At 38.2% G+C, this 115343-nt stretch carries 109 protein-coding genes (2 of these 109 cut by a window edge); 42 read left to right on the forward strand and 67 right to left on the reverse strand.

The window, feature by feature from the left end:
- The 3 genes from AOB46_RS00230 to AOB46_RS00240 all read right to left on the reverse strand — a co-directional run.
- Positions 1-716, reverse strand: the 5' end (the start) of a protein-coding gene (locus AOB46_RS00230; protein ID WP_062696048.1) for a M20/M25/M40 family metallo-hydrolase. Its footprint begins 856 nt before the window's first position; 716 of the gene's 1572 nt are visible here — the first part of the coding sequence; it begins with the start codon at positions 714-716; its stop codon lies off the left edge, out of view.
- Between the two features lie 181 nt (positions 717-897).
- Complete coding sequence (locus AOB46_RS00235) at positions 898-2046, reverse strand: carboxypeptidase-like regulatory domain-containing protein (RefSeq protein ID WP_062696049.1); 1149 nt, start codon at positions 2044-2046, stop codon at positions 898-900.
- 221 nt (positions 2047-2267) lie between these two features.
- Positions 2268-2444 carry a histone H1 gene (locus AOB46_RS00240; RefSeq protein WP_040994607.1) on the reverse strand — a complete coding sequence of 59 codons (177 nt, stop codon included), beginning with the start codon at positions 2442-2444 and terminating at the stop codon, positions 2268-2270.
- Between the two features lie 353 nt (positions 2445-2797).
- On the opposite strand from AOB46_RS00240, the gene AOB46_RS00245 reads away from it, so the two are divergent.
- The 9 genes from AOB46_RS00245 (at position 2798) to AOB46_RS00285 (ending at position 11802) form a co-directional block, all read left to right on the forward strand.
- A complete protein-coding gene (locus AOB46_RS00245) occupies positions 2798-4282 on the forward strand; it encodes a M1 family aminopeptidase (RefSeq protein ID WP_062696050.1) in 1485 nt (494 codons plus the stop codon).
- Between the two features lie 123 nt (positions 4283-4405).
- On the forward strand, positions 4406-4912 hold the full coding sequence (locus AOB46_RS00250) for a hypothetical protein (protein ID WP_062696051.1): 507 nt from the start codon (positions 4406-4408) through the stop codon (positions 4910-4912).
- Between the two features lie 166 nt (positions 4913-5078).
- Positions 5079-5993: a helix-turn-helix domain-containing protein gene (locus AOB46_RS00255; RefSeq protein ID WP_062696052.1), complete on the forward strand. Its 915-nt coding sequence runs from the start codon at positions 5079-5081 to the stop codon at positions 5991-5993.
- 93 nt (positions 5994-6086) lie between these two features.
- A complete protein-coding gene (locus AOB46_RS00260) occupies positions 6087-7292 on the forward strand; it encodes an MFS transporter (protein ID WP_062696756.1) in 1206 nt (401 codons plus the stop codon).
- Between the two features lie 221 nt (positions 7293-7513).
- Complete coding sequence (gene bla / locus AOB46_RS00265; protein WP_062696053.1) at positions 7514-8404, forward strand: class A beta-lactamase, subclass A2; 891 nt, start codon at positions 7514-7516, stop codon at positions 8402-8404.
- 4 nt (positions 8405-8408) lie between these two features.
- The gene (locus AOB46_RS00270) at positions 8409-9080 is read left to right on the forward strand and encodes a hypothetical protein (RefSeq protein WP_062696054.1); all 672 of its coding nucleotides are present in this window, start codon (positions 8409-8411) and stop codon (positions 9078-9080) included.
- Between the two features lie 9 nt (positions 9081-9089).
- The gene (locus AOB46_RS00275; RefSeq protein WP_241489136.1) at positions 9090-9851 is read left to right on the forward strand and encodes an alpha/beta hydrolase; all 762 of its coding nucleotides are present in this window, start codon (positions 9090-9092) and stop codon (positions 9849-9851) included.
- Between the two features lie 18 nt (positions 9852-9869).
- Positions 9870-10757, forward strand: coding sequence for a class A beta-lactamase (gene bla / locus AOB46_RS00280; RefSeq protein ID WP_062696055.1), 888 nt, complete (start codon positions 9870-9872; stop codon positions 10755-10757).
- A 4-nt stretch (positions 10758-10761) separates the two neighbouring features.
- Positions 10762-11802 carry a serine hydrolase domain-containing protein gene (locus AOB46_RS00285; RefSeq protein WP_117590549.1) on the forward strand — a complete coding sequence of 347 codons (1041 nt, stop codon included), beginning with the start codon at positions 10762-10764 and terminating at the stop codon, positions 11800-11802.
- A 49-nt stretch (positions 11803-11851) separates the two neighbouring features.
- Here AOB46_RS00285 and AOB46_RS00290 read toward each other — a convergent pair whose 3' ends face one another.
- Together AOB46_RS00290 and AOB46_RS23260 are read right to left on the reverse strand one after the other, a co-directional pair.
- A complete protein-coding gene (locus tag AOB46_RS00290; RefSeq protein ID WP_062696057.1) occupies positions 11852-12097 on the reverse strand; it encodes a hypothetical protein in 246 nt (81 codons plus the stop codon).
- A gap of 466 nt (positions 12098-12563) precedes the next feature.
- The gene (locus AOB46_RS23260; RefSeq protein ID WP_157845023.1) at positions 12564-12719 is read right to left on the reverse strand and encodes a hypothetical protein; all 156 of its coding nucleotides are present in this window, start codon (positions 12717-12719) and stop codon (positions 12564-12566) included.
- A 547-nt stretch (positions 12720-13266) separates the two neighbouring features.
- Between AOB46_RS23260 and AOB46_RS00295 the strand changes: the two genes are divergently transcribed.
- Positions 13267-21963 carry a hypothetical protein gene (locus tag AOB46_RS00295; protein WP_062696058.1) on the forward strand — a complete coding sequence of 2899 codons (8697 nt, stop codon included), beginning with the start codon at positions 13267-13269 and terminating at the stop codon, positions 21961-21963.
- A gap of 490 nt (positions 21964-22453) precedes the next feature.
- Here AOB46_RS00295 and AOB46_RS00300 read toward each other — a convergent pair whose 3' ends face one another.
- Positions 22454-22795, reverse strand: coding sequence for a zinc ribbon domain-containing protein (locus AOB46_RS00300; protein WP_062696059.1), 342 nt, complete (start codon positions 22793-22795; stop codon positions 22454-22456).
- A 528-nt stretch (positions 22796-23323) separates the two neighbouring features.
- Between AOB46_RS00300 and AOB46_RS00305 the strand changes: the two genes are divergently transcribed.
- Together AOB46_RS00305 and AOB46_RS00310 are read left to right on the forward strand one after the other, a co-directional pair.
- Positions 23324-23698, forward strand: coding sequence for a hypothetical protein (locus tag AOB46_RS00305; protein ID WP_062696060.1), 375 nt, complete (start codon positions 23324-23326; stop codon positions 23696-23698).
- 422 nt (positions 23699-24120) lie between these two features.
- Positions 24121-24516, forward strand: a complete 396-nt coding sequence (locus AOB46_RS00310) for a VOC family protein (RefSeq protein WP_062696061.1) — start codon at positions 24121-24123, stop codon at positions 24514-24516.
- Between the two features lie 44 nt (positions 24517-24560).
- Here the strand turns inward: AOB46_RS00310 and AOB46_RS00315 are convergent, their stop codons facing one another.
- Together AOB46_RS00315 and AOB46_RS00320 are read right to left on the reverse strand one after the other, a co-directional pair.
- On the reverse strand, positions 24561-25481 hold the full coding sequence (locus AOB46_RS00315) for a leucine-rich repeat domain-containing protein (RefSeq protein WP_062696062.1): 921 nt from the start codon (positions 25479-25481) through the stop codon (positions 24561-24563).
- 10 nt (positions 25482-25491) lie between these two features.
- Positions 25492-26703 carry a hypothetical protein gene (locus AOB46_RS00320; RefSeq protein ID WP_131724287.1) on the reverse strand — a complete coding sequence of 404 codons (1212 nt, stop codon included), beginning with the start codon at positions 26701-26703 and terminating at the stop codon, positions 25492-25494.
- 474 nt (positions 26704-27177) lie between these two features.
- On the opposite strand from AOB46_RS00320, the gene AOB46_RS00325 reads away from it, so the two are divergent.
- Positions 27178-27537: a hypothetical protein gene (locus AOB46_RS00325; protein ID WP_062696064.1), complete on the forward strand. Its 360-nt coding sequence runs from the start codon at positions 27178-27180 to the stop codon at positions 27535-27537.
- A gap of 198 nt (positions 27538-27735) precedes the next feature.
- Here the strand turns inward: AOB46_RS00325 and AOB46_RS00330 are convergent, their stop codons facing one another.
- The 3 genes from AOB46_RS00330 to AOB46_RS00340 all read right to left on the reverse strand — a co-directional run bounded on the left by AOB46_RS00330 (position 27736) and on the right by AOB46_RS00340 (position 29884).
- Positions 27736-28497, reverse strand: coding sequence for a ferritin-like domain-containing protein (locus AOB46_RS00330; RefSeq protein ID WP_062696065.1), 762 nt, complete (start codon positions 28495-28497; stop codon positions 27736-27738).
- 25 nt (positions 28498-28522) lie between these two features.
- On the reverse strand, positions 28523-29236 hold the full coding sequence (locus AOB46_RS00335) for a ferritin-like domain-containing protein (protein WP_062696066.1): 714 nt from the start codon (positions 29234-29236) through the stop codon (positions 28523-28525).
- Between the two features lie 78 nt (positions 29237-29314).
- On the reverse strand, positions 29315-29884 hold the full coding sequence (locus AOB46_RS00340) for a fasciclin domain-containing protein (RefSeq protein ID WP_062696067.1): 570 nt from the start codon (positions 29882-29884) through the stop codon (positions 29315-29317).
- A 277-nt stretch (positions 29885-30161) separates the two neighbouring features.
- Here AOB46_RS00340 and AOB46_RS00345 point away from each other — a divergent pair, with 277 nt between their 5' ends.
- Both AOB46_RS00345 and AOB46_RS00350 read left to right on the forward strand, forming a co-directional pair.
- On the forward strand, positions 30162-30731 hold the full coding sequence (locus AOB46_RS00345) for an RNA polymerase sigma factor (RefSeq protein WP_241489137.1): 570 nt from the start codon (positions 30162-30164) through the stop codon (positions 30729-30731).
- Position 30732: 1 nt separating this feature from the next.
- The gene (locus tag AOB46_RS00350; RefSeq protein ID WP_062696068.1) at positions 30733-31548 is read left to right on the forward strand and encodes an anti-sigma factor domain-containing protein; all 816 of its coding nucleotides are present in this window, start codon (positions 30733-30735) and stop codon (positions 31546-31548) included.
- A 14-nt stretch (positions 31549-31562) separates the two neighbouring features.
- Here the strand turns inward: AOB46_RS00350 and AOB46_RS23935 are convergent, their stop codons facing one another.
- The 15 genes from AOB46_RS23935 to AOB46_RS00420 form a co-directional block, all read right to left on the reverse strand.
- A complete protein-coding gene (locus AOB46_RS23935) occupies positions 31563-31685 on the reverse strand; it encodes a hypothetical protein (RefSeq protein ID WP_262486705.1) in 123 nt (40 codons plus the stop codon).
- Positions 31686-31808: 123 nt separating this feature from the next.
- A complete protein-coding gene (locus AOB46_RS00355) occupies positions 31809-33776 on the reverse strand; it encodes a right-handed parallel beta-helix repeat-containing protein (protein ID WP_062696069.1) in 1968 nt (655 codons plus the stop codon).
- Between the two features lie 6 nt (positions 33777-33782).
- Positions 33783-34127: a hypothetical protein gene (locus tag AOB46_RS00360; protein WP_062696070.1), complete on the reverse strand. Its 345-nt coding sequence runs from the start codon at positions 34125-34127 to the stop codon at positions 33783-33785.
- 32 nt (positions 34128-34159) lie between these two features.
- Positions 34160-34759, reverse strand: a complete 600-nt coding sequence (locus tag AOB46_RS00365; RefSeq protein WP_062696071.1) for a hypothetical protein — start codon at positions 34757-34759, stop codon at positions 34160-34162.
- A gap of 78 nt (positions 34760-34837) precedes the next feature.
- Entirely contained in the window at positions 34838-36304 is a 1467-nt protein-coding gene (locus AOB46_RS00370) for a hypothetical protein (RefSeq protein ID WP_062696072.1), read from the reverse strand.
- Between the two features lie 38 nt (positions 36305-36342).
- Complete coding sequence (locus AOB46_RS00375) at positions 36343-36651, reverse strand: hypothetical protein (RefSeq protein ID WP_062696073.1); 309 nt, start codon at positions 36649-36651, stop codon at positions 36343-36345.
- A gap of 32 nt (positions 36652-36683) precedes the next feature.
- Positions 36684-37934 (reverse strand): hypothetical protein, encoded by a 1251-nt coding sequence (locus AOB46_RS00380; RefSeq protein ID WP_062696074.1) that lies wholly within the window; start codon positions 37932-37934, stop codon positions 36684-36686.
- Positions 37935-37998: 64 nt separating this feature from the next.
- Positions 37999-39306, reverse strand: coding sequence for a hypothetical protein (locus AOB46_RS00385; protein ID WP_062696075.1), 1308 nt, complete (start codon positions 39304-39306; stop codon positions 37999-38001).
- On the reverse strand, positions 39303-40412 hold the full coding sequence (locus AOB46_RS00390) for a hypothetical protein (RefSeq protein ID WP_062696076.1): 1110 nt from the start codon (positions 40410-40412) through the stop codon (positions 39303-39305). The genes AOB46_RS00385 and AOB46_RS00390 overlap by 4 nt, the downstream gene beginning before the upstream one ends.
- 540 nt (positions 40413-40952) lie before the next feature.
- A complete protein-coding gene (locus AOB46_RS00395; protein WP_062696077.1) occupies positions 40953-41159 on the reverse strand; it encodes a hypothetical protein in 207 nt (68 codons plus the stop codon).
- Between the two features lie 33 nt (positions 41160-41192).
- Positions 41193-42005 carry an HAD family hydrolase gene (locus AOB46_RS00400; RefSeq protein ID WP_241489138.1) on the reverse strand — a complete coding sequence of 271 codons (813 nt, stop codon included), beginning with the start codon at positions 42003-42005 and terminating at the stop codon, positions 41193-41195.
- 13 nt (positions 42006-42018) lie between these two features.
- A complete protein-coding gene (locus AOB46_RS00405) occupies positions 42019-43068 on the reverse strand; it encodes a UDP-glucose--hexose-1-phosphate uridylyltransferase (protein ID WP_062696079.1) in 1050 nt (349 codons plus the stop codon).
- Positions 43052-44236: a galactokinase gene (gene galK, locus AOB46_RS00410; RefSeq protein ID WP_062696080.1), complete on the reverse strand. Its 1185-nt coding sequence runs from the start codon at positions 44234-44236 to the stop codon at positions 43052-43054. Before galK ends, AOB46_RS00405 begins: the two co-directional genes overlap by 17 nt.
- A gap of 33 nt (positions 44237-44269) precedes the next feature.
- Positions 44270-44923, reverse strand: coding sequence for a fructose-6-phosphate aldolase (gene fsa, locus AOB46_RS00415; protein WP_062696081.1), 654 nt, complete (start codon positions 44921-44923; stop codon positions 44270-44272).
- 87 nt (positions 44924-45010) lie between these two features.
- Positions 45011-45883: an AraC family transcriptional regulator gene (locus AOB46_RS00420; protein ID WP_062696082.1), complete on the reverse strand. Its 873-nt coding sequence runs from the start codon at positions 45881-45883 to the stop codon at positions 45011-45013.
- 156 nt (positions 45884-46039) lie between these two features.
- On the opposite strand from AOB46_RS00420, the gene AOB46_RS00425 reads away from it, so the two are divergent.
- The gene (locus AOB46_RS00425; protein WP_062696083.1) at positions 46040-46636 is read left to right on the forward strand and encodes a hypothetical protein; all 597 of its coding nucleotides are present in this window, start codon (positions 46040-46042) and stop codon (positions 46634-46636) included.
- A 122-nt stretch (positions 46637-46758) separates the two neighbouring features.
- Here the strand turns inward: AOB46_RS00425 and AOB46_RS00430 are convergent, their stop codons facing one another.
- The 6 genes from AOB46_RS00430 to AOB46_RS00455 are packed head-to-tail and all read right to left on the reverse strand — an operon-like array spanning position 46759 to position 56711.
- Positions 46759-48792 (reverse strand): alpha-glucuronidase, encoded by a 2034-nt coding sequence (locus tag AOB46_RS00430; protein WP_062696084.1) that lies wholly within the window; start codon positions 48790-48792, stop codon positions 46759-46761.
- Positions 48793-48822: 30 nt separating this feature from the next.
- Positions 48823-49794: a glycoside hydrolase family 43 protein gene (locus AOB46_RS00435; protein ID WP_062696085.1), complete on the reverse strand. Its 972-nt coding sequence runs from the start codon at positions 49792-49794 to the stop codon at positions 48823-48825.
- Positions 49795-49815: 21 nt separating this feature from the next.
- Entirely contained in the window at positions 49816-50925 is a 1110-nt protein-coding gene (locus tag AOB46_RS00440) for an endo-1,4-beta-xylanase (protein ID WP_062696759.1), read from the reverse strand.
- 10 nt (positions 50926-50935) lie between these two features.
- Positions 50936-52381: an MFS transporter gene (locus AOB46_RS00445; RefSeq protein WP_062696086.1), complete on the reverse strand. Its 1446-nt coding sequence runs from the start codon at positions 52379-52381 to the stop codon at positions 50936-50938.
- A gap of 28 nt (positions 52382-52409) precedes the next feature.
- The gene (locus AOB46_RS00450) at positions 52410-54314 is read right to left on the reverse strand and encodes a sialate O-acetylesterase (RefSeq protein WP_082376983.1); all 1905 of its coding nucleotides are present in this window, start codon (positions 54312-54314) and stop codon (positions 52410-52412) included.
- A 21-nt stretch (positions 54315-54335) separates the two neighbouring features.
- Complete coding sequence (locus tag AOB46_RS00455) at positions 54336-56711, reverse strand: glycoside hydrolase family 127 protein (RefSeq protein WP_062696087.1); 2376 nt, start codon at positions 56709-56711, stop codon at positions 54336-54338.
- Between the two features lie 514 nt (positions 56712-57225).
- On the opposite strand from AOB46_RS00455, the gene AOB46_RS00465 reads away from it, so the two are divergent.
- The 12 genes from AOB46_RS00465 to AOB46_RS00520 all read left to right on the forward strand — a co-directional run bounded on the left by AOB46_RS00465 (position 57226) and on the right by AOB46_RS00520 (position 66277).
- Positions 57226-57912, forward strand: a complete 687-nt coding sequence (locus AOB46_RS00465; RefSeq protein WP_062696089.1) for an NUDIX hydrolase — start codon at positions 57226-57228, stop codon at positions 57910-57912.
- A 382-nt stretch (positions 57913-58294) separates the two neighbouring features.
- The gene (locus AOB46_RS00470; RefSeq protein ID WP_062696090.1) at positions 58295-59548 is read left to right on the forward strand and encodes a site-specific integrase; all 1254 of its coding nucleotides are present in this window, start codon (positions 58295-58297) and stop codon (positions 59546-59548) included.
- Between the two features lie 653 nt (positions 59549-60201).
- Positions 60202-60594, forward strand: a complete 393-nt coding sequence (locus AOB46_RS00475) for a single-stranded DNA-binding protein (protein WP_062696091.1) — start codon at positions 60202-60204, stop codon at positions 60592-60594.
- A gap of 43 nt (positions 60595-60637) precedes the next feature.
- The gene (locus tag AOB46_RS00480) at positions 60638-61711 is read left to right on the forward strand and encodes a DUF932 domain-containing protein (RefSeq protein WP_062696092.1); all 1074 of its coding nucleotides are present in this window, start codon (positions 60638-60640) and stop codon (positions 61709-61711) included.
- 52 nt (positions 61712-61763) lie between these two features.
- Positions 61764-62138: a hypothetical protein gene (locus AOB46_RS23770; protein WP_241489139.1), complete on the forward strand. Its 375-nt coding sequence runs from the start codon at positions 61764-61766 to the stop codon at positions 62136-62138.
- Positions 62139-62163: 25 nt separating this feature from the next.
- Positions 62164-62502 carry a hypothetical protein gene (locus AOB46_RS00490; RefSeq protein ID WP_062696093.1) on the forward strand — a complete coding sequence of 113 codons (339 nt, stop codon included), beginning with the start codon at positions 62164-62166 and terminating at the stop codon, positions 62500-62502.
- Positions 62503-62516: 14 nt separating this feature from the next.
- Positions 62517-62711: a hypothetical protein gene (locus AOB46_RS00495; RefSeq protein WP_062696094.1), complete on the forward strand. Its 195-nt coding sequence runs from the start codon at positions 62517-62519 to the stop codon at positions 62709-62711.
- Positions 62712-62723: 12 nt separating this feature from the next.
- Entirely contained in the window at positions 62724-63335 is a 612-nt protein-coding gene (locus AOB46_RS00500; RefSeq protein ID WP_062696095.1) for a PRTRC system protein E, read from the forward strand.
- 17 nt (positions 63336-63352) lie between these two features.
- Positions 63353-63571, forward strand: coding sequence for a PRTRC system protein C (locus tag AOB46_RS00505; protein WP_062696096.1), 219 nt, complete (start codon positions 63353-63355; stop codon positions 63569-63571).
- A gap of 17 nt (positions 63572-63588) precedes the next feature.
- The gene (locus tag AOB46_RS00510) at positions 63589-64758 is read left to right on the forward strand and encodes a hypothetical protein (protein WP_062696097.1); all 1170 of its coding nucleotides are present in this window, start codon (positions 63589-63591) and stop codon (positions 64756-64758) included.
- Positions 64755-65477 carry a PRTRC system protein B gene (locus AOB46_RS00515; protein ID WP_062696098.1) on the forward strand — a complete coding sequence of 241 codons (723 nt, stop codon included), beginning with the start codon at positions 64755-64757 and terminating at the stop codon, positions 65475-65477. Before AOB46_RS00510 ends, AOB46_RS00515 begins: the two co-directional genes overlap by 4 nt.
- On the forward strand, positions 65477-66277 hold the full coding sequence (locus tag AOB46_RS00520; protein WP_062696099.1) for a PRTRC system ThiF family protein: 801 nt from the start codon (positions 65477-65479) through the stop codon (positions 66275-66277). Before AOB46_RS00515 ends, AOB46_RS00520 begins: the two co-directional genes overlap by 1 nt.
- A 295-nt stretch (positions 66278-66572) precedes the next feature.
- Here the strand turns inward: AOB46_RS00520 and AOB46_RS00525 are convergent, their stop codons facing one another.
- From AOB46_RS00525 to AOB46_RS00680, 32 genes are all read right to left on the reverse strand, one after another.
- The gene (locus AOB46_RS00525; protein ID WP_062696100.1) at positions 66573-67133 is read right to left on the reverse strand and encodes a hypothetical protein; all 561 of its coding nucleotides are present in this window, start codon (positions 67131-67133) and stop codon (positions 66573-66575) included.
- A 76-nt stretch (positions 67134-67209) separates the two neighbouring features.
- Entirely contained in the window at positions 67210-67659 is a 450-nt protein-coding gene (locus tag AOB46_RS00530) for a response regulator transcription factor (protein WP_062696101.1), read from the reverse strand.
- A 279-nt stretch (positions 67660-67938) separates the two neighbouring features.
- Positions 67939-68232 (reverse strand): helix-turn-helix domain-containing protein, encoded by a 294-nt coding sequence (locus AOB46_RS00535; protein WP_062696102.1) that lies wholly within the window; start codon positions 68230-68232, stop codon positions 67939-67941.
- Complete coding sequence (locus AOB46_RS00540) at positions 68213-68524, reverse strand: helix-turn-helix domain-containing protein (RefSeq protein ID WP_062696103.1); 312 nt, start codon at positions 68522-68524, stop codon at positions 68213-68215. Before AOB46_RS00540 ends, AOB46_RS00535 begins: the two co-directional genes overlap by 20 nt.
- Positions 68525-69025: 501 nt before the next feature.
- Entirely contained in the window at positions 69026-69385 is a 360-nt protein-coding gene (locus AOB46_RS00545; RefSeq protein WP_062696104.1) for a TetR/AcrR family transcriptional regulator, read from the reverse strand.
- 26 nt (positions 69386-69411) lie between these two features.
- Complete coding sequence (locus AOB46_RS00550) at positions 69412-70047, reverse strand: HdeD family acid-resistance protein (RefSeq protein WP_062696105.1); 636 nt, start codon at positions 70045-70047, stop codon at positions 69412-69414.
- 327 nt (positions 70048-70374) lie between these two features.
- A complete protein-coding gene (locus tag AOB46_RS00555; protein WP_062696106.1) occupies positions 70375-71439 on the reverse strand; it encodes a DUF1269 domain-containing protein in 1065 nt (354 codons plus the stop codon).
- Positions 71440-71504: 65 nt separating this feature from the next.
- Entirely contained in the window at positions 71505-72386 is an 882-nt protein-coding gene (locus AOB46_RS00560; protein WP_082376984.1) for a universal stress protein, read from the reverse strand.
- Between the two features lie 27 nt (positions 72387-72413).
- Positions 72414-72911: a hypothetical protein gene (locus AOB46_RS00565; protein ID WP_131724288.1), complete on the reverse strand. Its 498-nt coding sequence runs from the start codon at positions 72909-72911 to the stop codon at positions 72414-72416.
- Between the two features lie 79 nt (positions 72912-72990).
- A complete protein-coding gene (locus tag AOB46_RS00570) occupies positions 72991-74532 on the reverse strand; it encodes a hypothetical protein (RefSeq protein WP_062696109.1) in 1542 nt (513 codons plus the stop codon).
- An 86-nt stretch (positions 74533-74618) separates the two neighbouring features.
- A complete protein-coding gene (locus tag AOB46_RS00575; protein ID WP_082376985.1) occupies positions 74619-75779 on the reverse strand; it encodes an HlyD family secretion protein in 1161 nt (386 codons plus the stop codon).
- 27 nt (positions 75780-75806) lie between these two features.
- Positions 75807-77123 (reverse strand): TolC family protein, encoded by a 1317-nt coding sequence (locus AOB46_RS00580; protein WP_062696110.1) that lies wholly within the window; start codon positions 77121-77123, stop codon positions 75807-75809.
- A gap of 57 nt (positions 77124-77180) precedes the next feature.
- Positions 77181-77588, reverse strand: coding sequence for a MarR family winged helix-turn-helix transcriptional regulator (locus AOB46_RS00585; RefSeq protein WP_157845024.1), 408 nt, complete (start codon positions 77586-77588; stop codon positions 77181-77183).
- A 166-nt stretch (positions 77589-77754) separates the two neighbouring features.
- Complete coding sequence (locus AOB46_RS00590) at positions 77755-78195, reverse strand: VOC family protein (RefSeq protein ID WP_062696112.1); 441 nt, start codon at positions 78193-78195, stop codon at positions 77755-77757.
- 194 nt (positions 78196-78389) lie between these two features.
- On the reverse strand, positions 78390-78839 hold the full coding sequence (locus AOB46_RS00595) for a DUF3872 domain-containing protein (RefSeq protein WP_062696113.1): 450 nt from the start codon (positions 78837-78839) through the stop codon (positions 78390-78392).
- Positions 78840-78850: 11 nt separating this feature from the next.
- The gene (locus AOB46_RS00600) at positions 78851-79411 is read right to left on the reverse strand and encodes a conjugal transfer protein TraO (RefSeq protein ID WP_062696114.1); all 561 of its coding nucleotides are present in this window, start codon (positions 79409-79411) and stop codon (positions 78851-78853) included.
- Positions 79412-79432: 21 nt separating this feature from the next.
- Positions 79433-80335 (reverse strand): conjugative transposon protein TraN, encoded by a 903-nt coding sequence (traN, locus tag AOB46_RS00605; protein ID WP_062696115.1) that lies wholly within the window; start codon positions 80333-80335, stop codon positions 79433-79435.
- 84 nt (positions 80336-80419) lie between these two features.
- Entirely contained in the window at positions 80420-81775 is a 1356-nt protein-coding gene (traM, locus tag AOB46_RS00610) for a conjugative transposon protein TraM (RefSeq protein ID WP_062696116.1), read from the reverse strand.
- Positions 81762-82049, reverse strand: coding sequence for a hypothetical protein (locus AOB46_RS00615; protein WP_062696117.1), 288 nt, complete (start codon positions 82047-82049; stop codon positions 81762-81764). The genes traM and AOB46_RS00615 overlap by 14 nt, the downstream gene beginning before the upstream one ends.
- Positions 82050-82069: 20 nt before the next feature.
- Positions 82070-82501 carry a hypothetical protein gene (locus tag AOB46_RS00620; RefSeq protein WP_062696118.1) on the reverse strand — a complete coding sequence of 144 codons (432 nt, stop codon included), beginning with the start codon at positions 82499-82501 and terminating at the stop codon, positions 82070-82072.
- 11 nt (positions 82502-82512) lie between these two features.
- The gene (traK, locus tag AOB46_RS00625; RefSeq protein WP_062696119.1) at positions 82513-83136 is read right to left on the reverse strand and encodes a conjugative transposon protein TraK; all 624 of its coding nucleotides are present in this window, start codon (positions 83134-83136) and stop codon (positions 82513-82515) included.
- A 27-nt stretch (positions 83137-83163) separates the two neighbouring features.
- On the reverse strand, positions 83164-84159 hold the full coding sequence (gene traJ, locus AOB46_RS00630; RefSeq protein WP_062696120.1) for a conjugative transposon protein TraJ: 996 nt from the start codon (positions 84157-84159) through the stop codon (positions 83164-83166).
- A 2-nt stretch (positions 84160-84161) separates the two neighbouring features.
- On the reverse strand, positions 84162-84794 hold the full coding sequence (locus AOB46_RS00635; RefSeq protein WP_062696121.1) for a DUF4141 domain-containing protein: 633 nt from the start codon (positions 84792-84794) through the stop codon (positions 84162-84164).
- A 27-nt stretch (positions 84795-84821) separates the two neighbouring features.
- Positions 84822-87323, reverse strand: coding sequence for a TraG family conjugative transposon ATPase (locus tag AOB46_RS00640; protein ID WP_062696122.1), 2502 nt, complete (start codon positions 87321-87323; stop codon positions 84822-84824).
- Positions 87320-87649 (reverse strand): DUF4133 domain-containing protein, encoded by a 330-nt coding sequence (locus AOB46_RS00645; protein WP_062696123.1) that lies wholly within the window; start codon positions 87647-87649, stop codon positions 87320-87322. Before AOB46_RS00645 ends, AOB46_RS00640 begins: the two co-directional genes overlap by 4 nt.
- A gap of 11 nt (positions 87650-87660) precedes the next feature.
- Complete coding sequence (locus tag AOB46_RS00650; RefSeq protein ID WP_002979435.1) at positions 87661-87966, reverse strand: DUF4134 domain-containing protein; 306 nt, start codon at positions 87964-87966, stop codon at positions 87661-87663.
- Positions 87967-88165: 199 nt separating this feature from the next.
- On the reverse strand, positions 88166-88954 hold the full coding sequence (locus AOB46_RS00655) for a hypothetical protein (protein ID WP_062696124.1): 789 nt from the start codon (positions 88952-88954) through the stop codon (positions 88166-88168).
- Between the two features lie 37 nt (positions 88955-88991).
- A complete protein-coding gene (locus AOB46_RS00660; RefSeq protein ID WP_062696125.1) occupies positions 88992-89633 on the reverse strand; it encodes a hypothetical protein in 642 nt (213 codons plus the stop codon).
- 2 nt (positions 89634-89635) lie between these two features.
- Positions 89636-89908, reverse strand: coding sequence for a DUF3408 domain-containing protein (locus AOB46_RS00665; protein ID WP_082376987.1), 273 nt, complete (start codon positions 89906-89908; stop codon positions 89636-89638).
- An 11-nt stretch (positions 89909-89919) separates the two neighbouring features.
- Positions 89920-90192, reverse strand: coding sequence for a DUF3408 domain-containing protein (locus AOB46_RS00670; protein ID WP_062696126.1), 273 nt, complete (start codon positions 90190-90192; stop codon positions 89920-89922).
- An 11-nt stretch (positions 90193-90203) separates the two neighbouring features.
- Positions 90204-90665: a DUF3408 domain-containing protein gene (locus AOB46_RS00675; RefSeq protein WP_062696127.1), complete on the reverse strand. Its 462-nt coding sequence runs from the start codon at positions 90663-90665 to the stop codon at positions 90204-90206.
- Between the two features lie 5 nt (positions 90666-90670).
- A complete protein-coding gene (locus AOB46_RS00680) occupies positions 90671-91438 on the reverse strand; it encodes a ParA family protein (protein ID WP_062696128.1) in 768 nt (255 codons plus the stop codon).
- Between the two features lie 760 nt (positions 91439-92198).
- On the opposite strand from AOB46_RS00680, the gene mobA reads away from it, so the two are divergent.
- The 10 genes from mobA to ilvA all read left to right on the forward strand — a co-directional run bounded on the left by mobA (position 92199) and on the right by ilvA (position 104501).
- Complete coding sequence (gene mobA, locus AOB46_RS00685; protein ID WP_062696129.1) at positions 92199-92630, forward strand: conjugal transfer protein MobA; 432 nt, start codon at positions 92199-92201, stop codon at positions 92628-92630.
- 8 nt (positions 92631-92638) lie between these two features.
- On the forward strand, positions 92639-93925 hold the full coding sequence (gene mobB / locus AOB46_RS00690) for a conjugal transfer protein MobB (RefSeq protein ID WP_062696130.1): 1287 nt from the start codon (positions 92639-92641) through the stop codon (positions 93923-93925).
- A gap of 255 nt (positions 93926-94180) precedes the next feature.
- Positions 94181-94549: a DoxX family protein gene (locus tag AOB46_RS00695; protein WP_062696131.1), complete on the forward strand. Its 369-nt coding sequence runs from the start codon at positions 94181-94183 to the stop codon at positions 94547-94549.
- A gap of 161 nt (positions 94550-94710) precedes the next feature.
- Complete coding sequence (gene mobC / locus AOB46_RS00700; RefSeq protein WP_062696132.1) at positions 94711-96705, forward strand: conjugal transfer protein MobC; 1995 nt, start codon at positions 94711-94713, stop codon at positions 96703-96705.
- A gap of 668 nt (positions 96706-97373) precedes the next feature.
- Positions 97374-98264 (forward strand): branched-chain amino acid transaminase, encoded by an 891-nt coding sequence (locus AOB46_RS00705; RefSeq protein WP_062696133.1) that lies wholly within the window; start codon positions 97374-97376, stop codon positions 98262-98264.
- Positions 98261-99937: a dihydroxy-acid dehydratase gene (ilvD, locus tag AOB46_RS00710; protein ID WP_062696134.1), complete on the forward strand. Its 1677-nt coding sequence runs from the start codon at positions 98261-98263 to the stop codon at positions 99935-99937. The genes AOB46_RS00705 and ilvD overlap by 4 nt, the downstream gene beginning before the upstream one ends.
- A gap of 7 nt (positions 99938-99944) precedes the next feature.
- Entirely contained in the window at positions 99945-101645 is a 1701-nt protein-coding gene (gene ilvB, locus AOB46_RS00715) for a biosynthetic-type acetolactate synthase large subunit (RefSeq protein WP_062696135.1), read from the forward strand.
- 16 nt (positions 101646-101661) lie between these two features.
- Positions 101662-102192 (forward strand): acetolactate synthase small subunit, encoded by a 531-nt coding sequence (gene ilvN, locus AOB46_RS00720; RefSeq protein WP_146343377.1) that lies wholly within the window; start codon positions 101662-101664, stop codon positions 102190-102192.
- Positions 102193-102213: 21 nt separating this feature from the next.
- On the forward strand, positions 102214-103260 hold the full coding sequence (ilvC, locus tag AOB46_RS00725; RefSeq protein ID WP_062696136.1) for a ketol-acid reductoisomerase: 1047 nt from the start codon (positions 102214-102216) through the stop codon (positions 103258-103260).
- Positions 103257-104501: a threonine ammonia-lyase IlvA gene (ilvA, locus tag AOB46_RS00730; RefSeq protein WP_062696763.1), complete on the forward strand. Its 1245-nt coding sequence runs from the start codon at positions 103257-103259 to the stop codon at positions 104499-104501. Before ilvC ends, ilvA begins: the two co-directional genes overlap by 4 nt.
- 102 nt (positions 104502-104603) lie before the next feature.
- Here ilvA and AOB46_RS00735 read toward each other — a convergent pair whose 3' ends face one another.
- Both AOB46_RS00735 and AOB46_RS00740 read right to left on the reverse strand, forming a co-directional pair.
- Positions 104604-105095 carry a hypothetical protein gene (locus AOB46_RS00735; protein ID WP_410470259.1) on the reverse strand — a complete coding sequence of 164 codons (492 nt, stop codon included), beginning with the start codon at positions 105093-105095 and terminating at the stop codon, positions 104604-104606.
- Positions 105071-107515 carry a TonB-dependent receptor gene (locus tag AOB46_RS00740; RefSeq protein ID WP_082376988.1) on the reverse strand — a complete coding sequence of 815 codons (2445 nt, stop codon included), beginning with the start codon at positions 107513-107515 and terminating at the stop codon, positions 105071-105073. The genes AOB46_RS00735 and AOB46_RS00740 overlap by 25 nt, the downstream gene beginning before the upstream one ends.
- Before the next feature lie 212 nt (positions 107516-107727).
- On the opposite strand from AOB46_RS00740, the gene AOB46_RS00745 reads away from it, so the two are divergent.
- The 4 genes from AOB46_RS00745 (at position 107728) to AOB46_RS00760 (ending at position 113549) form a co-directional block, all read left to right on the forward strand.
- Entirely contained in the window at positions 107728-108801 is a 1074-nt protein-coding gene (locus tag AOB46_RS00745; RefSeq protein WP_062696138.1) for a sensor histidine kinase, read from the forward strand.
- Positions 108791-109525 carry a LytR/AlgR family response regulator transcription factor gene (locus tag AOB46_RS00750; RefSeq protein WP_034870159.1) on the forward strand — a complete coding sequence of 245 codons (735 nt, stop codon included), beginning with the start codon at positions 108791-108793 and terminating at the stop codon, positions 109523-109525. Before AOB46_RS00745 ends, AOB46_RS00750 begins: the two co-directional genes overlap by 11 nt.
- A gap of 335 nt (positions 109526-109860) precedes the next feature.
- Positions 109861-112323: a TonB-dependent receptor domain-containing protein gene (locus AOB46_RS00755; protein WP_062696139.1), complete on the forward strand. Its 2463-nt coding sequence runs from the start codon at positions 109861-109863 to the stop codon at positions 112321-112323.
- Positions 112324-112724: 401 nt separating this feature from the next.
- The gene (locus tag AOB46_RS00760; RefSeq protein ID WP_062696140.1) at positions 112725-113549 is read left to right on the forward strand and encodes an RteC domain-containing protein; all 825 of its coding nucleotides are present in this window, start codon (positions 112725-112727) and stop codon (positions 113547-113549) included.
- A gap of 3 nt (positions 113550-113552) precedes the next feature.
- On the opposite strand, the gene AOB46_RS00765 is transcribed toward AOB46_RS00760, so the two are convergent.
- Positions 113553-115343 carry the 3' portion of an N-6 DNA methylase gene (locus AOB46_RS00765; RefSeq protein WP_062696141.1) on the reverse strand. Its footprint extends 3633 nt past the window's final position, so the window shows 1791 of its 5424 coding nt (coding positions 3634-5424); the start codon falls outside the window, past its right edge; the stop codon is at positions 113553-113555.

The raw sequence follows: 115343 nt of genomic DNA on the forward strand, positions 1-115343 counted from the left end.
GCTCCGAAAATCCTGTTTGCTCCCATAATCCCGGTCCAGTTTGAAATCACAACTCCTGCCGCTCCTGCTTTTTCCAGGGCTTCCGGAAGGGTGTTATTATCGTACCCGATATTCTTTACATAAGCATTAAAATCTTTGGAAGCCTGCTCTTTTTCAGCTTTAAGTTTTTCATAAAGTTCCGGAGTTGCAAATTCTTTAATCTGCTCATCTGAACGCCCGATTTTCTGATACTGGGCAATCAGCACGATCTTTCCTTTTACGGAAGGCAGCCATTGATCGAATTCAGCTTTAGAAGCTGCTTTTGGAAGAATAATCACTTCTGCCTCCACTGCTTTTTTAGTCGCAGGACTCCAGGCCAGCTGTGTTGCAGACAGCGATTTTGTACGAGGATACACCATATCTACATGGGTAGTACCTCTCTGCCACCCTTTCCAGGTTCCAAACTGCTGCAGATTGGCTTCTATTCCCCATGATCGGAGTTTTTCTGCGGACCATTCATTGGCAGCAAGCATTTCAGGAGTTCCTACCAGGCGTGGACCAATACCATCCAGCAGCTCATAAGCCAGATTTTCCAGCTGTGAATTGTTGTTTACTTCATCTACAAAACTTTTTACTACGGGATTAAGCCTTTCTTTCGAATCTACCTTGATCTGAGCCCATGAAAACTGGGCTGCCAGCACAACTGCCGGCACTGCAAAAAATCTATTTATCTTCATAACCTTTATTGATTGCTTAAAGATAAAGGAATTTAGGGAAATTATGAAAGCAAAAAGCCCGATATAAGCCGATTTCTATAAAAAAGAAAGCTTTAACTTAAAAGATAATACCCATTAAACGAAATCTGCGGGAAAATAAAAAGACCGCCCGGCCGGACGGTCCTGTTATCATACAATAAACTTATTTCCCGCTGATAAAAGCCAGTTCTTCCTCGGATAGAAGAATCGTTCCGTTCTTTTCTTCTTTTACGGGAACATTTTCCCAGATATTTTTACCAAAATCTACCTTTGCAGAAAGCCCCTTCTCCTCAGATTTTGCGAAGGTATTATAAATGATTTCCCTGCTGAATTTACGTTCGTGCCTTTTACCTTCATAAATTGCTACATATTGATCTCCTTCCAGTTTACATAGAGCAGGTATATACAGTCCGTCTTTTTTATAAAAATCAAAAATAAGAGAGGCATCCCCCAGCTGATAATCATACTCTCTTCCGTCTGCCGTTTTTCTTTTCATCATCGGAAAATGGGTCTGCATATAATGGATTTCAAAATAAGTAATCGTTTTATCGGTCTTATTATATTTAAACTCACCTTTCATATCAATCCCGGCACCGGATTTTATTTTAAAGGAAATCAACTGTTCGTCTCCTTCTTCAAAGATCAGTCTTCCTGAATATTTTGAATCTCTGTTTTTTACGTGGGCCAGTGTACGGTTTAATTCAAAATTGAAAAAATAGTTTCCCATATATTCATGAGAAAATTCATTGGTATTGGCAATGAAAATACTGTCAGATTTCATATTTTTCAGATACTTTACATTATTCAGCTGCATCTGAAGGATTTCGTCATAATTCCTGCGGATTCCGTCCCTGAAGTTATAGAGATTGCTTTTACTCCATAATTTTGCTTCTGCAATAACTAAAAAATACAGTTTATCATTATCTGATTTTTTTTCCTTGTACACAACATCATACAGGGAAGGCTCATTATAATAGCGATTCTGGTAATTTTTGCTGACATCCTGAAATAGCTTTCTGATATCTACATCCACAATCTTTATTTCTCCGATATCTTTATAAACCGGCTTCAATTTTATCAAAGCATTGAAGGTATTCACTTTTTCTTTCTGAAAACCGGAGGCCGAGATTTCAAAATTAACGGCAGCTGCATCAACCGGAGCCCAGCCGTCTTCATTGGTATAAACAATTTGATTAGCTAGAAGAATCCTCGCGTTAGGAACAGGACTTCCGGTTTCAGAATCCACAACTTTCAGTTTCTGAGCAGAAAAGATTCCGACAAAAAAGATCAATAGGAAATAAGAATGTTTCATTGGGTTATCAGTACATTAATTTTTAAAATCAATGCCACAAATATAGATGGAGAAACAGAAAAAAGAGAGCAGTTTAATACAATTTAATAGTATTTAACTTTTGGAATGTATTTTTAGCAAAAAACACTGAAAACTGGGAGATTTTAACATCTGAAATAAAGATGAATCCTTCAGAAATCAAGACATAAAAAAACCGGCTCGATGAGCCGGCTGGAACTGAACTATTTTTTAGCTTCTTCTACAGAAACTTTTCTGAATTCTTTGAACAGTTTGCTAAGTTCTAAAGCTGATTTACGAGCTCTTGTACCTGCTGCCTTGTTTCCTTTTTCTGCCTGTTGGTTAGCTTCTGTTGCGAACGCTTCAAATTCTGCGTTGATTTTTTCAATTAGTTCTTTCATTATTTTTAAAATTTAGGCTGCAAATATAGGTTTTATGGTGATTCCAGCCTAACTGAAGATAAAAAAATTGAGGTTAATTCATCAAAATTCTATGTTTTTATCGAAATTCTTCTTTTTGTATAGTCTGAAAGTTGGAAAAACACAAGTTCATAAGGCTTTTCTTCCATATTGTAAGGTATAATAATGCACAGAAAAACCGGAGATTTCCAGCAGATTTCTTTGAAGAGGCTTTTGCTTTCACACAACTACTAAAAGCGGCAAAAGAGCAGACTAAAATATTTCTGAAATGAGATTATCAAAAGGCAACCAATCTTTTGAGGGATTTTAACTACATTTGAAAAAACAGTTAGCCCATGATCCGGAAATTATTCTTACTGCTTCTTATTTTACCGCTGTCTGTGTACACTCAAAATAAAATCAGCTATAAAGTGTATTATGACAAAAATGCAGAACAGAGCGGCCTAAAGATACAGGTAGACTATACCGGAAAAAACTCATCGGAAGTTACCGATTTCTATTACAGTAATGAAAACTGGGGCGAGAAAGATCTTTTTAAATGTCTCATCCTGCGTCAGGAAGACAATCCGGAGGTCCGATTTGAGGTTCAGCCTGAAAAAGATGCAGTCATAATTCATCATAAAAACAGCAAAAAAGTCTCTTTTACCTATAGAATCAAACAGGATTTTGAAGATCCCAACCACCATATTTTCAACCGTCCGAGAATCAGAAACCATTTTTTTCATGTTCTTGGTAAAAACCTGTTTGTTGTTCCGAAGTCTTTCACGGAGATGCCAGACGATAAAGAACTTGAATTTTCTGTTGAATGGATCGGTTTTCCTTCAGATTTTAAGATTCACAATACTTTTGCCAGCCAGGTTCGTCATCAAAAGATCAAAACCGTGTTATGGGAAGGCTTTTACAATTCACTTTTTGTAGGCGGTGATTACCGGATCTATGATTTTAAAATTCATGATAAACCCGTATATTTTGCTGTACGGGATGAATGGAATAACGGGTTTTCAGATGATTTTCTGTTTTCAAATCTGAAAAAAGCAGCGCAGTCCCAGCGTGATTTCTGGAAAGATTATGATCAGGATTATTTTACGGTCATCATGACTCCTACCGTTTCACGGAAAGACAGTACATTTAAAGGATACAGCACTACAGGATCAGCCATAAAAAATGCATTTATGATCCAGGGAACCAATAATCCCTTCAATAACAGAAACAGTTACCTTTATCTTCTTCATCACGAAATGATGCATGACTGGATCGGAACTACCATCAAAAATAAACATGAAGAGCTTAACTACTGGTTCAGTGAGGGATTTACAGATTATTACACCTATAAAAACAGGCTGAAGATCAAAGATATCTCATGGCAGGAATGGATGGAGCTTTTTAATGAAGAAGTAATTAAAAGCCACTGGAAAAATCCAAAGCGCAACATCATGAATTATACCATCAAAGATGATTTCTGGAAAAGCCGTGATACAGAAAAGGTACCCTACAGACGCGGGGCTATCTTCGCTTTCTGGCTAGACAACCAGATCCTGATGAAAAGTAATTATAAAAAATCGCTGGACGATCTGATGCAGGAACTGCTGAAAACCTGCCGGGAGAAAAACCTGAAGTTTACGGATGAGCTTTTTCTGGATCTTACCCAAAAATATCTGAATGAGGACATTTCTTATTTTTTCCAGAAACATATCCTCAGCGGAACAGATATAGACCTTGTTAATGAAAAATGGATTAACGGCCTGCTGTTTAAAATAACTGATAATATCCCTCAGATGCAGGCTGATAAAAATGTTGAATCTAAATATATTTTACGTTAAATAAACTGAAAAAGAGCCGGGAAGCCTCCATCCTGCTATCTCTTTTTGGCTGTACCGATTAAATTTAACATAACTGTACCCCTTTCGAATGAATTAATCTTATAATTTTGAATAAAAAAGCTCATGGAGATCATTTCAAAATTTACAGTAGGTTCTGAAGAGGGAATTTCTGATCTTATATCCATCATTGATTCTTCGTTGTACAGCCTGCATAAAGGTTTTGTTCCTGAAGAGGAAATTCAAAAATACATCAAACATGAAATAGACCCGAGGAAGATGATCAATGATCTTAATAATCTTTCCAACCAGCTGATCATGACCTATGCAAACCAGAAACCAGTTGGGTACAGCATTATAAAAAGCGGCACTGCATATCCCGGAATCACTGACGGAAAAAGGGCCACAGAGATCAGTTTTGTTATTCTCCCGGAGTTTGATTCTCCGGAAATAAGGCAGTCACTCTGGAAAAAATGCCGATCGGCAGTAAGTTTTACGGAACTGATATGGGTCAATATGCTCGCCCATGATCCTTTGATTGATTTTTTAAAAGAAACAGGTTTTACTATAGCTGCCGACTCCAAGACAGGACCTTTTCAGCTTCCGTCACATGTGCTGACCATGGAAATTTAAAGAAATGGGAAATAAAAGACAATGAATATCATCTGCTGCCTGTCTGAAAGAAATTCATGAAACAGAATATTTTTGCTTTAAGGAACCTAATAAATTCCTGCATTCCTTTTACGGCTTTTTGATTTCGTTACATTTCCGTATCTTTGATTTTTATAATTTCAACATCATGAGTGACCAGCTGGAAACCATAGAGGATTATTACAGACGAATCCGGAAAGATCAGATCAAAATGTTTGATTCTGAGGATTTTGAGATGGGAAAATCCCACTTCAATATTTCAATGCGCAGATACTGCAGCTTCAAGAGCCCCTATAACCGCCGCGATTATTATAAAATCAGCTTTATTATAGGAAAAGGCACGATTCATTATGGTACACACCAGCTGTATATAGACCGTCCGGCCCTGTTTTTTCCTTCGCCCAGCATTCCGTATTCCTGGGAGTGTGACGGGGATTTTCAGGAAGGTTACTTCTGCCTGTTCAACCAGGAGTTTTTTAACGGAAATTCAGAATTCAACCTGTTTAAAAAGACTTCACTGTTCAAAGAATGGAGCAAACCGGTTGTTTTTTTAACGGAAGAACAGACGCAGCTTGCAACGCTTTATTTCGACCAGATTTACAGGATGAATAATTCTGCCTATCCGTTCCGTTGCAGCAGCATCAAAAGTCACCTGGCTTCTGTGTTTCACCTGGCTCTTGAAAACCGTGTGGATGACATCAACCCTAATGAACTTCCGGCTAACATCCGTTTATACCGATTATTTGATGAGCTGCTCAACAAACAGTTTCCGCTGGATTCCCCGGCTTATCCGCTGGCCCTGAAAACAGCTTCCGACTTTGCGGAGCATCTTAATGTACATGTTAATCATCTGAATTCATCGGTAAAGTCTGTTACCCAGCTTACCACCACCCAGATCATTAAGGAAAGAATGTTTGAGGAATCTAAAAATCTCCTGAAATACACCAACTGGGATATTGCCGAAATAGGCTATACATTGGGATTTGATCAACCTGCCCACTTCAATAATTTTTTTAAAAAGTATGCTGATGTCTCTCCCCTCAAATTTAAAAACGCTTTATAAATCTTTGATTTTTGTAATTTTTACTTTGTCTTTTAAAATTCATTCCTGCTATTCCTGATGTACTTTTGTACGGTAAAAAAATGAATGATTATGTTGATGAAAGAAGCATCTGAAAAACGTATCAGATTAATAACGATCATGGCTTTTGTGTCAATACCGCTTTCCGGGTTTGTCACTGATATTTACCTGCCGTCCTTTCCTTCCATGGCAAAAGAAATGCAGGTTTCTGAAAAAGATATTCAAATTACTTTAACGTCTTATCTGCTAAGTTACGGGATCTCCCAGCTGTTTGTAGGAGGTATTCTGGATAATATAGGACGCTACCGTCCTAAATTAGTAGCGTTATTCCTGCTGATCCTGAGCAGTATTCTGATTACGATGACTGACAGTATTTTCCTGATATGTCTGCTCCGTATCCTCCAGGGGGCTGCTGTTTCTGTTCTCGTTGTAGCTACCCGCGCTATATTTGTAGATATTTATGATTCCGAAAAAGTGAAGCATTACCTGAGTTACTTCACTATTGTATGGTCGTGCGGACCTATTTTAGCTCCTTTTTTAGGCGGATACCTCGAAAAACTGTTCAACTGGCACGCCAACTTCCATTTTCTGGCTTTGTATGCTGGGATTCTCTTCCTTTTTGAATGGTTTTTCAGTGGGGAAACCCTTCCTGAGAAGAAGAAACTGGATCTTTCTGAAAATATCAGCCTCTATAAAATGATGCTGAAGAACCGTATTTTCATGCTGGGAATCATTATTCTGGGGCTCAGCTATTCCATTGTGATGCTGTTCAATATTACCGGGCCTTTTATTATTGAAAACACGTTTCATTTTACTCCTGTTGTCATTGGTTACTGTACGCTGATCTTAGGTTTTTCATGGATGATCGGCGGTTTTATCGGAAAACGCAGGCTTAAGCTTGACTTTAAGGAACGGATACTACAGCCTATTATTCTGCAGCTCATTCTGATCACCGGGCTGATCAGTATCGGATATTTTGCAGAAAGTCTTTTTATCATGATTCCGTTTGCCTTCTTTATTCATATCTGTTCGGGAATCCTGTTTACATCATTCTTCACAACGAGTATGCTGTACTTCCCTAAGAATGCCGGAACAGCCGGTGGATTGATGGGAGGGCTTGTGTATGTAATAACTTCGGTTACCAGTTTTATTATCTCTGTAAGCGGAACAGTTACGGACCAGAATGGCCTTGCATGGCGTTACCTGATTATTGCACTTGTCCTTCTGGGCGTTATCCTGATGATGAACCAGGCGGTAAAAAAAGAAAAAGCAGAGAGTTGATCCCTGCTTTTTTTGGCTATAAGCTTTCGAGATATTGCTTTAAAATAACAGCATAACAGTAGTCTCTTCTTTACCGGATATTTTTTTCAAAACCGTACAGGGTTATTTCCTTTTTTTGTTTAATTTAGCAAAATGCTGAACAGCATTCAGTCTGAATTTCCCCCGCACAGTCTGAAATATTTAGCCTATACATTAAAACGATAAAAACGACCTTTCACAAAATGAAAAAAATTTTGTTCCTTGCTTCAGTATGCATGCTCCCCTTACAGCTGACCGCCCAGTCGACTGAAAACTTACGAAAAGAGATCATCCGGATTATAAATGCTAAAAATGCAACGGCCGGAATATCCATCAAAAATATAGAGAATAAAGATACATTAAGCATCAACGGACAGATGAGTATGCCCATGATGAGTGTTTTCAAATTTCATATTGCCCTTGCCGTACTGGACCAGGTTGATAAAGGTAAACTGAAGCTGCACCAGAAATTCCTGATCAAAAAAGAGGAACTGCTTCCTGATACCTGGAGTCCTATCCGGGATGAGTTTCCTGATGGAAATATACATCTGACACTTGACCAGCTGCTACGCTATACGGTTTCTCACAGTGACAACAATGGCTGTGATATTCTTCTGAGGATGATGGGAGGTCCTCAGACCGTTCAGAAATTCATCAATAAACAGGGAATCAAAGATATTACCATTAAACTGGATGAAGAAGAGATGGCTAAAGCCTGGGAAAACCTCTACGTAAATGTGACGACTCCTGAAGCCACTACTCTTCTTCTGGAAAAGTTTTACAAAGGAAAAGTTCTGAAGAAAAATACAACGGACTATCTTTACCGGATCATGGTGCAGACCTCACGCGGACTGACATGGATGAAAGCAGGCCTGCCTTCCGGAACCGAACTCGCTCACAGAACAGGTATTTCCGGGAATAATCAGGATAATCTAAGGGCAGCCATGAATGATGTCGGAATTTTTAAACTTCCCAACGGACAGCATATTATCCTTTCCGTTTATCTGAAAAACATTACGGAGGAACGCGCTGACACTGAAAAAATAATTGCAGACATTGCTCATGCTGCTTATACCCATTATAACGCCCGATAAAATAATGGCCATAAGAGAACTCATCCTTCCTGCACTGATTGCAATGATCTCTTTCAGCTGCCAGCCTCATCCAAAAACAGAGGCTGCGCCGGAAGAAAAGAATTACGTGTTTTTTCTTCACAATAAGTTTTTAGAGAACAATCCTTCAGGAACTATTTCTCCGGAATACAATACAAAAGCTGAATATAATGAAATACTGGCTTCTTTCAGGAAGGACGGCTTCATTGTCATCAGCGAGAAAAGAAAGCCTAAAACAGATGCTGTAATGTATGCCAGGAAGGTGACAGCCCAAATAGACAGCTTAACAGCAATGGGAGTCAAGCCCGGTCATATTACGGTAGTCGGCACTTCCAAAGGCGGATATATTGCCCAGTTTGTTTCAACGTATGCTAAAAACCCGGACCTTAATTTTGTTCTGATCGGCTGTTACCAGGATTCTGATATTAAGGAAATTCCTGACATCAATTTCTGCGGAAATATTCTGACTATTTATGAAAAGACCGATATTTTCGGGGTATCTGCCATCAAGAGAAAAGAATTGTCAACCCTGCCGGTTCCCCGTTTTAAAGAAATTGAACTCAATAACGGATTAAAACACGGCTTTTTATATCCTGCTTCCGATGAATGGATCCTCCCGGCTAAAAAGTGGGCCACCAGAAATTATAACCTTAAATAATTCAGTAGCATGATACGGTATTTATCATTTCTTATTTTAAGCTTCCTTTTTATACAGTGTTCTGTAAAAACCGGCGGTATTGCTGTTGCCAGCGCTGATTTTGAACCGGATACTTTAACTTATTCTGATCAATCAAGAGGCCGGAAGATTCCTATAGCTATTTATCAGCCTAAAAACAAAAAAACATCTAAGCTTACCCCAATCATTTTCAGCCATGGCTGGGGTGAAAATAAAGGCGGTGATTATTTTGTGTATTCCTACCTCACCAAACTTCTCGCTTCAAAAGGATATTTTGTCGTAAGCATCCAGCATGAGCTGCCTACTGATGAAATGCTGGCGATAGACGGGAATTTTCAGGTGACAAGAATGCCCAACTGGGAACGCGGCGCCCGGAATATTTTCTTTGTTCTCAACCAGCTGAAAAAAGATTTCCCGGATCTTGATTACCATAAACTGGCTGTAATAGGACATTCTAACGGTGGTGATATGACAGCCCTGTTTGCACATCAGCATCCGGAACTTATTCATAAAGTAATTACCATGGATAACCGGAGAATGCCTCTGCCCAGAACAGCCCATCCTAAAATCTATACGCTCCGGTCCAATGATTACCCCGCAGATGAGGGAGTTCTGCCTACGGAGGAAGAGAAAAAGAAATACGGAATGACGGTTGATTTTACCCCTATCAACCATGGCCATATGGATAATGATGCCACTCCGGAAGAAGGAGAATATATGACCCTCAGAATTCTCAAATATTTAAAGAATTAATCATTTTAACAAAATAATATGCAATCTGTAAGATTTTACTGTGCTGCCTTAAGCCTTGTTCTGGGATCATTCAGCCTGAATGCCCAAAAGACCACTACGCTCACCCAAAAAATTGAAAATATTATTTCTGGTAAAAAAGCGGATGTAGGAGTTGCTGTTATCGGGATTCAGAAGAATGATAAAGTCCAGATCAATGGTAAAAAATTGTACCCGATGCTGAGTACTTTTAAGTTCCCTATCGCTTTAACAACGCTTCATCAGGTTGAAAAAGGCAGGCTAAAGCTGGATCAAAAGCTGTTCATTAAAAAGGAAGAGCTGCTGGAAGATACCTGGAGCCCTTTCAGGGACGAACATCCTGAAGGAAACATTACTATTACATTAGAAGAAGCCTTACGATGGATGATGTGCTACAGTGATAATAATCTAACGGATGTTATCATAAGACTGATTGGAGGAACTGAACCTGTACAAAAGCTCATTGGAGGTGATTTTATCATCAAAAACGATGAGGAAGGCATGCACAAAGACTGGGACTCTCAGTTTATCAATAAGATTACACCTGACAAAGCTGCTGATCTGTTAGAAAAGTTTTATCAGGGAAAAATATTGAATCCAGCACACACTCAATGGCTTTACAACGCCATGCTTAATAACCAGACCGGACTAAAGCGCCTGAAAGGAAAACTGCCTGCCAATGTAAAAGTTGCGCACAGGAGCGGAACTTCTTTCACCAATAATGCAGGTATGACAGGTGCTGTCAACAGCTACGGAATTATAGAACTTCCCCATAACAGGAAAATTGTTGTTGCCGTTTTCGTACATGACACGTATGAAAGCTTTGACAACGCTGAAGCAATCATAGCTGATATTTCCAGGACTGCTTATGACCATTATAACTCTAAATAAATCTATGTTTAAAATCCGATTGTTTTCTGTATTACTTACTGCAGTGCTATTCAGTATGCCTGCAAAAGCGCAAAGTTCTGATGCCTACGTAAAGAAGATCGACCGTATTATAACCGCTTCAGAGCCTTTACAGTTCACAGGAATTGTTCTGGTATCCCAGGCCGGGAAAACCAGGTATCTGAAAGCACACGGCTATAGAGATTTTGATCGAAAAATCGCTTTAAAAACCGATGATCAGTTCGAAATCATGTCCAATTCAAAGCAGATCACAGCAGTGCTTGTCCTGCGGGAAGCTGAAAAAGGGACACTTGATCTTCATACGCCAATCAGAAAATACCTGCCGGAACTTACCCAATCCTGGGCCGACACGGTAACGGTACATCACCTGCTGAATCATACCCACGGCATTGTGGACAAGGAAAAGCCACTGGTTATCAAGCCCGGTTCACAATTCAAATATGGTAATTTATCGTATGCCCTTTTAGGTGAAATTCTTGAAAATACAACGAAAAAGAAATTCACGGAACTGGCCAATTCTCTTTTTAAGAAACTGAAAATGAATAAAACATTCTGCTACGATCCACAGAATAAGCAATCCTTGGTTCCGGGGTACAGAAGTGAAAATAATCAGTATCAGAAAGTTGAAGAAACATTTATCAATACTGAGCTGATTCCTGCTGCCGGAATCGTTTCAACGGTTCAGGATCTGGCAAAATGGGATCAGGCCCTTTACAAAGGAAAACTGCTTTCCCCTAAGTATCAGAAGGCTATGATGACAGCTTCTACTCTATCTCAGCACAATGTTTTCGGAAAAGAAAGCATGGGGTTCGGGTACAGCGTAAGGGTGGTCAAAGAGCAGGGACTGGATTATTTCGGGATTACGGGATTGGGAGACGGCTTTACCTGCCTTAATGTGTATTTCCCGTCCACAGACACCAGTGTAATTGTTCTTGAAAACCAGATGCCGAAAAATAGCGAGTATTGGAGCTATAAGGAGGCTGCTATTAAGAATGCGGTGCTGAAGAGTATGATCAGCGGCCATTAGCCTAATGACCTCCTTTATTTTTAATACACAAGTTTCAGTTAAAAAACGATTAAATAATAAAATCCGATCGGATATTCACCTGCCTTTTAGGCAGGCTTTCACTTTTAATATAATGCACAATGGGCTTCACATAGACTTTTACCATATGGGAGCATTGAGTTTTAGCATTATCTGTAATCGTAGTTTTATATTTATACACAGTCACAATGATACTTCCGTGATCCAAATTGTCTTGGTCAGCGACTTTTTTCAGCTCCCTGAATTTAGTTCCGCTTAATTCTTCCAAAGGTAACATTCATCTTTTCGTTTGGATCGAAGAAAGCCAGTATCAGATTCTGATTTTTGCTCTCGTAATAGCTTTCTGCGTAATTCTCACATATAACGCGTGAAGTTGTTCCTTTTCTCTTTTCGACACCGTTGTTAAAAGTCATAATGCGCATCTTATATAAATAGGATTCAATCCAAAATGAATCAAAATATCAACTTTACTAAACAATTTGATGATTGAAACCTAACTAACGTGAGTTTGGGTCAAGGAGTTTAAATGTAAAAGGCGTGAAGATGGAAGAAGGAGGCTGGAAGTTAATTTTAGTTATACGTATTGAAAGCCTCAAGAAAATCAAATTAAATAAAAGCAGATCAATTTTGCTCTTCATGACTTTCATAGCTTCCCTCTTCCATCATCCAGCTTCAAACCTGCATCTATCAAATATTCTTATCCCGAACTGAGGTTAACTATTTTACTGTAAACAACATTTCCACTAATAATTAGCGATAGATTTATACACTTCAATATCAATCCATACCATTAAGGACAATATATCTGTAGGAATAAGTTCCAAAACCGTATACACCTTAAAAACATCTAATACTCCCAATCTTCCACGATATCTTTTTTTGACGTTTGCTTTGATCATTAGATAGCAGTCAGCGAAAAAGTATTATTTACGTGTGAGAAAATCCATTTGGCGGTACAGTAAAATGAAAAATTTTGTTATTTCTGACTGTAAACTGCTGTATTCCTGGTTTTAATAATAAAGAAGTCAAAATAAAAAATCAAGCATTAAAATAATAGGCAGCCTTACTATTTTAAAAGCTAAATGATAGAAATTACAATTATTTTTAATTTAATCAAAAAAACGAAAATTTAATTAATTATATTTTTTTTTGAGAAAATAAAAAAAAACAAAATAGAATAAAATATAGATAAAGTATTAAAAATTCTCTTTTAAAAATTGTTTTCTAAAAAAAACATCCGCTAAAAAAGAGTATGTTAATTAAAATCAATGTATTGATTTTAAGATTGTTACATATTGCCATTTTAAAAAAAATGTATACATTTATCACATATTGATGATTAAGTTATTAATAATAATGAAGATTTTCCATTTAAATCAAAATTACTTAGTCTTCAATAAAATAAGAAATTTTTAATTTTTATCCAATTAACCAAAATCATATTTTATGCCTTTTAGCACAGTAACACTCACAGACGGAAGAAAGTTTACAACAAAGCAAGAATTTGCCAGCTTTCTTGATCAGACAGCATATGACAATATTAAGACATTACTGCCATCTAATTATAAATTTAGTATGGATGTAATTGATCAACTAAAAACTGATAATACAGGTCTTCTTAGCAGGGTAACAGAGGAACTGGGATTAAAAATAATCAGTGATATTACTCAGACTGAATTGAACACAATGAAACCCGAAACATTTCAATTACTTCAGCAGTATATTCCAGCAACTAAGCTAACAGCTATACCGGTAGCGAAAATTGTAAGTCTTCTAGATTTTCCAAATCCTATCCGTAAATGGTCAATAAATATAGCCAAATGGCTCCCTGTTACTATAGCTAAGCAACTGAATATCTCTAATCCTACTGCCGGCTTTTTCTTTAATCTGGACAATAATGCACTCTCGCTTATAGCTCCAAAACACTTTAACCAGTTTGGCTTAGAAGTTTATAAGAATATTTTTGGCACAAGTTACACTCTTAATTCTTCAGGAGAGTATGTTTGGGATTCTCCAAAGAAAAGTTTTAGAAGTTTTTCAAGCAGCCAGTTACAAAACATATTGCCAGCTGTATTGGATGATCTGATCAAATTATATGAAATGCCACCGACAATTGACAGCCCTTTCAAAATAACCCAAGGAACAGGCTTATTAAAGAGGCTCACAAAGGCACAAGTATTAGCACTTTCCCCTGAGGCTTTGGCAAGAACACATACTACACATTTCAAATATCTTTCTGCAACTGAACTTGCCGGCATATTGGCTGGTTTTTCAAAAGCTCAGCTTCATGTGCTTTCGTACAGCATTATTAAAGAAGTTTTGGATGATAATGTTGCGCAGGCACTCGATAATCTGGGCAAGCTTAATGAATTTTTAAATAAAGTTACAACAAGAGAATTAACATATTTATCTAATAGTTTTTTTAAAAAATCAGAACCTGTACTTACTAATGAACAGCATACATACTTAAATGGCCTTACAGTGGAAAATATAACTCCACCTTCCAGACAGCTACGAGAAATGCTTGCTCTGATGGGACCGGGGGATGCCCGTAAAATGGGTACCGGAAGCTTTTTCAAAAAGATTGCACCTTGTATAGGTTATATTCCTGCAGCTTTTTTTAAAGGATTTACCGCTCAACAAGCAAAAGAACTTTCTCTGAATGCAGTAGCTAAATTGAGATACCCGCAGATTCAGGCTTTAGGAGATCGGCTTCTGGAATTCACAGAAACTCAGATAAAGTTACTTAGCAGGAAACAATTGGCTGACATCAGCAAAAATATTGCCCCAAGGATATTAAGCAAATATGAAGATTTACAAATTCCGATTAACAGAATACAATTTCCAAAAGACGCAGAAGCTGCAGATTGGTTGTATAAGGAATTACAAAATCCTGCTCGAAGGGCAAAGAGCCTGATGAAAATAAAAAAAAGTCCGGTATTAACTAAAACATTGATTAAGTATCACTGGAATGATCTTTCTGCAGAACTTAAAGCTGCAGTAATTAGTGGATTGCTTGATAAAGATACTCCATTAAGCATATTCACTGAAGCACAATTGCTTAAACTCGACCACAAAACTGCAGCTGAACTCTTAAAATTAAAAGGGGGGCTTAGAGGATTTGCGAATAAGCTCGTAAAAATACCGGAGTATGGAATAAAAGTTCACAATACACTTATGAGAGGAGGCTTTTATCATGCAGGCTATGAAGCTTCGCCATGGAGATTTACGGGAGGCTCTGCAAACAAATACGATGCCCAGATATTTATTACTTTTGGTAAAGATTTTGGACAACAGTTGGATAGCCTGGCTTATGGCGTTAAAATGGCAGAGACAGTTCCTACACTGATCTATCACTACAATTCTGATTTGCGTGTACCAGAACTTGTTGATGTGGTCAATGGTCGTAAATCGGATGAGTATACTCTTCTTAATAATAAATCTAATATCAGAACATATATTCTTGGGCATGGTAATCCAGAACAGTTGACAATTGGAGGCATTGAATATTATGAAGTTTATCAGGTAATAGAACAATTATGGGCTGTCCTTTCAATTGATTTTTCATCACAATCAATACCTATTGACTGGGCAAAAAGATATACCAAATTAGCCATTTTAGGTTGTGAATTAGCAAATCCTCCGATTCAGAAAGATATGCAAGGAGGCATAATCCCACAACAGCCCGATTATTGGAATACCAATTTTGAACAATCATTTCTCGGAAAACTTAGCAAGGAGTTTTATTACGACCGAATGGGGCAATATCAAGATGGCAGATTAAAAATTTCTGCTTTTAAAGCTATTACTAATACAGGTACTGGCGGCAAAACCAGGATAAAGGTATCCAACACAGTTGTAAATTCAAATGGTGAGGATAAAATTGTTGTTTCATGGGATAAGGACCAGCGTAAGATCGTGCGGGCTACAAGCAGGAGTATTAAAACACAAGCGATGGCACAAGCCCCACTGAATGCTTCTCATTTAGAGATAGATTTATCTGAAAATGAGCTGCATGAAAACTTTATACATGATTTAGCATCCGCTATTATAGACCCTCTTTCGCTAAATAATGCTTTAGGTGAGGATACCAGAGGTTTGGATGTACTTTCGTCCAAAAAAATTGATAATGAGGAAATAATGATAATGCAAAGAAATAATGAAGACGGTGACACAGCATCCACTTTTTACATATGGGATGTTAAGGCACAAACTGATGAAAGTGCTATGGTGGAAAAGAATGAAATAGCAAGCATTATCCGGGCTTCAAAGGATCAGGAGACTCTGGCCTCGGAGAATGCAGTACAACAATTAAAAATCCTGAAAAAAAACCGTGCTGAAATATCAGCTTTAACCGAAACATCTTTGGCACAAACTACCTTCTCGAGTATCAAAGCAAATGATATAAAAGAGATAAAAACACTTATAAACAGTTTGGGAGGAATAGTGGATACGAAAGAATTTAACAAGCTTAAGCCTGTCTATAATGATGATTACATCCAGACACTCCGGGCAATGGTAGTTACAGATACAAAAGAACGGAACGATTTAAATGGCAGAGCTGATAAGATATTTGAGGCAATTTCGGTCTTGACACCAGAAACTTCAAAAACATATCTTTCTGACAGAGGAATTGTAAAATGGGAGGGAAGTACAAAGATGACTGTATATGAAGATAAACTTAAAGTTGCATTATCTGATACAGATATAACAGCAAGATTGAAAGTTATTGGAGCTTTACTTCATCTGAATAAAACGGATGGGCAGCTATTGACAGATGCATTGATTAAATCAGCTGACTCTGATGTAAAACAGTTTGGAAAAGAAATAAATTCTCAGCGACAGACTATTGAAACCACTAAGTCAGGTTTGGCTCCGGATGTTATCGAAAAGGGGGCACAAGCGCTGAATGTTTATTTTCTGGCTACAGGTATTGCGGGTTTAATCAAAGACTGGAATACTATATCTGCAACGGAAAAAGGAATTGATCTTACTCTCATTACCGGTAATGCATTGGCAAGTGTAGCTAACCTCGTCGTCATCAAATCTTTACAAAAAAGTATGTCAACTATGCTTTCTGCAGGCATGAAGCCAGGCAGGGGCATTTTGACCATGCAAAAAATCTTAATTGGTCTTGACTTTGCTCTAGCAGGTTTTACAATGGCCTCTATTGGCTTACAGTGGGACGATTTTTGGAGGAGCGGGCTAGGAACAAACAGCTATATTTATAAATCTCTTGTAGCTAATACAGTTAACACCGTTGTTTTTACAGCAGCAGGGCTGGCTGTAAGCGGAGCTGTATTAGGAGTCTCTCTAAGTACAGCAATTGCAGGTACAGCAATTGGTACCGTAGCAGCTTCAGCAGGACCAATAGGCTTGGCTATTGCGGCAGCTTCAATAATCGTTGGTGGAATAGCACAGGGAGCCATCCTATTAAATGAGTATGGTAACTATTACAGGGATACAGGAGATAAAGTAGAACAATTTTTCGCATCATGGATCGGTATTGAGACGTTAGCTACAAAAAAAGCCAGAATTCTCAAAGCCGCTGCAGATTCGGCTTCGGCTTACCAGACCATACTCAACAACGATTGGGCTGGAACAAAAGACTACCTCGCAAAATATTATGCAAAACAAGGGTATGAAAAGATATTTTATCGCGATAAAAGCTTTGCGGTGGTATCTTTGACCCGATGTACTGGTGATACACGCAACCCTGATGTTCGGGATGGGTTTATAAAAGTTTACGATAGTATTTTAAATGTGAGAGAATTAGCCGGGGAAATTATAAATGAGCCTACATCAACAGAAGGGATTTATGGATATGCCTTCATTAATTTGGGAAATGAAATTCCCGAGACAGATCAATATATTGTAAGAGGACACCCTGATAAAAATAACCTGTTCGATATAAGAAATGCTTCAGTTTGGGAAATCATCGGAGGAAAGGGTGATGATCAGTTTATTTTTGATCAACATTCACGGGTAAATAATATTCTTGCCAAAGAAGGGAAAAATACAATTATTTGGGATGCAAATGAGTCATCTATTGTACTTAAAACCAAAGATGCTGAACAGCCTGATTCTTTTATTTTCCTAACGAATTCATACACAACCAATTTTTTTATGGCTGATGTTAAAATTGTGATTTATAACGCCAAAGATGTTGATATACAGGATGCTCCAAATGATGCAGTGTTTGATATAAGTGGCATTACAGGTGCCAGATTGAAAATACGGGGAGGTGAAGGCTCCAATATCTATATCCTTAGAGAAGGTAATGAAATTATTTGCCGCGGTAATGACAATTTATTTTGGGATGGGAAAGGGAATGTCCAAGTTAGCTTTGAAGCCATTAGTTGGAAAAATACTCAGCTCATAAGCATAGATCTTTCCAGCGCTCCTGACTTGGTAAAAGCTTATAAAACAGATAATAGCTTAATAATAAGCTGCAAAGAAAAGAAAATTACAATTCATGGGATTTACCTGCAAAATGGAACGATTGATATTTCAAAATCCCTTATTTTTATGGGTGTTGATAAGGTTCCATTCAGTTTAAGCAGCTTATCTGTCATGAGTGCAACACCTACATTACTTGCCAATCTGCCTAAAACCTTTTTATTAAGTAACAGGTCTGGGGGCACTTCTGGTGCTGCAAAGTTATTAACATCAGATCAGGGCATAAATACATATAATTTTTCTAAAAATGCAGGTCAATTTAAATTAGACTTTTATACATCGCATTTTAACCAACTGCTACTGGAATCACCTAAAGATGCTCTTCGGTATAAGAAAAGTGGTTCTGATCTCATCATAGAATGTAAAGACCAGGAGCTTTCTTTATTCATTAATGGCTATTACTCAGATCTCCATAGCGAAGGTCTGCTTAAATTATGGATAAAATCTCCGGATGATCCATATGCTCAAACCTATGAAGTTATGCTTCCTGATCAGGAAGATCTTGTGGAAAATACTTTCGTGCCTGTTGAGAATACATCTTCCCATGTAAGTTTACCATTTATTTCTCCTAAGGAAATTATTGATCTGAACAGCCTAACCTCAGATTCACAGATATTAATTACCAACTTCCAGAATTCCAACACCGAATTGCATATTTCTATCCCAGAGTGGGCAGACAGTACAAGAGTTATTCAGTGCCAGCGTGGTAATGATTTAGGATTATATTTAGCGGATCATGAAGAAGCCGGAGTAAAAGGAAATACGTCACCGATATTGTATATAAGAGATTTCTTTAAAAGTGAAAATACAAAGCATTCCATATTTTTACATCAGAATCAATACCAAATACAATTACCTTCTTCACTTGATATACCCAATGATAATAAAAGCAATATGTGCAATCTTTCTCTTAACAAAGAGTTTAAAGCTGCATTCAGCTATCCCGGAGAAATTCATTATTACAAAATTAACATAGCTAATACTTCTGCAAATAAGGATCAAAAATATATTGTAGGTATTACAATGTTCGAAGGAGATTGTGATTTACAGCTTTTAGTTTCCGATCCTATAAGTACGGTTTCTGCACACAATGACAGCCTCTATTTTCCTGAACCCAATCAAAAAAGTATAGAAACTAACCTCAAACAAGCTTATGTAAAAGTTTATTTACGTGAAGGAATCCCCTTTGAAAGGTGTATTTATACACTTCAATTGATTGCTAAACAAAGTGTTGATACGAAGATTGTTCAATCTCAGGCTGAGCTTGATTTGGTACCGAATATCACTTTATTACCAATTTCAGTTACAAGATTCATCAGCACCTCTGAAAGAGAGAGAAATGATGTGACACATTATGCTGCAGCAAATGGAACCGGAAGTAAAGATATCTTTGCTATTGACCTTAAGAAAGGTGGCCCGGAATGGACAATTGAAAGTGCTGCGGAACTTATTCTGGAAAACACACCTTATTTCATCGATTGGACAATTGTTTCAGCAGGCCCGGATATGGGACTATGTGCTACATTTTACGAGACCAGTGAAGAACAAAAAACTGTACGCATTGAAAAGATAGTATGGATGAAAGATTTTAATATCAACCTTATACAGAGGAATCTTATAATGACACTTAAAAGACAGGATGCGCCCGAGCTGAGATTCAAGCTTCCCGTATTCGATAAAAAAAGCAGTTATTTTATCTTACCTTTTGCTGATACTGCCCTGCTCGGTCCCGGAAAATTTATGATGGATCTGGATATTTACAGTGATACACCTGTTACAATATTCATCCCGCTTGATTTATTTCAAGATTTGAAAATTATAGATATTTCATCTGAAAACATTACAAACTGTATATTATTTGCCGGCAATACAAGGTATTCGGGTTATGACCTATATATAGAAAACACTAAGCAAACATTATACATTAGAAATTATTACCGTAATCCTTCAATAATACGATTTTCTATCGTTGATAATATAGCGGGAACTACTAGTCCGGATGACCGTCAATTGATCATGCTTCCCTCATCCTTTAAAGATTCTATAAGCAGTTATCTTACTTTAAGCAATAATAAAGAGATAGTACAGTTGCTAGTACCAGGCCTTATTGAAGGGCTTATCAACAGTGTTGAAAACCCCGGACCTGGTTTAGATCTGATTCGATATTTAATCGGAAATGAATCCAGCGTGTGTAACACTTCAAGTTCTGCTTTGACCAAATATCTTAAAATGCATGGGATTCCTTACCTGTCCCCATTAGATTCTACAATTATATTTGATGATTTAGAATATAATGGAAATGCCATAATATCAGACTCTACAAGGAAAGCCTACAGAGCCGCAGTTTTACTGAACAAAGCATCAAGAGGAACAATGTCGGAAGCGGAACTTAAAAAAGCTATTCACATTAAAGACTTTGAATATCTTCATAATTTATGGCTGCAGACAGATGACGCTGCAAGATATGCTGTTATTTTATTTAAGCAGGGAGTGGATACCGCTCATATAGCTGCGGGGTATATATTGCAATTGAGTGTGGCACAAATGATCACTTATAAAGAAAAAATGAAAGATACTTTTGTGAATAATGAAGATTTCTATCGTTATGCATCTCTTATTTCTTCTTTTGCAGCCGAGCTATATCACAAAGTATTCAACAAAGAGATGGCTCCCATGATTGTTGGTTCAAGTATGAGTGAGAAAGACAAAAAACTTTTACGTGCAGGTATTGCTGCAAATGGATATTTATCTGCCCGAACTGAAGCATTGGCTTCTGATATGGAACAAATGTCCTTTATTCCCAATGATATTCTGATGCTCAGCCAATTACGTGATCTGAACTGGAATTCAGGTTGGAGGCCATCTCAGGCATTAAAGCTTCTTAAAGAAGGAGTTTCTGCTCAGGATCTTATGGATTCTATTGCTAACCGAACACAATATGAAAGCGGCAATAGAAATCACCTTATTACCATTACAACTTCAACAGATTGGGTAAGCCGGCAAGGAGTTTATCATATTACGGAACCAGTATCTTTATCTGACTGGCCCTCGAATGATCCGTGGAAATTAAATGCAGGAGGAAATGATCTGCAAAAGGGAACCATCACAGGACTGGGGGGAGTATCACCGGCTCCTGATGATTATGAATCGTTACAAAAGAGAGGCAATTTCCTTTTGTATATGATTAAAGACCGAAATTATCCGTCAGATTTCTTAAAGATGGAAACTATTATGATTTCATATGCAAGATCTACGGTTGATAATATGATTGATGGTATAAATGACCTAAATCAAACCAGTGAAATTAATGCATGGCGCCCAGTTACGCATTATGATAAGGATGGGAAGCCTGTTGATATTCATTTTGATGGGAACCAGAGTATTACTTTTGAATTCAAACATAAAATTATTCTGACTGCCCTCCATTTATACACCAAGATAGAGAGAGCGTCACAGCGATTTAGCAAATACCGTGTGGAAGTATATAAACAGGAAAGTAAAAGTTGGGTAAATGTAACGCCTAATTCATTCGTAGAAGAGTACTCAAGTAGTGTTGCTAATCTTAATATTCCGATCGATACAAGCGGAATACCTTATGCATCGTACCGACTTGTGGGTGAAAAAGGACATTATGATTGGGATAGATGGATCCTTGAAGTTACTTTTGATACTGCAGGAATATAGCTGAAAATGTGTATAAAATATAGTGGTTTAACTTGTACGTAAAAAAAGTATGACTAAACGATATAACAATAGACATAGCCGGACTATTTGCTTTTATAAAACAGATACCACAGTTCTTACATTTAAATCGACGTTTTCCATTTTGCTTTCTCAAAGAAATTATATTCAAGCTTTTGCGGCTCCAACAATGATTTTTTGAATTTTCAGACATTAAAAGTTTATTGAAACAAGTTCAATAAACTTTTTTTATCATTAGTAATAATCGGTACTACAAAGAATTTCACCAACTATTTTTGACTATTTAACCTATTTTTTGCAATGGGCTAAAGCCCATTGCTATTGAATAATTCAGTATACATAACTATATCTGTTAAGAATAAACTATAAATACTCCTATACTTGATATTGAGGAGTTTTATAGAAATCTGAATTCAGATTAAAAAGTAAATAGCAGGAAATTGCCTTAAAAAGATAAACTTTTTTATCATTTTTATTCATCCCGCCAGCTGTGTCCGCAATGCCTGCACTGCTTAGCCAAAGGAGTCCGGGCCAATTTTCCACATTCCGGGCAGTTGTTAAAGAATATCTTTTCCGGAGTTTCTGTCATGATCCTTTTCATTGTATTTTGTTCAAATTCCTCATAGCCATTTTTCAAAAGTTTCATAACTTCCGGATCCTGGTTTATCCAGCCTCTTTCAATCATCATCCGCCTCATCTGAGAATCTTCAGATGTTTTACTGGTGTACATGTGGTACTTCAATGCCGACTGTTCATCGTCAGTCATTAAATTTCCAAAATAATTCCTGATATAATCTATTACCTCTTGATCCATAAGATTTAAAGTCTATTTAAATTTTATTTTAAAACATTAAGATTTTTTATCAGCAGAACGCTTTAAAATGAAGTCCAGCAATTTAATGGTTAAAAATTATTCCTGATAGAAGAAAGTTTCAGTTTCAAAGATAAAATTCTTACCTGTAAACAGAACCTTACTATTTTCTGATCTGTACGGAGGTTACATTTTTTATTTTAACCCTGCGCAAGCCCCACTTTACCCAAAACAGCCTCTATTTAATTCTGAAATATATAAATAAAAATCATTAAACCACTTTTACCAAGTGCCTTTCGTTTTCTATCTAATTTAACCGCTTACAAAAATTACGTAGAAATACTGAATTGTATATAACGGGATCTGGTTAATTTCGGCATAAACAAAAACTGATCATTATGGATTGACTTCAAAGCCACAAAACATTTCCGGAAAAGAACCGGATGCGGAAATAATATCCTGAAATCTCTCATAGACATACAGCCACAATTACAAAAATTAAGATACCACAACCCTCAAATTTTTAACGAAATGATTATTACGAACAAGGTTCTCAACGTTGATGATTATTATTTTGATGTGTTCATGTCGATCTCCCAGGCCCTTACCGGATTTACGCTGAATGAATTACAGTCTACAGGCCTCACTGAAACTTACTATAATTACATTCTGAATCATCTTCAAGCAGAGACTTTTATAGAGTTTCTGACGGTTTCCAAAAATGTGCTTGAAAATTCTTTTACTGAAAATCAGTTAAAAAATGCAATTGTTTCCGAAATCGTCATGAATCCCGGAATGAACGATATTGCTGATAAAATAATCATTTTATGGCATTTAGGAACATGGGAAGGTATTTATATTAACGAACAGGCATATCAGGACGGATGGGCTGTGAATGTGATATAAATGCTATTCTGTTGAATCTGTCAACAGCAATTCATGAAAAGGTTTAAGCACAAAAAACGTCATCGTCATAGATACGGAGATCGCCGGATGCCCTTATCATAAAGGATAGACTCATGATTAATAAAATTCCGCGGCGCCTTCAGGCGCCGCGGAATTTTTGTTACCCATACTGAAAGCTATGACGTGATTGTTTGCTACATTTTCCGTCCTTATGGAAAACCGTAACAATAATACCAAAAGAGACAAAAGCAGCTAAAATCAGTTTTAAGATTTTCAATTCGTTAGGAGAGCAGATTGGAGAATCCTATGGCATGGACTTTACAGATATTTGTATCAGGATTTTTTTTATCCAGCAAACCTCCTGACACACTCTTGTCACAACTCTACCCTATTTTTGTGCAGTAATTTAAAATCTTCAAAAAATGAATGTAGTATCCATCCGTATTATTACGTCCGACATTGAAAAGCTAATTCCCTTTTATGAGCAGGTAACAGGTATTAAAGCGGTACAATATACTCCCGATTTCGCCGAACTTCAGACTTCTGTCGCAATCATTGCTATTGGAAGCACAAGAACTTTGCAGCTTTTTGGCGGCGAAAGTGTTGCCCGGCCGGCTGAAAACCGTTCCGTTATTATAGAATTCCGGGTAAACGATGTTGAAAAGGAGTTTGAGCGGTTAAAAACTTTTCTGTCCCCCTATCTTGTACAGAAACCTACATTAATGCCTTGGGGTAACCAGTCTCTACTGTTCAGGGATCCGGACGGCAATCTGGTCAATTTCTTTACTCCTGTTACAAAAGAAGCCATCTCAGGATAAGACGGCTTCTTTGTTATTCTTTAATTTGAATGATATTTGACTGATCAATTACAGGAATTCGTGAGGCTTATTTTTTCGATATTGCCTGCTTTAATAAGCTCAAGATCGAAGTCGTTATAGCATAATGTATTGATATAGCGGTTTCCTTCAATAGTAAGACGGGTAAGCGGCTTACCGTTAGTTTTAATGTTTAGTTTTTTAATTCTGTTGTAAGCACAGTTAATATCTGTCAGTTTTTTTAAATTCTCAAAATTCAGGGTGGAAATTTCATTGTAAGAACAGTTAATGTATTCCAGTTCTTTGAGGTTGCTCACATCGAGATTCCTTAAAAAATTATTGTCACAACGCAAAGACTTCAGATCTTTAAGATGATTCACTGAAAGCTCTGTAAGGCTGTTACTTTCACACACGAGTTCTGTGAGAGACGTCAGTTGGGACAGGTCCAGTTTTTCCAGCTTGTTAGTTCCGCATCTGAGTCTTTCCAGGCTTGGCAGCCCTGCGAGCTCCAGCTTGGTAAGAGAAGACCAGCCACAGTCAATGGTTTCCAGTTTCGGAAGATTTTTAAAAGACAACTCTTTCATTGATTTACTGAAAGAACAGTCAATATACTGAAGTTTCTTCAGTGTTTCCACACCATTCAGATCTTTCAGGGTCTCTGCTTTTATCAACAGGGTTTTAAGATTTTTGAAAAGCTCAATTCCCTTCAGGGTTACCACGGGAGTCTTTTCAATATTCAGCCGCGTTACCTTTTCAGCTTCTGAGGCTGATATAATCCCGTCTTTATTAGCGTCCAGCCTTAAAGACTGATAGGTTGAATCTACAGCAATACTGTTCTGTTCGTTGGCCGAAAGCAGGTATTTCAGGAAATCCTTATCTGCTATTACATTTCCTTTACCGGCTTTACCGGTTTGTGAATACAGGCTCCCTCCCGAAAGAAGTAAAACAATAATAATTAAATATTTCATGGTTTGTGTATTATTTGATAAGAATTCTCCATCCGTCTCCTTTTCCGAGAAGCATCAGGCCGTCATTTTTTAATGGTGAAATTTTGATCAGCCTGTTTTCGCTGTAAGGAGTTCCGTATTTCAGAAATCTTTCATCCAGAAGCTTTCCCTGAAGGTCAAAAACGAGGTAAACGGATTCATTGGAAAAGCTTCCGCCGAAATTATACATTTCTCCTGTTATGTGCAGCTTATCTCCCACAATCGCCGCATCGTGCATATGTTCCGTAAATTTTCCCTGATTGCTGGTTGGATTATAATTAAACTCACGGGCTTTCTCAAAGTTCATATTATAAACTCTTACTGAAGTGTTTCTTCTGGTCTGTTTGTTCGGAAACTGTTCTTTCGTATCAGTCATCCCAATTACATAAATCTGATTTTTATGGATCAGTATTTTTTTACCCTGAAATTCTTCACCGGTAATCTTTTTGTGGCGGGTCACTTTTTTGGACGCCAGATCATATTCAAGAAGGTAGCATTTGTATGCATAAGAGACTCTTTCATCAATCGCTCCCATCAGAACGTAAAGCTTATTCTGATCCAGTGCTGCAGAATAGTATCCCGTATTATGAAAATCAAACGGTGGCTCTATAAAACTAATCACATTGTTTTCCGTTTTCTGCAGGTCATTGGAAATAAAGGTAACATTTAGCTCTTTATCACGGAAAAATGCAGAAGTGGTTACACAGTAAAATCCGTCTTTTACATTAAAAACCAAAGGATCGAACGTGACATCCGCAGGTACGTTTTCTATCACTTTTTCCTGTACTACATTGAGTTCATCATCTATTTCCCTCAGCCAGAGGCGGGATCTTTTGTCTATTTTTTTAGATCCTATCTGAACCAGCTTATTATTTCCGGTACTGAAAACAGTTTTGTTAAAGGAATCATCATCATAGTTTTTATTATCGCCCAGCAATGTTTTTTTAAGCATTTTTCCATCTTTGGAAATTTTAATGATGGCAGAATTGAACTGTTTATCACCCTCATTCACAAAATTCTGACCTGCAATGATATATCCGTCCTTTACTTCCACTCCATTTTTTGCGAAGTTATTATCAACCGGAAAAAAGCTAAGATTAAGTGTAAAATCTTTATCATTATTCTGATGAGCGGTCTGGCCAAATCCCCATACCGCCGCTGAAAGAGACGCTATCAGCTGGGTTTTAAAAAGAATAGTTTTCATTTTCATGGATATAAAGTCTTTTTTCAAATCCTTTTTAAGGATGTGCAAAATTCCAAAAAATATTTAATCCCACCAAGTGAATCTGATATTGATTGGATATGAAGCCCTATACAAATCCCACCATATAATTAAAAATCAATACCATACAGCGCCTTTCATTCTATAAAACAGCTTACTTTCATTTTCATCCATTGTATAAATTATAAAATTCAGTGAATTTTCCCGATAGTGTGAACATAAATATTATTAAATTAAAGTTTTAAGTGCTATATTTGTTAACTGTTTTTGTCCTTATCATTGAAAAGAGATCTGTTGAGGATTTAACCAGCAGCTGAGAATGAATGAATAATCGTTCATTTTCTACTCCGATAACTGAACGAACAATTATTCTTAAGTACCGGAACCCAACAATAAAAGCATATAAAATAAATGCTGTTTGATATAATTAAATCTATTTTATAAAAATTTAAATTCATGAACTATAAACTTGAGCTCAATACTCAGGAGCCCAACTCTAAAATTGTTTTTCACAACATCCTATTTGATTCGTTCAAGGTAAATATAGTTGAAAGATATATCGGATCAATGAAATCCCGCCTGACCTTATGTGAAGCTTTGTTTAAAGTAAGAACGTTAGACGATCAGCTCGTTACCAGAAGAGACGGCAATATGAGGGTAAAAATTAAAGGAAATGAATTTGAAGTTTACGAAAGACTGACAAAAAAATTATCTTCTTACGAATATAAAAACAAGCTGATCAACAGAAAAGATGCAGAACAGGACTATGTTCATTTCATTTTAGGTCTGGTGATTGCCAATTATGAACTTAATTAAACTCTTTCTCCTATCGTTTAAATTAAAGAGTTAATATCAGATATAAAGCTCCCCACCGGATAGTGGGGAGCTTATTTCTAAAGAAACCCAGGGTTTCTTTTTTTATTCCATAATGTACAATGGATATTATTCTAAATAATACTTCTTCCGTACCATTTCAGAAAAGGATTAAGATATTGAACTTCTAACTCCATAATATCACACGATAAATAAGCCTGCAATAGTCTCTGCATCGCTGCCGCTCAAAATCTCGTCGTAAGCGGCAGAACCTGCTGCTGCTCCAAATAAGGTTCCTGTGTTGTAACCTGCCTGATTAGTGAGGTCCTCGCCGGCATAAACAGGATGAGTTGCTGAAGGCATATTTCCTCCATCGGCAAGCTCTATCCAGCCTTTGTTAGCTCTCATTCTCCTTACCTGAGAGGCATGCCTTGCTTCTACCGAATGAATCTGTAGCGCCGCCTGAAGTACAACTTTGTTTGACATAACATTTCCGGCCTGCCCTTTATAAGCCCTCACTCCTGTATCTTCGAAAGCTTGGGCCAAAATGAGAAACTGATTATAATCTGTAAATGGAGAAAAGCTTCCATTAGCCGTAAAATCAAAGGTAGGTTTATTACCCGGAGTGGTTCCAAGAGAAGTGAGCGTAGTTTTCAAAAAACCAACATGCGCTGACTCATGCTTTGAAATCTGCATAAAAACAGTCCGGTCTGAATTCGGTATTAATCCAGGGGTTGATAATCCTATAGCATAGTATTCATTTTCAAGATATTCCAGAACAAGTGCTAATTGTAAAGCATCTGTCAAGGTGTTTTTAAGAGCACCACCTGTGATTTGCCTGTTTGCCGGTTCTGCTGCTTTTTTACCAAATAGCGATGTATTCGTTATTTTTTCTAATTTCGAGGCTTCCGTGGTGAAAAATTGATCATAAGAAAGCTTATCTAATAGTCTAAGAATGTTCATAATGTAAGTTTTTGAAGATGAATGGTTAATTAATACCTCTTTCTTTCCAGGTAAACCGGGTTTTTATAAAACCTCCTGCTGCCATTACAATATCTTTCGGTTCTTTGGCAAGATCAAGGCCGTTGGCATCTACTACATCATCACCTGAAAAATCTGCAGATCCGGGATTGATCAGGTTTCTGATGGCAGATGCGTGTCTGGCTTCAACTGAAACTATTTTTCCGGCAATAACAAGATAAGCTGGATTGGTTATGTATTTTCCGGCACCGTTGTACGCTGCTACTCCGGTATCTTCCAATGCTTTTGCAGTGGCCAGTACAGAGTTTCTGTCATTAAAGTTTACATTAGGATATTGGAATTCAAGCTTTGGAAGAACATTCGGGGCTGCACTGCTGATAGCTGCTTTGAAAAAGTCCCGGTGAATCACTTCATGATGATAAAGATCTGTAAAAACCTCTCTCTCTATACTGGATATTCCGGAATAGAAATTATTAACCACTTTCGTATAAAAATCAGCTTCAAGCTGTTCAAGAGCATAGGCATAATTTAAAACACCAACATCTCCTGATCCAAGATCAAAAATCGGGCTATCATCCATTGGATAAAAATCATTATCATCATCACAACCTATTAGGGTAAGCCCGGCAATGGCCAGCCCTATTCCACTCAATTTTAAAAAGTTTCGTCGGCTTGTATCAAGAGTAACCCCCTGATTAGAAACATGAATCATTTTTTTCATACTATTAATTTTTTTTTAAGTGTTTGATTAAGTAAAAGAAAACAGCACATTGAAAACATGCTGCTTAATCTTAAATTTCTACGGCATCAGAACCGTATCTATCACATGAATAACCCCGTTAGACTGGTTTACATCAGCAATGGTAACTTTGGCACTGTTTCCTTTAGCATCTTTTATATAAAGATCCTTTCCTTTCGTCCAAAATGTAAGATCTTCTCCTTGTACTGTTTTCATCATGCTTTTTCCCTTCCCTGCTTTTACGGCGCTCCATATTTTTTTAGCACTGTATTTTCCGGGTAGAACGTGGTATGTTAGTATGCTTGTAAGCATCGTCTTATTTTCAGGCTTTACAAGATTCTCTACTGTTCCTTTCGGAAGTTTTGCAAAAGCGGCATCAGTAGGAGCCAGGACAGTAAAAGGACCTTTTCCTTCTAATGTACTTACCAATCCCGCCGCTTTTACGGCAGCTACTAAAGTTTTATGATCTTTAGAGTTTACGGCGTTTTCGATAATATTCTTAGAAGGGTACATAGGAGCCCCCCCTACCATTACTGTTTTTTCTTTCATCGTCTGTGCAGTTACCTTCCCGCTGAAAGCAAATGATAAAGCTACCATTGCTAAAACTGTGATTTTTGATCGCGTGTTCATTGTGTTAATTTTTTAATTAATTATGGGTAATTTGTGTTCTTAATCTCACTTACGAGTTAGGCTCTGTTTTAGATTGAAAAAAAATGAAATTAATTACAACGATTTGAAAATCAATTAATTATTTTTATTAAAAAAAATAAAATCAAAAGATAAGAGGGCTTATCCGGAATATTGGTCTGTTTACTTCAGGAGCAACATTTAAAATACACCCAAGAAATCATTTACGAAATAAAAGATCTTATGGATTTCATTTAGGATATATTTTATTTCACTACATTTGGACAGAAAAATAAAAGCTATTAAAACAACCTGCTCAGAAGAGGAACTTATCGTTTTACTAAAAGAAAAAAACGAAAATGGTTTTCATTATCTGTATGACCACTATTCCGGTGCGCTATATGGGGTTATTCTGCGTATTGTTCAGTCTAAGGAATATACGGAAGAAATCATTCAGGATGTTTTTGTTAAAATCTGGAACTCTATCCATCAATATGATGCTTCAAAAGGAAGATTTTATACCTGGATAATTAATATTGCCCGAAATACGGCAATAGATTATTTAAAATCCAAAGGGTTCCAAAATGAGCTTAAAAACCAACCGCTTCCCGATTTCGTATATAATTCTACAGAACTTTCCACCCACAATACCACCTCCGATTATATTGGATTTAATAATGTACTGGAAAGGCTTGAAACTGATAAGCAAGAACTTATAGATCTGGCCTATTATCAGGGATATACCCAGAATGAAATATCCGAGAAACTGAAAATACCCCTGGGAACCGTAAAGACGAAAATGCGGAATGCCCTTATGAAATTAAAGGATTTGTTAAAAGATTATCAATAAATTGAACACTAAAGAATACATATCATCCGGAATTATAGAATCTTATATTCTAGGACATGCTTCTCCCGAGGAAGCAGGGATTCTGGAATGTGTGATGAAGAATAATGCTGAAGTAAAAGCCGCTTTTGAAGAGGCACAAAAAACTTTGGAAAATCTTGCTACTGCCCAGGCTGTGCTACCTCCGGGTGATCTGAAGTCTAAAATCTGGAACAAAATCCAGCAGGAACAAATTCTTCAGGAAGAATCTGAAATTTCTACTCCACTACACTCTCCTGTTATTCAACCATGGGAAGAAGAACAAAACAGTAAAAGAAATAATAACTGGAAAGCTATAGGTATTGCTGCTTCTGTTTTGTTTTTAGCAAGTACTGCGGGAAATCTTTTTTGGGTCAGCAAACAATCTGAAGTACAGAAAGAAATTGCAAAAATGAAAACCGAGAAACAGTCCCTGGATTTCTCTATGCAGAAAATGAACCAGAAAATAGCCATGTTTTCCAACCCTGATATGCAGACCGTAATGCTGAAAGGTGTAGAGAAACATCAGGATGCGAAAGCTATGGTATTCTGGGATAAGAAAACAAAACAGGTTTACCTTAATGCTGAAAGTCTTCCAAAAGCTCCTGAGGGGATGCAGTACCAGCTTTGGGCTATTGAAGACGGAAAACCTGTAAGCGCAGGAATGTATTCTGAAGAGAAAGACAGCAAGATTGTATTAGCTACTATTTCAAAGGCGCAGGCCTTTGCCATCACTCTTGAAAAAGAAGGAGGAAGCCCCGTTCCTACTATGGAAAATATGTATGTTATGGGAGGAATATAAAAGTTAGATTTTTTTTATTGAGTCTCTCCTTTATAAATTCGAACCACTGTTTCTCCACTTTCTTTATAACTTTCTTCGAAGTATTCTGTGCCCCAATCGGTATAGGTTTGCGGATTTCCATCGAAAACTCTCAGCATTTCTTCCGAATAATCGGATGATCTCTTTTTTATTAACGGCTTTTTGAAACTTAAAAAACCTGTTTAAACTTTATGAAAAGTCCCTTTTAATAAAATCCGGAACAGGCTTAATGGTTTAAAATGTCAGATCCCGAATTCATCCTTTTCCCAAATCCATAAATTACGCAAGGGTAATCCACTGTAAATGGCTATTTCCGGACGGTCCAGCTGCGATTCTAAATTTAATTCATTATAATTATCCACTGCTATATTGACTTCCTTTAAATCCGGTAAAGTGTTCAATACCCTTATGTCTGTCACTTTTGTTTTGTATAAATCAAGACGTTCCAGTTTTTTTAACGGTTCCAATCCGGAAATATCGTCTACTTCATAACTTTCCAAGAGTGTCAGCCATTTCAGATTGGGGAATTTCGATATCCTTTCTAAATTAATTTTTCCCTGAAGGCCTGACAAATCTAATTTTTCAAGGGAAGGCTGTATTTCGAACGAAGAAAAATCTTTAATTTCACTATTCTGAAGATCCAGAACTTTCAGCTTTTTCAAGGTTTTCAGCTCCAGTTTCATTGCTCCGTGAAGTTTCAGAAATTCCAAATTAGGAAATCGATCCATCCCTTTAATATGACAATCATAGCCAGAAGCACTCAGTCTTTTTAAAGATTTTATTTCTGGAAGTGTTTTAAGATCAAATTTTCTGTCACTGACGATCCCAAGCGACTGTAAGCGTTTCAGATGCTCAAATCCGGTGAAACGTACTTTCGTTGAGATATCCGCTAAAATAAGCCTTAAAAATTCGAGCTTTTTTAACCTTCCTATATCGAAAGTCTGTTTTGTCTTTTTAATACTTACATACAGCCTTTTGAGCTTTTTTAAAGTCAGAATGGATTCAACGGTCTTCGCTGAAACTTCAAAACCGATTTTTAAAGATTCCAGGGCTTTAAACTGTCCGACCGGATAGGTTTTCAGCCTATTCCGTAATTCATCTCTTTCATAAAACACCAGTTCTTTCAGCTGCTTTTTCAGAGGAAACAGTTTTAAAAAGTTCCGGACATCTGCATTTTCTTTTTCAAAACATGCTAATTCAAAACCTGTCAGATTAGGAAAGTGTTTGAAATAAGTATGTTTTTTGATGACAGAGTCTCTGAGTTCTATTCTTCTGATTTGTCTGGCAATAGGTAAAAAAGCATCCACATACAATATGGATTTGCCCAATGACAGGCTGGTTACCTTTTCAAATTTCCCCAGATCATCAATCGTTTTTTCTTTAAAACTGGTAAAATGTAATTCATTAATATAATTTCTTAGAGACAGGATATTTTTTAAGCTAAATGGTTTTTCCCCCTTCACCAAACTGCAGATCATTTCTTTATTAAAAGGATTTTCCTGTCCCTCTGTATCTTCAACTGTGGTATCGCTGTCTATCTCTATTTCTTTAAGCTTCTCAAATCCCGAAATCCCTTTAAAACTTCCTATCCTGCAGTTTTTAAAATTAATATTTCTTACCGATTTTTTAAAGGGTATAAAAGAAATATCATCAAACTGCGAGTTGTAAACATCGATCATGCTGATAGATTTCTCTTTTATTTTTTTTGAATGACAGGTGAAGGTTATTTTGTCTAATTCTAAAGAATACAGTCCTCCGATATTGCTCAGTTCCTGAATATTATCAATATGACAGTTTTTAATGAAAAGATGCCTGAATATCTTTGTTGATTCCGATGCCTGCATACCATTCAGACAACAGGCATCAAAGCTCATATTGGAAAACCGGACATCGTGTGGAAAGTCTCTTATGATATTGCCGCCATTATTTCTGAATGTTACATTATCAAGATAAAAATAACTGCAATGCTCCAGTTTTAATAATTCTGAAAAACTGGGAATAATACAGTTGGTGAGATCTACTTTTCTTACATTGCTGAGATAGGGCAAAAATCCGGAGAAATCATCAATGGTTACATCCTTAAGCTTTAATACTGTCAGGCAATCTGATTTTTCATGGTCTTCGCCTGGCGTGATGCCCAGAATCTCTTCTATTTTTTTAATTTCCTGTTCTGTTTCCAATGGTGTATTTATTTGATCATTTTCTTTCATTTCCAATCAGTCTAATATAAAAAGTATACTATAAAATAACGGCAGCAGGGCCAATACAAACGGGATTAGTATCAGGTATTTTCCTTTTTGTGCCGCGTCGGCTTTCTGCTGAAGAGACATTTCTCTGTATTCCTGCAATGTCTGTTCAAAAAAGTGTTTCCTGCCCATTATGATAAAAATAAGCCCATAAAACAAGCCAATGGATAAAAGCCCCAATATCCTTCCTAAAAGTCTTCCTCCAGAGGTATGTATCGTTTCAAATACTTCGTCAGAAAAACGGCTGCTTAAAAATTCTAAATTCCATAAGGCATAATCAATAATAAATATAAGGACTGTTCCGGCGAGTACCATAGATCGTTCAGGAAAATATTTATCCGTGTTTTTTAATCTTCATCCTCTTCATCGTCATACTGATTATCTTCTTCCAGAACTTTCTCCACCCATTGTATGGTTTCCTGGGCTTTGGGATCATCCTTTCCGATAATGATCAGGGCACGCAAAACATCATCGGCAACAAATGCGTCAAAGCTTCCATCCGATTCATATTCGTCTTCAATGATCTCAATAAGATTTCTGATAATAGCAGCTTTGTTTTTAGCGGTCCAGCCCGGTTCCAGATCTCCCCATGCTTTACTGAAAAAATATAAGGCGGACGTAAAATCTTCGTACTCCACAATATCATCATTCAGGTAATTGGTGATTTCGTCCTGAATGGAAGCAATTTCTCCAGAGTGTAAGGGAGCCAGTTTTCCGATCAGAATGTAGATCGACCAGTAAGGTTTGAATAGACTGTAATCCCGGCTCAGGCCATACTTTATGGCTTCAGTCATCTGGCTGATGATGTTGGGAGAAAGCTTTGTTTCATACTTCAACTCCTTCAGGAAGTCAAAAGTATCAGACAGTTTCCGTTCTTCCTGTTCTTTTACTGAAATTAAAACCTCAGCAATTTTCTTTTCAAGCTCTTCATTCATCTGATATTCCATAGCTGTAATTTTTTTCTTAAATCCGTCATAAAGCCCACTCCGGAAAATCAGAATGGGCCTGGTATAATCTAATTGTTGTTAAAAAGGAAACAAAGGGGTAAGAACCATTCCCTGGGCTTCCGGCGCGGTCTGGGTATATTCCGGCTGGTAAGTCAACGGAACCAGATTCATTTCTCCATTATCTTTCCATCCCTGAATAATTTCTCCTTTTGCTGCATTGACGATGTCGTTATCTTTACTTCTGAGTTTTGTTCTTTTCAGCCATTTAGCATCAAAAGGTTTGATGGAAATCATTAAAATTTCTTCCAGGCTAAGCTGCACTTTTTGCGGAACCAATTTGGATTCCATTCCCAGCATTATTCCCAGACTGCCATCTTTTAAGAATCTTCCTGGCGTTAAAAAGCTTCTGAGGTTATGGTTTTCATTGTTCTCGCGGTTTACCCACAACTCAATGTTATCTTCCATAAATTCAACGGTAAAATATTGGTGTGCAAGCATCAGGTTTTTGATATCTCCATGGCCTAAGGCTACCTGAGAAGTACTGTTGATCAAAGCCATAGCAAAATGCTTATGCATTACTTCGAAAGGAATGTCTCCGTAGAATTCCATATAAAATTCAGCTCCGATACCGTTATACTGCAGATTTGCATCATCACGTGACGAAGTATAAATATCCGATAAACCATCTGTTACCAAAATAGTTGTTTCCGGAGTATGAATGACACGCATTTTACAGGAATTATGTACCGTGCTGTTTTCAGGCCAGGAATAATCCCTGAAACCACCGACACGCAGATAAATGATACGATCGTCTAAGGTTCCCAGTGAACGGAAAAAATCGTGACGCAACCGTACGCCTTCCTTAAAGGCATCCTGCCGCTTTCTGTATTCCGGTTCTACTTCAATATGATCAATGGCGAGCAGGCTCAATCCATGTTCTTCGAATGCAGGAATAGATTGTGCTTCTATTTTTCCGTTTTCATACCTGAAATAAAAGGCTTCCATACCTCCGACAAGATGATAGATGGATTCTAAATCTTTACTGTTCCTCATAAAATCCAAAGAACGCATCGTAGAATCATCATAATACACAGTGGAGTCGATAAACATTCCCAATTCATCTGCTTCCTGGCTAAAACGGGCCAGCATTTCACTTTTGACTGTTTTTTCGTCCCGGTAAGATTCGTTTTCAATGCTGTATTTAATATCTTCCAGATACATGGCAACAGTATATTCTTCTGCCACAATAGACTCTCCTTTTTTGAACGTGAATCTCACTTTGGAATGAGTAGGAAAGAAATCAATCAGTGAATGCGGTCTTGTTTCCTCAATTTTATCCAAATGTTCTTCGATTTCATCGGAACTGTTACTATTGTATACAATACCATTTTCGCGAAATTTCACCGTTCCTCCCGTACTTCCATATTTTGTTTTTGTAATTTCTGTAAAATACTCCCGTCCTTCAACCAGTAAAGGCTGCAGTTTTTCAGAAATTTCTGCCAACGTATTCTGTGCTTCTTCTGAGTTTAAATGATTGTTTTCCATAATTTTATTATTAGTTTAAAACATTTATTCTTTAATTTTTATAGCCAGTCTCCATGAAATGCCTTCATTTGCTCAACCGTTCCCTCGAACTGTGCTTCTGTAAATGCATCCTGCAAACGCATAAGGCTTCCACGCTGTGCTGCAAAAAAAACGGTCTTCCTGTCTGTTACCATTTTGAATAATGATTCATAGTGACCTTCTCTCAGATAAATATATCCGAATTCCACTTTTGTATAGGCTAAATCAGCAAAGTCTTCACCTTCTGTTAATTCTCCTACTGCGGTATTGGCAAGAATTTCTTTTACTTCTTTAAGCTGGCCGCCTGATAATTTTTCTGCTTTTTCCATGTTTATTTTTCTTTGTTAGGTTTTGGTTATTATTAATCGTATTCACTAAAGATGTAAGAAAACGGCTCTAAAGGATATTGCTCCAGCCATTTCGCATCGGTTACTTTAACCGTTATTTCATAAGCAGGCCATTTTTCAAAAGAATAGAGATCTATAATTTCTTCATTGCTCAATGGGTAAAAGTCCGGATAAGGTACATCCCTTATTTTTTCTATTTTTGAGCTCACGATGAACTGTTCGGCGATCTCCCTGTGTCTGAGGTAGAGTGTATGGGTATCCCTAATGTCTTTTTCTTTTATAATGGCATTTAGTTTTTCAAACAAAGGTCCCTCTATCTCGTACTCCTTACCGGAAAAGGATTCCAATCGTTTTAGCATAAACTTCAGCACACTCATTTTTGTTTCCAGAAATATACGGTCATCATCTTCACTCATGATCATCAGTTTGAAAGAAATAGTATCGCCATTGATTACTGTTTCATACACTACGGGACTGCTCCATCTCAAAATAGATTCAGGAGAGCTGGCATAGGCATCCTTTTTCTTCGGATTCAAAACCATTTGGGTCATTTTGCCATCAATATAAGAAGACCCCATACTGCCACTACCACATTTTACGATCCCCCAGTCCGTTTCACGCCGGTATAAAATCCCAAACGACTTTTCTGTTCTCACAAGGGTTCCCTCCCACTTTTGCAGATTTTCGTCAGACAGATCGGTAATCACCGTATCGGAATCCTTATAATATTTCTCGCCCAATGCGGGAAACCACAAAATATCTTTCGGAGTATTGAGCAGGTAATCCGGTATCATATACTTCCAGATAGGCATAAAACCTTCTTTTGAAGCCAAGTCTGAAGCAACAACAGGAGTTTCGTCCTGAACTGGAAATCTGGGTTCACAGGCATCGTATTCCCGTGCCGGATCAAATGCCGCCGAATCCCAATAATTCATATCTTTCAGGTGCTCCAGCCATGCAGGATGTGTTACGGTGATATCCAAAACTCCATTCTTCCATCCTCTTTTGTTGGGCTTCCCCATTTTCAGATCCACCGACTGAATAAAAGCCCGTGCGTTTTCCCTCATCCATGATTCATCAAGGGTATCATCAAAATCAACTTCTTTTTTTATAGGAGAATCGTTATTAACGTTACGGTAAAGCAGCATTAATGCGAATCCCGGCGAAGCATGAATGTAATTGCTGTCAGGATGAATAACCTGAACACTGATTTGGATTTTTGATTCCTGGCGTTTTATAACACCAACTTCGTAGAGTGATGACATTGTAATTGTTTTTAAATATTAAGTAAATTCCTTCGCTATTCTGACTTTTTGGATTATATTTAAGTTATTCTATATCAACATACTGCACCATAGCACCGTTTGATTTCTTTGTATCATAAAAGAAACATTCCACTGTATGCTCATCCGGTATTTTTAATTTTCCCGGATAATAATTTTCTGAGAGATTTGAGCTGATTTTTTTAGTAAGTTCCAGATCAGAATTATAAACATAATACTCCCAGCGATTGTTTTCATTTAGTGAGAGCACTACGATATTACCGTTAGTAAACACCGCCATTTTTGCCGATTCTATATAATCAAACAATTTAATTTTAATGTTTTTTTTAATATCAAAACCGGCATTTGTTTTCGTCAGATCCATTTTTTTATACCCAATTCTCTGGGTTAAAAAAACAGGATTATTTGAGGAATCAATATAGAATCCATTATATTTTACCAGCTTCGCATCCATATACATACGATCATTAAAGTATTTAAATGCTGTCTGCTCTTCAAGGGTTCTGCCATCAAACTTATAAATATATGTTTTATATATCATATCAAAATGGTTCAGGCCAGAGGCAGCGAAATAGTAATCTGGCCCCACCTTTGAAATCCCTGATATATCTATTCTGCCCTTATCGTGATTCACCGAAATGACGTGGGAAATCTGGTCCAGAACTTTTGGGAAAAATTCTTCTTTATCATCATGAAATTTATTCAGGTCAACCGTGATCACTTCAAGCTTCTGATAATCTCTGATTTCTTCAGAAGCCACTAATACATGAATTTTATCTTTTTCAAAAATCAGATCTTTCAGATAGCAGGAATAATCGTTTTTAATAGCATACGTGGTGCCGTACTGTTCAAGATCCAGAACTGTAATCATAGGCTGCCATCCGTGGACAAAAAGATCCTTTGAATCCTTAAAGCCATACGTATTACTTCCAACGATGAATTTTTTAAGCTCCGCATTATAGCTGATTGCCTGTGGTGAAAAAGTGGAACTGATTTTTATGGGTTTATAATTTTTATCGGTTGAAATCACTACATATCTGTCATCATCAGAGGTATCTGAAAAATCAATTGCTTTATTGATGAACGGAGATCTTTTTTTGGCATCCTTTTCCAAAACTTTAATTCGTCCAATAAGCATGTGATTACCCAGTTCATCGGTCGCCTCATCAAATATGATGACCCAGAATCCTTTAAAATAAACAGGATATTCTTTAATTGCCGCATCCGGAATTCCGGGTTTTGGCGCTCCGGTATTGATCCGGGAGAAGACAGTTTTATTTTTAGAAGCTGGTTTCTGTTGGGCCAATACCGGCAATCCGGCTAAAAATGTGGTAAGAATAATATATTTTTTCATGGTTTTGCAGGTTTTTGCGGAAATATATCAACTCCTTTGGAAACAAAAAACACTCTCAGGAATTCTCTTTTGCTATTGCATTCCTGACCATAATTCATTTTCCGGGAACTGAACTCAATCTGACCGCAATCAAAAGACAGAGCTATGTATTCAAAAGGTTTATCGTTCTCATCTAGAAAAACGATTGCATTTTTAAATTCGGGGCAGTCTAATTTCTCATTGACTATCATTTCCAGTTTTTTATACCCATAATTATAGAAGATATCAGTTAATCTGCTAATATCGACTTTATTAAGCTGTTTAGACGATTGAGCGATTGACAAATCGGTTATTCTGGGAGTTTCAGCATAATACGATAATTCTTTATCTTTATCCGTAAAGGAGATTAACAATATTTTTTTAGCTTTATTGAAAGGATAAAAAGAGGTTCTTTCAGCTTCTGTAAATTTATGCTGATGCACACAGTCCATGCCCTCAGCTTTTGAATCTTTATCTGTTAAAATTTCCGGGATACCGGTAGATTCATCATATTTCTGCAAGCTGGATAAAGGGATACCTTTGGATTTAACATATTTATTCAGATATTCCAGAATCGGGAACGGATCTGTTAATTCTTCCAAATCCACCTTTGGATAATGCTCAGCCATCCAGGCATCAAATTTCTCTGTCTTGGATTTCAGTTCCTTCATATAAGCATCATAGCCCTCTGTTGGCGTAAACGCAACTTCATCTACTTCTCCTTCTACTGTGGTGATGGTCATATTCCATTTCGGAAATTTAACGTCAAGCAATTTAAAAAACTGTGACTGTTCTTCTACCACATAATAGCTTTTGTCATTTTGTGTCGTTTTTTTAATGATCTTATATTTGGAAAGCAACGTTTCGGAATCATCAAAATAATAGGTAAAAAAATCATACCTGTTTAAAATCTCATCTGAGGATTCATTTTTGAATTTAAAATCAGGTGTTGTCATCATCGCCAATTCCTTCTTCTGATAGTTGTTGAAATAGCTTATGAATTGATCTGCCAGAGACATTTTCTGTGCAGATACTGTAACAGAACTTACTGCTGCCATTAACAGGCATAAGTATAATTTGGTTTTCATGGTTTTTATTTGACTAATCCCCTCAACTTAAGATATCTTTTAAAAATATACTCTTTAATTCAGGGTTAATATTATTTTTTTAGTTATCGTTTTACTTTTTTTTGATTTTTAAACTTATGTAAAACGGGAGCACAATATATAAATTAAATTTAAGCCTGGAAATAAACTTTTGCTCCAATGCATATTCGTAATGATATAAAAGATATTCGTTGGGAAGACCGTTCATAGAAGCAAAAAACCGGTATTGGAAAATAATTGGGCCGAAATATATTGTAAGAGCCATAATTATCAGGCCGCTCCTACGGAGCTCACCTTAGATCATGTATCAAGTTCTATGAACAGCGTACTCCTACGGAGCACTTAAAAAACTTAAATAACATCATTTTCCTACAGAAATTGATAAATTGACCATCAATTATAACATTTAAAATGGCAATCCACAGTAAATGGCTATTTCCGGACGGCCCAGCTGCGATATGAGATTTACCTTAGAACTCTCCAAACAACAGTAGCAAAGCCAATATAATATTCTATTGATCCTTATTCTGTTTTTATTTTCGAAAGGTCAAGACCGAGTTTTGTAAATTCTTCTATTCCTTTATCAGTAATGTAATATTGCCGGTCTGCAGGATTATCCCTGGCAATCCAGCCTTTTTCCACAAATTGTTCCAGCAGAAGCTGTCCTAATTTACCGCCAATATGCTCATAGCAGGGTTTAGCAGGTTTTCTTCCGGTTGATTTGTTCATATTTGTATGGGTTATAGTTTTTATGGCAGCGCATCAGTTCAAATGCAGGTAATCCTTAATTGTTTTCAAAACGCCAAAACTGTCATTGGTACAGGCCTCAAAGTTGGCCACCTCCTTCACATTCGGATGGGCATTTTTCATGGCATACGAGTATTTGGCATTTTTCAGCATTTCTATATCATTCATATAATCTCCGAAAGCCATTGTATTTTCAGGTGAGATACCCAAAGATTTCTGAAGGATTTTCAGAGCATTTCCTTTATTGATATCCTTATTCATAACATCCAGCCAGTACTCACCGGAAACCACCACTTCCAGCCCGAATTCTTCAAATCTTTTAAGAGCCGGATACAGATGTTTTTCAGAACCTTCGGGATGATAAACCGCAATTTTAAAGGCTGTATCATCAATTTTTTCCGTAAGGTCATCTTTTTTCATGTTTTCGGTATAGTATTTTGAGAAAAAATCTACAAACTGCTGATCTTCGGTTTCATAATAAGCCATTTTTTTAGCTGACAATACAGCTTTAGCTCCTGGTATTTCGCGAACAGCTTTAATAATCTCAACAATATATTTGTACTCCAGTGTATCGGCAAAAAGTTCCTGATCTTTATAGATGACATAGCCTCCGTTTTCAGCAATAAAGCCAATCTCACTTTCTATATCTCCGAAATAATGGGTAATGCCCGGCATCTGTCTGCCGCTTGCAGGTACAAAAAGAATATTCCTTTTTTTCAGTTCTTGGTAAACATCCGAAAACTCGGGACTCATTTCGTGGCTGGAATTAAGAAATGTTCCATCCATGTCCGTCACAATTAATTTAATCTGTTCCATATTCTTTTTCAAAGATATTGATTTATTATTTTTTCTTGTAATGAATGGTGGGAAGACTTCTTAATATGGCTGTACTTTGCTCCGGGGTAATGTCGCGCTGAGGCTCTGCCAGCATTTCATATCCTACCATAAACTTTTTAATCTCCGCACTTCTGAGCAACGGGGGATAAAAATGCATATGAAAATGCCATTCCGGATGTTCCTTTCCATCTGTAGGTGATTGATGTATTCCCGCTGAATAAGGAAATGATGTTTCAAAAAGGTTATCATACATCGTAGTCAGGTTCTTGAGGATAGCTGCGAAAGATTTTTTTTCATCCTCGGAAAAAGCAGCAATATTTTCTCTTTTCTGCTTACTGATAATCATCGTTTCATAAGGCCATGATGCCCAAAACGGTACCAATGCTGCAAAATGTTCGTTTTCTGTGACCATACGTTCTCCAGCCTTGATTTCCTGTTGAAGATAGTCTTGCAGTAATGTTCTTTTATTTTTTTCAAAATAAGATTTCAACTGATTCTGGGTTTTCTGAACCATGCCCGGAATTGACGACTGTGCCCATATCTGCCCATGCGGGTGAGGATTGCTGCATCCCATAATGCTTCCTTTATTTTCAAAAATCTGAATATAATTGATATGATCCAGGACCGCCAATTCATTGAACTGCTCCTGCCATACATCCACCACATTTTTTACCTGTTCCACAGACATTTCCGGTAAGGTAAGGCTGTGATCTTCAGAAAAGCAGACCACTCTGTTGATTCCCCGTTCCGGAAGGAGTGTATAAAATCCGGAATATTCCTCAGAAAAATCAACTTCTTTGTTCAGCAATGCTCCGAAATCATTATTAAAAACATAGGTTCCTTTGTACTCTGGATTCCGGTTTCCATTAGCTCTTATATTTCCTGAACACAGATAGCAATCCGGATCGTAAGCAGGACGATCTTCCTCTGCTGTTCTCTCCCTCTGCCCCTGCCAAGGCCGGTTTGCCCGTTGTGGAGAAACCAGTACCCATTCGTCCAATAGAGGATTATATCTTCTGTGGGGGTGTTTTTTAGGATCAAATGATGTATTCATTGGTGTATTCTTTTATCCCTTCGGAAATTTTAGCTTGATAAACTTTCATCTGAATATTAAAATGTTCCAGATATTTTTCACTGATGGCTTTAATGACTTCTTCAACTTTATCCTCCTGAATCAGATTGATGCTGCAACCTCCGAAACCGCCTCCCATGATTCTTGCTCCCAATACTCCTTCACACTGTAAGGTAGTTTCCACTAAAAAATCAAGTTCATTACAGCTTACTTCAAATTCTGTCGAAAGCCCGGCATGGGTTTCTGTGAGAAGTGTTCCCAGGTATTCAATATTTCCTTCTGAAATAGCTTTTGCCGCCATTTCCACTCTATGGATTTCTTTTAGAAGATAAAGGCATCTTTTATATGAAATACTCCCCATTTCTTCTTTTACACAATCAAGCATTGCCAATGTAAAATCCCTGAATTTTTCAGTTTCCGGGAAGTTTTTCCACAAAACTTTTTTACCGTGTTCAACATCTTTATGCCTTTCATTATAACCGGATGTCATATGACTATGCTTTACACAGCTGTCAAAAAGCAACAGGCTGTATCCTTTAAGGTCTGCATCAAAATATTGATGCTCCAGGGAATGACAGTCGAGCATAATCACTTTATCCTTCTTTCCGAAAACAGAGGCAAACTGATCCATAATTCCGCATTGAACCCCCGCAAAAGAATGTTCTGATTTTTGTCCGATCACTGCAATCTCTTTTTTTGACAGCTGAAGATCAAAAAGTTCATTGAGAATATAGGCAAACCCACATTCAAGCGCTGCTGATGAAGAAAGCCCGGCTCCCATCGGGATGGTACTGCTGAAGACAATTTCCATACCACAAAACACGTTCTCCGGTTTCTGCAACTGACTGAAAACGCCCAGAATATAGTTCATCCACATCTGTTGCACCGGTTTTATCTTCATCGTGACATCAAATGCATATTCTTCTCCGAGATCTTTGGCTATGATGGTACAAAAGTTTGTCTGAGGGCGTTTACGGACAGCAAAACAGATGTATTTATCTATGGCGGCAGGCAATACAAAGCCATCGCTATAGTCTACATGCTCACCGATAATATTAATTCTTCCCGGGGAAAGAAAAATATGTTCCGGTTCTGCTTTGAATTCGGACTTAAACTTTTTTATTGTTGAATTAATTAACTGTTCATGCATATCAATCTTTTCTGAGAACAGAGCTGTTCAATCTTATTTCATTTTTTGTGAATCCTTGATAAACTGGTCTAACCCTGAATCTGTCAGCGGATGCTTAAGGAGAGAAAGTATAGGAGCCAAAGGACATGTCACCACATCAGCACCAATCTTTGCACAATTGATAATATGCATGCTATGTCGGACTGAAGCAGCCAGTATCTGTGTCTGAAAAGCATAATTATCATAAATCAGTCTGATGTCTGAGATCAGTTGGAGACCGTCTGTAGAAACATCATCCAGCCTTCCCAGAAACGGGGAAACATACATGGCGCCTGCTTTGGCTGCCAAAAGTGCCTGTCCGGCTGAGAAAACAAGAGTACAATTGGTTTTTATTCCTTTTTCAGAAAAGTACTTAATAGCTTTGACTCCGTCTTTAGTCATCGGAACTTTTACCACAATCCTTGGATGTAAAGCGGCAAGCTCCTCGCCTTCTTTAATCATTTCCTCAAAAGTAATCCCGAGTACTTCAGCACTGATATCTCCATCGGCAATTTTACAGATTTCAAGGTAATGATTATGGATATTCTGTTTTCCGGAAATACCTTCTTTTGCCATCAACGACGGATTGGTGGTTACCCCGTCCAGAACTCCCAGGGCACTAGCTTCCTCTATCATGGCCAGGTTAGCGGTATCAATAAAAAATTTCATAGATTATTTATTATTTATAAGTGTTAAATTTACACTTATATTTTAATAATTCATAATGCGGAGGTAACTTTTTCAGATCTTCTAAAATCATTCCATGAAAAAATTAAACTCTTTCCTGTATTGAGAAGGACTTTTTTGAATATAGTCCTTGAAAGTTTTATTAAAATAGCTGAAATTATTAAAGCCTGATTCAAAGCAGACTTCTGTAATACTTAAAGGCTGTTCTGCCAGAAGTTTAAGGGCATGGGTAATTCTGTATTCGTTAACAAATTGTGTAAAGGTTTTATTGGTAATCTTTTTAAAGTAACGACAAAAAGACGGTATTTTCATATGGGCTAGATCAGCCACTTCTTCAAGTGTTATGGCTTCTTTGAAGTGATCTTTAACGTAATTGAAGATAAGATTGATTCTTTCATTGTCTTCAACCTGGGTCTGAAGATAATATTTTCCTGCATTTAAGATCCTGTAATCCTGAGTAGCAGACAATTCATCCAATATGTTCAGAAATCTGCACAGCCTGTCCAAAGAAGAAGCTTCATGCATCCCAGCAATCTTTTTCCCGATTATTTTCTTCACCTCTTCTCCAAATACTATTCCTGCCTTTGCTTTTTCAAGCAATGCGGAAATTCTTTGCATTTCCGGTATATTCCAGATAGGTTCGCCTAAAAAATCAGGTTTAAACTGAATAACCATTTCATACTCATTATGCGTACTTTCATTGGTCAGTCCACAATGCGGGAGATTGCTTCCAATAAGGACAAGATCACCATCTGAAAAATAAGAGATACTGCTTCCGATCTGCCTTTTCCCGGAACCTTTACAGACAAAAATCAGTTCAATTTCAGGATGGTAATGCCAGACATGTGATTTTATATTTTCATTCGTCAGAAATTTCAGGCTGGTAAAACTGCTTCCTATAGTGGGTCTTATCGCTTCAAAAGAAGGGTTTACATGTTTCATAGGCCTAAATGAATAGTTTTATATTCAAAATTAACAAATATCTCACTAATTATATTAAACATGGTTAATATAACACATAAATGTGAAAATTTAATTATAGCCTGTGAACTGTTGCTGCCATAGCTTTGCAATATCCAATCCTAAAAGCCTTAACCCATGAACACATTATTAAAAGCCGTATTGTTTGCAGGATCCTTATTGTTTTCCGCAAATGTAATGAGTAAGGACAGAGATTTTTCCCTTTCCTTTGGAAACATGCAAGCCAGAACTTTGAACTTTGAGCTGTCAAATGCTAAAAGTGTATCTGTTTTTGTTTATAACAGCACACATGACGAGTTATTCTCTGAAAATCTTGCGGACGGAGACCATGTAGTAAAGACTTATGATTTACAGGGTTTTGCACCGGGAATTTATTATCTGGTAGCAGAATCGGAAATGAAGATAGAAAAATACCAGATAAAAATCAATGCTGATCATGTAATAGAAGTGGAAAAAACACCCATAAGCACTGTAAATAAGCCTGAATATACTGTTTCGGACCATATAGCAAAGCTGCATATGTCTGATGTAAAAGGACCTGTAACCATTTCAGTATATGACCTTTCCAATACAAATTATTACACATCCAGCAGAAAATACGCTGACGGCAAAGTGGATATCACTTTTGACCTTGATCCCAAAACAGCGGATCAATATATCATCCAGGTTGAGGAAAACGGAAATGTTTTTAACAAGATGATTTCTCTCCGTTAAACAGCTGTATTTCCGGATCGATTTCATATCATTCCAAAATTATTTTGGATTAAATTTTTACTTACAGTTATCGTTTGAGGCAGCCTCTTTTTCCGGATCGGAAATGAGAACTGCCTCTTTTTTTAATTGTGATGCGTCATATCCAATTTAATTTTCTTCAGATCTTCCAGCTCATGAACAGGACGCTCAATGTCATAAGGAATGGGCTTTTTGGAAAAAGTCTGGAAGTACAACAGGCAGGCATCTTTCCACCATACCGCGTCTCTGGACTGAATTTTGAGCTTTGACTGAACATCGGCAAACCTCTGCTCATCTATATAAGATTCCATCCTATCCCATGTTTTCTGATAATCCCTAACCTTTTTCACTCCTGAATCATAGGTATAACACAGTTCATCCCACAGCGTTTTTCCGTCTTTCATTGTATAATCCCACGGAACATGGTGAAACCAGAGAATAAGATTTTCCGGGCAGGTTGAGATATTCCCGTATCTTTCATTCAATGGTGGAAAATACTGTGAAACCGCATTGCTTCCCGTTTTTGTTCTGTTAAAACCCAATCCCTGGGCATCAGCCTGATGGTAGTAGACAGGTGACCAATCCGGTCTTCCGCCTTTATAATCTCCCCATGGTTCAGGCCCGTAATGATGTCCTCCCGCAAAGATATGGTGTAATCCTAATGGCATCATGTAATCCACAGCGGTTTCTCTGGAAGAAAGCATCATTTCTTTTACCGGATTCAGGAAGTTATGATCGTCTGTGAAGGTCATTTTAATCCATTCATCAGCAATCTGCTCTGAACTCAGCTGATGATTCCATGCTAATCTGCCAAATGCATACCAGTTGGCCTGTGCAAAATGATGCCCGGTCCAGTTGGTATCTTCCCCGATATTGGCAACGGCTGAAATCGCTGAAATTTTTGCGGGTCTTAAAGTACCGTCTGTTATTTTAGCAATCGTAGAACCCTGGCCGTCAGAATAGGTGTCGCTATCCAATGTTTCCTTGAATAATGGAGCCAGAAAAACCAGATGATTTGAAAAGCCCAGATATTCCTGGGTGATCTGAAACTCTACCATTTCAGAAGTTTTTCTTAATGCTCCGAAAAGCGGATTAAAAGCTTCGCGGGGCTGGAAATCAACAGGTCCGTTTTTGATCTGAATAATTACGTTATCCCTGAATTTACCATCCAGAGGAACAAATTCCAGATAAGCCTGTTTGGCTCTGTCGTCTTTGCTCGGACTGTAGACAAAGGCTCTCCACATGACGATCCCGTTGTAAGGTTTCAGGGCATCAGCCATCATATTGGCTCCGTCTGCATGCGTTCTTCCGTAATCCTGAGGTCCCGGTTGCCCTTCGGAATTGGCTTTCACCAAAAATCCGCCAAAATCGGGAATTAACTTATAAATTTCAGCAGCTTTATCTTTCCACCACTTTTGTACATCCTTATTCAATGGATCTGAATTTTGTAATCCGCCCAACACTTTAGGTGAAGAAAAATTCACGGAAAGATATACCTTAATGCCATAAGGTCTGAAAATATCGGCCAGAACTTTGACTTTCTTAAGATAATCTTCCCTAAGCATATTAGGCGATGCATTCACATTATTCAAAACAACGGAATTGATTCCTACAGAAGCATTTGCTCTCGCGTATTCTTCGTAGCGGGGAGAAATTTTTCCGGGCAGATCTTCCCATTTCCATAGTGATCTTCCGGCATAGCCTCTTTCTATACTTCCGTCCAGATTATCCCAATGATTGAGAATCCGTACATCATATGAAGGTTTTTCAATAGTGTTTAAGTGAGACAGATCGGCTTTTGTCTGCTGTAATCGCAAAATATGATAGACTCCATACAACAGTCCTATTTCTTTGCCCGCAGAAATAACAATTTTTTCAGGGGTGGAAACAATCCTGTAACCGTCTTTCAGATTTTTGTCTTTATTTTCTGTATGAAGCTCCACCATTTGTCCCTGCCAGTGACTGCTTAGTTCTTTTCTGGCAATATTCAGGGTTGGACTGCTGCCTTTAGAAATAATTTGATCTGCCGATATTCCGTTTTTTGCAGGAAATCGAAGCCATAGCTGACTTCCGTCCTCCGCGAAAATCAACAAAGGAATCATCAGAAAAAATAGGGTGTAAAGTCTCAGATATTGCATTGAAAAATTTTAAATAATTAAGAATTTCTATTACCGGTCTTCCAGACCTTCAATGGTTTTAATTTTACCCTCATGATCGTATTCCAGTTCAATTACTTTCATACTTCTCAGCCATGTTTTTCCGCCACTCGGGACAGAATCATGGAAGAACAGGTACCATTTCCCTTTGAATTCCACAATGCTGTGATGGGTAGTCCATCCTACCACCGGAGTAAGAATTTCCCCCTGAAAAGTAAACGGACCGTAAGGATTATCCCCGGTTGCATAGCAAATCAGGTGGCTGTCTCCTGTAGAATAAGAAAAATAATATGTACCGTTATATTGATGCATCCATGACGCTTCAAAAAATCGGTGCTTATTACCATGAAGCAGCGGTTTTCCGTTTTCATCAATGATGACAACGTCTTTAGGAGCTTCCGCAAATTGAAGCATATCATCGTTTAGCAAAGCCACCTTTGAGTGGATTGCGGGTTCATCATTTTCTGGAATTACAGCAGATTCAAGCGCTTTATTATCTCTGTAACGCTGTAATTGTCCGCCCCATATTCCTCCGAAATACATATAATATTTCCCTTTATCTTCAAAAATGCAGGGATCGATGCTGTAACTTCCCATCATCGGATATTTTTCAGGGATGAAAGGTCCGTAAGGTTTATCACTCACTGCAACACCGATTCTGAAGATATCATTCTGATCTTTAAGGGGAAAGTACATATAATATTTGCCGTCTTTGAAGGCTACATCACAATCCCAAAGCTGTCTTCCCGCCCATGGAATATCCTTTACCGAAAGCACTACGCCATGATCTTTAATTTCTCCGCTGTCCACATCATCCATTGAGAAAACATGGTAATCATTCATGTCAAAATGGTCTCCGTTATCATTTTCTTCAATTCCGCTTTCGCGGTCGTGAGAGGGATAGATATAGATTTTATCTTCAAAAACGTGAACGGAAGGATCTGCCATATAATCTTCCGGGAATAAATATTTTGATTTTTTCATTAAGTAAAAATTCTATTGATTTTAATTTTTCTCTGCCAGTTTTATTATTTTTTGTACCACAGGTTTCTCTTGGTCTTTCCTGTCAAAAAGTAACGGGTAATCTGTTCTTCCTTTTACCGGAAAATCGTTTTTCCAGGATTGCTTATCGGTAACTCCCCATAAGGTTACTCTTCTTATTTTATCTTTATGTTTTAAAAACAAACCAAAGAAATCAAGATAACGTTTTTCCCATTTTGTTTCTACTTCATTGGGAAGCCCTTTGATGTAAGGATTCATTTCTTTCTGATAGGCAACCGTATCCGAAACATTGGCAGAGCTTCCCCACGGAGAAGGCAGCGCACTTATTTCCAGTTCTGTTATATTGACTTTAACTCCAGCATTGGAATAATTTACAATTGCTTTTTCATACTCATCCATAGAAGGGTTATCCATTCCGACATGGGATTGCATTCCCACCCCATCAATACGGATTCCTCTTGATTTAAGTTTTTCAACCATTGTAATGACTGCTTTTACCTTTTCAGGATACCATTCATTATAATCGTTATAATATAGTTCTGCATTGGGATCGGCCTCCTGTGCATACTGAAATGCCAAAGGAATAAAATCTTCACCCAGGATTTCGTAAAATTTACTTTTTCTGTAGGTTCCGTCTTCAAGAATGGCTTCATTCACCACATCCCATCCTTTTACTTTCCCTTTGTAACGGGAAACTACGGTTGTAATGTGGTTTTTCATGCGCTGTTTCAATACTTCCGGAGAAACGTCCTTTCCATTTTTATCTAAAAAAAACCATTTTGGAAGCTGGGAATGCCAGATTAACGTATGCCCGATGATGAACATCTTATTTTTCATCCCGAAATCAACAAATTTATCGGCATCATCAAAGAAGAACTTTCCTTCCTGAGGCTGAAGGAACATAGATTTCATACAATTTTCAGCAACAATAGAGCGGAATTGTTTTTTGATAATCGCTGCTGCCTTCTGATCTGTCCCGTCAATCTGGGGAAGGCTCATGGCAGTTCCTATGTAGAATTTATCCTGAAATGCTTTTTTTAAAGTACCGTCAGACTTTTGTGCCAACAGACCGGAAGCGGTAAAAGCCGCCAAACCAATTAAAATACGTTTCATAGTAATCTTTTTATTTTCTTCTTTCAGCCAGATCTTTTTCAATCTGAACTTCCATTTTTTTATTGATTTTGTAAAATAAAAGCAGTCCGCACGCAATAAAAAACGGTATGGACGGGAATATGCTCACGAGCATTTTAGCTCCTGCGGCCACTGTTTCAGGCTGAATAACCTGCTCACTTCCATGTACTGAAATGTATCCGTATTTTCCAATGATCAAAGCGACCAGTGAGCTTCCGATGCTTAGACCTACTTTCAGTCCTACCATCATGGCAGAAAAGATAATAGCCGTTGCCCTACGGTTGTTCTTCCATTCCGAATAGTCGGCCACATCAGCAATCATGGCCCACAAAAGCGGTGTGCTGATTCCATAAAAGAATCCGTGTAAAATCTGAGACAGGAACATAATTCCCACTGCTTTTGGAGGATAAAATATAAAGAACAGGATAAACAATGTAGAAATGAATAATGAAGCAATAAAAGTATCTCTTTTTCCAAATCTGTCTGCCAGTTTTTTAGAAAAAGTAATGCCTACAATCATCATGACAATTCCTCCTGCATTAAATAATCCGAACCCGGCAGATTTCGGGTCTTCCCCAAAGAAATTCATCCCGGCAGAATTAAAAAATGCTGTAATGGGTGAGATAAAACTTTTGAGTGCATTTTCATCCACATAGTTGTTAAAATAATAGACATAAGATCCTCCTTTCATAGCCAATGTGATAAATATAAATGCAGTCACAGTAAGCATAATAATCCAGGGTCTGTTCTGGAATAAATCTTTTAAATCTTCTTTCAGGCTTGATTTCTGCTCCGGCTTGGGAATGATTCTTTCTTTGGTGGTAAAAAAGGTAATCAGCAGCATGACGGATCCGATCACCGCCAGCCATGTCATAACGGTCTCAATTCCCTGTGCCTTGTCTCCATGTCCTACGTATAAAATAATCGGAAGCATGAATACCTGTACAAAAAACTGTGCAAACATTACTGCTACAAAACGGTACGAAGAAATACTGTTCCTTTCTCCCATATCTCCCGTGATAACGCCACTCAGAGCAGCATACGGTAAGTTATTGGATGCATATAATAACAATAATAATGAATAGGTAACCGCAGCATAGATCATTTTACCCTGATAGGAAAAGTGAGGTGTACTGAAGGCTAACAGAGCTGCAATACCAAGCGGTACAGCGGTAAATAAAATCCATGGACGGAATTTTCCCCATCGTGAGCTTGTACGGTCCGCCAGCGCTCCGATAAGCGGGTTAAAGCCAAATCCGGCAATTAAACCTACAGTAAGCGTGATCAAAGAGGCATCTTCTGCTTTTAGTCCGTAAATATCCGTATAAAAATAGGTCAGGTAGGTCACTAAGGTCTGAAAAACAAGGTTGGCCGCCAGGTCTCCCAGGCTATACCCTACTTTTTCTATTACCGATATTTTTTGTGGCTGATTATCCATTGATTTTGATAAGGTTTTCTATGTTAAATTAATTTTTTTCTGTTGTAAAAGGTGAAGCAGGAAGCCCGCTTTTGTTTTTAAGATTGCCGTCCGGGTTGTCTGCCCAGTCGTAGCGTACATTGACAGGGTTTGAAACCTGATCATTCCATACCATCACTTTATTACCTTTTGCTTCTGCTTTTGCCCATTGGTAGCGGCCGTCTTTCTGCTGTATGGCAAAACCTTTAAGGCTTCCTTGTACCAGATCATCTGTCCCGGGTTTAAAGGATAGAATAATGGTTTTTCCTTCTGTCTTTATCGACTGATAAACGGGTCCGTCAGCTATGATTTTTTTGCCCTCCCCGATTTTCAGGGCCTGCAAGGCCAACCTGTCACCAACTGCTTTTTTATTGAGCGGATGAATATCATTCCATTCTCCCACATCAATCGTTACCGCAAGTCCTGAATAAGGAACATTCAGAGAAACCTGCCTTTGCTGTTCTCTCAACTCAGCCCAGTTGCTTTCAATCGGTTCATCTTTTTTCTCCATAAAATTGGCCAGCTGTACAATGAAAAACGGCAAATCGTTCTTATTCCATTTTGAGCGCCAGTCTGAGATCATTGTTGACAATAAATCTCCATATTCTTTTGGTTTTCCTGTATTGCTTTCGCCCTGATACCAGATAAATCCTCTGATTTTATAATTGATCAGCGGATTAATCATGGCGTTGTAAAGACCTACCGGTTTCCAGCGGATAAATGTCTGTCCGGGAGCCATTTTTTCCATTTTTGCTCCTATTTTATATTTCCACTCGCCTTTAAGGTCTGTTTTTTGTCCGTCAATTTCTAAGTAATACGGTTTATCAGCGATAAACTGTCCTTTTCCGCTGCCATTGATGACTCTTACCGTAATGATATTCTTTCCTTCTTTTAAAACGCCTTTTGGAATGTCGTACCAACGTGGCGGATATTCATAGGTGACATTTCCTACTTTGATTCCGTTGATGTAAGTAATATCGGCATCTTTTATCCTTCCAAGATTGAGAAATGCTGTTTTCTGGTCTGCTCCTCTAGGCAGGATAATTTCTTTGCGGAACCATACCGAACCGTCAAACGGACCTTCCTGATCTTCCCATGAGCCCGGAACCATCATGGTTTTCCATCCGGAATCATTTGTGTTATCTTTTTCCCAGTGTTGATTGAACCCAATATCACTCTGATCCAGCTCTGCATACCATGCTTTGCTTAATGATTTTTCCTGGAATTCTGTAGATTGTATCAAGTCATCATTTTTCCATTTTTCTGCTTCAGCCAGGTATTCCGGATATTTTTTCAGTGATTTTTCATCCATCCAGGCCTGAACCGGAGATCCTCCCAGACTGGTATGAATGATTCCTACAGGAACTTTATTTTTTTCATTGAGTTCTTTGGCAAAGAAATAGGCAACCCCGGAGAAATTAAGGATGGTCTGAGGGTTTGTGCTTTCCCATTTTCCTCCGTCAAGATCATTTTGAGGAGCTTTAAAATTGTATTTCTGCGGAACCGTGAAGAATCTTATATTCTGATTATTGGCGTTTTTAATTTCATTTTCATACAGAGGTGTCAGCCTGCGCATCGGAAGTTCCATATTAGATTGTCCTGAGGCTACCCACACATCACCAATAAGAATATCTTTAAGGGTGATCTCATTAATCGTCATGGTATAAGGGCCTCCGGCTTTAAGCTTTGGAAGCATTAGAGACCAGTTGCCGTTCTGATCAGCTGTGGCATTATAGGTTTTATTGATAAACTTAACCGTAATTTTTTCTCCTGCATCTGCATATCCCCAGATTTTCAGATCCTGATTCCTCTGAAGAATCATTCCGTCTGAAACCAAAGCAGGCAGCCTTACTTTTGCATGGAAACTGCAAATGGCTGCAAGAAAAAATAATAAGTACAGGGTTCTGTTTTTCATGGGAAAAATCTGTTTTTAATTTTATTTCTTTTCGTAATTTTCTGTCAGTAAACGGACTTCAATGATTTTAGCAGTCATGAATTTTTCTTCTGCCAGGAATTTTACGGTAAGATTTTCTTTATTCTTTTCTGAATCCGGTATTGGAATACCCAGATATTGAACTGTGTTTCCTGACTTTCCATCCAGATGTTTTGCAATGACTTTTTTACCGTTAATCTCAATATTCAGGATACGATTGGTATTGGCATCAAAATACAGCAGATAAAGATATGAAGCATTTTTTCCGCTATTTTTCATCTGATAGCTGAACCAGCCTTTGGCGTCACGGAAATGACGGTCTTCCATATATCCTGTTCCAGAATCTTTGCTTTCTATAAAATGATCTGATTCCGGCTGCTGTTCGCCCAGCTGGATTTTATCTGCGGTAATCATATCCAGCTTTCTGGTTTCCGCTTCTTCTTTTGTTCTTTGCTTCAATGTATTTTCTATTTCGTTTTTGTCAGCTTGAGGCCAGTACAGAATATATCTTTCTGCCTGAATACTGTAAAACGGCACAAGACTGAGTCCTTTTCCGAATTTTTCAGATGGATAAAGGCCTTTAATAACAAAGTTCAGCGGTGAATTAGTTAAAGGTGTAACATGGCTGACCACCTCGGAAGGATTTCCAAGGATAACGGGAATTTCGTTTAAAGGAATCTGCGGACCATGAGCAATATGGCCGCCTCTGCTATCGTCCGCAAGAAGTCCCTGTTGGTTTTCGGTACCGTATTTTGCGGCAAGCACTACAGGACCGTATTTAAATGCATAATAATTGGAATGGTCAGGAAGTTGTTCTGCAGAAAGATGCATCGGCAGGGTCATTTTCACAACATCACCTTTTTTCCATTTTTTAGTCAGTGTAAAATAGCCATCGGAACCACGTTGCACTTTCTGTTGTTTTCCATTAATCAAAATTATTACTTCCGAAGATGTTGTCCATTCCGGGCATCTCAGTTTTAAATCAAATTCTGATTTTCCCGCAGCATCAAAGATCAATGTTGTTTCAGGAACTTCCGGAAAGTTATTGACCTGACGGAGCACTATTTTTTGCTGTTTCCATGTCAATGTGGAAGGGATAAACAGGTTCACATATAAATCCTTCTCTGACCGGGCATAAATCATTTCCCCATATTTGGCATGGTTTTCCATTCCGGATCCTACACAGCACCAGAAACTGGTCTGAGGCTGTGAATACACACGGTAGTGTCCGGGACGCATCGGTGTAAAGTACACGAACCCTCCGTCATCATGATTTTCTGTGGAAAGGATATGATTGTATAAAGCTTTTTCGTAATAATCGATATAGTAAGATTCAGGCAATGTTGCATAAAGCTCTTTGGTCAGCTTCAGCATATTATAGGTATTGCAGGTTTCCGGACCTTCAATACTTTTTATCATGCTGTTGAAATCATTGACAGGGTTAAAATGCTCACTGACACTGTTACCTCCAATAACAGATGATCTTTTCTCGGTAACGTTATGCCAGAAAAAATCAGCGGCATTACTCCAGGATTTACTGTTTTCAAGATCTGCAATGCGTTTGTAACCTATAATTTTTGGAATCTGTGTATTGGCATGAAGGCCTGTAAGCTTATCTTCTCCTGCCAAAAGAGGGATAAGGATAGCCTGATGGGAAAAGCGGTGAGCCAGCAGCAGGTGTTTTTTGTCATGGGTAATATCATAAACATCTGCAAAAACTTCGTTGAGACATCCGTGTTCACTGCGCAGCATGTCCTGGATCTGTTCATCAGAAAGGTCTGATACCTCATTCGTCATCCAATCTGTAAGCCTGATCAACATTGTTTTTGCTTTCTCACTTTTCGCATACCAATACGCATCGCGTAATCCTGAGTACAGTTTGTGAATATTATATAAAGGTACCCAACGGTCATTCAGCCCAAAGCCAGAAGCACGTATATTTCCTTCTTTAATTTCTTTCCAGATTTTTTTTCCTCCCGGAACTCCTGAAATATATCCTTCGGGAGAAGTTTCCTGGCAGCGTTCCAGTTCATTAATCATATAATCAATCCTCTTTTTAATGCTGGAATCTCCTGTAGAAGCATACAACAGGGATAACGCGGAAATGTAATGCCCTCCTATGTGACCGTCCAGTCCTGTATTTTCCCAATTGGGATAATTATCTGCCTTGGGGTCCAGCCCTGCCTCTTTAAGATAGGGAGCCAGCAGTCTGTCCGGTTCCATCGCCATGATATATTTCCGGTCTGCCATCATGGCTTTGTTGAAAACACTTTCTGATAACTTTACCGCTTCCAAAGGAAAATAGTCAATTTTCTTCTTCACCTGCGCAGAGGTAAATGAAGCAAAACATAATAAAATAACTGAAAGCTTTGGGGTCATGGATAAATGTTAATTCAACATTTCTAAAATAATGGAAAGAATCTATATACAAAACATTTTTTGTATGCTGCCGTACATTTTTACTGATTAAAACCTTTCATAAAGCCCTAAAAATAGCCAAAACCACACCACCTTATCATAAAAAATAAGATAATCACTTTACCGGAAAACAAGATCGGGAATTCTTACGATTCCCTATGAAAATGAATTCAGGATATGTTTTAGCAAAAATCTCAACCATATCAGCAATACCTTATCGTATTTTTAATGTTAAGTTACATTACCTGCCTATTTTTAATAGCATTTTCAATTTTAACACAAATTTAACATTTGATTCACAGGTATATAATCTGATTTCAGTGGTATTTTTCGTTTTTGATTCCCGTTTTAACTCCCAAAACATCTTCAGGGAATAATTTTAATGGTATAAATAACGCTTATTAAAAAGTGTATAATTTACATTTATATAAGATCTTATCTCTAAAAGATTTACCTTTGCATTAAAATATAAAAGATGACTGAGGATTACTCACAATATCCTAAACACTTTGTTGCTGTTGACTGTATAATTTTTGGTTTTGATGGCGAAAATCTTAAAATACTTCTGGTAAAAAGAAATTTTGAACCACAAATGGGTGAATGGTCGCTTATGGGCGGTTTTATTGACAGTGAAGAGACTTCTGATGAAGCGGCTAACAGGGTTTTGTATACCTTGACAGGTCTTGAAAATATCTATCTTGAGCAGCTTAAATGCTATACAGAAATTAAGCGTGAGCCAACAGCCAGAATCATGTCCATTTCGTATTATGCACTGATCAATATAGAGAAAGATATTCAAATCAATAAACAGTACAGTGCAGAGTGGGTTGACCTTAAGAAAGCGCCTGATCTTATTTTTGATCATAATGACATGGTAAAAGATGCTGTTGCCAGGCTGAGAAGAAGAGCTTCCACAGGACCTATAGGTTTTGAGCTTCTTCCCGAAAAATTCACGATGAAGGACCTTCAGAATCTTTATGAAGCTATTTTTGATGAAAAATTTGACAAGCGGAATTTTACCAGCAAGATCAACAGTATGGACATCCTTGTCAACACTAATAAAAAGGACATGACCTCATCCAGAAAAGGTTCTTTCCTATATCGTTTTGATGAAAAAAAATACAACAAAAAAATCTCTCAGGGATTTATGTTTAAGATGTGACTATAAAAAAGTTGTTTAAACTTTACAAAACCACAAAAGTCACAAAAGCTTTCATTTTAATGAACTTTTTTATACATAAAGCCCGGCTCTAAAAAACTTAAGTGGCTATAAATATTCAATATAAAAAGATTAATAAAAAGCAAAGATAAGCAAAACGGTTAAACCTGTTATTATACAATGCTTTATAAAAGTGTAGTCTTAGTTTGGAAGTCGATGTCCGATAGGTTTTGGGCTTGAAAACACAAAGTTAGGTTCCTAAATCGTTACCAATTCAATCGGTAACTGATTAAGACTAACAGTTTATATTTCAGTCTTTTGCACCCCTTTTTACGTTTCCTTGTAACTAAATATAATTTAATTTTAAACATTAAACATTGTGGTTATGGAACAGACAAAAAGGTCAACGTTTAAATTGCTTTTCTACCTGAAAAAGAACGAACCAAAAAAGAACGGTAATGCTCCGATTATGGCAAGAATTACCATTGACGGAACTCCTAAAACTTTCGGAACAAAGTTAGAAATTAATGCAAATAATTGGGATTTAAAGTTCGGCAGAGTTTTAGGTAAAAGTGCCGAAGCTGTAAGAGTAAACAAAAAATTAGACAACATACGTGGGCGTATCGATAAGATATACGAAGATATGCTGAAGCACGAGGGTTTTGCCACCGCACAGAAAGTGAAGCTCGCCTTTTTGGGAGTGGGTGTTATGGACGATGCTGTTTTAAAGGTTTTCAACGACCAGAACGAACAATTTGAGAAACTGGTCGAAAAAGAAGAACGTTCGGAGGGTACTTACAATAAGTACATCACGGTTTACAATCATCTTTCCAAATTTATACAGGAACGTTATCATCGTGATGATATGGCTTTTCATGAGTTGAATAACGATTTTATCCGTGAGTTTGATTTTTACCTCCGTTATGATTTACAATTAAGCCATAATACGATTTGGGTGTACACAATGCCTGTATTGGCTTTGGCAGAACTGGCAATTAAAAAAGGATTGATACGTGATAACCCGTTCCAGGATTACGAAATTAGTATGGAAGAAACCGACAGAGGTTATATACTGAAAGAGGACGTGGAGAAACTAATGTTATCTAAAGCACCGCACCCACGTTATGAAGTTGTAAAAGACCTGTTTATTTTTAGTTGTTTTACAGGGCTTGCTTATTCGGATATTAAGAAATTGAAAAGGAACAATATTCAATCATTTTTTGACGGTCATCAATGGATTATCAGCCGGAGAAAGAAATCAGATGTTGCTTCCAATGTTAGGTTAATGGAAATTCCAAAACGCATTATTGAAAAATATCAGGGTACGACAAGGAATGAATTTATCTTTCCGGTTCCAACCAATGCTACCTGCAATAACCACGTTACCAAACTAATTGAAAACGCAGAGATAATTTCAGAGCAAAAAGTAACTTTCCACACAGCAAGGCATACTTTCGGAACAATGTTTTTGACCGAGGGTGTACCGCTTGAAAGTTTAAGCAAAATGATGGGACATAAAAATATTTCTACCACACAGATTTATGCAAAGATTACCAGCCAAAAAATCAGTAAGGATATGGATTTGGTAACGCCAAAATTCAAGGCAATGGAAGAAGCATTTTTAACGGCAGCTATCTGATTAAATCCAATACAACTTATAGAACAGAGCTTAACGGCTCTGTTTTTTTTGTTCTAAACTTTTTGATAGCCAAAGCACATTTACCCCTTTCAAATTCCCTCGCTGTAAAAGAGCTTTTTCGGCTACTTCTGAAACAGCCATTTTAAAAATGCCCTGCCTTCACCACTTCCATTTACAGCATTTTTAAAATCTCTGGTAAGGTGGCTTTGAAAGCCACACAAATAAAAAAAACATTTATCAATCCAGCTAATTGGAAGTGTTATTTCAAATCACTACGAACCATTTTTCAATGCCATCTTCTTAGGCTTCCACAATAGTTTTTATCCAAAGTGCCGTATGCTTTTTTGTCCCATTTCAAGAGCAAAGGTATTTCCGTGTTCTTAACGCCGCCAAAAGGTCACGCAAGTTTGGAAAAAAATCTCCACCCCTTGGGTAGTATTTGTTTTCCAAAACCTTGTGTCAGCTAAACACGAACCTTTTATGCTCGTGAAACGAAACATAGCATACTCCGGCTCTTTAAACGAATAAAAAAAATGTCAGATAACAAGATTAAAAGCATTGAAAATGGTAATGAAACGAAACAGCACCTCCTCTCATTGCCGAATAAATTAAAAAAAATTAAATCAAATATCAATCACTAAAAATCAACGAAGATGAACATCACAGGAAGACTGACAAGAAATGCGGAAGTACGCACATTGTCTAACGAAAAACAGGTAGTAAACTTTTCAGTAGCGGTAAACGACAGCTACAAGAACAGGCAGGGCGAACGAGTAGAGCAAACAACCTACTTCGATTGTGCCTATTGGATAACTGCAAACGTGGCAAGACTACTAACAAAAGGCACTTTGGTAGAACTCACAGGACGTGTAAGCACAAGAGCGTGGGTAAACAAAGACGGCGAAGCAAAAGCAGGGCTGAATTTTCATACCTCACAAATCAAACTGCACGGAGGTGGTAACAAAACCGAAACGGTACAAGCTACTGCACAATCTGAAAACAACGTATTTACAGCAGAGGGAACAGAGGACGACCTACCATTCTAAAACAACAATTCAATCAATTTTTTAACATCAAAATTTTATCAAAATGGCACATAACATCAATTTCAATGAGAAAACAGGAAAGTACAGTTTCTTTTCAGTAGAGCAAAAAGCGTGGCACGGTTTGGGACAAATCGTAGAGCAATACCCAACAAGCGAGGAAGCTATCAAACACGCAGGGTTAGATTACGAGGTGGTTAAATCCCCACTATTTACGAAAGGTTCGGGCATTATCGAAACCGCCAAAGGTATAGAGATTGGCAGTAGCGAATTGGAAGTACCTAACTATTTCGCCAACATACGCACGGATAACAATGCAGTATTGGGCGTAGTGGGTAAAGATTACCATATCGTACAAAACCGTGAAGCCTTTAATTTCTTTGATGCTATCGTAGGCGGTGGCGAGGGTATTCTATACGAAACCGCAGGGGCATTGGGCAACGGAGAACGCATTTTTATCACTGCAAAATTGCCCGACTATATCCGTGTAGGCAATGGCGATGATGTAACGGAAAAATACATTTTCCTTACCACTTCGCACGATGGTAGCGGAAGTATTACGGCAGCGTTTACACCTATCCGTATCGTTTGCCAAAATACCCTTAACGCTTCATTACGCAGTATGACCAATGTAGTCCGTATTAAGCACACTTCGGGAGCAAAACAACGTATCGAGAACGCCCACAAGATTATGGGATTGGCAAATACATTGAGCGACCAATTACAGGGCATTTTCAATAATTGGACAAAGGTAAGAGCCACAGACAAAGAGGTTAGAAAACTGATACAGTTGGCACTTTGCCCGAACAAGGAAACACTTGACCTTATCAAAAAAGGTGCGGAAGATGAAATGTCAACAATGTTCAAAAATACCGTTGAGAACGCATTTGCATACGCAATGACAAGCGACACCCAACAAATGGACACCACAAAAGGAACATTGTTCGGAGCGTACAACGCTGTTACAGGCTATTTCCAAAATGTACGCAGTTACAAAGACAACGAAGCCAAACTACAATCCATTGTATTAGGTGGAACGGCTCAACTCAAATCACAGAAAGCATTTGAATTGTGTACCGCTTTTGCCTTAGACGGTGCGGAAATCCTAAACCTTAATTAAATAACCACAGGCTACCGCCTTAATCGGTGGTAGCCTACTATAAACCAAAGCAATGACAATAGGAATATACAAAGCGACGCTGAAGCACGACACAGGTACAACAACGCTCAGAGTAGTATCACTAAGCGGAAAGCAGGGAGCTATACAGCAGATAACAATCACAGAGGGTTGCCCCGAATTTGCCATTGTGGATATAGTAGAAATTTTAAACGATACAAAACAGCAGGATATGAAAGCAACAACAATCGAGGAAGCTAAAAGTCTGGCGAGAGCCAAGAGCCTTGAAAAGAAGCATAAGGACGAAAGCGTATTTATTATTTACTGCAATCGTACAGAGCATTTCTACATAGATACGGACGGTTTAATACGCCTTTGGGAAAAGTCGCACGGCTACTATGTAAATGGGGTTTACACCGCAGAAAATTAACGCATAACCATTAATAGCAGTTACAATGGAAACAAAAGCAATAGCCACAAAGTTTGTTCGCCACGAAGTACCCGAATTGACAACGCTGAAAACCTCAAAAGTGTATCAGTTAAGGGAAAAACTGAACAAGGGCGAGAGATTGAGCCGAGCCGAAAAAAATTGGCTTGCAGAAGCGGTAAACCGTAACGCCTTTTTTAACAGAGCAGTTCCCCTAATGGGTTATCGGTTTGGGTTTGAAGATGTTTTAAAAACTTATGTAGTGAAACAGTACGAAAGTTGGCACGAATACACCGCCCCCGATAAAACAAGCTTACGCAGTTTCATTTATGGCAGGATTGACAAGATAGCAGAAATCACAAATTAAAAAAAACGACAGCAATGTACATCACAGATTTAAACGGTTGCCTAATTGAAGTAACAGACCTTGACGAAGCCATAAGAATAACGGCAGATTACAAGGAATACAGGCACAAGGACAAAAGTTTTTCAGAGTTTGACAAAAGGCAAAAAGCCTATTGGACGGATATGTATGAGAAACTAACAGCAATCAAAGAACAAGTAACAACACATTAAAATTTAAGAGCAATGAACACAAATTTTTTCAATCAGATACAACAGTTGGAATTTACAGGAGTATTACAACTGAACATTTCTAAGGGAGTAGAAAATAACCTAATTGTATCGGTTATTCTCAACAATGAGCAATGTGGAGATAGTGCCAAAAACCTCATTCCCCCATTGACATTTAACGCAACACCACAGGAGTTTGACGAGGAATTTTTTCAGCAGATAACCGCACCTATACAAACCGTTTCGGGTTTAATGGTGGATATGGAAGCCTTTATGAAGCAAATGGAAGTTGTCAAAATGCAATCCGCTATGGAGAAAGAAAAAGCCGAGAAAGCCAAAAAGGAAAAGGAAGCCAAAGACAAGAAGTTTAAAGACGGTATGGCAAAGGCAGACGAATTGGAGAAAGAGGGCAAATTCCGTGAAGCGTGGATGAAAGTACCTGACATTACCGAGTTTCCCGAAAAAGCGGACGAGATACGCAAACGCAAATCCACCTTATCCGACAAGTTCGGAACACCAAGCCTTTTCGGAGCAATGGAAGAACCAACAGCAGAGCCACCACAAACGGAAGAAGCTACTGCCGATTATCCCATTGATGAAGCAGACGAGAACGAAGAACAGTATTAACCCTTAAAATCGAATTTATGTTATTAGCAACCGTATTACCGAGAGTTTTTATACTCAAAGATAAAGGACAGGACATCACATTGACCGACCCCGAAACACGTTGGAGCGTGGAAGCAGTAATGAATTTTTACGCCAATATGTACCCGATTTTGACAACTGCAAAGGTATCAGCACCGAAGATTAAGGACGATGCAGTCGAGTACAGATTTGAAAGCGTAATGGGAACAAAAGGATAATTTAAAACCGTAAAGCAATGAACTATGCAACGCAACAAAATATCGGGAACAATCAGCATACCCGAACAGCAACGGCAACAGAAGTTGCACCGACAGTTAGGCGAGTTTGCACAATGGATGCAAAGACCAAAGGACGCAAACGAAGTACGGAAAGACAAACGGAAATCCGTACCGATAGCAATGCTACCAATGGTTTTCTGAAATGTACGTTTTTGCCTAAACTGAAAACCGTACAATCTGTACAGGCTTGTAAGAAATCGGAAAGGGATTTTTATCAGTCCCTTTCTAATCTTGCCGAGCATTACAGCATTGAGCCAATGCCAACCCGACAGGATTACGGTTATCCCTACAATATGGTATTGGCTATGTGGGATATGGATACCCAAATGAAACGAAGCCACAGAAATTGGGACGGTTTTAAATTGGTACAGGACAGTAAGAAAACCTTTTTAACGAGTGAGGAAAGATACGATACAGGTACAAGGCTGTTTTACATTCCCATTGTTCCACTCTTTGAAATGTTGCAAGACAAACAACGGAAGCACACCGCACATTTACTGACTTCGGTTTGCAGTTATCTGTACCATATTGCCCAAATACCGTATTACAGACAGGAAGACAGCTATTTGTATTGGCTGTATGAAACACACAAAGATTGGGTAGAACAAGACGATGAAACAGAAGATACCGAAAGCTATAAAAGTGAATTGAGGAAAGCAGAAACCGTTGGCGACAGGATTGAGCAGAAGTTGTACAACCGTATCAATCTAACGGTATTTGAACAGCGTTTAAGCCGTTTTAAAAGCCGTGATACATTTGATAAAGAATGTTGGAACGTGGCTTGTAATGCCTTTGCTCTTTACACGGAATACCCGACAGCAAGTATTTTCCGAAACGCTCCAATGCCCGAACAAGACCCCTATGACGATGATTGCGAAAACGAAGTAATCGGAATGGAAAAGTATATTTCTTTTATCGCAGACACCAAAGGTTGGTTGTACGAAAACATAAAAGACAGTATCAACAACGAGTTTAACGAGTACGGAGTAATGGAAGAACCGACCATTAACAAAGTCTTTGACGGAAGTAAAATATCGGTTGGAAACCTTGATTTTGAGAACCGACTGTTTGAACTATTGGACGACCTTTCCTACCTATTGTATAACTATAAAACCACAGAAAAATGAACAACACAACCGACATAACAGCAAATTTCGGAACGCTTTATTTTCCTAAATCAGCATTGGTTTTTTACGAAACCAACAGCACGGAGAAAGAAACCTATGTAGAGCATTTCGATATGGATAAGGACGGCAACCCTATCAATGCCCACCCATTGACCGTAAAAGAAGCCAATGTTTTGGCAAAGTGTTTACAGACCGATGAAGAAAAGAACACCGCCTTTTTAAAGTCAAAAGGAATTTTGCCTACCAATGTTCTGCACATCAATCCAAGCAATGATAAAGGCACGGTGCTATGGTACACCAAAGCACAGCAAAGGCAACTGTATTTTGTGGATGGTTTAGAAATTCCAAACGGAATGGCACAAGTACCCGCAATGCTTTGGTTGGCGAGTAAAAGCAGTCTGACTGTATTTGCTTTGGCAAACGACAGAAGACCCACCGAAAAAACGGCTTTGCATTACGCCCCGTTTTTCAACATCTACGAAAAAGGCAATGTATGTATGGGAACGGTAAGCATTGACATTAAAAATTCGGCTTCGGTGGAAGAATTTATACAAGCTTGGGAACATTATTTTTTCAATTCCTATTTCAGCCATTCGTTGTGCAGTAACCTTACAAAAAAGAACATTGTGAGCCTTTGGAAAGACCTTGTGAATACAAACAACCCCTTTCCCAAAGAAGCATTAAAAAAGAACAGTAAAACCCTTAAAAATTTATTGTGATGAATACCGAGAAAACAAAAATACATTTCACAGATAACTATCTGTTAAACCCGACCAACCCCATTTCGGTAAACCTTATCGGAGCAGGTGGCACAGGCTCAAAAGTATTGACTGCCTTGTTAGAAATAAACGAAAGTTTGATTGCTTTAGGACACGCAGGATTGTCCGTAAGATTATGGGACGATGATATTATCACGACTGCCAATTTAGGCAGACAGCGATTTTTTGAAAGCGAAACAGGATTGTACAAATCCGTTGCTTTAATCAATCGTGTAAACCGTTGTATCGGTACGAATTGGAAAGCCGAGAACCGAAAATTTGAAACGGATAATTTCGGACAGATACCCGAAGAAGCAACCATTACCATTACTTGTGTAGATAATGTACAGGCACGTTTTGCCGTTGCCGAAATACTGAAAGCAGTCAGCCACCGCAGAAGTTACAGAGATACACCAAAGTATTGGTTGGATTTTGGTAACAGTAGGCACACAGGACAAGTTTTGTTATCTACTATCGGAGAGATAAAACAGCCTAATTCCGAAAAATACGAAACGGTGGCAAGCCTGCCATTGGTTACCGAAGAATTTGGCGACTTGCTGAAGCAATCTGAACAAGAAGATAACACACCAAGTTGCTCACTTGCCGAAGCATTGCAAAAACAGGATTTGTTTATCAATGGCTCATTGGCTCAAATGGGTTGTTCCTTACTTTGGGACTTATTTCGCTATGGAATGACGGAAAATAGAGGTTTTTTTCACAATCTGAAAGACTACCGTACCCAACCGATAAAGGTTGGTTAAAGCCCGAAAATCGGGCGGCAAAAAGACACACCTCCCGATGGTCGGGCAGTCTTTTTGCATCTTAAAAGGTGCAACCCCTTTGCCAAAATGTATTGGCTATGCACCGTCCTTACTTCACATTTTACCAAACAGGTTGCGAGTTTTTGCGTGGGATATTCGTTATCCCATTTGTTGTTCTTGGGGAATTACTTTCTTTCGTGAGTTAAACGAAAAAGAAAGTAACAAAGAAACCAATGTATTAGCGGTGGTTTTATTTTATTGTCCCTTGTAATTATTATTGCTGTAAACTTTAAAGCTATATTTTTGATTGTTTCCACTTATAAAATCCTTCAAAATAGTTTTCTAAATCTTCAAATTCTATAAAGGCAATAAGTTCTCTTTTACACTCTCTTCCAAATCCACTAAAGTGATGCAGTTTTTCTAAAGAGATTTCCTGTAAATCGCTAATCGTAACAACTTCCATTATCTCCAGCATATTATAAAGCCGTTTGCTGAATGGGAAATGACTATCCATTATTTTCATTGACAGCAATTCGGGATTGCTGAGCAGAGGAGTATCAGAAGCTATTTTTTTATTTTTTTCATTCAGATAAGCCGTTCTTAATTCGTAGAGCTTCTGTTTATAGTAGGCTATATCCTGAAATGTGTCGGCGATACTTTTCGCTTTATCAAAAGTGCTGTTGAATATTTGCCTGATGCGTGCGGTACTTAGATTATATTCCTGGGCAACTTCGTTTATTGACTGATTGTCTATAAGTAGTCTGCGTAAAATATTGTATTCTTTTTCTGTGAGTATTCTCTTTGATATTTCAAGATAAAATTCGTTGGTACGTGCTATTTGTCTGTTTATCGGCATTTTTCATACGGTATTCAGGTTTATTTTCAGCTAATGTGTAAGGTTGTTTAGAATATAGATTTCTTGTATTGCGAAATCAAAAATGTTTAAAATAGTTTTGTACTATCTTGGACACTCCCATACTAAAATATCGTTTGCCATTGGTAACATTCTCAATAGCCTTTTTAAAATCATCGGCATCGCTACCAATAAGCAGATAACTTTCAATACCTATTTCCAAAAGCGGTATTACTATTTGTTTATCATCTTTATCGTTGTGTACAATCAGCTTAATGGTTGGGTATTTTGATTTTAATACCCTTAGTTGAGCCAACATATTCTCGTTGTTAAAATTGAGGTCTATAATGCAAACTTGGGGAGCTTCCTGTAACGCTGACAATCTAATCAATCCGTCATCAACGTTTTCCGAACGGAATAAGATTTTAATTCCTGAAGCAACAAGGTCTTTGCAGATGAAATCCAAAACAGGGCTTTTGTCATTGATAAGGGCAAGGCTGTTTTTTTCGGAGGTTTTTATTGTTTCCATACTACCATTTTTTAATGTTAGTCGGTGGAACCTGCAAAAAATAAGGCGCAGGCAACCACACTTACTGGCATTAAGGCACTGGTACGCCTGACCCCCAAATAAGCGAGCGCCCACGCCTATGACGTGAGCGTTCCTACTTATCTGTTCCGGGGTGTTAAAAATTACCAGTTTCTAATGCGGAACCTAAAGCAAAAACACTTTAAGTATTTTAATATTTTCAATAGCAAATATACGAAAGTAGTTTTGTTGGAGAGATAGCGAAACGAAAATTATCTACTATTAAAGCGTATTATTGGCTATATAATTCTGTTCCAATATGGTCCGAATATCACTTTCTTTATAGATTATCTTGCCGCCAATCTGAATATACGGTATGATTTTATCATCACGGTATTGTTGCAATGTTCGTTTGCTAATGTGTAACATCCTGCACACATCATCACCCGACAGATAAATTTCTCCGTTCATTACAGGTCGATAATTTTTCAAGATTTCCTTAATACGGTTTCGCAACTGCATAATCATTTCCTTATGGGCAATGATTTCCTCAGTATCATTTGTCAGTAAATCCATTTTCAACAGTATTGTACGGCTGTCCGGCTTGTATTAAAGCCTGTACATCCGAGAGTTTATAATAATTCTTGCGGTTAAGTTTGGAATATGGCAATAAGCCTTTGTCCTTATAGGTCTGTAAAGTACGTTTGGTAATATTCATCATCAGGCACACTTCCTGGTTATCGAGCCATTTTTCTTCTTTGAAAATCGGGCAGTATTTCTGTGTGGCATTTTCGGTCAGTTCCAAAAGCTCCTTTATATCATTCGTCATTCCGTCCAATGCGGATTTTGCTATTGCGATTACTTCCATAGTTTGCTCAATTTTTCTGTGGAAGTCGAAGATATTAAAGCTTGTTACAGGTTTATGAAATGTTGTAGTGTTTGGCTTTGAAAGGCAGTGTTTGGCGTTTTAAGTTTTTTTGTATTTGAAACTTTATTAAAATAAATAATAAAACCGACCTGTAAGTAGGTCGGTTTTATTTTATTAGATTTGCTCTTAATCATTACTATTAAGTCACTTTCCTATATATTTTTCTCTTATCCAGACTCATTACTTATATATTGTGTGACATTTCTCGAACTGAGATAGGATATAAGCATCTCTCTTATAAAAAAAATATCAGCACAATCTTTTGTTGATTGTTCATTATTTCTTTCAGAGAATAACATTTGTATTATTCTAACTACTACTTGTATATCATTTTTAATGCTGTCTCTTTCCTTATAAATTTGTTCATTTAACCCTCTTTCATAATTATTTAAAAGGAAAGAATATAGCAAAAATTTACTTCTTTCAATATAAATATTAATACTACTTTTTTTTTAGATCATTAATGAATATTGGCAATATTTCTTTGTATAGCTCAATCAAATATTCAAAAAGTAAAACCAATTCTTTATTTGCATTTGCAGATTTTTCTTGAATGGATTTAATGTGTTCTTCGAATTCATCAATATTATAATTTAAAATTGCTTCAACAAGTTGATGCTTGCTTTCATAATAATTATAAATTGTTTTCTTTGAAATTCCGCATTTTTCCGCTATATCATTCATAGATACCTTATGTATGCCATATTTAAAGAAAGATGATGATGAAATTTCAATAATACTTTCTCTTGTACTGTAATCTTGAACCTTTTCTATTTTTAATTTATGTTTTTTAGCATTCATTACAGTAATCACTAAATCTGTTACAATTATTTTTCGATATCCTTATAGTATTCCTCCTTCAAATCTTCGATTTTGTCTTTCAGCTCTTTTCTTAATTTGCCCGGAAGTGTTTTCAGTTTTTTTAATTGAAAGGACATTACGATAGCATAAACACCTACGAAAATGAAAGAAAAAGCTGTCATCATCACTAACGAAATACCTGTGAAAATCGGATTGGCAATCAGCATAAAAGAAAAAATTATCCCTAAAACGCTTAAAATTGCAAGATTTCCCCATTTCAATATTTTGTAATTTTTTAGTTCAAATGCAAATCCCAATCCTTGGAAAGAACGGAACAGCAGGCTAAAGCCCACAAAAAATGGAAGTGTAGTTACTGCAATCTCAGGTCTTATCACTAATACGATACCAATAAGCAAACTAAAAATTCCACTTGTAAGATACCAACCCCAACCTTCGAGCTCTTCTTTATTCTGAACGGAAAACACGATTTCCAAAATTCCAGAAAACAGGAATGACAGGCTGAAAAGTACAACCAGTGAAAAATACGTTGCATCGGGAACACTAAACAAATAGCCTCCAAGAATGATAAACAATACACCTATGATTGCCGGAATATACCAGTGTTTTACGGTGTTGCGAATTGTTTTGAAAAATGTTGCCATAATAATCTGTTTTAAATTAAAAATCTTCTTAAAATTAACTATAGTATTTGATTCTAAATCCTAATCAGTTACTGTTATAAATCAGCAAAGCCGTATTTGAGAATTGTAGCAAACGTTTACTGTAATTGATAGAGAACAGTCTTTGTACGAAACTTTTATACCGATGGATAACACACAGGACATCGGTTTTGTATTTGTTTTCGTTCAGCATTATCGCAAGCACAAAATTTCGTGTGTCATTAAAAACAGTGTTTGCAGAAACAGTAAAAGGTGGCATATCTAGGCATTGAAAGATAACCACCAGTTACTAAGTTGATCTAAAAAATTTTAATTACTTTTTAGGTCATTTTCCGTTTTACTCAACCATTCCTGATATTTTTCACGGTGAGCTTCAAAATCTGATTTTGCTTTTGCGAGTAGTTCGTCTCTTTTCAGTTTTAAATTTTCTAATTTCAACTGCCATCTTTCTTTGTCTTTTTCTACCAATTGATCTACTTGCTCTTCTAATTTGTGAATATCTTCGTCTAGTTCTTCGATTTCTTCTTTGACATAACCAATGGACTTTCTAAAAGATTCTTCTGTGCTGTTTTCTAAATTTTTTAAATTTCTTTTAATTTTTACAGACAATTCATTATAATCCTCTTGCAAATCTTCATAATCATCGATTAATTCTTCTTTTGAGTCATCAAATTTATCGGCAATATCTGCACGCCAGTTAGAAAAATTATTTTTAACTTTTCCGAACCATTCCGAAACAGATTTTTTTTCTTCTTTGGCGTTAGCTTTTATATTTTGGTGTAATTCTGCTTGTTTTGCTTTTAGTTCGGCTATACGGGCATCTATTTTAGCTTTATCGTCTTCTGCTGCACTTTCCAACTTAGCGGTAAACTCGTTAATTTCATCGTCAATTTCTTTTGCTTCTTCGTTGATGTATTTTTCGATTTCTTCGTTTACATTTAACCTTTTCACCTCTGCTGAAAAAGGTTTAAGTATTGAATTTAGAGGAATTTCCCAATATTCATCAATGTTGGCAACGATGGCGGTTTTACCAGTCGGGATGGATTTCGAAGTTTTTTCTAAGAATTTAGAAGATTTGGAAGCTCGAACTAAATCACCTAAACTTCCCGCCAAAAGCCCGGTAGTCATACCAAATAATACACCTAAAGGACCACCTAAAATACCAATAAAACTCCCTGCCAAAGCTCCGGAAGCAGAATAAGGCAAAGTTTCATCTTTTGCATTTTTGATTTGGATTTCACCGTTTTCATTTCTTGTAAGAACATAAAGTTCGTTCACGGTAAGGTTTTCATTTTGGGAAAGCTGCTTGATTTCCTGTGATGCTTTAAATGCATCTTCTTCTGAATTTAGAAGAATAGTAATGATTTTTTCCATTGTAAATAAGTTTTTTATTTTTCTTAAACTATATATTTTTTTCTTTATAAGACTTTGTGGTAAAACTAACTGTAATATTTGACACCAACTCTCCAATCATTGTTATAAATTAGCAAAGCTGTCTTTGAATATTGTAATAAACGCTTGCTGTAATTGATGCCGAACAGTCTTGTAGCAATACCTTTATTACGGTGGATAATGCAAAGCACATCGGTTTGGTTGCTATCCATAAAATTGTTCAGTCCGTCTATTACATCAGAATTAGTAATAATTTCTAAAGAGATTTCAGCATTATTAATGTTTTCTTTCCACATTTCTTTCTTCGCTTCAGCTTTTATGGCATCTTTCTCGTTTTCAGCCACGTACACGCATTTCAAGTGGTTTCCGCCAGCTTCCTGTAACCTTTCAGCTAAACGGTTTACGATGTTGTATTCGTTTTCGTTCAGCATTACTGCAAGGGTAAAATTGCGCACGTCATTAAAAATAGCGTTTGCAGGTACCGCAAGAATCGGAATATCAAGGTGGTTTATCAGTTTTCCCGTATTGGAACCGAATAGCTTTTTATCGACTGTATTCGCACCGGAAGTACCCATTACAACAACATCAATCCCCATTTCTCCAATGTAGTTATCTACAACTTTCTGAAAATAACCTTTTTCAAAATGAAATTCTACCGGAACACTCAATTTTTGATTGTCCTGTGCAATATTTTCCAGCTTTTTTGCTTCTCCTTTAAAATCAGTCCGTTCATCGGTTTCCAATTGTTCATTATAAAATTCTGCCAATGGATGTACCAATGCTTTTTCGTCCGGATCTTGGGCTTCAATAATATGCGTAACGTGCAGAATATGGATTTCCGCTTTTATTTTCTCAGCCACAGACAACGCATAAATAAACGCATTGTCCGCCACTTGTGAGAAGTCTGTTAAAAACAATATTTTTTTCATTTCCTATTCTTTATAAGGATTATACATCTACGAATGGTGTTTACCCAGATGAATTAATTTTGTAATACCGAAACCGACAACAAAGGTATTGTAAGCGTGTCTTTTGGCTTCGTACATTGCCGATACGCCCAGCTTCCAATTGTTCGGAATATTGAACATATATTCTGCTCCGGCGACAAACATTGTGAGGTTTTTCTCTTTACTGAATTCCCGTCCGATACCTGCCAATATGCCTAATGAATGTATGGGTTTGTATGTTGCGACGGCATTGACCGAAACAGGATATTCACGTTCGAGGAAGCGATGTTCTTCGTTCGGTTTTTTCTCTTCGATGATGAAATTCTCAAAAACCAAATCCGAATGCACGCCTACCGCCCACTTGTCAGAAACCCAATAATTGGCGTTGATACCGAAAGCTGCTGCCGAACTTATTTTGTTTTCGCTGTCGATTCTGTTTTTGATAAAAGCGTGTCCCATTACTGCCGAAACACCCAGATTTCCTTTTATAGAATGATGTTCTGACATTTCTTGTGCTTGAACACTTATACTGCTTGTGATGGCTACCAAAAATAGCAAACCGTATTGTTTTAATTTATTCATTACTCTAAAACCTATATCCTTTAATTGAATCTCCTCTAATCTTTTTACGTAATAACACCACTCGTTTGTAATGGAAACTACCGTAAGAATGTGTTGCAATAAATATCAATATTGGTATAATCAACCAAGTCAATGTTCCCAACACGATTTTTCCCGAAGCCATTAACGCATTAAGGCTGATGTTTTGGTATATTGCCATTCCGTTGGGGATTTCTCCTGCATCGAGATACATCGAAATATCGTTCAGGCTTTGCCATTGTGACTGATAGCTTGCCCAACCGATAATCGCCCCTCCGAGAGCCGTTGCCAAAAATGACCTTACCACAATCAAGATCACCATCATTCCCATCATTTCGTTCATTTGTAGGTTGAGGGTGGCATAAAACCAAAGTCCGATGAACAAGATACCCATTCCCAATCCTTTCAGTATGGTTGCATATTCGAGGTAGCGGATGTCCATCTGCGGCTGTATAATCAGGTAAAGGCACAGCGTATGCAGCGCAAAACACACAAATCCAAAAGCGATATAATACTTGATGTACCATTTGTTTTTAAAACCGTAAAATGCCAATATTCCGGCAATGACAATACCGGGTATCATCCAAAGGTTGGTATGTGCGTTAATCAGGTTATTATACCCTAAAACACCCACTGCATATTGTGTATATACTGATGTGCTTGCCAGATATAATCCGAGAAAGAATAACAATATGGTAGCGTGGATAACATTTTTCTTTTTAAATGCCCCGAAATCAATCATCTTTCGTTTGAGTGATTTCTGCCTGTATATCATAGCTACAAAAAGTCCCAACCCGATAATCAACGAAATTATAATATTGGGCGAATGAAACCAGTTTTGTTGTTTCATAAACACAAAGAAATAATTCAGCGACATCATCGAAGCTCCAAATAAAATCAACGAAAGCCAGTCAATCTGATACAATGGCATTTTAAATCCAAAACGTTGATTGTGCTGAAAAATAAGCGATAGTGCCGCAATCACAAGCATCGTTGCCGACATAAACATATAAGGTGTTTGCCAACTGCCATCGAATACCATTTGGGCAAAATAATAGGCTGAAAGTTGCCCAAATCCAATGGACAAGGGGTAGAATACCGCATAAAATTTTCCTCGATCTCCTGTCGGAGCAATGATGAACATAATGGGTAATACCATTTCTATCATCGGAAACATCTTGAAAAAACCAATGAGAAAACTGCAACCTATCAACACAACAGGGCTTTCCGTCGTGCCACACATATAGGATAATATAGCAAGGATAATAGCCGAGCCCGCAATGATTTCCTTGGTACGGAAACGCATTTTGACACGCATTAGTATCATAATAGCACAACCCATACCGATTGTCCCGGCGTTATTCGCCATCGAAATAAATTCGGTGTAAGTAGCCATTGCTCCCGAAATATCCGTAATGACACTTGCATATACTCCTGAAACGGTCATCATCGAGAATAATATCGCCAAAATCAGCAACAGCATTAAAGGTTTGGGAACCCAGCTTGCAAATGGACCTTTATTGTACATAAATTTTGTTTAAAGTTTAAAGTTTTTTTGAGTTTAAAGTTCAATATAACAACGTTAAACATTGAACCTTAAACCTTAAACTTTTTCTATTTAAGCGTTACTTCTACATTCATACCGGCACGAAGCTGTTTGATTTCTTCGGGCGTATTGTTTTCTGTAAATTCGATACGAACCGGAATACGTTGCTGTACTTTCACGAAATTTCCTGTGGAATTATCTACAGGAACAGCCGAGTATCTTGCTCCTGTAGCTCCCGAAATTGCCGTAACTTTTCCCTCGAAGGCTTTTCCTCCAAGTGCATCTACGGTAATGGTTGCCAATCCGCCGATGGTTACATTTTCCATTTGTTTTTCACGATAATTTGCGGTAATCCAAATGTTGTCGGCATCTACAATCGTAGCAACTTGTTGACTTGGACTTAACAATTGTCCTACATTTACCGTTCTTCTGCCCATAATTCCGTCGTGTGGCGCAGTAATTACAGTATAAGAAAGATTGAGTTTCGCCATATCCAAAGCACTTTGTGTACGTTTGATGTCGGCATCGTTCATTCCCAATCTCGATTGTACTTCGTTTACAGATAATTCGCTGGTGGTTTTGGAATTAATCACGGATTGATATTGCGAAATCTGTGCTTCCAATTGGGCTTTTTGTGCCTCGAAATCGGACTTTATTTGGTCGAATTGCTGACGGGTTACGGCTTCGTCTGCCAACAGGTTTTTGTAGCGGTTGAAATTCTGTTCCGCATTCCACAAACGTGCTTTTGTCGCTTCGATATTTGCTTTCGCTGCTTCCACATTTGCACCAACAGTATTTACATTATTTGCTGCCGTTTTTACCGAACTTGAAGTCGCATTTTTGGAAGCCAAAGCAGCCATATAAGCTGCTTCTGCCTGTCCAAGTTGTGTCTGAATTTCTCTGTCGTCCAATATCAATAAGGTATCGCCTTTTTTCACGTATTGATGTTCCACAAAACGGATTTCTTTAATGTATGCCGAAACCCTTGTATTAATCGGGTTAATGAACGACTCGACCTGAGCGGCGTTGGTGTATTTATCGTTACCGACATTGAAATAGGATTTTACCACAAAATAAAGCCCGAAAAGAACCAACACAAGCACCAGGATATTGATGATTTTGGTCTTTTTCTCTTTGGTCTTCTGCTTATTTACCTTTTGCGTTTCTGCAGGTTGCTCAATGGATTGCGGTGTATTTTCCTGCTTGTTGTTTTCTATATTTTCTGACATTGTTTTATCTTTAAGTTTATCAATTTATTATAAATTCCCGCTTTCTTTCAATAATTTGTAGTACGCATAAACGATACTTATTTCCGAATTGGCAAACTGCAATTCTGCATCTAATTTCTGATTGCTTGCATCAATCAAATCCAATAAAATAGCCAACTGATTATTGTATTTACTGTTCATAATCCTGTAATTTTCATCTGCAAGATTTTTGTTTGTGCCAAGCGTATTGTTTTGTGTCAATGCTTCATTGTATTTGATATAAGCGGCATTTACGGCAACATCAATCATTTGCTCAGCTTCAGTTGCCTGTGCAATGGCTTTATCTTTTTCAAAACGTACCTGCTTCATTTTCTTCGGCGTTTTGTACAGAGCATCGAGGTTGAAATTCAGCGAAAGCCCAGCACTCCAGCCGTTGGTGTACATATCCAGTGCGGGCGACGATGTTGTAATCGGGCGAGCCAATTTATTTCCGGCAAATGCCGACAACGAGGGCATCATTTCCGAACGGGTAATTTTTTCGGAAGTTTCGTAAATATCCACCGCTTTTCTGGTCATCAATACCGTTGGGTGGTTTTGTGCAAACGCTCTGTAATCGTCCATCAATAATGCTTTAGGAACATTGCTCAGTATGGTTTCGTCAGGCACAATCTGTGTGCTTTCGGACAGTCCCAAAGCTGTTGTTAGCTGTTTATTTAAAATTTGACGGTTGTTTTCCACCACTTGTAAAGCAAGTTTCAGGTTGGACAATTGCAGTTCGCCACGGATAACATCATTTCTGGTTACCATTCCCTGATTGTAAAACTTGTTGATGTTCTCGAAACGCCGCTCTGCCAATTGGATATTCTGCTGATAAACCGATTTTTGGTTCAGCAGTTTGTACAAATCCAAGTAATAACCCAACACCAAAAGTTTGATATTCTGTTCGTTCGACTGATAATTCAGTTCCGTTAATTCTTCTTTTAACGATTGTGCTTTAATACCGTTTTTTACCAACCCGCCTTTCCATATCAACTGGCTGGCATCTACCGAAAAGGTATTGCCAAAATGCGGCATATCTACTCTTGTGGAATTGGAAAAATCCTTATCAATGATGTGTGCATCACCAAGATAATAACCTTGCAAAGCTGCACTCACAGTAGGAAGCTGTGCGTTTTTAGCAACTTCTACCCCTTGTCTTGCAATTTCAATATCTGCTTTTGAAACGGCTAAATTCGGATGGTTTTCTTTGGCAAGTTCAAACAACTCTTCGACTGAAATTTTTCGTTCCTGCGATTGCTGTGCATACATCGTGCTTATTGACAAGAAGCCCGCAACCAACATTGTACATAACTTTCTTATTTTCATTAATTCAATATTATACTGTTTAAATTCTAACTATTTAGTCAAAAAAAAATGATTTTTTTATTCTATCATTTTTTTATTGATTTTCTGAAGTACATTGATTGTATTTTCAAGTTCTTCAGAAGTAATATCTGCTTGAAAAGATTGATAAACTTCTTCAAGAATAGGTATCAGTTTCTCCTGGTAGTTTTTCCCTTCTTTTGTCAATGCAATCAGGTTATTGCGTCTGTCTGTGGGATCAGGATTTCTTTGTACAAGCGCTCTTGCTGTCAGATTGTCAATCAGCGAAGTAATACTGGCTTTATTGCGGTTGGTTTTATCCACTATTTCCTGCTGATTGATATTGTCTTTGCTCCACAAAATGTACAGAACCTCCAACATTTCTATGGTAACGTCAAAGTGATGCTCTTTCATTTTCTTCATAAAATGACTACGCATTACTTTACGGACATCTCTTATGATATCCATCAATTCCGTTATCCTTGTCAAATCCTTTTTCTTTTCTAATTTCATTCTGCAAAGGTAAAATAAAAAGTTTAACATCAAACTATTTATTTAAAAATAATTTGACATCAAACTATTAAATATTAAAAAAATCGGATAGCCCAAAAGGTTATCCGATTTTTGTTATTAGTTAGTTTTTGCTAAAACTGAAAATCCTGTTATATTCAGGTGGATAATAAGCAAGCTCCCATATATGCCCATCAGGGTCAGAAAAATAACCTGCATATACTCCAATAGCTTCGTTTATAGTGGCATTGTAAGTAACTTTGCCACCGTACTCTAAAACTTTTTCCAATGCTTTATCTACTTCTTCTTCAGAAGACAGAATACAACTGATTATCGTTCCGAGATTATTCTTTGGTAATTGTACTGCACGACTTGTTTTAAGACTGTATTGCGCCACAAACTTATTTTTTTCTATCAAATACAGATTTAGATTGGGTAGCTCGATAATAATCAAACCGTCTTCAAGAAATATATCGGGAGTATCGCTGAATAGGTTTTTGTAGAATGTTACTGACCTTTCCGGAAACTCAACGGGTAAATAGACTATTGCACCTTTTACGTTCATACTCTGCTATTAATATGCTATAAATTTAGCCAAAAACTAATGGGGGCTTTGTACTTCTACCTGTTATTTTTTCTTATTCTTTTTTATCTGCTTATACCTTAAAATCGAAAACGGCTTACCTTTCGATAAGCCGTTTTCTTAGTTTATGGAAATAATAAGTTATTCAGAGTTTGTCGCAATGTATAAAATATAATTTAATCACTGCTGTTAAACTGAAAACTTATTTGCTTTTCATTGCCAAAGCTGTCGGAAATCCAAACCTCAAAAGATTGTGATTCGGCAGAAGTTGAAGTATAATACAACCTGAATTGTTCCATTGGCAAAGGATATAAATCATTCGGCAGATACGGTGGTTCATCGTAATAACGAAGTGAGCCTTGTCCATCAAATTGGAAGTAGCGGAGGAAATACTGCGTATTGCTGTAATTTCCGGTACGCTGAATGGTAATGCGTATTTCTACCGTTTGCCCGTTTGCTACGTCCTTTGGTACAGGCATTACATTGACCTCAAAAGGAAAATCATTCTGTATTTCGAGGTCATCATCTTTGCTACAAGATACCAACGAAACCGAACCTGTCAGGATTGCCAATAGTACATATGTCGGCAACAATCCTATTCTGAATTTATTAAATATTGCTATCATCGTTTTACGTTTTAAAAGTTAAACCTTAATCCCAAGCCTGCGGACGGTCGGAACTGTCGTAAATCTGTACCCCAAAAGACTTTTGTACGTCCTTGCAGTACCAATACAAATCGGTCAGACAAATACGTTTCAAAGGTCAGCCTACCACCAGCACCATAGATGAAATTATCCTCGCTCGTTATCTTTGCGCCGTCGAACAACATTTCTTCGCCACGATTAATGTTTTCATACCCTACAACGCCTGTTAAACCTGCGTTGAGCGTAATATTCTTACGGGCATCGCCCAACAAAAAGAAGCTGTAACCAAACTCTGCGGTATAGGTTTCTTGCGGTATTTGTAGCGATTTATAATCGTGGTATTGGTGTGTATATTCCAATGCCCATATCTGATAATTCCCGTTTTTGCCGTTCACGGTCATACCGAGGTTGATGTAATAATCGTTGCCGATTTTATCATCAGACAAAATGCCTGTGCTTATTTCCAAACCTTTCTGTTTGGGTAGCATTCTTTGTGCCTGTGTTACCGTGATGGCCACGAAGAGCAGCATCACGGTGTAGATATATTTTTTCATTGTTCTTGCTTTAAAGGGTTATTAAAATTTCAGGTGCATATCATTAATCAAACGAGCTTTGATTAAGTCCGAATTTTCCACCTGAAGCGTTTGGTGTCGTCCACCGTTTTTCTCAAAGATTTCAATCAGCAGAACCTTGTCATCAGCAATGGTAAACTGGTCTAACAGAAAAACATTTTGCCCGGTAGATTGCCCGTTTATGCCGTCCTCCAAAGGTTTGTAAGTACGAAGCGGTATCATTGGTCGTTCCTGCACTACGGTACGTTTGGCAACCTTTTTATCTACTACTTTGAAATTGATAAAATCAATGTTAAACGGCACATTGCTTTTGTTTCTCAATTCCGTATGGAAATAATATTTGCCGTTGTGGATATAGATACCTTTCAGGATAAACTGAATACCGAAACTTTTTGCTCCGATGTGTTTTACAATACGCTTATCTTTCTTGTAAATGGTTTCCAATAACAAGCCAGCCAAAGACGGAGAATTGTTGCCCAATTCTTCAAACAGCACATCGTTACCATTGGCTTTATCTACCGCTTTTTGCATTGTTAGCAGGTCATAGCTCAACGCTTCCGGGTAAGAACTGTAATACACATTGAAAGAGTAAAAACGTCCGTCATTGGTAATTACGGAAAAGTTGGTTTCAGCTTCAAAATTCCTAACCGATGCTTTTACACGCAATACGTTTTCTGCATCTTCCGCCTTTCCTGCAATCAGGTATTCACTACCCAAATCCACATAACGGATAGCGGTCGGGAAAATCAAATGCGAAGTTTTGTCGTAGGTTACTTCCATACGATACGGTTCAATCCTGCCCAATTCAAGAGGCGTTTTTACCGTCGCACTATCCTGTGCAAAGGCGGTTACGGCAGAGCCGATGGTCAGGGCAAGTGCCCAAAAGGTTTTAAAAATATTTTTCATTTTCTTTGATATTTAATTTTTATGGTATTGAAACAAGATCCGTTGCACGGAACTGGTTTCATTTTTAATTATTTGAAATAGACTTTACTGTTTTGATACAAGAAATACCTGGTGTCCCGCTTTTAGCGTTACTTTCGGGGTGCGTACTTTCTTGGCGAAATAGCCCGAAATTCCCTGCACCACGCCACGGCTTAAATCGGCAGCAACCTGTTGCCCTGCATTCTGTGTCAGCATTACGCTCGTTCCGCCTGTCTGGCTCATATTGCCTGCCATTTCGGTAAGGGCATTCATTTCAGGAGAGTAAGGAACATATAGACCTTGCTGTCCGTCCAAATCATAAATGGTAATATCTACGGGAATGATATTGCCCTCCAATTCAACCGAAGTAATTTTGAGCTGTAAACGTCCACCCTGAAATTTGGCATTAGCCGTTACAATCGTTCCCTGCGGGATAGTACGGCTGGGCGTTTTTGCAGGTTCTAATAATCGTAATCTTACACCCATTTCGCCAACAACAGTCTGTGCATCGTGAACGCAGGCTTTAATACTGTTTTTTGGCTGTACCACTTGTTCCGTAGTACCTGCGGTGTAAAAACCCCTGTTTCGGGTTTCGCTCCAATTTTCCAAAAACTCGCTATCCGTAGGCTCACGATACAAGGCAGACACGGTATTCTTCCTTGCCGCAGTAAAAGAAACAAAATGCTCTTTTTTGTTTGCACCCGCAGCTCCTGAAGCTGTACCATTTGCAGGTGTGGGCTGCTGTTCTGCGTTGCCTGTGGTCGAATTGGTCGGCAGATATTTTGCCGCCATCTGGTAGGATTTTTCCATTAATGCAAGCTGGTCATCTACGGTTGTTGCCTTTGGCACATCTTTTTCAGCCAACTTTTCTTTCAGCTCATCTAATTGCTTACGGAGTTCCATCGTTTCCGAATTGTTGTCCTGATAGAAATTGCCCAATGTGCTTTGTGCATTTCGATAACTGTTCAATGCAGGATTACTGTTTCTTCCCGAATTTCTACCGCCGTTTCCATAGCCGGTACTTTCGTCTTCATCATCTTCGGTAAATTCATCCGCAGGTTCTTTCTTGTCATCGGTGTTCCAATAATCCGAAAGCGTTGCCAAAGCATTACGTTTCTCCTGTTCTTTGCGTTCCAGCATTTCCTGCTCATACGCCTTGCCTTTGTCGGCAGGCATTCCTGCTCCGGTAGCTTGCGGAACGGCATCGTTCAGCCCGATGTTTTCGATTTCCTTTTTGTCTTCCGATGGTTTGAAAATTAAATACATACAACCAACGAAAACAATGCCCATCAAACCGAAAATCAAAGGCTTTTTGAGTTTTTCGGTTTTGTTCTCCGTACCGCTTTGCAGTACATCGGCGGTTTCATTCGGGTTCCCCTCCGTTACCCGAACAACCGACTTTTTGTTCTCATTTTCTTTCATAAATCTGATTTTTTAAAATTGTTGATAATGTATCCTGCAACCTTGCAGGACTTTCATTCTTTTTGAGGACAGGGTTTTCGATATGTTCTATCGACATATCGTTTTTTGACTTGCTTGTATCGTACCATACTTTGGCAACAACACCTACGGTCAGAAGCAGATAACCAACAAAGAAGTACAGCGTGTATTGGTGCTGCTTTCCCAATGGTAAAGCTCTCCAACGGTCGTCCAGCTTGTCAAAAAACCTGTCCATATTTTCCCTTAATTTTTTCATTCTTTAATTATTTGAGGTTATCACATTCTAAACACTCTTTTTTTCGGAGCAATCTGTTCTTTAGGTGTGTCGAGGACTTTGGCAAGAGCTTCCTTTACGCTCGGAACCGACCTCGTTGTCAGGTTTGTCAGCTCCGATTTTTTCATTGAATGCCCGTAGCGGTCTGTTCTTTCAATGTTCATTTTTTGAACATCGAATTTGCCGTTATCATACTGTACCCGCATATAACATTCCGTTTTAGGCTTTTCTTCGCCGTTCCATTCGAGGTAAGTTCTCAGCGAAAAGCTATCGGCATTAAGCGGTTTCTCCGTACCGTTCTTACACGCCTCCAAAAAATCGCTGATACTGTCCTTTAGCTTGCCTGCATAAGCACTATCCGTTTGGAAATAACCGTTATAGCCGTTGTTCGTCAGGGTTTTTACGAATGTGTCTAAATCAAGTGATTGTTCCATATCCTTACATTTTAGCGTTCGATGACTTCGATATCCTTGTTCTCCACCACCGCAAATTTTTCGATGTTAAAGCCTTGGGGATTGTTGTCGGAACGAACGGAGTTTACGAGATAGCAGGAAGTAACCAGGTTACGTCGTGTTACATTACTTGACCTTATGATGAACTGTTTAGCGTAGGTGTGCACTGCATACGGATAGTTATCGAAGTTGCACACGACACTATCCACCTCAATGCGCTGTTGTACGTTCCCCGAAATAATCCTGCTGTAATAACCTTTCTCCGACAGGTCTTTGTAATAATCGAAAGCACTTTTATCGGCAAGGTTGAACGCCCTGCTCATATTACTTTCGATGGCGTTCTTGTCCGGAGCAAGCGTAAAGAACAGCTCATGAAAACGTCTGACGTGTTCCCTTGCTTCCACAGGTCGGTTAATGCTCGCATCCTGCGACAAGGCAAGCATCAGCGATTTACCGTTATCCAACACATAGATTTTCTGGCGTTGCTCATTGGCAAAACTGTACGATTTCCATACGGCAAACCCTACCACACCAATGCAGAGAACAGCAAATACTATGGCATACAGACGTATCTGCCTAAAGCTGTTTTCTATATTTCTTAAAGTTTTAAATTCCATTGTTAAATGATGATTATTCGTTTTACATTATTTTTTAAGCAATTGCCCTCCGATGTTTCCGGCAGCAGAACCGGCTCCGGCACTTGCGATATTTCCGGCTTTCATTGCAGTTTGGTTTACATTGCGTGTAAAGTTTCCTGCACCACCTGCCTGAATTACCCAACCTGTTACCGTTGGAATAGTGAAGTACCCGATGATGCCGATAATCATAAAAATGATATATACCGTATTGGAGGTGTCGGGAATGAATGTCGGGTCTGACAGCATTGCGATATCCTTTTCCAATATGAGGGACTGTATTCGTGCCAGCATCGAGCTGAACAAATCCGAAACGGGAAGCCATAGGTAAACACTTACGTACCTCGTGAGCCATTGCGTGAGCGTGGATTGAAAGCCATCCCACACCGAGATGGCAAAGGCAATGGGACCGAGAATACTTAACACAATCAGGAAAAACGTTCGTATGGTATCAATAACCAATGCTGCCGCCTGAAAGAGTATCTCCAGCAGATTTCTGAACCAGTCCTTGATGGCTTTTTCTATCTGATAGGCTGTCCTATCCATATACATTCCCGCCATTGTACCAATGTCTGATGGCGACCATCCCAACTCGTCCAGTTTTTTATCAAACTCTTCGTCTGATACCATAAAGGCGGTTTCAGGATTTCTGACCATTGCTTCGTATTCCAACTGGTCTTTCTGTTGTTGGAGCTTGTTCAGGTCAAGCACCTGGTCTTCGAGTATTTGGTGTGTTCCTACAACCACCGGACTTAACACCGCATTGATGGTTCCCAAAACGATAGTTGGAAAAAACATAATGCAAAGACCTAATGCAAACGGACGGAGCAAAGGAAACATATCAATAGGTTCGGCACGGCTTAAAGCCTGCCAAACCTTTAATGCTACATAGAACAATGCTCCCAATCCCGCCAAACCCTTAGCTACTGCCGCCATATCGCCTGCAAGCGGCATCATATCGTCGTAAAGCGAACGCAGGAGTTCGTGAAGATTATCCCATTCCATTTTTACCAGTATTTTTGGTTAGCAGTTCCATAGAGTTCAAGCACTCTTTGGGCATCATTTTTCTTTTTCGCTCTCAGGTAGCTGACAGAGATATTTTTGTTGGTGTAGTAGCGAACAAGACTGTGATAATCCTTAACTTCTTTGTACACACGGTCAATAATCTCCATACGCTCCTTATCGTTAAGCGAAAGGCTTGAAGAGGTTATAATCTGTTTGAGTTCTTTCAACAGTTCGGTGCTTTCGTTGAGCAGTGCCGAGTACCCGTTGCCGATAGCCACCAATTCATTTGGTTTGAAATTGGGGTCATTCATCATCTTACCGAAATTGGTAACATACATTTCGGACACATCGCCTACCAGCAATACCGTTTGCTGAACCTTACGGGCATCTTTTACAAGATTATTTACAGCTTGTAGCTTGTCGTAATATTCCTTGCCCTGCTTGTACACTTTTTCCACTTCCTTGAAATTTTTAATCACATTGGATACTGTGGATGAAGTCTGTACGATTTCATTTGCAGAGTTTAGAATACCTGAAGCTAAATTTGCAGGGTCGGTTACTACAAATTGGGCTTTTGCTGACGGTGCTACGGCGAGCATTAGTGCCGTACACACCATTAAAAACATTTTTTTCATTGTCTTGAAATTTTAAATTGTTAATGATTATTGATTTACATTGTCCCGCCGTTGCATTGCGATATGCTTAATGGCGAGTTCTACATTACCGTCCAATTCGGAAGCGAGTTGCATCACTTCCATTTTTTCGGTTTCTTCGGTCGTATAGGCGAGGTATTCCTCCAGACTAACTTCCGTGGCATACACTGCCGAGTGTGTTCCGCCTAATCCAATCCAAACCTCCTTGTACAGTCGGCTTGCATCGTTATTCATATTGATGGATAGTACCTGTCCTTTCTCTTTGTCCGTCAATCCGAGCATTGCCTGTATGTCATCGAATTTGTTCATATACTTTCGCTGGTCTAAGAGAATTTTGCAGTCCGAATTGTTGATGATACTTTCCTTGACAATAGGCGATTGGATAATGTCATCGACCTCCTGTGTTACGACAATGGCTTCGCCGAAAAACTTCCTAACCGTTTTAAAGAGGTATTTGATGTATTCCGCCATTCCTTCTTTGGCAATCGCTTTCCACGCTTCCTCAATCAGTATCAGCTTGCGAATGCCTTTCAGCCTACGCATCTTGTTAATGAACACTTCCATAATGATGATCGTGACTATGGGAAAGAGGATTTTGTGGTCTTTTATGGCATCAATTTCAAAAACAATAAACCGCTTAGATAATAGGTCTAATTGCTTGTCCGAGTTCAGCAGATAGTCGTATTCGCCACCTTTGTAATAAGGTTCGAGTACGTTTAAAAAATTGGCAATGTCAAAGTCTTTTTCACGAACCTGTTTTTCTTCCAATACCTTACGGTAATCGCCTTTTACATACTCGTAAAAGCCATTGAAAGACGGATAAGTGTCATCTTGTTTGATACGCTCGATATAACCAGAAACCGCATTGGAAAGTGCCACTTCTTCCGAACGGGTTGGCGGTTCATCATCACGTTTCCATAAAGTCAATATCAAAGTCTTGATACTCTCTCGTTTTTCAATATCGAATACACCGTCATCGGTATAAAAAGGGTTAAAAGCAATGGGATTATCTTCGGTATAAGTGAAGTAAACACCGTCTTCGCCTTTGGTTTTGCCTTTGATGAGTTCACACAATCCCTGATACGAGTTACCCGTATCTACCAGCAGTACGTGAGCCCCTTGCTCGAAATATTGGCGTACCATATGATTTGTGAAAAAGGATTTTCCCGAACCTGATGGTCCCAAAATGAATTTGTTGCGGTTCGTGATAATCCCCCTTTTCATTGGCAGATCGGATATATCCAAATGGATTGGCTTTCCTGTAAGTCTGTCAGCCATTTTAATTCCGAAAGGGGACGGCGAATTGTGGTAGTTCGTTTCTTCAGTAAAGAAACACAGAGCAGGCTCTATGAACGTGTAAAAACTTTCCTCACTCGGAAAGTCGCCCGCATTGCCCGGCATTGCCGCCCAATACAATGTGGCTACGTCCGTTGTATTGTGGCGAGGCTTACATTCCATCAATGCCAATGCACTACCACAATCGTTTTTCAACTGTTTAAGTTCGTTCGGGTCTTCCGACCACGCCATTATATTGAAATGTGAACGAACAGAAGATAGTCCGAAACTGTGAGCTTCATTCAGGTATTTTTCTATCCACTCTTTGTTGATTTGATTGGCACGACTGTACCGAGCCAAAGAGTGCATATTCCGTGCAGACTTCTCAAATTTTTGCAGGTTGTCCTCACTGTTATCCAAGAATATGTATTGATTGTAAATGTGGTTACAGCTCAACAGCAACCCTACGGGAGCAGCAAAAGACAAACGGCAGTCGCTTCGGTCAGTCGATAGTTTTTCAAAACGGGTATCAGCCGAAACGGTTGCTGGCAGGTCGTCTGTATCGGACAAAGTGTGCAACGACAATCTTTTGTTTCCGATACGCACTTCCTCTGCATTTAAAGCGATGTCCTGCATTGGTGTTCCTGCTTCTCTTGAAAGTGTCAGGTATTGTTCCAACAATCCCTGTCTTTCGTCCGTTCCGATGATGTCATCTTCGGTCAATCGTCGCAGGGTTATGAAACCGCTATCGTTCACGATACGCTCAAATTGTGCCACCGCTTCCATAAATCGGTGTATCGTTTCCTTATTGATTTCCTTTGGAATGAGCGTGCCTTTACAAAGCGAACTGAAGTTGCTTTGCATTCGCATTCTGTTCTTGGTCGTCTTCGTCAGGAACAGGTAGCAATAATGGTTCAGGAACGGTCGCTCGTTGAAATGGCGTTGATAGGATTTTGACAAAAAACTTTGGTCTTCCTGTGCCAAATCGGGAGCATAACTCTCTTTGATGTACCAATCCTGTTTGTGAACGACCGTAAAATCGGGCAAGGTTTTAATAGCCTTGTGCCAAGCGGAATGAATGGCTTCATACTCTGCCGAAGCAACGGTAAACAGTTCCGGTAACCGTACTTCAAAACAGGCGGTAATGTCTGCATCTTTGGAAAGAATGCAGTTGTTCTCTACTGCCAGCAAGGGAAATTTGTTTTCCAATGTGGCTGTTTTAGCTACATTTCTCATACGGTTTTGGGTTTAGGAGTGAATTTTAAATACCTGTGTACAGGCTTGCGACAAATGATGTAGCGGGGATGCCTTTTAATGGCTCCCAACTTCATCAGTCCGTGTTCGCCATACTTCCTGTTCAGTGAAAAGGTCTGCCAGATGATAAGTGAAGCACCTCCACCTCCGAGGAACAGACAGATGTAAGAATTTACACCTGCCATATACAGTATCATCACGAAAATGAGCGTACCGAGCAATCCACCTGCGAAGATGAAGAGGTACTGTGCTTTCAGCCCCTTAAATTCCACCGTTCTTCCGATGCCTTTGTTGATATTATAATTCATAAGGCAAAGGATTAAAGGAAGAATGAACGCAGAATGGTAGCCGCCACAATCAGGAAGATACACGCACCGAACCACGAAGCTGCCGTCTTCGAGGTATCGGGGTCGCCACTACTGAATTTGTTGTACACCTTAACGCCTCCGATGAGCCCAACCACCGCACCGATGGCGTAGATTAACTGGGTTGCGGGGTCGAAATAGCTTGTTACCATTTGGGTAGCTTCGTTGATACCTGCCGAGCCGTTTCCCTGTGCGAAAGCACCAATTCCTGACAGCATCGCCACGGCTGCCAGCAAAACTTTTTTTCTCTGTTTTTCCATAATTGAAACACATTAATTTGTTATTGTTATCCCACACCCTGCGGGCTTTCGGGACAAATGTCTTATGGAAAATGAGGCGTTGCCGTAAAGTGGCACTCAAAGGAAGTGTTTGGCGTTCAATGGCTTTATAGTGGTATGTTTTGGAATAAAAAAACGCCAAGCATTTTACTGTTTGGCGTTTAATAATCGGGGCGTTATTTTACATTTTTCTGCCTTTTCGTTTATTGGTCTTTGGCTCATTGATTTGTTGTTTTTCGTTCTTTTCCTTTTGCTTCTTTTCTAATTTAAGATTGCTTTCTATTAAGCCGACAAGAAAAGTTTCTTTCCAGGGGATATGCTTTGCAGTAAAATGTATTTTAAAATTATCCTTATCAATTCCGTGATTAAGTTCAAAACCATATTTTCTATTCCAGCCAATTCTATCAAGTAATCTTTCTGACGGAAATTCCACAGCAATTAAATCTTTGGGAAGCTCTTTTATGTTTTTATAATCCGGCTCCTGAAATTCGTGTGTTGTAGGATTGTACGGAATGGTATAGGTTCTTGCCTCTAAATCGTAGTAGCTTTCAACTTTTGAAAATTTGATGCCTTTGGATAGAAAATCATCTTTCGGGCGAAGCATATTCATTCTCAAATCCACATAAAAGGTATGCCCTGCAATATCAACGGTAGGCAACACGCCTTTATTTACCCGTAAATCATAGGCTTTTTCCGGCTTTGTTGTCGTTTCCTTTTCTTCACGTATTTTAACAGCCCAATCTACATAGGCTTTGGCATCATCTATATTGTTGGGTACGGATTTTCTATACCCTGATATCTTGCTGTCATCAAGCCCAACGATATATCCGTGATTGGGAAATTCGTCAGATTTATAGACAATGATAAGATTGTCTATATCTTTACCGACCACATTATTTTTATGGCTGGCGATGGTATAATCTTTATATTCCTCGAATATATAATCCGGGTCATCTTTGGACTTAATCATATCTGTGTGTTTAGGGCATTATTTTCAGAATTACCGATTATATAAAATCGGCAATATCAAAATCACTTAAATCATTTTTCCGCAAATTGGAAGAACCGGCTTCGGTATCAGATGATGAAAGTGTGCTGTCCAAAAGCTCGGCAATCTTTCTTGAAGCACCTTGCATTGAACTTTCCAGTAGAGCAAATAATTCGGTTCCCTGTAATCTTTGAACTATATCAATCGCTGTTTCCTTTTGGGCTGGTTCCAATGTTTCTTTTTGGAGCAACACCCCCACGTTGTTTAGTTCTTCAAAGGTAACCCCCTGGGCATAACCGTCATCGCTACCGGAAGTTCTGTACCTGTTCAAATCTTCTTCTTCCTCTGCTAAATCGGGTACATTATTACTGAACACCTTATCCAATTCTTCCTGCGGAATTTGAATGCTGACGTTTTCGTTTGCGTCGTATTCGATGTCTAAATTATCTACATCTACTTCCTGTTCCGTTATTTGGCTTTCATTGGCAGTATTTGGCACTGATTGGCTTCTTACGGGCTTCGGTTGCCCCATAATATCGGGCAGTTTCGGATTGACTTTTTCCGGTTTCGGTTTTTGCTCCGACTTTCTTTTAATAACAATCTTATCCTGCAAAAGCAGGGCAATAACTATCAAAAGGCATATTACAATTACTATTTCCATCGCTAAAAAATTGGTTTATTCTGTTTGTTATAATACTCAATGATGTCTTCGCCAAATTCCTTGAAGTGATGTTCAAGAATGTTGTCTATTAAAGAGTAAAGCGTGGCTTTGTCCTCTCTCGATACCTGTACAATACGAAGCAACCGTTCGTGGTATTCGGGGCGTATGTACACTACTTTTCCGTGCCGTCCTGACGGAAAGCGGTTGATGAGGAATAAAGAGGGATAAGGGTTTTTCCGCTCTTTATTTTTCTGATTTTTTCTATTGCTGTTCATTGCTATAATTTTTAAAAAGTTGGTTTGTTTGCTTTGTCGTAAAGCTCTTTCATTTCTACCCCGAAATCATCAAAATGATGCTGAAGTAAATTCTGCAAATAATCGGCAAGGGTCAGCTTGCCACCACCAAGCATAAATACAAGCAGGGTCAGTTTCTGATGAAACTCTTTGCTGATATATACCGTTTTTCCTTTCCTTGCCATAAATTCCGTAGGTGTAAGGAATGTAGATTTGTATTGAGCCGTGCGTAAGGCTTTGTCTGTTTTTTTGTTTGTATTTTTCATAATCTGTTGCTTTAAAAAATAGGTTTAAACTTCTCATTAAAATCATCGGTAATCGCTTTCTCAAACAATTCAAAATGGTGTTCGAGGATATTGTCGAGATAAGCATACAACGGTATCTTATCTTTTCCGATAACCTGTACGATACGGGACAGGCGTTCGTGATATTCCTGCCGGATATAGATGCTCTTATCGCCCCGCTTTTCCATAGAGTGCGTATTGAGGAAACGTTCACCATAAGTGCTGTCGGTATTTTTTTTGGCTTTTGTCCGCTCTCTTTGTACAGGTTTCTCTTGTGCTTGCTCCTTAATATCTTCTCTGATGATTTCTTCTTTAATTACCTCTTTGGGAGGTTCTTTGGGAGTTTCGGCAGGAGGCTGTTGCATTCCTTCTTTGCGGACACCGCCAGCCATTAATGACATTACATATTCCTCGTCAATTTCAGGGCTGTTTCTTTTTTTATTTCCTTTTTCCATAATCGTTACAGTTCAATGGTTCTTAAAAATTCTTGCATAAATAAATCCAACTGGCAGGCAGTCATCAGCCTTTGGTCGGGCGGCAGCAAAGAAGAACGGAAAGGCGTTTTTTCCATTGCTTCGCTTTCTTTTCTGAAACGCTTGCTGTCCGTTACATAAATCTTCATCAGGGAGAAACCCAAATCCGCTATGAATTTGCCGTACAAATCATAGAGTTCCGATTTTTCACGCCTGTCCACCTGGTTCCAAAACAGATGGATGCCTTTAATGGTGCTTCCTCCGCTTTTCATAATAATATCCGTAAGAGCCTGTGTAAAGCTCAGTGTACTTTCCACGACAACCCTGTCAGCCGTGATAGGCGAAAAGATGTAATCCATTCCCATCAGGGTATGGAGTATTCCGGCAGAGTTGACCGTTCCGGGCAGGTCGAAGAAAACCACATCAAACGGAATGGTTGAGGATTTTATTAAGTTTTCGGCTTCTCCCAAAGCGGTTTCCGCTTTGCATTGCTCTATCGTGTAGGCTTTCTTGTTAATGGTCATAAACTGCCTGTGGGCAATCCGCTTAAAGTGTTCGTTTTCCTGTACTGCTTTCAAATCCCTTTCACGCATTTTCAATAAACTGTACTGTGGATAATCACAATCCAACACGGCTACATTGTAGCCCATTCGGTAATGGAGCAGACTTGCTACAAGTGCCGTAAATGTGCTTTTGCCAACGCCTCCTTTTTGAGAAGAAAAGGCAACGAACAGCGGTTTCTTTTTTGTTTCCATATCTTAAAAATTTAAAGTTTCTACTTTCTTGCAGGCATTCCATCCTGCGGACTGTCTGCCAGTCATTCGGGTTTTCATTCCGGCTTCCTTGCAGGATAGCCAGCCATCTTGCCTGAACTTGTGCTTGCCTGCCTTTCTGCGATACGGCAGGACTGCAACCATTCTCGTTTGCTATCAGTCAGGAGAGCCGTCATTCCTGTATTCCTGCAAACCTGCATTCGTTCATTCAGGAAGCCTGTCTTGTGTGATTGCCTGCCGTCAGTCTATCACGCTTGCTTTTTTGCTTTCCTGCAATCTTGCAATCTTGCTTGCAGGATTGTCTGCATTTCTGAATGCTATCTGTCCGCTCTGAATGATTGTCCGACAGCGTTCCTGCCTGAAATCTGATACAAAGAACCAATGTTATTTTCCTTGTTGTACATAGGTGGCAGTGTTTGGCGTTCAAAGGCAGTGTTTGGCACTCTGTTACACTGCAATGCTTTCAGAAAGAGGACTTTACTTTGTAAAATGAATTTTATTAATGGATTTATGCAAAATCGAATGGACAAAACGGACTTTAACAGCAACGGCATCGAGCCGTTTTTCCCTGTTAAAATCAATCCGTCCCGAAGGGCGGATTTTTGTGTTCAACAGAACACGGCAAGTTGTGTTTTGAGCATCTCGGAATGATTTCCGATGCTCAAAACAACTTGCCCTTTGCAGGGGGCAGAAAACACCTTCCGAAGTCAGGGTTTTGTATGGATTTAAAAATGGATTAGTGATGAATGATAACAACAAAAAGCAATTAAAAAAGACCGGACGTCGCCCAAAGGCAGACCCGGCGACCATACGGTACACCATTTCCTTTAATGAGCAGGAACACGCCCGCTTTCTTGCCCTTTTTGATAAATCAGGTATGCAGGTAAAGGCGCATTTTATCACGTCCTGCATCTTTGACAAGACCATAAAGACCGTTCAGATTGATAAAGGAACGGTTGATTTTTATATGCGGCTGACCTCTTTTCACAGCCAGTTCCGTTCCATCGGCGTGAACTATAACCAAATTGTAAAGCTGCTATACAAGAATTTTTCCGAGAAAAAGGCGGCTGCATTCCTGTATAAACTGGAAAAACAGACGGCTGAAATGGCAATGCTGTGTCAGAAAATTATCCAAATAAGCGAAGAATTTGAAGCCAAACACCTGAAAAAATAGCGGTAGAAATGATAGCAAAAATTGGAAGAAGCGGAAATTTATACGGGGCATTGGCGTACAATCAGCTTAAAGTGGAGAATGAAAACGGAAAGATTTTGTTTGCCAATAAGATGATTGAAACCGCCAACGGTCATTATTCTGTCGCACAATTAGCCCAGTCTTTTGCGCCTTACCTGATAGCCAACCGCAATACCGAGAAACATACCTTGCATATTTCGCTCAATCCCGACCCGAACGATAAGGTAAGCGATGATAAGTTTCGGGAAATGGCAGAACAGTATATGCGGGAAATGGGTTACAGCGAACAGCCTTTTGTCGTATTCAAACATACCGATATTGACCGCAGCCATATACACATTGTATCGGTTTGTGTAGATGAGCAGGGCAAAAAGATTTCGGACAAATTCGAGAAAATGCGGTCTATGAATGTATGCCGTGAACTGGAAATAAAACACAGGCTGATACCCGCAACGGATAAAGAGCGCAATCAAACGGATAAGGTTTTCCGTCCGGTAGATTATCGGGCAGGCGATGTAAAGAGCCAAATTGCTTCGGTCGTTCGCTACCTGCCGAACTACTACCAATATCAAACGTTGGGAGAATACAATGCCTTGCTTTCCCTGTTCAATATTACCACCGAGAAAATCGAGGGCGAATTACAGGGAAAAAAGCAGCAGGGCTTATTGTACATTCCATTGAATGAAAAAGGCGAAAGAGCAGGGCATCCGTTCAAGGCTTCGCTGTTCGGAAAGAGTGCAGGGCTTCCGGCTTTGGAATTGCATTTTGCGAAATGCAAAACCGCTTTGAAAGACAACCCTACCAAACAGACCCTAAAATCTGCCGTTACCATTGCCCTGAAATCCACAAGCGATGAACAGGCATTTAAAAAGCAGTTAGCGGAACAGGGCATTAACATAGTGGTACGCCGCAATGATACAGGGCGTATTTATGGCATCACATTTATTGACCATAATTCCAAAGCAGTTTGGAACGGTTCACGTTTGGCAACAGAACTTTCTGCCAACACCTTTAATGATTATTGGAACAATAACATCAAACCGGATATTAAAGTACCTGTTGTTTTACAACCTCAACTATCCACATCAAATGATGCGGATCTTCCTGCGGAAGAACCACACCATTTGTTCGACTTCTTAACTACGGAAAAACACGAAGATGGTTTGATTGAAGCATTGGGCGGCTTATTGCCCGAAGCCCAGGGCGAAGATTACGAAGAACAGGACTTTGCCAATAAGATGAAGAAGAAGCGTAAACGCCAAAGAGGTCAGAAGTAACTCAAACTCGTTATTCTGCATACGTTTAACAGCATTAGCTTTTTACTATCTTTGCAAACTCTACCACAAATAGAACAATCAATGGAAGATATCAATCTTTGGTTAGACCAACCCAAAAAAGGTTAATCAGTAGTTAGGAATAAAGGGTTTTGTTACACAAAATCTTTTGGAGGGCAACCTTGATTTTTCAAGGCATCTTCTTATGCTCATCCATTAACGTTTTCAACACTTATTTTAACTACATAAAGACCAAAAATGAATACAATTTTGTGGATAATACAAGCGCTTCTCGCTGTATTTTTTATTATGCCGGGTTTAGGGAAAATTACCGGAAGTAAAGAAAAACACGTCGCAGACGGACATTTAAAATCAAACAACTCTATCGTTCCAATCCGAATATTAGGAGTTCTTGAATGGTTAGGCTGTATCGGCATTATAATCCCGTGGCTTATTGGCATTGCACCGATACTAACACCAATGGCAGCAGCAGGCTTTTGTTTAATTATGATAGCAGGTATGGTTGTTCATACTAAAAAGCAAGAATACAAAATGCTCCCGATGTTGATTGTTGTTTTTATACTGTCAGCGGTTGTGGCATATTTTAGGTTCGCAGCGTTAGTATAGTAAATTGAAAAAACATCCGAACAGAAAAGGTAGCGATTTGCTACCTTTTTCATTTTATACTAATCAGCCAAACACTGCCACACAACGCCACTGGCTGCCACATTCTTAGAGCCATTCCATAGAGCCTTTAAATTCACGCCCGAACATTAAAACTTTAAATAATGCAGGGAGAAGACGATTTAAGAGGACTTGCCAAGATAATGGCTTTTATGCGAGCAGTCAGTATTCTTTTAGTGCTGATGCACCTTTATTGGTTCTGCTACGGTTTCTTTTTAGAACGTGGTTGGACGTTAGAAGTAATCAACAAAATATTAGGCAATTTCGACCGAACGGCGGGTTTGTTTTCACATACCATATATACCAAAGTATTTGCTTTGGTTTTGTTGGCTTTGAGTTGCTTAGGCACAAAGGGTGTGAAGAATGAAAAGATAACCTGGTCTAAAATTTACGTGGCTTTGGGCTTTGGTTTTGTGTTGTTCTTTCTGAACACACCGTTGTTAAAGCTATCTCCGGTAACAGGCACATTTCTGTATATACTTTCTATCTCGTTAGGTTATATCGCTTTAATGATGGCGGGTGTATGGATGAGCCGATTGCTCCGAACCAATCTGATGGACGATGTTTTCAATAATGAGAATGAGAGCTTTCAGCAGGAAACAAAGCTGATGGAAAACGAGTATTCAGTTAACCTGCCCACCAAATTTTACTACAAAGGCAAATGGAACAACGGTTGGATAAACATTGTCAATCCTTTCAGGGCATCCATCGTGTTGGGTACACCGGGTTCAGGAAAATCTTATGCTATCGTAAATAACTACATCAAACAGCAGATAGAGAAAGGCTTTAGTATGTACATCTACGATTTCAAGTTTGACGACCTTTCCACCATTGCCTACAACCACTTACTAAAGCATCGGGATAAGTACAAGGTACAGCCGAAATTTTACGTGATAAATTTCGATGACCCACGCAAGAGCCACCGATGTAATCCACTCAATCCCGACTTTATGACCGACATTTCTGATGCTTACGAAGCAGCCTATACCATAATGCTAAACCTCAATAGGTCGTGGATACAGAAGCAAGGCGATTTCTTTGTGGAAAGCCCAATTATTTTACTTGCAGCTATAATTTGGTATCTAAAAATCTACGAGGATGGCAAGTATTGCACCTTTCCACACGCTATTGAACTGCTGAATAAAAAGTATTCGGACGTGTTCACGATTTTAACCTCATACCCCGATTTGGAAAACTATTTATCTCCCTTTATGGATGCTTGGCAAGGTGGCGCACAAGACCAGTTACAAGGTCAGATAGCATCAGCAAAAATTCCGTTGTCAAGAATGATTAGCCCCCAATTGTACTGGGTAATGACAGGCGATGATTTTACACTCGACATCAATAACCCAAAAGAACCTAAAATTTTGTGCGTGGGTAATAACCCCGACCGTCAAAATATCTACTCCGCAGCATTGGGTTTATACAATTCAAGGATTGTAAAGCTGATTAATAAAAAGGGACAGCTAAAGAGTTCGGTTATCATAGATGAGTTACCAACAATCTATTTCAGGGGACTGGATAACCTTATCGCAACGGCGAGAAGTAATAAGGTAGCAGTATGTTTGGGCTTTCAGGATTTTTCACAATTAACGAGGGATTACGGCGATAAAGAGAGCAAGGTAATACAAAATACTGTTGGTAATATATTCAGTGGTCAGGTAGTTGGTGAAACGGCAAAAAGCCTATCGGAGCGTTTTGGAAAAGTATTACAGAAACGCCAAAGTATGACCATTAACCGCAACGATAAATCTACCTCTATCTCCACACAGTTAGATAGTCTTATTCCGGCTTCTAAAATTTCGACACTTACACAGGGCTTGTTTGTTGGTTCTGTATCTGATAATTTTGATGAACGTATTGAGCAAAAAATATTTCACGCTGAAATTGTAGTGGATAATGAAAAGGTAGCTACCGAAACCGAAGCCTATCAAAAGATACCGCAAATCTTGTCTTTTGTAAATGAGCAGGGTGAGGATAAAATGAAGCAGGAAATTGAGAGTAATTACAAGCAGATAAAATCAGACATCCTGAATGTTGTTAAAAACGAAATTGAACGCATTAAGAATGACCCAAACTTACAGCATTTGGTTCAATAGAAGCACAATTTAACAAGACATGACAGAAATATCTTAAAGACAAACACTGGCACGGAAAAATTTTAGCTAACCCAAATTTGACACATTTGATTTTTGTTGAAATGTCTTATTAACAATTAAAAGACATAAGTGTCAATTAATCGTGTGAATCATAAAGACATATAAAAATAGATATGGTATAAAATAAATCTGTTAATACTTCGCATTTTGTAAATGACATCAGATCAACTAACACCCATCTTACAATGTGCTATTTTCTCCAATGTATCCGGCACATAGAAATTTCAAATTAAAAAATCATAAAAAATTTGTGGGTTTAAAAATTACGAGCTAAATTTGCACCTGAAAACAGAAAAAAATGTACAATTCAATTATTATTTCTTCTATTATTATTGCGGGTGTGATTTCACATTCCGGGGAGGAATAATTTTGATATCATCTAAAAGATATATTTGAAAGCCTCCCGAGAAATCAGGAGGCTTTTTTTTTCGAACAAACAATTTAGAATGCAACAAAAAATGAATTTTTATAACAACACTATTATTATCAGCATTATTATTAGCTCGCCACCGTGAGAGATGCTGCTGTATGCCAAATTGTAAGCCTTTCTCATTTCGGGAAAGGCTTTTTTTTAAAAATCAATTATCAACTCAATAAAAAATATAAAAATGTATTCAAACAACGAAACAGTCCTTTTTTTGGACAGAAAATTTGTAAAAGCAAACGAATCTACCACCGATTTGTACAGTCAAACGCTTCATTATGGCTATGGTGCATTTGAAGGTATTCGCTCCTACGACACCAAAAATGGAACTAAAGTATTTAAAGCAGAAGAACATTATGAACGCTTGAAAAAATCCTGCGAATTGGTAAAAATTCCTTTCGATTATTCTGTTCAGGAGTTAGTTGAAGCCACTTACGAGTTACTGAAAAAAAACAATTTAAAAAATGCTTACATCCGGCCATTGGTATATTGCGGACAAAATATGAGTTTGTCTAAACCTACCAGCGTTTCGGTGATGATTGCCGCTTGGGACTGGGGTGCGTATTTAGGCGATAAATTACTACGATTAACCGTTTCCTCCTATTGCCGTCCACACCCAAAATCTATCCACATTGAAGCGAAGGTCTGCGGGCATTATGTCAATTCTATCCTGGCAACCAACGAAGCAAAAGACAATGCGTTCGATGAAGCCCTGCTTTTAGATAGCGATGGATTTTTAGCCGAAGGTCCTGGAGCAAATTTGTTCTTTGAAAAAGACGGAAAATTGTTTACTCCCCAATTGGGAAACATCCTTCCGGGGATCACCAGAGCCACTGTTTTGGAGCTAGCCGAACAATTGGGATTGGAAGTGCAACAAGGAAAATTTTACAAAGAAGATCTTTTTCAAGCCGATAGTGCTTTTTACTGTGGTACAGCTGCCGAAGTAGTGGGTATAGAATCGGTAGACACTTATCAATTTCCAAAAAGCTGGAATGAATCCTTGGGTAAGAAACTTCAAGACGCTTATTCACTTTTGGTAAGAGAACCTTTAAAACAACTCCATTTAAACTCATGAACACACTCAACAAATACAGCAAAACCATCACACAAGATGAAACCCAACCTGCGGCACAAGCCATGCTTTACGCAATAGGCTTAACCGAAGACGATATGCAAAAAGCACAAGTGGGAATTGTGAGCATGGGTTACGAAGGAAATCCTTGCAACATGCATCTCAACGGTTTGGCGAAAGAAGTAAAATCCGGGGTGCAACAAGAAGATTTGGTAGGATTGATATTTAACACCATTGGCGTGAGTGATGGCATATCGAACGGAACAGACGGAATGCGTTTTTCTTTGGTGTCCAGAGATGTGATTGCCGATTCGATAGAAACTGTGGTGAGTGCTCAATGGTATGATGCGGTATTGGCAGTAGTAGGTTGCGATAAAAATATGCCCGGTTCCATCATCGCTATGGGGAGATTGAACCGACCTGCAATCATGGTGTATGGCGGAACCATCCATTCCGGGAAATGGAAAGGAGAATCGCTTAACATTGTTTCTGCATTTGAAGCTTTAGGTAAAAAATTCGGCAACACCATTTCCGATGAAGATTACAAAGGGGTAATCAAAAACGCATGTCCCGGTGCGGGTGCTTGTGGCGGTATGTACACTGCAAATACCATGGCTTCGGCTATTGAAGCTTTGGGAATGAGTTTGCCTTACAGCTCTTCTAATCCTGCAATGAGCGAAGCGAAAAAATCGGAATGTTTTAATACCGGAAAAGCCATCAAGCTATTGTTGGAAAAAGACATTAAACCTAAAGACATTATGACCCGAAAGGCCTTTGAAAATGCCATGACCATGGTAACAGTTTTGGGCGGCTCTACCAATGCAGTTATGCACTTGATAGCGATGGCACATTCGGTGGATTTGGAATTGACTTTAGATGATTTCCAAAAAGTAAGTAACCGTGTTCCGGTGTTGGCAGATTTAAAACCGAGCGGAAAATACCTTATGGAAGATTTGCACGAAGTAGGCGGTGTTCCGGCAGTGATGAAGTATTTGTTGAAACACCATTTATTACATGGAGATTGTTTAACCGTAACAGGGAAAACCATTGCGGAAAATCTGGAAGCCGTGGAAGATTTAACCGAAGGTCAGGATGTATTTCTTCCGTTGGAAAATCCGGTGAAAGCAAACGGACATCTGCAAATGATCTACGGAAATTTAGCCATCGAAGGAAGTGTGGCAAAAATAAGCGGTAAAGAAGGTGATTATTTTGAAGGAACAGCTAAAGTTTTTGATGATGAATATGCGGTGATTGATGGGGTAAGAAACGGAGAAGTAAAACCCGGTAATGTGGTTGTAATCCGTTATTGCGGACCAAAAGGCGGGCCGGGAATGCCCGAAATGCTCAAACCAACTTCAGCAATTATGGGTGCAGGATTGGGAAATTCAGTGGCTTTAATTACCGATGGTAGATTTTCGGGCGGTACGCATGGTTTTGTGGTAGGACACATCACGCCGGAAGCTTTTGTAGGTGGCACCATTGCCTTGGTAAATGATGGCGATTTGATTGCGATAGATGCTAAAAATAATACCATCAATTTAAAAGTATCTGAACAGGAATTGGAAAAACGAAAAGCAGCATGGAAACAGCCTCCATTGAAAGCAAATAAAGGAGTTTTGTACAAATATGCACAAGGTGTTTCCAGTGCTTCATTGGGTTGTGTAACCGATAAATAATTATAAGATGAAAACAACAGAATTAAAAACAACCGGTGCAGAAGCGGTAATACAAAGTCTGAGAGCTGAAGGTGTAAAAACAATATTTGGTTATCCGGGTGGAGCGATCATGCCCATTTACGATGCTTTGTTTCATCATTTTGAAGAACTAAACCACATCTTGACAAGACACGAGCAAGGTGCTATTCATGCAGCCCAAGGCTATGCCAGAACTTCAGGTAAAACTGGGGTTGTATTTGCCACTTCAGGTCCTGGAGCCACCAATTTAATTACAGGTTTAGCTGATGCTTTGATAGATTCTACACCATTAGTTTGCATCACTGGACAGGTAGCTTCTCATCTCTTGGGAACAGATGCTTTTCAGGAAACCGATGTCATGGGAATTTCCATGCCGGTAACTAAATGGAATTGTCAGGTAACCCATGCAGCAGATATCGCACCCACTTTAGCCAAAGCATTTTACATCGCTTCGTCCGGTCGTCCGGGACCTGTTTTGGTGGATATTACTAAAGATGCACAGTTTGAAAAACTAGATTTCTCTTACGAAAAGTGTACTTCGGTTAGAAGTTATCAGCCTAAGCCAAAATTGAATGTAGATCAAGTGCAAGCAGCCGCAAATTTATTGAACAAGGCAAAAAAACCTTTGATGATTGTCGGGCAAGGAATTATGCTTTCCAATGCAGAAGAAGAACTGTTGGCTTTTGCCGCGAAAATGGGTATTCCGGTAGCTTCTACGCTTTTGGGATTAGGAGCTTTTCCAAGTCATCACCCTTTATTTGTGGGAATGGTAGGGATGCATGGCAATTATGCCCCCAATGTAAAAACCAATGAGTGCGATGTATTGCTTGCCGTGGGAATGCGTTTTGACGACCGTGTTACAGGCGATGTTTCACGCTATGCTACACAAGCAAAAGTGGTTCATATTGATATAGATACTGCTGAAATTAATAAAATCATAAAAGCCGATGCATCTGTTGTAGCCGATGCCAAAGAAGCATTAGCCGTTTTAACGAATTTGGTAGAAAAACAAACGCATCAAAATTGGCTGGATGAATTTCATCAAGCAAAGCAGAATGAATTAAAGGTGCTTTCAAAAAATAGAGAAAAGGAATTTTCAGATGAACTGAGAATGGATTTGGTGATTGATTTACTTTCACAAAAAACCAACGGTAATGCAATCGTTGTAACCGATGTGGGGCAGCATCAAATGATGGCAGCACAGTTCTATCAGTACAACCAAACCAAAAGTAATGTTACATCTGGCGGATTGGGAACGATGGGTTTTGCACTTCCGGCCGCTATTGGAGCAAAAATGGCAAATCCAAAAAAGCAAGTGGTAGCCATCATTGGAGATGGTGGTTTTCAAATGACCTTGCAGGAATTGGGAACCATGATGCAAAATAATATCGGGGTGAAAATCATCATCTTTAACAATGGTTATTTGGGAATGGTGCGACAATGGCAACAAATGTTCTTTGAAAAAAGATATTCGTTTACCGACATTCAAAGCCCTGATTTTGTGGCTTTAGCAGCTTCCTACAACATCAAAGGTCAAAAAGTTGAAAGCCAGAAAGACTTGAACCACGCACTAGACCAACTTTTAAACTCAGAAAATGCGTACCTGCTGGAAGTGAAAGTTGCCAGAGAAGACAATGTTTTTCCGATGGTGCCAACAGGGGCTTCGGTTGCTGAAATAAGATTACAATAATTATAAAACGGATAAAATGGAAACAATGAACCAAACATTTACCGTATCCATATTTACGGAAAACACAATCGGAATGCTCAACCGCATCACCATCATATTTACAAGACGACATCTGAATATCGACAGCATCACCGCTTCTGAAACAGAGGTTAAAAATGTACACCGATACACCATCGTTTTGAGAACAAGCAGGGAACAAATTGACAAAGTTGTTGGACAAATCGACAAATTAATTGATGTACTGAAGGCTTTTGTACACGAAGATGATGAAGTAGTACATCAGGAAATCGCACTGTACAAAATCAAAACAACAGAACTTAAGTCTAATAATGTAGAGCATGTGGTGAGAGAAAATAGTGCAAAAGTGCTCACTGTAGATCCCGATTTTATCATCATTGAAAAAACAGGGCATAAAGCAGAAACTCAGCTTTTATTTGAAAAACTGAAACCTTTCGGGATTTTGGAATTCGCCCGTTCGGGAAGAGTGGCAGTTACCAAACCCATGAAAGAATTAAGCACTTATTTAAAAGAATTAGAACGCAATTAATAACAAATAATACAATATAAAATGGCACAATTAAATTTTGGCGGCGTCATGGAAAATGTCGTAACACGAGAAGAGTTTTCACTGGAGAAAGCAAGGGAAATATTAAAAAACGAAACCGTAGCCGTCATCGGATATGGCGTGCAAGGTCCAGGACAAGCACTGAATTTAAAAGACAATGGTGTAAAAGTGATTGTAGGACAACGAAAAGGAACTAAAAGTTGGGACAAAGCACTTGCTGATGGCTGGGTAGAAAACGAAACCCTTTTCGAAGTGGAAACCGCTTGTGCAAAAGGTACTTTACTCATGAATTTATTGTCTGATGCCGGACAAATACAAGCATGGCAAACGATGAAAAAACACCTAACAACCGGAAAATCCCTGTATTTCTCACATGGTTTTGGGGTTACTTTTCATGAGAAAACGGGTATTGTGCCACCTAAAGATGTAGATGTGCTTTTGGTAGCACCCAAAGGTTCGGGAACCTCATTAAGAACATTATTTTTAAAAGGGCAAGGTTTAAATTCCAGTTATGCCGTTTTTCAAAATGCGACAGGTAAAGCCGAAGAAAAAGCATTGGCATTGGGCATCGCTATCGGTTCGGGCTATTTGTTTGAAACCACATTTCAAAAAGAAGTGTACAGCGATTTGACTGGTGAAAGAGGGGTTTTGATGGGAGCCATCGCAGGGGTTTTTGAGGCTCAATATCATGTACTTCGTCAGCGAGGACACTCACCAAGTGAAGCCTTCAACGAAACCGTAGAAGAACTCACCCAAAGCTTGATGCCTTTAGTAGCTGAAAACGGAATGGATTGGATGTTTGCCAACTGCAGTACCACCGCACAACGAGGTGCTTTGGATTGGAAAGGCAAATTCAGAGAAGCTACTACACCAGTTTTTAATGAATTATATGATGATGTGCTATCAGGTAAAGAGGCAGCTATCGTTATCGAAGCCAACAGCAAGCCAGATTACAGAGAAAAACTGAATGCAGAACTCCAAGAAATACAACAAAGTGAGTTATGGCAAACGGGAATGCAAGTACGAAAATTAAGACCTCAAACCAAATGATACATTTAGAAAAAATACAAGAGGCAGCCGAAAACCTAAAAGATGTGGCGGTGCATACGCCTCTTGTAAAAAACGAAAACCTGAGCGAACGATTTGCTGCTCAGGTTTATTTGAAACGGGAAGATTTACAACCGGTGCGATCCTACAAATTGCGTGGAGCGTATCATAAAATCAGTTCACTTTCAGAAGAGGATATAAAATTAGGCGTTGTATGTGCAAGTGCAGGAAATCATGCTCAGGGAGTGGCTTTTGCCTGTAGAAAACTGAATATAAAAGCGGTGATTTATATGCCTATTACCACACCTGCCCAAAAAATAAAGCAGGTAAAACTCTTTGGGAAGGAAAATGTAGAAGTAGTTTTGAAAGGCGATACTTTTGACGATGCCTACGACGAAGCCCTACTTTTCAGCCAAAAGAACAAGGTCGTTTTTATACATCCATTTGATGATGAGCGGGTTATTGCCGGGCAAGGAACCATAGGTTTGGAAATTTTGGAAGACCGTAAAAATAAAATCGACTTTTTATTTTTTCCAATCGGGGGTGGCGGATTGGCGGCAGGTGTAGCTTCTGTATTTAAGCAATTAAGTCCCGAAACCAAGCTTATCGGTGTAGAACCACAGGGAGCAGCCTCAATGAAAACATCGTTGAAAAACGGTAAAAACACTGCATTGACGGATATTGATAAATTTGTAGATGGGGCCGCCGTAAAACGAGTAGGCGACAAAACCTTTGACATCTGTCAACATTCGTTAGATGACATCGTTTTAGTGCCGGAAGGGAAAGTTTGTACCACGATTTTGCAATTGTATAATGAAGAAGCCATTGTGGTAGAACCTGCTGGCGCATTGAGCATTGCAGCACTGGATGGGTATAAGGACCAAATCAAAGGTAAAAATGTCGTGTGCATTGTTAGCGGCAGCAACAATGACATTACAAGAATGGAAGAAATAAAAGAACGGTCTTTGATGTTTGAAGGGTTGAAGCATTATTTCATCATCAACTTTCCGCAACGCCCGGGTGCGTTAAAAGAATTTGTAAATAATGTTTTGGGCGAAAATGATGACATTACTTATTTTCAGTTCACGAAAAAGAATAACCGCGAAGAAGGTCCTGCCGTGGTGGGTGTCGAATTAAAATACACCTTGGATTTAGAAGTGATGGAACAAAAAATGAAAACAAAAAAAATCAACTATCAGCATCTGAACGAGCAGAAAGAATTGTTTACGCATTTGATTTTTTAAAAATAAGGAGTGGTTGCAAATCGAACCACTCCTTTGAATTTTGGGATTTGTTTAGTTTAATCAAAACCAAAAATTGCTAACTGTAATCGTGAGAAATCTCATTTACAAGAAGAAAGCCATTGTACAAACCATTAAAGCTGATACTGATGTGTAAACTTGTCCAGCTATTGTAATGTAGCCCAATTTTTTATGGTTAACATGTAGCTTTCCGGCAAAGATTTCACTTCCTTTCCATTTTCTATTAGAATTAAAAATTGTAAATCCCCAGATTAAAAAAGTAAGGACGGCACCTATTATATGTGCAATTAAAACGGCTTTAAAAAAAGTTGTTTCTGCATATTTACTTTCAGCAACCAAACTTCCCGAACCTCCCGAAAACCGTATTTGAAGTTCTAGTATTATCACACTGGCAACAAAAATCCAAAACAATTTCTTTTGTATTTTAATGTGGCCAGAATAGTTTTTTTTCTGATTAAAGAAACAGCGTAAAGTGTTATAAAAGGTGCTGCCATTGATAATATTAACAGTCCAATGACAATAAAAAAAGTGATATTCATATTGTACTTTTTTTAGAATTCGAATATTAAACCCAATGAGGGTAAAGGATGACCAGTTTTGTTAAATAGTATCACCGGAACGCCATTGCTGCCATCAGGAGAAATGGGCTGACCATCTGTGGTGACGAAAGCGGTATTATCTTCATTTCGTTTGAAAGTGAAATTTGGGTTTGTCTCATTTTTCTGCATCAACAAATTTTGAATGTCCAGATATATGCCCAATGAGGTCTTTTTAAAATTCCACTTCTTGTCTATTCTTAAATCAAGTTGGTTGTAATTAGATAATCGGTTTTGGTTCAGCAAAGAAGCATCCGGAATTCCCTGACCAAGCAACAAATAGTTTTGCTGAGAAGCAGTCATATCAAATGGTGTGTAAGGATTTCCTCCCGCAAAGCGATATTTCATGCCGATATCCCAATTTTGTTTCAATTTATACCCTACCGTGGCAGAAAACAGATGCCTGTTGTCCCAGGATGATGGTGCTAATACGCCATCTTTCCCCGAAAACTTACTGACCACATATGAATAGCTAACCACATAGAAGAGGTTTTTGGTCATTTTTTGCTGCATGAAAGCTTCAATTCCATACGCTTCACCTGTTCCTGTAGTCAATATACGCTCACTACCAACTGATCCGTATTGCGTTCCCTGATTTGCCATTGAAATACCAGTTGCTTGCGATACTGGATAATCGCTGTATCTTTTATAAAAACCTTCCAAAGTGAAACGGAGTGAGTTTTTAGGTAAATATTCTGTTCCCAAAACATAATGTGTAGATCGGGTGTATTCCATATCCTTGTTGACGAAATTCCCTGCATTGTCTTTGAAACCTAAAGCGGTATAAATCGGGGCTTTAAAGTAAGTTCCGGCAGAGGCATTTAGATTCCATTGGTCATTTAAACGATAAGATGCAGACAAACGAGGCGAAAGCGTTTTGAGGGGATTGGTACCAGTCTCTGTCATCGTATTCATATCGGTACGAATACCTCCTGACAGCAATAGCTTGTCCTCCAAAAACCGTTTTGAGGCATGTGCAAAAAGTCCATATTTAAAGAAATTTATTTTGCTATCAAATCGGATTGTTCTTTCGGGAGAAATCACATTTCCATTAGTATCTGTTATTTCGTTCGAAACCTTATTGAATACATCACCTTTATAGCCTACATATTGGGCATCTAATCCTGCTGAAAACTTCCACCCGTTGATAAATTTATTATAATCGAAACGGAATTTATTTTCAACTTCATCCGATTTGATCAGAAGAATCCGGTTTTGCTCAACCCTGTTTTCATCCTCAAATTTATCAAGTGTTGTATTGAACATATTTCTACTGAGTGTGAAGTTCATATAACCGTTTTCAATTTTTCTGTTAAGATTAAACCCCATTGTGTAAGTCCATTGGTTTACATACGGCGTTGAACGAAGCACGTATATATTTTCGGGAGTAGATTTTTTCGTTGGGGCAAAACTAAACTTATCAATGGCACCAATACCAATGGCTGTCAATGTAGTTTTCTCGTTAAACTTGTGATTAACTTTATATTGGAAATCCCAAAAATCGGGGCGGATGGGGAGATCTACCATTTTAAACAGCATCCCTAAATAGGATTTACGCACAGAACTCAGGAATGTTGTTTTTTGGGAAAGCGGGCCTTCCAGTGTCAATGCAGTTTCAGTCATACTTGCCCTAATATTTCCCGAAAGCCTATCGGGATTGCCATTTCTCTGATTGATGACAAATGTCGAAGAAAGGGCATTGTTATATCTGGAATCGAATGCGGATGTGGTTAATTTAAGACTTTCGATAAATGAAACGTTCAAAATACCCTGAGCACCTCCCGAGCTACCCTGAGTTTGGAAATGGTTCAGGACAGGAATTTCTATTCCATCCAAATAATACACGTTCTCATTTGGAGCGCCTCCTCTTATGATGATATCATTCCGCTCTCCTACACCATTGCTTAGACCAACTCCGGGCAACGTTTGTACCACTTTTGAAACATCAAAATTGCCTCCTGGGTTTGATTTGATTTCTTGCGAAGTCAATTTTTGAACAGACATAGGAGTAATCATATCGGTTGCAATTGCAGATGCGCTTCTATTTACTGTGATTGTAACGCCTTCAAGTTGTGCAGTTTCAGGTTGCAATTCAAAGTGCATAATCCTGTCATTGCCTGAGCTTACTTCGATATTATATTGTGTAAACTTTTGATACCCCATTGAGGAAGCATTAATTGAATAGACGCCAACAGGAAGGTTAAGTCTAAAAGTCCCCGTACTGTCAGTAAGCGTAGCAAACGAAGTTCCGTCCACACTAATGCTAACCCCCATAAGTCGTTCGTGGGTGTCCATATCTTCCACTGTACCGATAACATTCCCTGTTTTTTGAGCAGTAGCAGGTGTTGATAATAAAAAAAACACACTTAAATAGATTAGTACTTTGATATTTTCTTTCATTACGTCTTGTTTAAAAAGCAAAGGAAGAGTTTTTATATCTTTGAATGAATTTTAATAGACCAACCTTTCAGTTTTTACCATGAAGGTGCTTTTTTGAATCGTGAAGTATCCGGAGCTTCTTCACCTCACAAAACAATATACTCACTCATAAAATCAATGGGTTTGTCGATAAATTTTGCAAAATATTAATAGAAAATGGAATTTAGCATCCTATGAAAATCATTACAAGAAATCAAAATACAGTTACAACCTTAGTGGGCATAACCCTCTTGGCCGTATTATTGTTTCTTATGATTCCGCATTCTTATGGAATAGCATTACCTTTTGTTTATTGGGTCAATCAATTTCTATTTTTCATTTTGATGTTGGGTCTTACTTACTTCAATACAAAATGGTTAGCTCCTAAATTACTTTTCCAAAGAAAATATTTTCAATACTATCTCACTTTACTTCTTTCGTGTGTATTGGTTATCATAGTTGTCAGTAAGCTGGATGAGCTACTCAATGTTTCAGAGGAAATCAGAAGAACGGCTGGCTTGCATAATGCCCCACAAAAAGAAGGGCATGGCAAGCTTTCCGTATATTTCTATATTTTCTTGATTGAAATATTGGTGCTTGGTGTCAATATTATTGGCATATTGATTAAAAAATGGCAAGATGAAAAGAATAAACGCCTACAAGTAGAAAAAGACAAGATAGAAATGGAACTTTCGTTCTTAAAATCACAAATTAATCCACATTTCTTTTTTAATAGTCTCAATACGGTAAATGCATTAACCTATACAGATGTTGCCCTATCTAGAAATGCGCTAAAAAAATTAGGGAAAATAATGCGGCACGTTTTATACAATACATCCAATGAATCTTCTACAATTGCGTCAGAAATAGAGTTTATTACCAATTACCTGGAATTGATGAAAATGCGATCTGCCCAAAAGGTTTCAATTGATTTTTCGGTGAATATTGTCTCTCCTGATCAAAAAATAGCTTCGATGCTGTTTTTGCCCTTTATAGAAAATGCATTCAAATATGGTGTCAGCACACAGGCACATAGTCCGATTACCATTAAGATTACAGAAAAAAATCAATCATTGGTGTTCTATACTAAGAATAAAGTTTTTGAAAGAACTGTAAATGATAAGTTAGATGACGATCAAAATCACGGAATTGGAATACAGAATACGGAAAGACGACTGGAGCTAATTTATCCTGGCAGATATTCCTTGGCGATAAATAAGGTTGATGGCTTTGAGGTTCAACTTAAAATTGATTTAGATGAAAATTAGATGTATAACCGTAGATGACGAGCCACTGGCATTGAATATGATCAGCTCCTTTGTCAGACAAACACCTTTTCTGGAACTTGTTGCTGAATTTGATAATGCGATTGATGCCCTTAATTATATTCAATCCAATCCTGTTCAATTGCTACTGCTCGACATTCAAATGGCAGACCTTACCGGTATGGAACTCGCCAGGGTTTTGGCAGCAGATGCCAGTAAGCATAAACCGTTTATTATCTTTACGACAGCTTACAGTGAATTTGCATTAGAGGGATATCGTGTGGATGCTATTGATTACGTACTTAAACCATTTGATTATGAAGATTTTATAACTTCAATTTCAAAAGTAAGAAAACGAATCGAACAAGGAAACGAGTCTCCTGATATTGTACCATATGATAACCAACAATTTATATTTATAAAAGTTGATTCACAGGTTATCCGATTGGAAATCAATAGTATTTTATATATTGAGGGACTTAAAGATTATATCAGAATTCATCTGGTCAATGGTGCTAAACCTATGCTTTCGTTAATGAGTTTAAAAAAGCTGGAAGAGAAACTCACCAAAAGCGGATTTCTCCGAATTCACCGTTCCTATATTATTTCTTTTGCCCGTGTGGATGCACTTTTAAAAAACAGCGTTAAAATCGGGGATAAAATAATCCCGGTAGGTGCTACCTATAAAGATGAATATGACCAATTTGTGGACCAATGGATTAAGTAACCAAAGTCTGCATTAAAAATCAAAGAAATTAATCAATTTGCTGTCAGGTCTTTATCGGTTTCAGACCTACCTCAATATTTTTTTTCCCTCAGAATTGTAATAAGTAAACATACTTCTTCCTGTTTTATCTTATTACAAATCCTCCTTGTTATTGGAAGACATCTCTCATTCTTTCATTTACTCAAATTATATAAGGTTTAAAAATACTAGTTCACGATCAAAAGGGGCTCCTTCGTCTATAATTTTTGTGAGCGAAAATAGGCTTTCGGAAATTTGCGACATAAAAAAATAATATGCCCTTAAGGCTTAGTTTTTAAAACGAAATTTAGATCAATATGAAATTAAAACAATTTATTACATTAATTTTATTTACAACTCTGACACATAGTGTATGGGCTCAAAGCCCTAAAGCTATAATAAAAGGCATCGTGGCAGATTCAATAAGTAAAGCAGGAATTTATTATTCCACCATTTCCGTACATCCGATTAATGATGCTAAAAATTTAACCGGTACTATCGCTGATGAGAAAGGAAAGTTTTCTTTGGAGAACTTAGAACCTGGGACATACAATATTACAATTGGTTTTATAGGGTACATTCCAAAAGTATTTTCAAACTACACATTAAAACCTGGTGACAACAATTTGGGAACGATAATGATGAGCATCAACACAAATGTGCTTGATGAAATTGTTATTACCGGCGAACGACCTATAATCGAAAACAAAATTGACCGATTGGTTTTCAATGCCGAGCGTGACGTAACTTCTGCAGGTGGCAATGCGACAGATGTTTTGCGTAAAGTCCCGATGCTTTCAGTGGATATAGACGGCAATGTTTCGATGCGTGGAGATCAAAATGTCAGAATCTTAATCAATGGAAAGCCTTCTGGCATGATGGCTAATAATATGGGTGATGCACTAAGAATGATTCCGGCAGATCAGATAAAAAGTGTAGAGGTCATTACAAGCCCCTCTGCAAAATATGATGCCGAAGGCACCTCCGGCATTATCAATATCATCACTAAAAAGAAAGATATCCCTGGTATAAACGGCTCTGTTTCAGGAGGAGTCGGAACCCGACATAATAATGGGAATGCAAGCTTGAACGTGAGAAAAGGGAAAATTGGCATTGTCGCTAATTTAGGAGGAAATTTAATGTGGCCTCAGACAGTTACCAATGAGTTTGAACAGTACACAGCTTCTGGAGAGCCGACATTGAAACAATTGGGAAAAAACAGAACCACCCGTACCGGACTACGTGGATCTTTGGGAATAGATTATGACCTAACGGAGAAAGACCTGTTTACAACAACTATTTCTGCCAATACTTTCGGAATGAATATGGATGGAAATACTACTTCTCAATATTTCTTACCAAACAATACAGTTTCTACTTTATTATCAAACCGCGATCAAGAAACTTCGTTTAATGGTTTTGATTGGTCGGCAGATTATACACGGAAATTTGCAAAACCTAAACAAGAATTAACGCTTTCAGGTCAATTTTCGAGAAATAATAACAATACAGATTATCTGACTCTTTTTGAACAAGGTACACGCCTGAATGAAATGGGAGAAAATAGTAGTAAAAATGACGAGTTAACTTTTCAGGCAGATTATGTACAGCCAATTGGCAAAACGACTCTAGAGTTAGGTGCAAAAAGTATTTTGAGGGATATTACCAGCAAGTCTTTATTAAAAGAGGATTTCAATGGAGAATATCAACTGGTTGATAATCGCTCTTATGAGTTTGATTATAACCAGGATGTGATAGCAGGTTATATGACCTATGGTTTTGATTTTGCCAAACATTACCAAGTAAAAGCCGGAATGCGAATAGAACATACCAAGTTAGATGGAGAATCGGTAGGTGACATCAATGCCTTTAGCAATAATTATACAAATGTATTACCAAGTGCTGTTGTATCGAGAAAATTAGGCAAATCATCAAGTTTAAAATTAAGTTACAACCAACGTATTCAAAGACCAAGTTTGTCTTTTTTGAACCCATTTAGAAATACAGCCGATCCTATTGTTCAGCAACAGGGAAATCCTGAATTAAAACCCGAACTCTCACATAATATTGAGTTAGGCTATTCTACTTTTATAAAACGTTCGATGATCAACGTAGCTGTTTTTTACCGCAAAACAAAAGATGTTATTGAAAGCGTAAATGAAATAGATAATACGACCACTCCGGGGCAAAATATTTCGTTAACCACATTTGACAATATCGGAACGAGTGAATCATTCGGAACCAATTTGTTTGTTTCTTTCTCACCTATAAAAAACTTGACTTTGAGAAGCAACATCAGCTTGTTTACTTATGAAGCAAAAGGCAATCCGTTTAATACCGGAATCAGTACCGAAACCGATAAAATCCATTTTATGTACCGAGCGTTTATAAATGGTAGTTATAAAATTAGTGATGGATTTACTGCGGAAACGTTTCTAATGGTAAATTCCCCAAAACGTACTTTTCAAGGAACCTCACCTTCGTTCAGTATGTGGACCATTGGCCTGAAAAAGGAAATTATGGATAAAAAAGCCAGTATAGGGTTGAATATTACAGATCCTTTTACTGAAAACAAGCATTTTAAATCAGAAGTGTTAACACCAAGCTATACACAAAAAAGCAATATGAAGCTCCCGTTCCGCTCCTTTGGGCTAACCTTTAGTTACAATTTTGGCAAGATGGATTCTAAAAATAAAACCCGCAAAGAAAGAGGTATTAAAAATGATGATCAGAAACAGGAAGAAACCAATCAGGGTACTCAAATGAATAGCGGAAGATAAATGATTTTCTTGTTCTATGAATTATCAGAAAACTATGGACTGAAAACTCAATTAGTGCCTGTTGTCTAAAAGTAACATTAAAAAATTGGTTTCCTCATACTTCTCATCTGATTACCACACCTAGGAAGGAAAGTAAATTTTTCTTCCTAGGTTAAAATTCAGTCGGATACCACTTTTAAATGTGCTTTGTTGTAAAATATGAAAAAGCAATATAAATTATTTTGAAATTCAAACAAATTTATGAAACGAACCTAAACAGGCTAAAGAGGGACGAACAAATCATCGGAATAAAATTGCTATTTGGATAGGCTTCGGAATAAACGCTTTAGCATTGTTAAATTAAATACTCTTTTTGTATCAAAAAGATTGTATATGTATCATCAAAATTTAACAGAAACTGAATGGAAAATTATTTCAATAAATCGGTCCATAAATTGGAAACAACAATCCTGGAGTTAGAAAGTGATACCGATGGCTCTATACACAAGACAGAAACCATAATAAAACTAATCGTTCAAAATCTGTCTGATTTAAAAGAGTATGTCTTAAAAAATGGATTTAAGAATATAGATGAAGAAATTTATTTTTTCAAACATCAGAAACCAGCGATTGTTTCAAAACTCATTTATTATAATGCCATTTACAAAATCGAAACTAAGAAGCCTTACGGAACAAAACAAATTAAGAAATTTCTTAATGAAGAATTAAGTAAGCTAAAAAAGTTTTTTGATAACAATCTTGAATTCTATAAGTACTATCGTACCAATAACACTTTTATAGATGATAAACTATTTATACGAGGCAAATACGATATAAAACTAAGTTTAGATACTTTTTATTTTGAGGTAGACCATCGTTTTTCTACTTCACACGACTATAAAGTCGCCAAAATAATTGCTTATGATCTGATACAAGTGTACCTCGAAGACCAGCTTAATAATATCAATCATAAAAAGGTGTCTGATAGTTCTTCTCTAAATTGGACAGAAAGCAAAACAGCATTAATAGAGCTGATTTACGCCCTGCATTCACAAGGCGTATTTGATGATGGAAATGTTGACATCAGACTTATTGCCAAAACATTTGAAAATATCTTTAATATTGACTTAGGCGATTTTTACCATACATTTATGGAACTTAAATCCCGCAAAATAAACCGAACCAAATTCCTTGACAATCTTCGTGATGCGATAATCAAGAAAATGGATGAAAAAGAAGAAGAATGAACCTTACCATAATATACTTCTTGGCGAAAAATTACTTTTAGTTGCTGTAATGCTTTCCTGGACCTTTGGAGTTTCTTTCTGCTTTTCCACTTGCTCCAAAGGTTCTTCTTTAGTTTCGGGCGTAATAGATAGTTGGATTTTTCGTTCCACAGCGGCAAGTTCAGTTTTGAGTTCGCTCAATCGACTCTCTTTTGACCACGTACCATTTATTACTTCCTGAAGAACAGGCAGATCTTTTTGTATCTCTACAATTTTCTTTTGCTCCTGATCAATATAGTCAGGAACTTTTTCCAATGCGTTCAAAAAGTTCATACTTGCCAGCCTTTCATCTTTAGCAATAATACCATTGTTGTAGGTATATTTGATATTGCCCTCGCCCTGTATCAAAAAGCGATTTACCCGAATATCCCACCCCTCTTTTTCGGACATTTCGGTTTTAACCAACAACGTAAATCCGTATAACGTACCGATTTCTTCATACTGACCTCCGGTTCGGGCTTTGTCCGCAAGTTGGTTGAGCTTTGTACCGATTTGTTTTATATCCGCATTAGGCGGTAAGCCGTCCAACTGTACAGGATTTGCGATTGTACCGTCCGAATGTTTTTGTATGCGTTGCTGTAAATTTCCCCAATCAAGGCTCATTCGGTTAAAACAGGATTGAGCACTTTCAAGCAACTCTGTAAAGTCTTGCAGTTTGTATTTGGCACTGAATTTAGAACGGTTGAACGCCTGTTTTTCGCTTTCCAGTCCGGCAATTTGTTTTTCTAACTTGGCTTTATCCAACAGGTCTGTATTTCCTGATAGGATAGCCACATATTCTGAAAAATTCATTCCCGATTTTTCGTCCATACTGCCCTCGTCAATCGTTCGTTTGCCGAGATTATTGGTTTTTAATTGGTCTATGAAAAGTTGTTTGTTGTACAACAGGTTGAACTTGTAACTATCCAATGATTTTTCTACAGCATAGATAATCACATCTACTTTGTTATCGGCAAAGAACTTGGCAATTTCATTACCTTTTCGGACAGCCCTGCCATCACGTTGGGCAAGATCACTTGGTCGCCACGGTGTATCAAGATGATGAACGGCAACGGCTCTCTTCTGTGCATTTACCCCTGTACCCAACATACTTGTAGAACCGAACAGCACACGGATTTTACCCTCGTTCATTTCTTTGATAAGTTCCTTACGTTGTCTATCATTTTTCGCCTCCTGAATAAAACGGACTTCATTTGCTGGGATGCCGTGGTCTTCCACAAGCTTGCGTTTTATTTCGGAGTACACATTCCATTCGCCCGGCTTGTAGGTTCCCAAATCAGAGAAAACGAACTGCGTTCCTTTCTGTGCGTTGTATCGGTTGTAATACTTGGCAATGTTTGCCGCACAATGCGAAGCCTTGTTGTCGGGATGGTCATCATACGCAGCACTTACCATTCGCATATCAAGCGACATCTTACGGGCGTAATCTGTAGCGATAAGCATCTTTGCTTTTTCTTCCGATGGAGATAAAGGTGCTCTTCCGAGTAGTTCTCCTTTGCCTGTTTTTGCAAATTCCATCAGGCTTTGGATAAATTCTTCCTGGTCGGGAGTAGGCGGTATGTTATACAATACCTCATTTTTATTAGGGCGGTCAATACCTATATCCTTTGCTGTTCGGTAATCCGTAATTTCGGAATAGAACTGTGCAAGCTCCGGCACTTTGATAAAATAGCGGAAGCGTTCTTTTGCTACAATATTGTTCGCCACCGAAAATTCATAATCGGTTGTTTTCCTTGCATAGATAGCCGCCCACGC

Source organism: Chryseobacterium indologenes (assembly GCF_001295265.1).
Taxonomy (GTDB): domain Bacteria; phylum Bacteroidota; class Bacteroidia; order Flavobacteriales; family Weeksellaceae; genus Chryseobacterium; species Chryseobacterium indologenes_A.

Excerpts from the sequence above, each read along its gene's own strand:
- AOB46_RS00235 (WP_062696049.1), bottom strand. The coding sequence starts at position 2,046 with ATGAAACATTCTTATTTCCTATTGATCTTTTTTGTCGGAATCTTTTCT.
- AOB46_RS00240 (WP_040994607.1), bottom strand. The coding sequence starts at position 2,444 with ATGAAAGAACTAATTGAAAAAATCAACGCAGAATTTGAAGCGTTCGCA.
- AOB46_RS00245 (WP_062696050.1), top strand. The coding sequence starts at position 2,798 with ATGATCCGGAAATTATTCTTACTGCTTCTTATTTTACCGCTGTCTGTG.
- AOB46_RS00250 (WP_062696051.1), top strand. The coding sequence starts at position 4,406 with ATGGAGATCATTTCAAAATTTACAGTAGGTTCTGAAGAGGGAATTTCT.
- AOB46_RS00255 (WP_062696052.1), top strand. The coding sequence starts at position 5,079 with ATGAGTGACCAGCTGGAAACCATAGAGGATTATTACAGACGAATCCGG.
- bla (WP_062696053.1), top strand. The coding sequence starts at position 7,514 with ATGAAAAAAATTTTGTTCCTTGCTTCAGTATGCATGCTCCCCTTACAG.
- AOB46_RS00270 (WP_062696054.1), top strand. The coding sequence starts at position 8,409 with ATGGCCATAAGAGAACTCATCCTTCCTGCACTGATTGCAATGATCTCT.
- AOB46_RS00275 (WP_241489136.1), top strand. The coding sequence starts at position 9,090 with ATGATACGGTATTTATCATTTCTTATTTTAAGCTTCCTTTTTATACAG.
- bla (WP_062696055.1), top strand. The coding sequence starts at position 9,870 with ATGCAATCTGTAAGATTTTACTGTGCTGCCTTAAGCCTTGTTCTGGGA.
- AOB46_RS00285 (WP_117590549.1), top strand. The coding sequence starts at position 10,762 with ATGTTTAAAATCCGATTGTTTTCTGTATTACTTACTGCAGTGCTATTC.
- AOB46_RS00290 (WP_062696057.1), bottom strand. The coding sequence starts at position 12,097 with ATGTTACCTTTGGAAGAATTAAGCGGAACTAAATTCAGGGAGCTGAAA.
- AOB46_RS23260 (WP_157845023.1), bottom strand. The coding sequence starts at position 12,719 with ATGATCAAAGCAAACGTCAAAAAAAGATATCGTGGAAGATTGGGAGTA.
- AOB46_RS00295 (WP_062696058.1), top strand. The coding sequence starts at position 13,267 with ATGCCTTTTAGCACAGTAACACTCACAGACGGAAGAAAGTTTACAACA.
- AOB46_RS00300 (WP_062696059.1), bottom strand. The coding sequence starts at position 22,795 with ATGGATCAAGAGGTAATAGATTATATCAGGAATTATTTTGGAAATTTA.
- AOB46_RS00305 (WP_062696060.1), top strand. The coding sequence starts at position 23,324 with ATGATTATTACGAACAAGGTTCTCAACGTTGATGATTATTATTTTGAT.
- AOB46_RS00310 (WP_062696061.1), top strand. The coding sequence starts at position 24,121 with ATGAATGTAGTATCCATCCGTATTATTACGTCCGACATTGAAAAGCTA.
- AOB46_RS00315 (WP_062696062.1), bottom strand. The coding sequence starts at position 25,481 with ATGAAATATTTAATTATTATTGTTTTACTTCTTTCGGGAGGGAGCCTG.
- AOB46_RS00320 (WP_131724287.1), bottom strand. The coding sequence starts at position 26,703 with ATGAAAACTATTCTTTTTAAAACCCAGCTGATAGCGTCTCTTTCAGCG.
- AOB46_RS00325 (WP_062696064.1), top strand. The coding sequence starts at position 27,178 with ATGAACTATAAACTTGAGCTCAATACTCAGGAGCCCAACTCTAAAATT.
- AOB46_RS00330 (WP_062696065.1), bottom strand. The coding sequence starts at position 28,497 with ATGAACATTCTTAGACTATTAGATAAGCTTTCTTATGATCAATTTTTC.
- AOB46_RS00335 (WP_062696066.1), bottom strand. The coding sequence starts at position 29,236 with ATGAAAAAAATGATTCATGTTTCTAATCAGGGGGTTACTCTTGATACA.
- AOB46_RS00340 (WP_062696067.1), bottom strand. The coding sequence starts at position 29,884 with ATGAACACGCGATCAAAAATCACAGTTTTAGCAATGGTAGCTTTATCA.
- AOB46_RS23935 (WP_262486705.1), bottom strand. The coding sequence starts at position 31,685 with ATGCTGAGAGTTTTCGATGGAAATCCGCAAACCTATACCGATTGGGGC.
- AOB46_RS00355 (WP_062696069.1), bottom strand. The coding sequence starts at position 33,776 with ATGAAAGAAAATGATCAAATAAATACACCATTGGAAACAGAACAGGAA.
- AOB46_RS00360 (WP_062696070.1), bottom strand. The coding sequence starts at position 34,127 with ATGGTACTCGCCGGAACAGTCCTTATATTTATTATTGATTATGCCTTA.
- AOB46_RS00365 (WP_062696071.1), bottom strand. The coding sequence starts at position 34,759 with ATGGAATATCAGATGAATGAAGAGCTTGAAAAGAAAATTGCTGAGGTT.
- AOB46_RS00370 (WP_062696072.1), bottom strand. The coding sequence starts at position 36,304 with ATGGAAAACAATCATTTAAACTCAGAAGAAGCACAGAATACGTTGGCA.
- AOB46_RS00375 (WP_062696073.1), bottom strand. The coding sequence starts at position 36,651 with ATGGAAAAAGCAGAAAAATTATCAGGCGGCCAGCTTAAAGAAGTAAAA.
- AOB46_RS00380 (WP_062696074.1), bottom strand. The coding sequence starts at position 37,934 with ATGTCATCACTCTACGAAGTTGGTGTTATAAAACGCCAGGAATCAAAA.
- AOB46_RS00385 (WP_062696075.1), bottom strand. The coding sequence starts at position 39,306 with ATGAAAAAATATATTATTCTTACCACATTTTTAGCCGGATTGCCGGTA.
- AOB46_RS00390 (WP_062696076.1), bottom strand. The coding sequence starts at position 40,412 with ATGAAAACCAAATTATACTTATGCCTGTTAATGGCAGCAGTAAGTTCT.
- AOB46_RS00395 (WP_062696077.1), bottom strand. The coding sequence starts at position 41,159 with ATGAACAAATCAACCGGAAGAAAACCTGCTAAACCCTGCTATGAGCAT.
- AOB46_RS00405 (WP_062696079.1), bottom strand. The coding sequence starts at position 43,068 with ATGAATACATCATTTGATCCTAAAAAACACCCCCACAGAAGATATAAT.
- galK (WP_062696080.1), bottom strand. The coding sequence starts at position 44,236 with ATGCATGAACAGTTAATTAATTCAACAATAAAAAAGTTTAAGTCCGAA.
- fsa (WP_062696081.1), bottom strand. The coding sequence starts at position 44,923 with ATGAAATTTTTTATTGATACCGCTAACCTGGCCATGATAGAGGAAGCT.
- AOB46_RS00420 (WP_062696082.1), bottom strand. The coding sequence starts at position 45,883 with ATGAAACATGTAAACCCTTCTTTTGAAGCGATAAGACCCACTATAGGA.
- AOB46_RS00425 (WP_062696083.1), top strand. The coding sequence starts at position 46,040 with ATGAACACATTATTAAAAGCCGTATTGTTTGCAGGATCCTTATTGTTT.
- AOB46_RS00430 (WP_062696084.1), bottom strand. The coding sequence starts at position 48,792 with ATGCAATATCTGAGACTTTACACCCTATTTTTTCTGATGATTCCTTTG.
- AOB46_RS00435 (WP_062696085.1), bottom strand. The coding sequence starts at position 49,794 with ATGAAAAAATCAAAATATTTATTCCCGGAAGATTATATGGCAGATCCT.
- AOB46_RS00440 (WP_062696759.1), bottom strand. The coding sequence starts at position 50,925 with ATGAAACGTATTTTAATTGGTTTGGCGGCTTTTACCGCTTCCGGTCTG.
- AOB46_RS00445 (WP_062696086.1), bottom strand. The coding sequence starts at position 52,381 with ATGGATAATCAGCCACAAAAAATATCGGTAATAGAAAAAGTAGGGTAT.
- AOB46_RS00450 (WP_082376983.1), bottom strand. The coding sequence starts at position 54,314 with ATGAAAAACAGAACCCTGTACTTATTATTTTTTCTTGCAGCCATTTGC.
- AOB46_RS00455 (WP_062696087.1), bottom strand. The coding sequence starts at position 56,711 with ATGACCCCAAAGCTTTCAGTTATTTTATTATGTTTTGCTTCATTTACC.
- AOB46_RS00465 (WP_062696089.1), top strand. The coding sequence starts at position 57,226 with ATGACTGAGGATTACTCACAATATCCTAAACACTTTGTTGCTGTTGAC.
- AOB46_RS00470 (WP_062696090.1), top strand. The coding sequence starts at position 58,295 with ATGGAACAGACAAAAAGGTCAACGTTTAAATTGCTTTTCTACCTGAAA.
- AOB46_RS00475 (WP_062696091.1), top strand. The coding sequence starts at position 60,202 with ATGAACATCACAGGAAGACTGACAAGAAATGCGGAAGTACGCACATTG.
- AOB46_RS00480 (WP_062696092.1), top strand. The coding sequence starts at position 60,638 with ATGGCACATAACATCAATTTCAATGAGAAAACAGGAAAGTACAGTTTC.
- AOB46_RS23770 (WP_241489139.1), top strand. The coding sequence starts at position 61,764 with ATGACAATAGGAATATACAAAGCGACGCTGAAGCACGACACAGGTACA.
- AOB46_RS00490 (WP_062696093.1), top strand. The coding sequence starts at position 62,164 with ATGGAAACAAAAGCAATAGCCACAAAGTTTGTTCGCCACGAAGTACCC.
- AOB46_RS00495 (WP_062696094.1), top strand. The coding sequence starts at position 62,517 with ATGTACATCACAGATTTAAACGGTTGCCTAATTGAAGTAACAGACCTT.
- AOB46_RS00500 (WP_062696095.1), top strand. The coding sequence starts at position 62,724 with ATGAACACAAATTTTTTCAATCAGATACAACAGTTGGAATTTACAGGA.
- AOB46_RS00505 (WP_062696096.1), top strand. The coding sequence starts at position 63,353 with ATGTTATTAGCAACCGTATTACCGAGAGTTTTTATACTCAAAGATAAA.
- AOB46_RS00510 (WP_062696097.1), top strand. The coding sequence starts at position 63,589 with ATGAACTATGCAACGCAACAAAATATCGGGAACAATCAGCATACCCGA.
- AOB46_RS00515 (WP_062696098.1), top strand. The coding sequence starts at position 64,755 with ATGAACAACACAACCGACATAACAGCAAATTTCGGAACGCTTTATTTT.
- AOB46_RS00520 (WP_062696099.1), top strand. The coding sequence starts at position 65,477 with ATGAATACCGAGAAAACAAAAATACATTTCACAGATAACTATCTGTTA.
- AOB46_RS00525 (WP_062696100.1), bottom strand. The coding sequence starts at position 67,133 with ATGCCGATAAACAGACAAATAGCACGTACCAACGAATTTTATCTTGAA.
- AOB46_RS00530 (WP_062696101.1), bottom strand. The coding sequence starts at position 67,659 with ATGGAAACAATAAAAACCTCCGAAAAAAACAGCCTTGCCCTTATCAAT.
- AOB46_RS00535 (WP_062696102.1), bottom strand. The coding sequence starts at position 68,232 with ATGGATTTACTGACAAATGATACTGAGGAAATCATTGCCCATAAGGAA.
- AOB46_RS00540 (WP_062696103.1), bottom strand. The coding sequence starts at position 68,524 with ATGGAAGTAATCGCAATAGCAAAATCCGCATTGGACGGAATGACGAAT.
- AOB46_RS00545 (WP_062696104.1), bottom strand. The coding sequence starts at position 69,385 with ATGAATGCTAAAAAACATAAATTAAAAATAGAAAAGGTTCAAGATTAC.
- AOB46_RS00550 (WP_062696105.1), bottom strand. The coding sequence starts at position 70,047 with ATGGCAACATTTTTCAAAACAATTCGCAACACCGTAAAACACTGGTAT.
- AOB46_RS00555 (WP_062696106.1), bottom strand. The coding sequence starts at position 71,439 with ATGGAAAAAATCATTACTATTCTTCTAAATTCAGAAGAAGATGCATTT.
- AOB46_RS00560 (WP_082376984.1), bottom strand. The coding sequence starts at position 72,386 with ATGAAAAAAATATTGTTTTTAACAGACTTCTCACAAGTGGCGGACAAT.
- AOB46_RS00565 (WP_131724288.1), bottom strand. The coding sequence starts at position 72,911 with ATGTCAGAACATCATTCTATAAAAGGAAATCTGGGTGTTTCGGCAGTA.
- AOB46_RS00570 (WP_062696109.1), bottom strand. The coding sequence starts at position 74,532 with ATGTACAATAAAGGTCCATTTGCAAGCTGGGTTCCCAAACCTTTAATG.
- AOB46_RS00575 (WP_082376985.1), bottom strand. The coding sequence starts at position 75,779 with ATGTCAGAAAATATAGAAAACAACAAGCAGGAAAATACACCGCAATCC.
- AOB46_RS00580 (WP_062696110.1), bottom strand. The coding sequence starts at position 77,123 with ATGAAAATAAGAAAGTTATGTACAATGTTGGTTGCGGGCTTCTTGTCA.
- AOB46_RS00585 (WP_157845024.1), bottom strand. The coding sequence starts at position 77,588 with ATGGATATCATAAGAGATGTCCGTAAAGTAATGCGTAGTCATTTTATG.
- AOB46_RS00590 (WP_062696112.1), bottom strand. The coding sequence starts at position 78,195 with ATGAACGTAAAAGGTGCAATAGTCTATTTACCCGTTGAGTTTCCGGAA.
- AOB46_RS00595 (WP_062696113.1), bottom strand. The coding sequence starts at position 78,839 with ATGATAGCAATATTTAATAAATTCAGAATAGGATTGTTGCCGACATAT.
- AOB46_RS00600 (WP_062696114.1), bottom strand. The coding sequence starts at position 79,411 with ATGAAAAAATATATCTACACCGTGATGCTGCTCTTCGTGGCCATCACG.
- traN (WP_062696115.1), bottom strand. The coding sequence starts at position 80,335 with ATGAAAAATATTTTTAAAACCTTTTGGGCACTTGCCCTGACCATCGGC.
- traM (WP_062696116.1), bottom strand. The coding sequence starts at position 81,775 with ATGAAAGAAAATGAGAACAAAAAGTCGGTTGTTCGGGTAACGGAGGGG.
- AOB46_RS00615 (WP_062696117.1), bottom strand. The coding sequence starts at position 82,049 with ATGAAAAAATTAAGGGAAAATATGGACAGGTTTTTTGACAAGCTGGAC.
- AOB46_RS00620 (WP_062696118.1), bottom strand. The coding sequence starts at position 82,501 with ATGGAACAATCACTTGATTTAGACACATTCGTAAAAACCCTGACGAAC.
- traK (WP_062696119.1), bottom strand. The coding sequence starts at position 83,136 with ATGGAATTTAAAACTTTAAGAAATATAGAAAACAGCTTTAGGCAGATA.
- traJ (WP_062696120.1), bottom strand. The coding sequence starts at position 84,159 with ATGGAATGGGATAATCTTCACGAACTCCTGCGTTCGCTTTACGACGAT.
- AOB46_RS00635 (WP_062696121.1), bottom strand. The coding sequence starts at position 84,794 with ATGAAAAAAATGTTTTTAATGGTGTGTACGGCACTAATGCTCGCCGTA.
- AOB46_RS00640 (WP_062696122.1), bottom strand. The coding sequence starts at position 87,323 with ATGAGAAATGTAGCTAAAACAGCCACATTGGAAAACAAATTTCCCTTG.
- AOB46_RS00645 (WP_062696123.1), bottom strand. The coding sequence starts at position 87,649 with ATGAATTATAATATCAACAAAGGCATCGGAAGAACGGTGGAATTTAAG.
- AOB46_RS00650 (WP_002979435.1), bottom strand. The coding sequence starts at position 87,966 with ATGGAAAAACAGAGAAAAAAAGTTTTGCTGGCAGCCGTGGCGATGCTG.
- AOB46_RS00655 (WP_062696124.1), bottom strand. The coding sequence starts at position 88,954 with ATGATTAAGTCCAAAGATGACCCGGATTATATATTCGAGGAATATAAA.
- AOB46_RS00660 (WP_062696125.1), bottom strand. The coding sequence starts at position 89,633 with ATGGAAATAGTAATTGTAATATGCCTTTTGATAGTTATTGCCCTGCTT.
- AOB46_RS00665 (WP_082376987.1), bottom strand. The coding sequence starts at position 89,908 with ATGAACAGCAATAGAAAAAATCAGAAAAATAAAGAGCGGAAAAACCCT.
- AOB46_RS00670 (WP_062696126.1), bottom strand. The coding sequence starts at position 90,192 with ATGAAAAATACAAACAAAAAAACAGACAAAGCCTTACGCACGGCTCAA.
- AOB46_RS00675 (WP_062696127.1), bottom strand. The coding sequence starts at position 90,665 with ATGGAAAAAGGAAATAAAAAAAGAAACAGCCCTGAAATTGACGAGGAA.
- AOB46_RS00680 (WP_062696128.1), bottom strand. The coding sequence starts at position 91,438 with ATGGAAACAAAAAAGAAACCGCTGTTCGTTGCCTTTTCTTCTCAAAAA.
- mobA (WP_062696129.1), top strand. The coding sequence starts at position 92,199 with ATGAATGATAACAACAAAAAGCAATTAAAAAAGACCGGACGTCGCCCA.
- mobB (WP_062696130.1), top strand. The coding sequence starts at position 92,639 with ATGATAGCAAAAATTGGAAGAAGCGGAAATTTATACGGGGCATTGGCG.
- AOB46_RS00695 (WP_062696131.1), top strand. The coding sequence starts at position 94,181 with ATGAATACAATTTTGTGGATAATACAAGCGCTTCTCGCTGTATTTTTT.
- mobC (WP_062696132.1), top strand. The coding sequence starts at position 94,711 with ATGCAGGGAGAAGACGATTTAAGAGGACTTGCCAAGATAATGGCTTTT.
- AOB46_RS00705 (WP_062696133.1), top strand. The coding sequence starts at position 97,374 with ATGTATTCAAACAACGAAACAGTCCTTTTTTTGGACAGAAAATTTGTA.
- ilvD (WP_062696134.1), top strand. The coding sequence starts at position 98,261 with ATGAACACACTCAACAAATACAGCAAAACCATCACACAAGATGAAACC.
- ilvB (WP_062696135.1), top strand. The coding sequence starts at position 99,945 with ATGAAAACAACAGAATTAAAAACAACCGGTGCAGAAGCGGTAATACAA.
- ilvN (WP_146343377.1), top strand. The coding sequence starts at position 101,662 with ATGGAAACAATGAACCAAACATTTACCGTATCCATATTTACGGAAAAC.
- ilvC (WP_062696136.1), top strand. The coding sequence starts at position 102,214 with ATGGCACAATTAAATTTTGGCGGCGTCATGGAAAATGTCGTAACACGA.
- ilvA (WP_062696763.1), top strand. The coding sequence starts at position 103,257 with ATGATACATTTAGAAAAAATACAAGAGGCAGCCGAAAACCTAAAAGAT.
- AOB46_RS00740 (WP_082376988.1), bottom strand. The coding sequence starts at position 107,515 with ATGAAAGAAAATATCAAAGTACTAATCTATTTAAGTGTGTTTTTTTTA.
- AOB46_RS00745 (WP_062696138.1), top strand. The coding sequence starts at position 107,728 with ATGAAAATCATTACAAGAAATCAAAATACAGTTACAACCTTAGTGGGC.
- AOB46_RS00750 (WP_034870159.1), top strand. The coding sequence starts at position 108,791 with ATGAAAATTAGATGTATAACCGTAGATGACGAGCCACTGGCATTGAAT.
- AOB46_RS00755 (WP_062696139.1), top strand. The coding sequence starts at position 109,861 with ATGAAATTAAAACAATTTATTACATTAATTTTATTTACAACTCTGACA.
- AOB46_RS00760 (WP_062696140.1), top strand. The coding sequence starts at position 112,725 with ATGGAAAATTATTTCAATAAATCGGTCCATAAATTGGAAACAACAATC.